The following is a 111765-nucleotide window of genomic DNA, read 5'->3' as shown; positions in this document are numbered from 1 at the left end:
GGCTCTCGAACTGGCGATGGTCGTCGCTCTGGAACCACGCATCATTCTTCTCGACGAACCGACGGCGGGTCTTACCAAGACCGAGCGCATGACCATCGGAGCCATCCTCAAGAAACTGACGGACGAGATGGGTTTCGCCGCCATCCTGGTCGAACACGATCTGGATTTCGTGCGCGACATATCGAGTCGCATCGTGGTTCTCCACCAGGGCAAGCTCGTTCTCGACGGCACGGTGAATGACGTGGTCAATTCCGAAACGGTTCGCACCATCTACGCAGGAGGCGCCCATGGCTGACGCGTTCAAACTCAAACTCAGCGGCGTATCGAGCGGATATGGCGCGGTGGATGTCGTCAATGGCGTGTCGCTTGCCATCCGGCCCGGCGAAATCTTCGCCCTCATGGGCAAGAACGGCATGGGCAAAACGACGCTGCTGAAGACAATCCTTGGCTTCCTGCGCGTCGGCAAGGGCAAGATCGAGGTCGATGGCGCTGCCATCACCGACAGGAAGCCCGCCGAGTTGATCGCTTCCGGCATCGGCTACGCCCCTCAGGAATTGCCGTTGTTTCAGGACCTCTCCATCCGCGACAATCTGCGCCTCGCGCTCAAAGGCGATCGGGATCTGGCATCTGCCCTGGAGCGGGTCTACGCCTATTTCCCGTTCCTGAGGGATCGGCTGGCACAGAAAGCCGGCACGCTGTCGGGCGGGGAGCAGAAAATGCTGATCCTCGCGCGGGCGCTGATGCTGCGTCCGAAACTGCTGCTGATCGACGAAATCTCCGAAGGTCTGCAGCCCTCCGTTGTTCAGAACATCGCCAAGGCATTGAGGGACGACCGCGAAAAGCGCGGCACGACCATCCTGCTGGTCGAACAGAATCTGGATTTTGCCCTTTCGGTGGCGGACCGCTGGGCCATTCTCAAACTCGGGGCGATCGAAGACGAAAGCCTCAATGGTCCGGAGAGCCGCGCCCGTGTCCTGCAACATCTGAAGATCTAGGGGCCGGCGCAAGTGCGAGACCCATGGAGCGCTTTTATACCCTATCCGGATGCAGATGTCGGGCACGCGTCCATCGGCCCGCTTTCCGGCCTTCGACTGGCGGTCAAAGACCTTTTCGACGTTGCCGGCTATCCCACAGCGGCCGGCAACGCCACGGTACTTGCTGCCTCCGGCATCAAGACATCGACGGCGCCTCTGGTCCGGACGCTGCTCGATGCCGGCGCCTGCTTCGTCGGCAAAACCAATACGGATGAGCTCGCCTATTCCCTGATCGGCGGCAACATCCATTTCGGTATGCCGATCAATCCGCGCGATCCCAATCTCATCCCCGGCGGGTCGTCGTCCGGCTCGGCCGTCGCGGTTGCCGCGGGCCTTGCGGATATCGGGCTTGGAACAGACACGTCCGGCTCCATCCGGCTGCCGGCCGCCGTCAACGGCCTCATCGGCTGGCGCCCGACACATGGAAGCCTCGACAACCAGGCACTGCGTCCGCTGGCGCCAAGCTTTGACGTGCCGGGTTTCATGACGAGAAGCCTGGAACCAATGGCTGCGGTGATGAGCGCCGTCGGCATGCCCGCGGCAGATGACCGACCATCATCTATCCTCATTTCCGCGGATATCTTCGCAACCATCGACGACGCGGTTGCCGACGAGATGATCGCCGGCCTTCGATCGGCGGCCATACCTGTCCGCAGGATAGATGCGATCTCCTCGTTCAGCCTCGCCGACCTTGCTTCGGCGTTCATCACCATCCTGCAAAGGGAAGCCTGGGACAGCAACAAAACACTCTTCGAGCGGAGCCCTGAAGCAATTGCTCCCGATATTGCTGCGCGCCTTCTGTCAGGATCTCGTCTGGATGACGAGGAGGTGCGTGAGGCACGTGCGATCGCCAAGCTCTTTTCCGCGGAGATCGACCGATTGCTGTGCGAAAATGTGATTGTCGCTCTTCCGACCTTGGCCATGAGCCCGCCAGCGCGCGATGCCGGCGCAGAAAGCTTCGCTAGATTCCGTTCCGCCTGCATCGAGCTTCTGTGTCTTTCGGGCCTTAGCGGCTGTCCGCAACTGGCTTTTCCAATTGCCGGTTGCCTGGGGAAAGTTTCGCTTTCCTTGTTAGGCGCAAGGAGCGCCGACAGGACGCTTATGAATGTGGCCGGGCGATTAAGGGCTGAGTGAAAGAGCAAATGCGGCCGGGAGGCCTTCCCGCCGTCCATCCGTCCCCGTGACTTGCGACCGGCCGATGAAATTGCCGCAGCAATGGCACCGGAATCGCGGCATGGCGCTTGGCTATTGCGTGCCGCCGCCTTCGCGCCGCCTGACCATCTGGCCACCGATGATTAGCAGAGCCGAATTGACCGCACCTATGCGGGCAATCGCCCAACTGCCCGCCGCCACAAACTGCGGAAACACTGCGTCCCGCAGTTGACGCGAAACGCTTTTTGACGATACGGCAGGGCGAAATCGCAAATGGCGGATGGTCGTCGGTGGGGCGGAAGAGCTGCGGAGCATGGGTTTGAAACGGGCGGTGGATTTTTTCCTGGCTTTGCTTGCATCGGTGGTCCTGCTCGTTCCGATCCTGATCGTCGCTCTTTGTGTTCGCTTAACCTCGCCAGGACCGGTTCTCTACTGGTCAAAACGGATCGGTCGTTTCAACCAGATCTTCCTGATGCCGAAATTCCGGAGCATGCGTGTCGACACGCCGACGGTTGCCACGCATCTGCTCGACAATCCGGATCGGTTTCTGACACCCATCGGCTCGTTTCTGCGCAAATCCAGCCTCGACGAACTGCCGCAGCTTTGGTGCATTCTCGAGGGGAAGATGAGCTTCGTCGGTCCGCGGCCGGCGCTCTACAACCAATATGATCTGATGGAGTTGCGCACGGCGCACGGTGTCGACAAGCTCCTGCCTGGATTGACGGGTTGGGCGCAGATCAACGGGCGCGACGAATTGCCGATCCCGGAGAAGGTGAAATTCGATGTCGAATATCTCGAGCGGCGCTCATTCGGCTTCGATATGCGCATCCTGTTCTTGACCGCCGAGAAGGTCATTCGCCGCAAGGGTATCAGGCATTAAGTTACCTACTTCTGATAGACTAGCGGTGCAGAAGGCCTTGATTTCCGATTATTTCAGTTGCGCTCGTTGGAGAAAGTGACAAGAAGGTGGTTGTCTGATTGATCTGCGAGACGCTGGTAAGCAATGCCTGAAAATACCCCCGCTGGGACGCCGCGCTCAGGATGGTTGTTACTGCCGATGCAAGCGCTCGTCGCTCCTCTCCTGGCGATGCCGCGTGTTGCCAAACGCGCACTGGCTTTGCTGGTGGATTCCTGCTTTTGCATTCTGACGATCTGGCTCGCCTATTGCTTCCGCCTGAACGAATGGACGGTGCTGACCGGCGTGCAGTGGTTGCCGGTCTTTGTTTCGTTGTGCATGGCACTTCCGATCTTCATCGTCATGGGCATGTATCGGGCGATCTTCCGTTATGCCGGCCTGGCGGCTTTCATCGCGGTTCTGAAGGCCATTGCCATCTACGGCGTCGCCTTCATGACGATATTTACGGCGCTCAGCGTCCCGGGCGTTCCGAGAACCGTCGGCATTCTCCAGCCCTTCCTGCTGCTGATCGGGATCGGCCTGTCGAGGTTGGGTATCCGTTACTGGCTCGGGGATGCCTACCAGCGCATCCTTAACAAGAATACGGTCGCCAAGGTGCTGATCTACGGGGCAGGGAGTGCCGGGCGGCAGCTGGCGGGTGCCCTGACGAACAGTGCCGAACTCAATGTTGTCGGCTATCTCGACGATGATCCGCGCCTCAAGGGCGGTATCATGGGCGGCCTGCCGATCTACGATCCCTCGGATCTTCCGGTGATCGCCGAAACGCTTGGCGTGCACAATGTGCTTCTTGCTCTTCCATCGGCATCGCGGCAGCGCCGCAACGAAATCCTGGAGCATATTCGCACAGCCAGGGTGAACGTTCGCACATTGCCGGATCTTACGGCCCTGGCTCAGGGGCGTATCGCCGTCTCCGACATCCGTGAACTGGAGATCGAAGATCTGCTCGGAAGAGAAGCGGTTGCGCCGCGGCAGGCCTTGCTCGACAAGGCGATGCGCAACAAGGTTGTGATGGTCACGGGTGCTGGCGGCTCGATCGGCGGCGAATTATGCCGTCAGATTTTGCGTAATAGCCCTTCCAGCCTGATCCTCGTCGATCAGAATGAGTTTGCGCTTTATAATATCCATGCCGAGCTGCAGAAGCTGGCCGAACTGTACAAGCATGAAAATCTGCAGATTGTCCCGATTCTCTGTTCCGTCCGTGATCAGGATCGCATCGAGCATATCATGCAGAGCTGGCGACCTCAGACGCTTTATCATGCCGCCGCCTACAAGCATGTGCCTCTTGTCGAACATAATGCCGTGGAAGGCATCAAGAACAACGTCATGGGGACGCTGGTCACGGCACGCGCGGCGAACAAGAACGGCGTCTCGAATTTCGTGCTGATCAGCACGGACAAGGCCGTGCGTCCGACAAATGTGATGGGCGCCAGCAAGCGGCTGGCGGAGATGGTTCTGCAGGCGCTCGCAGCAGAGTCGACGACTGACAGACTGCAAACGAATTTCTCCATGGTGCGTTTCGGAAACGTCCTTGGCTCCTCCGGTTCGGTCGTGCCGCTTTTCCGGCAGCAGATCAAGGAAGGTGGTCCCGTGACGCTGACACACCCTGATATAACCCGCTATTTCATGACCATTTCGGAAGCCTCGCAACTCGTTATCCAGGCTGGCGCGATGGCCGAGGGCGGAGATGTTTTCCTGCTCGACATGGGTGAGCCCGTTCGCATCGCAGATCTCGCCCGCAAGATGGTGGAGCTTTCCGGGCTGACGGTTCGCGACGAGGACAATGCCGAAGGGGACATCGAGCTTTCCGTCACCGGCCTCAGGCCCGGCGAGAAACTCTATGAAGAACTGTTGATCGGGGATAATCCAGAAACGACCGAACATCCCCGGATCATGAAGGCGCGCGAGGATTTCCTCTTCTGGCCGGAGCTTTCGAAAAAGCTCACCTCACTCAATGTCGTCTTGGATCGGAACGATATGACCGCAGCGCGGTCGATGTTGGCGGAGCTCGTCTCTGGCTATTCATCAACGGGCGAGGTCTCGGATCTCGCGTTCACCGGTGCCGAAACCACTACCGCCGCCTGAGACATCCGGCAGCTGGTTCCGGCTGACAGACGCTCAGCCGCGAACGCCGGTGTTGTTCCCACGGTCGGAAAGCCGTTGTGGGCAGCCGAGTGGGCTAGCTGAAGAGCCAATTCATGTGCTTCATCGACCTGTCCGTTATTATCGCCAGTATGCGCGAGTCGAACTTTCCGCCGATGATCGACCGAGGAAGTAGCCGAGGCCGAATGCCAGCATGCCGGTGGCGAGCAACAATGCGCTTGCTGCTTGCGGGTGATCCCTCGCGCCGGAGGCGACGGCATAGACCTCGCGCTTCACCTCGTTGGCGGCCGACTTCGCGACCTTGGTCAATCCCTCCGGCTGCTCGGTGGGCGTGCCGGTGAATCCGGCGTTCAAGTTCTGTTTGTCGGCCATGTCGAGGACCTTTCCTGAGAGTGGCGCGAAGCAGAAAGTTCAATCCTGCTCGCGTGTGCCGGGGGAGGCTTCGCGTTGATCCGCGTCTTCGAGATCCGTCTTGACGAGGAATGCATCCGTATGTTCGCGTGAGGCCTCTCGCAATGCTGCAAGGCTTGGAGGATTGTCAGCCTCGCCCTGCTGTGCATCGAGTTCATGTTCAGCCAGGCTCCAGTGATGCTGATGCTTGCCGTCCGGCCTTCCTTCCTTCTCCCACAGAGAATGGGCCCTTTTTCGGATCTCCTCCTCGCGGGTGGCTGCCGGCGACGCGACGCTCTGCTTGTTGATATCGGTTGCGGCTCGCCGAGCCATCTTCCGTCCGCTTGTTTTCGTGGCGGACGGAACTTCCGGCCGGTCACCGTCGGTCGCGCTTTCGCGTATCTTGCGTCGTGCTGGGTTTTTCATGAGCGCCTCCTTGGAGTTCTCAACCAACTCGACCGACCTAAGTTCCAAACAAAGTTTGCTTCTGATTTCGTCAGGTTCATGCCGTCACTCGACCGTAGTGCGTCTTGGCATGGGGACAAAACTAATATACTAGTATGCCAGATAGGTTCAGCGTCCCGGTATCGTTATGCGGCAGGCATCAGAAACCGAAGTTTTGGTCGTCCCGGCCCCGCAAGAGGTTGCCGGCAGGTTGCGCCGTATCACCGCGGCCGGCGCAATCTACGAGCGCCTGCATGCCGACATCGTGTCATTGCGAATGCCGCCCGGCATGCTGCTGCAGGAAAAGCGGATCGCCGATGATTTCGGCGTCAGCCGCACGCCGGTACGTGAGGCGCTGCTCCGGCTTTCCGAAGGCGGACTGGTCGATATCTATCCGCAGTCGAGCACCGTCGTGTCGCGGGTGCCGGTTTCGGCGATCCCCGAGGCGGTCGTCGTGCGCAAGGCGCTCGAAGGCGCGACTGTCGAGACCGCGGCCCTGACCGCCACCGCCGCAGACATTGCCCGTCTCGACGCCATCATCGCGCGGCAGCAGACCCATGCTGCGGCCGGCAATGCCTCGAATTTCCATGAGGACGATGAGGCCTTTCACGAGGCAATCGCACAGATCTCCGGTTATCCCGGTATCTGGGCGACCCTGAAAACGGTCAAGGTGCAGCTCGATCGAGCACGACGGCTGACGCTGCCGGTTCTCGGGCGCATGGACAATGTGGTGCACGAACATATGATCATCCGCGATGCGCTCGCCGCCCATGATGCGGTGGCGGCACGCAGCGCGATGACCCATCACCTGAGCGCGGTCATTCCCGATGTCGACGAACTGCGCGCACGTTACCCCGATTATTTCTGCTGACGGCAGGCGAACATGAAACGAAAAGGCGAGGGAAGGAAGAAGGATGCGACAGGGTTGGAGATGGTTCGGACCGGAAGCGCCGGTGACGCTGGATGACGTCCGCCAGACGGGTGCGACGAATATTGTCTCTTCGCTGCATCAGGTGCCGATCGGCAGGGCCTGGACGGAAACGGAAGTGCGCGAGCGCCAGTCTCTGATCGAGACGACGCCTGGCGACCGTTCGCCGCTCGTCTGGTCTGTCGTCGAAAGCATCCCGATCCCCGACGCCGTCAAACGCAAGGGTGGGGAGGCCAAGGCCGAAATCGAGGCGTGGATCGCCAGCCTCGAAGCGGTTGCCGCCTGCGGCATTCCGATCGTCTGCTATAATTTCATGCCGGTGGTGGACTGGACCCGCACCGAACTCGATTTCGTGACGCCGACGGGCGCCACCGCCATGCGCTTCGACCACGAGCGCTTCGCGGCCTTCGATCTCTTCATTCTGGAACGGCCGGATGCGGCGCAGCACTATTCCGCGGAGGACCGCGAACGGGCGCGTATCGTCTTCGAGGCGATGACGGACGACGAGATCGCCGACATCACCCGTATCATCACCTCGGCTCTGCCTGGCTCGACCACCGAACCTCTGACCATTCCGGCCTTCCGCGAAAAGCTGGTCGCCTATAGCGGTATCGATGCCGCCAGGCTGCGCCGGCACCTGATCGAATTCCTGGAGGCGGTGACGCCGGCTGCCGAAGCGCGCGGTGTCAAGCTGACGCTGCATCCCGATGATCCGCCGCGTTCGCTGTTCGGCCTGCCGCGCATCGCCTCGACGGCCGATGATTATGCCGCTCTTTTCGATGCGGTGCCATCGGCGGCGAACGGCATGTGTTATTGCACCGGCAGTCTCGGCGTGCGCGCCGAAAACGATCTGCCGGCGATCGCCCGGCGTTTTGCTTCGCGCATTCATTTTGCCCATCTGCGCGCCACGACGCGCGAAGGCGACGGCCGGACGTTCCATGAAAGCGCGCATTTGGAAGGCGACGTCGATATGGTCGCGGTCCTCCGGGAACTGGTGGCGGAAGACCGCCGCCGCAGCGCGCAGGACACCATTGTCTTCCGCTCGGACCATGGCCACCGCATGCTCGACGATCTCGACAAGGTCGTCACACCAGGCTACCCCGCCATCGGCCGCATGCGCGGCCTTGCCGAGCTGCGCGGCATCCTGCATGCGCTGGGCGCCCCGCCGAACTGAGGGCGTCCCCTGTTCGCGCAGCGCCCTTCGGCGGAAATTATCGCGCTTTGAATCCTGAAGGACGCTTCAGAGCGCGCAACCCTTCAAGAAAAGATCGGCGCACATCTTTGCCCGCGCCTGGATCGCCTCGATCTTGGGCGGCGGTTCCTGGCGCAGGATCGCCGCACGCTGCGGCTCCATGGCCATCATGCCGCGCAGCATGCCGCAGGCCAAATGCGGATCGTCAAGCGCAATGAGGCCGCGCTCGACCTGGCGGCGCAGCCAGTCCTCCATCAGCTCATTGGTGCGCAGGATCGCCTGTTCGTAGAAGGACGTGGCGATCTCCGGAAAGCGGTCCGATTCGCCGATCACGAGGCGCATGATGGTGACCGTCTCGTCCGAGAGCGACAGCATGCCATAGGCCATCAGCATGCGCTCCAGCCCGTCCCTCAGGTCTGCAGTGGCGAGCGTTGCGGGATCGAGCGCAAGCAGGAAACCGACGATACGCTCGGAGATCATGCTGGCGAAGAGATCGGCCTTGGTCGGAAACAATCGGTAGAGGGTCTTTGTGGAAACACCAGCCTCCTGGGCGATCGTGGCGATGCTTGCCGCCGCGTAGCCATTCTCGTGAAACTGGGTGTTTGCTGCCTTGATGATCAGACCCTTGGTGTCGTCGTCACAGCGTATCTGCGGCCTTCCGCGCGGCCTCTTCTCGATTTGTTGATTTTGGACCATCGCAATTTTCCAAATTCTTGTTGACATCGATTTTATAGAGCATATTTTGGAAAACGTCAAGTTTCCTAAATAGGATTCCACCTGACTTCAGAGGCCGCAGCCCAAGAGACGGCGACCGTCAACCGGAGAAAGACAATGACCATCAAGACGCTGCATGCCCTCAACAACAACGCTGTTCCCGAAACCGTCGCCGAAGCCGCCCCGGCCAGCCTGGACGCGGGCCAGCCGCCGCGCATCGCCGAAGCTGCGGCTCCGATTGCCGAGGAAAAGCCTGCCCGCAAGCGCGGCGGCCGCTCGCTGCTGCTTGGCGCCACCGCGCTCGTGCTGATCGCCGCCGGCGCCTATTACGGCCATGATTACTGGACGGTCGGCCGCTTCCATATCTCGACCGACGATGCCTATGTGAAGGCCGACAACAGCACGATTGCCCCGAAGGTTTCCGGCTATCTCGCCGAGGTCCTCGTCATGGACAACGAGACCGTCAAGGCCGGCCAGCCGCTTGCCCGCATCGACGATCGCGACTTCAAGGCGGCCCTCGATCAGGCCAAGGCCGATGTCGCTGCCGCGGAAGCCACCGTCAGCGCCAAGCAGGCTTCGCTCGAGATTCAGCAGTCGACGATCGCTGCGGCCCGCGCGACCGTTGACGTCGACCGCGCCAACGAGACCTTCGCCGAGCAGAACAACAAGCGTTATTCGAACCTTGCCACCAGCGGTTATGCCCCGGTCCAGACAGCCCAGCAAGCCGCCTCGCAGATCGCCGCCGCTCAGGCCACCATCGTGCGCGACAGCGCCTCGCTCGATGCCGCCGTCAAGCAGGTCGATCTTCTCAATGCCGAGCTTGCCCAGGCGAGGGCCTCTCTTGCGCGCAGCCAGGCCGTCCAGCGCCAGGCCGAGCTCAACCTTTCCTATGCGACGATAACAGCCCCGGTCGACGGAACCGTCGGCAACCGGACGCTGCGCGTCGGACAATATGTCCAGGCCGGCACTCAGCTGATGTCGGTCGTGCCGACGACGGCTGCCTATGTCATCGCCAACTACAAGGAAACGCAGTTGACCGACGTCCGGGCCGGCCAGCCGGTTGAGATCGAGGTCGATATGTTCCCCGGCCGCACCTATCACGGCCATGTCGACAGCCTCGCTCCGGCAAGCGGCCAGGAATTCGCGCTGCTGCCGCCCGATAACGCCACCGGCAACTTCACCAAGGTCGTTCAGCGCATTCCGGTGAAGATCCTGCTCGACGGCGATGCCGCCGCAAACGGCGATCTGCGCCCCGGCATGTCCGTTCAGCCTGATATCGATACCAAGAACGATCGCAGCTAGGCCAGCGGCGAGGAGTTTGTGTCATGTCCACCATCACAGCAACAGCTATCGCTGTTCCGCAACAAAGGACCGGGGCTAGCACCCGGGACTGGATCGCCGTTCTCGCCGGCATGATCGGCGCCTTCATGGCGATCCTCAACATCCAGATCACCAATGCCTCGCTTCTCGACATCGAGGGCGGCATCGGAACAGGCGTCGACAATGGCGCCTGGATTTCCACCTCCTATCTGATCGGCGAGATCGTCGTCATTCCGCTGACGGCCTATTTCAGCAACGTCTTCTCGTTCCGCCGCTATATCCTGGTGAATTCGATCCTCTTCCCGCTGTTCTCGATCGCCTGCGCCTTCGCCCATGATCTCGGCACGATGATCCTGCTGCGCGGTCTGCAGGGTTTTGCCGGCGGCGTGCTGATCCCGATGGCCTTCACCATGGTGCTGACCAAGCTGCCGAAGAACCAGCAGCCGCTCGGCCTGGCGATCTTCGCGCTTTCGGTCACTTTCGCGCCGGCAATCGGCCCGACCATCGGCGGTTATCTCACCGAAAATTACGGCTGGCAGACGATCTTCTTTATCAACGCCATCCCGAGCGCCATCATGGCAGTCGCCCTTGCCCTGACGCTCGACAAGCAGCCGATGCAGCTCGGCCTGCTGAGGGAAGGCGATTGGGCGGGCATCGTCACGATGGCGATCGGTTTGTCGGCATTGCAGACGGTGCTTGAAGAAGGCAACAAGGAGGACTGGTTCTCCTCGCCCTTCATCGTCAAGCTCAGCATCCTCGCTTTCGTCTTTCTCGTCGCCTTCATCTGGATCGAGCTCACCGTGAAGAAGCCGCTGGTCAAGCTCAGCCTGCTGAAGCAGCGCAATTTCGGCATCGGCGTTGCGGTCAACGTGCTGGTCGGCGTCGCCCTTTTCGGCACCGTCTATATCCTGCCGCAATATCTCGGCCAGGTGCAGCGCTACAATGCCGAGCAGATCGGCAACGTGCTGGCCTGGACCGGTCTGCCGCAGCTGCTGTTGATCCCGCTCGTGCCGATGATGATGAAGCGCTTCGATGCCCGTTACATCGGCTTCCTCGGCATTTCGATCTTTGCGATCAGCTGCTTCATGAACATCATGCTTTCGGCCGATACCGCGGGCGATCAGTTCTGGATCCCCAACATTGTCCGCGCCATTGGCCAGGCTCTGGTGCTGACCCCGATCACCGCCATCACCACTGCCGGCATTGCACCTTCAGATGCCGCCGCCGCTTCCGGCCTGACCAACATGCTGCGCAATCTCGGCGGCGCTGTCGGCACGGCGACACTCGGCACGGTGCTGACCAAACGCGAGCAGTTCCATTCCAACATCATCGGCCAGTCGGTGACGCTCGGCCGCGACGAAGTCCGCAATCGCCTCGACCAGATGACCGGCTACTTCCTGTCGCACGGCGTCTCCGACCATGCCGTTGCAGCCCAGAAGGCCGTCGTGGCGCTGGGTCAGGTCGTCAAACGCCAGGCTCTGATCATGGGTTTCAGCGATACCTTCGCCGTTATCGGCGTGGTTCTTGCCATTGCAGCCGTCGCGCTGCTGCTCACCCAAAAACCGCGTGCCGGCGGTGGCGCCGGCGCTCACTGAAACGACAGCGCTCGCCCGACTTCCCGGCGAGCGCTCTTACTATTGCGGAATTTCGACCGTAAAGGCGAAGCGGGCCACAGCGCCCGGCGCCAGTATCGTGGTGGACAACCTCGCCGAAAGCTCGTTCGATGCTCCAGCTTCCGCGGCCGTTCCATGCCAGGGCTCGATGCAGAGGAAAGGCGCACCCGGCTTGGTCCAGAGCGCGAGATTGGGCAGGTTTTCGAAATGGAACTGCATGGCCGGCCCGCCTTCGGCGCCATAACTCAAGCTGTCGCCCGCCCCACTCGGAAAGATCATCGCATCCTGTTCGAACATCGCGTGATCCAGCACCAGCCGGCCGGCATCAAACGGCGAGGGCAGAGGCGCAGGGTTGATCAGGCCACCCGCCAGCCGCACAAGCGCCGGCTCGCCTTCATTGGCGAGCGTCACGATATGGTTGCGCCCGGCAGCACCGGGCAGCGGCCAGGCGAAAGCCGAATGGAACCCGAGGCCGAACGGCATTGGCTTCTGATCGCGATTGGTGACCTCCGCCGTCACCGTCAGCGCACGGCCCTCCACCGCATGCACCACAGCCAGCTGAAAATCGAACGGATAAACCGCCCGCGTCGCCTCCGAGGCGATGAGTTCGTAGCGGCACATCGTTGCGGTGGATGCCGCAAGCGCAAATTCGCTGCGGCGGGCAAAGCCATGCTGGGCCATCGGATAGACCGTGCCGTCGATCGCTATCTTGTCGTCCGGCGCCTTGCCGACGATGGGAAACAGGATCGGCGACCGCCCGGTCCAGAAGGCCGCATCGCCGGTCCATAACCACGAGCGTCCGTCGCTTGTCGTCAGCGCCTGCATCTCGGCGCCGAGCGAGGAGACTTCGACGGCGAGATCCTGATTCCCGATCCGGATTGAGCTTGGCATCGCGGCTCCCTTTCGCATTGGTGCGGCACCAAGCCATACCTTTCCGCACCGGGTATTTCCACCCCATAGAGAGAGGCGGGACGGCAGCCACGATGACAATAGCAGTGCCGTCGCGGTGCTTATTTCCGCACCGCGCCTAATCTCGCGATCACTTCATTCGGAATGCCGTAGCGCTGAATAGCGTCACGGTTGTTCCGCAACCCGCATATCTCACGCTGGATGAAGAATGCCCAGACGGCGTCGGATGCTTCATTGAGAAGCCTCTCGCGTTCCTCAGCGGTCTGGTGATCGGGAGCCCAGGCCTTCAGGGCGGCAAGTGCCGCCTCCACCTTCAGCCCGTGACGTCCGAGCGAATCCGCGCGTTCCGACATCAGCTCGTATTCGAGGACGTTGAAGCCGCTTTTATCCTGCTGGGATTGTCGGAAGGACTGCGGCGGACGAACGCTCATTGGCACAGGTCTCCGTTGGCGTGAGTTCCGATGATATCCAATCCTGTTCCAAATTAAAGAAGGTGAGCAAGATGCCGTCCGAAATCCGCTCTCGCTTTTCGGCGTCGTACTCTTGATCGAGAGGACAGGAAACAGGGCTATCCTGCGGTTTCCTTGCATGGCATAAGCGCGCCAAAATCTCCTTCTCCAGGCGCCGCGCAAATCATGATCCGTATCGAAAATATCAGCAAGCAGCTCAGCCACCGTATCCTCTTCATCGAGGCGTCCGCGGCCCTCAATCGAGGCGAGAAGATCGGCCTGGTTGGTCCGAACGGCGCCGGCAAGACGACCGTCTTCCGGATGATCAACGGCGAGGAGCAGCCCGATGAGGGGCAGGTCTCCGTCGAGAGGGGCGTCACCATCGGCTACTTTAACCAGGATGTCGGCGAGATGGCCGGGCACAGCGCCGTTGCCGAGGTGATGAATGGCGCAGGTCCCGTCAGCATCGTTGCCGGCGAATTGCGCGAGCTCGAAGCGGCCATGGCCGATCCCGAGCAGGCCGACAATATGGAGGAGATCATCGAGCGCTACGGCGAGGTGCAGGCGCGCTATGAGGAATTGGACGGTTATGCGCTGGAGGGACGGGCGCGCGAAGTGCTTGCGGGCCTGAGCTTCAGCCAGGAGATGATGGACGGTGATGTCGGCGCGCTGTCGGGTGGCTGGAAGATGCGCGTGGCGCTCGCCCGCATCCTGCTCATGCGCCCTGACGTCATGCTGCTCGACGAGCCGAGCAACCATCTGGATCTGGAAAGCCTGATCTGGCTGGAGGAGTTCCTGAAAGGTTACGAGGGCGCGCTGCTGATGACCTCGCATGACCGCGAATTCATGAACCGCATCGTCACCAAGATCATCGAGATCGACGGCGGCACGTTGACGGCCTATTCCGGCGACTACGAATTCTATGAGCAGCAGCGGGCGCAGAACGAGAAGCAGCAACAGGCCCAGTTCGAGCGCCAGCAGGCAATGCTCGCCAAGGAAATCAAGTTCATCGAGCGCTTCAAGGCCCGCGCCTCGCATGCCTCGCAGGTGCAGAGCCGCGTCAAGAAGCTGGAGAAGATCGACCGGGTGGAGCCGCCCAAGCGCCGCCAGGCCGTCTCCTTCGAGTTCCAGCCGGCGCCGCGATCCGGCGAGGACGTGGTCAGCCTGAAGAACGTGCATAAGAAATACGGCAGTCGAAGCATCTATGAGGGGCTGGATTTCATGGTGCGGCGGCGGGAACGTTGGTGCATCATGGGCATCAACGGCGCCGGCAAATCGACGCTGCTGAAGCTGGTGACGGGCACCGCCGAGCCTGACCAAGGCAGTGTGGCTCTCGGCGCCAGCGTCAAGATGGGCTATTTCGCCCAGCACGCCATGGATATTCTCGACGGCGAGCATACCGTCTTCCAATCGCTGGAAGACCGCTTTCCCCAGGCAGGGCAGGGGCCTCTGCGGGCGCTGGCCGGATGTTTCGGCTTCTCCGGCGACGATGTCGAGAAGCGGTGCCGCGTACTGTCGGGTGGTGAGAAGGCGCGCCTCGTCATGGCGATGATGCTGTTCGACCCGCCGAACCTGCTCGTGCTCGACGAACCGACGAACCATCTCGACCTCGACACCAAGGAAATGCTGATCAAGGCGCTGTCGCAATATGAAGGCACGATGCTGTTCGTCTCGCACGACCGGCATTTCCTGGCCGCGCTCTCCAACCGGGTGCTGGAGCTGACGCCCGACGGCGTCCACCAATATGGCGGCGGCTATACCGAATATGTGGCGCGCACCGGCCAGGAGGCGCCCGGCCTGCGAAGCTGACGGCATTTTTGCCCCGGCATGTCGAAACCGTCGGCGTCGAAACGACCAGTGAAGAGCCGGCCAGCGATATCGTTGGCCGCTCGGAGCAACGGAGGAGAAATGCCCATGCAGTTGGATCGGATCGAAGTCGTCACGCTGTTCGTCGATGATATCGGCGAGGCCAAAGCATTCTACCAAAAGGTCTTCGCACCTGACGTCGTCTATCAGGACGACGTATCCTCTGTCCTGAAATTCTCGGGAACGATGATCAACCTGCTCGATGCGGCACAGGCGCCTCAGCTGGTCGAGCCATCCGCCGTGTCATCCCCCGGTTCGGGCGCACGCGTCCTGCTGACGATCAAGGTCGACGACGTCGATGCGGTTTGCGCAGAACTGCGCAAACTCGAAGTAGCGTTGCTCAATGGTCCGATCGATCGTCCATGGGGCCGCCGGACGGCAGCCTTTGCGGATCCGTCGGGCCATGTCTGGGAGGTCGCGCAGGAATTGCGCTAAGCTGGTGTCGCCGCGTTCCGAAGTCGCCTTCAGATTTTGCGACTGTGATGCGTCTCTGCAAGTTTCGTTCACGCGAAGAACAGATTCGGCGGCTATCGCCACGATGATGACCAAATTCCGTGGTGTTCGGAGCCCTCTTCATGCAATCGGGGACGGGCGCATCGGCATGGACTGGATCAATCGCTATATCGATCAGCCGCTACTGCACGGCGCGGCGGGCTTGCTGCGGAGTTGGCATCTGCGCACGCGGCAACCGCCGGAGCTGCTGGAACCGACATGGAATCTCGTTGTGCTCTCCTTTCTGCTGATCGCGAGCGGGCAGGTCGTGTCCGGCAAGCCTTTCGCGCTCAGCATTGCCGCGCTGGTCATGCTGGCGCTGCCCTCCGTGCGAAAGCTGCTTTCGGCGGCAAAGGCAGGGGGAGGCGGTTACGGCGCACGGGAATACAAGTCGCTGAGAGCGCGCGCCATCGCCAAACGCGAGGCGGAGTGGTCGGTGCGCATCATCGTGTTGTTCGCATCCGCCTGCCTTCCGTTCATCGCCCGCATCGACGATCCTGTGGGAGCCTATTTCATGCTCGGAGCAAGCATCTGGTTCGTATTGACCGGCCCGCTCAAGGCCTATCTCGATGCGGCCGAACCTCCCGAACCGAATGAAGGCGATCGGACATATAACGGCGTCTTTCATCTCGGCTGAATGGGGTCGGCGCGACGGTGCATCTACCCGCGGCAAGGCCGACGGGAACCAAATGGGGCGGCCTCCGTTATCTCCGCAGCAACGTAAAAGGAGATTGCGATGCTTTATTACGCTCTGGTGTTTCTCGTTGTGGCTTTGATTGCCGGCGTCCTCGGATTTGGCGGCATCGCAGGGGCCTCAGCTTCCATTGCCCAGGTTCTGTTCTTCATTTTCCTGGTGCTGTTCGTCGTATCGATCGTCATGCGCCTGATGCGAAAAGTATAGTGCGGACAGATAAAGTATAAGAACCCGGCGAGACATATCGCCGGGTTTTTATTTTACTGGGCCAGGGCAGTTAAAAATTCTGCGCCTAAGGCAGAATGAAAGATGGCCGTTTTGCGATAAATGGCACCTAATCGAGGATTGGGATATGAGGCGCTGCCGTCCTTGGCAACACACCGGTTAGTCTGGGATCATCTGCCACTTCGACCATGAAAGCATATGGCTTGAAACCGGACCGCTGATAGAACGGCAATGCATTCGGATGATCGAAGTGGCAGGTGTGGACCCAAAGCCGTTCGATGGGATGCGCCCAGGCAATCGATAACGCCTTGTCCATGAGATAGCGCCCCGCACCGGTTCCGATCGAACTTTTGGCAACTCCAAAGAAAACCAGTTCACACCGGCCATGTTGCCGGAAATCAAGCTCAAGCATGCCGGACGGTCGTCCGTCCGCCAGGAGGACGTATATTTCCACCAGCGGGTCGTTGATAATGGCCGTCAGCCTGTCATCGGGCATGACCAAGCGCGAAACCCACATCCAATCCTCTCCGACCAGCCGGAAAAGCTGGCGATATGCCATCAGATCGGGAGCTGTCATCCGCTCCAAAGAGATCCCAGGGATAAGCTTGGCTTCCCTGGAGGCCGGCTTCTCCGTCATCTCCAGACAGGTGACGGCATTTGCCAGTTTACCCTTGGGGACCAGAGAATATCCCTCTGGCAAATGTGGATTGGAATTATTCGATTTTTCAACAGTTTCCATAGCCATCACACCGTTGCGATCCGCTGCCTCTCCCGTCGATTTCTTGCATCGCATGAACCGCTGACTTGCGCGAGGAATTTATCGTTAGGGATGGTGTGACAACTCGCGCGTGAGAAAATCATGCAGGCATTGCGTTGCGACTTGCGTCGGTGCGGGACTGCGCAATACTCCGAGCGATAAGTATTTTGAAAGGCCGATTGATTTTGCCATCCATATTTTCACCTGTTTCACTGTCCGAAGACGCGGACTCACCAAGCGGATGGTGGGTCGTCGGTGGAGCGCATGCGCTGACAGCTGTAACCTTCGGATCAGCCTACGCCTTCTCCGCTGTGTTTCCCGGTCTTTCCGAGGAATTCGCGGCATCGCGTGGCGAGATCGCGCTTGTCTTCTCCATCTCGGCTTTGGTGTTCTATTCGCTGGGCGCAATCGCCGGCCCGCTTGCCGATCGCTGGTCGTCCCGCGCCGTCATAGCGACCGGTTTGGTGGCAATGATCATCGGTTACGTCGGAGCCAGCCAGGCACAGTCGCTGGCCTCGCTCTACATTTGGTACGGTGCCGGGGTGGGGGTTGGGATCGGCCTCTCTTATGTTCCGGCGGTTGGAGTTGTGCAGTCTTGGTTTATCCTCAAGCGGAGCCGCGCGTCAGGCATTGCTACGGCCGGCATCGGCCTCGGCACACTCTTGCTGCCGTTTACGACCGGCCGGCTTGTCTCCGGGCTTGGTTGGCGTGGATGTTTCATCGCTTTGGCGGTTGTCATAGCCGCAATCGGTCTGCCGGCGGCAATGCTCGTGCGTAGACGCCAAGACAACAGCATTCCTTCAGAACTGCGATCCAGCGACCGGCCCAGCCCTTTCACCGTATGGCGCGATGGCCGTTTCAGCCTGTTCTACATCATGCTGCTCTTGGTGTCGTTCTGCACATTCATTCCCTATGTGCATATCGTCCCGGCAGCGCATGACATGGGTCTGTCGCTTGAAAGCGGTACAATCCTTATAGCGCTCATCGGCGTCGGAAACATCTTTGGGCGTTTCGTGCTGGCCGGTTTGGGCGACCGCATCGGTTCCTTGCGCCTTTTGACAATTCTTACCTTTGCTGTTGCCGGCTCATTCGTCCTGTGGTCCGCTGCCAACGGCATGGCCATGATGGTGCTTTTCGCCCTGTTGTTCGGGGCGAGTTATGGTGGCTGTGTCGGCCTTTATCCGGCCGTCGCCGCCAATCTCTTCGGCACCCGTCATATCGGAACGATACTGGGCTATCTCTATACGGCCGTGGGTGTGGCTGCTTTGCTGGGGCCAACAATGGCGGGGCTCGTATTCGATAAAACCGGTAGCTATCTGGGCCCCATACTGTTCAGCGCGGCTGCCGCTGTCGTTGCCGGTTTCCTGACACTCTGGCTTCGGCAGAAATGGTAGCGCCGCAAATGAACAGAGGCGGCCAGACCGAGCCTTGTGGTCACCGGCCGCTCAGCCGGATGTCACCGGTCGAGATCGATGTGCCTTTCTGGCAACCATTCCGGATAAGATCATGAAATAATCGAATGCCGCGAAAAGGTGCCTTCGAAATGTCCCAATGGGGCTGAACCGTAGGCTTGTTTGTCGCTTGCGCCTTCCCATGCGCTTTGACATGCGATGCGTAAATGATGCCGGTTCGGGATCGTTTTGCGGTTCCGTCCGTTATCTGTTGCCGAATCTGGTGGCGAGTAGCCGGGTATGCTCCCGTCACGATTTGAGAAGGAGAGACTTATGAACAAAATTCTTGCGACGGCCTTTGCCGCGGTATCGTTGACCTTTGTCGGAGCGGGGGTGGCCAATGCAGCCGACCTCGTCACAAGGACATATGAAGAGCCGGACCTGCGCAATGGCGTGAAGATCGGTTATCTTACCTGCGATATCGGCGGCGGCACGGGTTATGTGCTCGGTTCATCCAAGGAAGCCGATTGCATTTTCCAGTCGACCGTCGGCAACGAGCTTTCGGATCGTTATACCGGCGAAGTGAGAAAACTTGGCATCGACCTTGGTTTCACCACGCGCAGCCGCCTGATCTGGGCCGTGTTTGCGCCGACCGCCGGCTATCACCGCGGCTCGCTCGCCGGCCTCTATGTCGGCGCTAGCGCCGAAGCCACGCTCGGCGCCGGTGTGGGCGCCAATCTCCTGGTCGGCGGTACCTCCGGCTCGATCCATCTGCAGACGGTCAGCCTGACCGGCCAGCTCGGCCTCAACGTTGCGGCAGGCAGCGCCTCGATGACGCTGACGGCAGCGAATTGATGTTCTCTTTTGGCGCCTCCTGCCCATGGCGGTGGGGAGGCGCCAACTCTTCTGAGGAGCGATTTCGCGCCCTCGCATGCCCAAGCCGGATCACGACATGATGGATATTCGAATGGCAACGCCCGACGAGGACGAGGTCCTGGTGGGGCACTATCTGAAGATCTGGGACAGCTACGGCACACCACCGGAACACTACAGCTCCGATGCGGCGGCGCGGATCTTGTCTTTCATCAGAAGCGGTCGCGAAGAGCGCCGCCTGACCTCGTTCCTTGCGATCGTCGACGGTGAAATCGCCGGTTCTGCATCCTGCCAGCTGCACCAATCGCCGTTTCCGGAGGTCATCCGTCCGGAACAGCGGCTGTTCGGTTATATCTGGTCCGTCTATGTCGCCGACGCCTTCCGTCGGCGCGGCATCGCATTGGCGCTGACCAACAAGGCCGTCGATTATCTGAAATCGATCGGCTGCACGACGGTCGTCATCCATGCCTCGGATGCCGGCGAACCCGTTTATAGGGCTGCCGGTTTCGAACTGGCGAAGGAAATGCGCCTGAAGTTCCCGGAGGAATAACGACCCGGATGCGGCCGGTGCCGCATCTTCCGCTTACGTCTTCGGCCGGCCGGGTGCGATAAAGGCGGCGATCGTCGCCGCGTCATGGCCGGCCTCACGCAGGAAGCGGCTGGCAAATTCGATGGCGGGGCTTCGAAGCGCATCGTCCGGGCGGATCAGGTGAAAGGCCACGTGATAATCGAGCGTCCGTTCCGAGACAGTGACGACGCGCCCGGCCGCCAGCGCCGCATCCGACAGCGGCGGTCGCGCCAGCGCGATGCCGAGCCCCTGCGCACAGGCGTCGATCACCAGATTATAGTCTTCGAAGCGCCGGTCATGGCCGCGCGGCGTATAGTCGACACCCTCGCGGGCGAGCCAGCGGCGCCAGCCTTCGATGTTCGAATCGTGCAGGATCGGCAGTTCGAGCAGCGACAAGGCATCGGAGCGCTGTCCGAGCTGCTCCGCCAGCGCCGGGGCAGCGATCGGACACGATTTCTCCTTCCAGAGCGGCAGGGCGCGCACGCCGGCCCACGGCCCCTTGCCGCAGCGGATGGCAAGATCCGTGCCTTCGCCGAAATCCGCCAGCCGGTGTTCGAGCGTCAACTCGACATGCAACTCGTTTCCCTCAAGCTTCGGCAGGCGCTGAAACAGCCATAGCGAGGCGACGGAGGGCGTTACCGAAAGGCGCACTACCGCCTTGTTGCGGCGGGGCAGCCAGCGCTCGCCACTATTGCCGAGTAGCGCCAGCGCTTCCTCCGCCCGCGCGAAAAACCGCATACCTTCCGGCGTCAGGCGCACACCTCGGGCTTCGCGGGCAAACAGCCGCACGCCCATCCAGCGCTCCAGGCGCGAGACCTGCCGCGACACCGCCCCATGCGTGATGCCGCTTTCCTCGGCCGCGGCCGAAAACGATCCGAGCCGGGCGGCGCGGGCAAAGGTCTCGAGCGTGTCGAGGGGCGGAAGCACGGGCGAGCTGTGAACCATACGCACATTTGATCATCGATTGCGATGCTTTTCAAGCACGGATCGAAGGCCTAATCCATTCTCACGGAAACAGATGGAGGCGAAAATGAGCATGGCGGCAAGCGCACCGGTTACGGCGAAACAGCAAGGCGGGTTCGATTTGGTGGCCTTTGCCGCGATCCTCGTTACCATCCTCTTCTGGGCGTCCTCCTTCGTGGTGATCCGCATCTGTCTCGGACCGCTGACGCCGATCGAACTGGCGACGGCGCGTTATGTGGCAGCCGGCGCCATCGCCCTCGTCTACCTCGCCATCTACCGGCCGATGCCGGAAAGGCGCGATTTCCTCCGCCTCTCCATTGCCGCCGTGCTCTTCATCGCCGCCTATGCGGTTTTGTTGAACACCGGCGAGCAGACGGTTGCGGCAGGGCCGGCGAGCTTCATCATCAACACCATGCCCGTCTTCACTGCCCTGATTGCCACATTCGCGCTCGGCGAGCGCTTTGGCCGCTGGGGCTGGGGGGGGTACCGCGGTTTCCTTCGGCGGCGTAGCGCTGATTGCAGTCGCCTCCGACGACGGTTTCAATCTCGATCCAAATGCGGTCATGATCCTTGGTGCAGCGCTCTGCTCGGCGATCGCCAGCGTGCTGCAGAAGCCGCTGCTTGGACGGCTGCCGGCGCTTGCCGTCACCGCCTGGATCCTGCTCATCGGTTCCGTGCCGCTGTTTCCGGCCGTCCCGGCGACAATCCAGGCGCTCGCGGCCGCACCGGCCGAAGTGAACTGGGGCGTTGCCTATCTCGTCATCTTCCCCACTGTGATCGGCTATCTCACCTGGGCGATCGCGTTGAAGCGGCTGACGGCCGCCCGCGCTTCGAATTTCCTCTACGGCGTTCCGCCGGTCGCCACGCTAATCGGTTTTGTCTGGCTGGGCGAAACGCCAACGGTGCTCGGTGCGGTCGGTGGCGTCATGGCAATCCTCGGTGTGCTCATCGTCAACGTGATGCGGAAGCGATAGCGTGAGATTCGAGCCGCGAGGGCGAACTGGTAACAGATAGGCATTGCGCTGCCCTTCGCTTTCTTTAAAACGAAAGCAGATACGAAAGGTATGCGCCCATGTTCTTGACCGACCGGCAAACCGAAATCGTGGCGATTGCGAAATCGAGCGGCAGGGTTCTGGTCGAGGAGCTTGCCTCTCGCTTTTCCGTGACGCGGCAGACGATCCGCAAGGATCTGAACGATCTCTGCGACGCACAGGTGCTGACACGTATTCATGGCGGTGCCACATTCCCGAGCGGCACCGAGAACGTCAAATACGAGGCGCGCCGACAGATCGCCGCTTCCGAGAAGCAGGCGATCGGCATTGCCGCGGTCGAGCTGATCCCGAGCGGCGCCTCGCTCTTCATCAATATCGGAACGACGACCGAGGCGGTGGGCGAGGCGCTCGCCAATCACCACGAGTTGATGGTGATCACCAATAATATCAACGTTGCCAATAGGTTGCGTTCCTTTCCGGCGATCGAGGTGGTGATCGCCGGCGGGGTCGTGCGTGGTTCGGACGGCGGGATCGTCGGTGAAGCGGCCGTCGATTTCATCCGTCAGTTCAAGGTCGATTACGCCGTGATCGGCGCGTCGGCGATCGACGTGGACGGCGCGCTTCTCGACTACGATTTTCGCGAGGTGAAGGTGGCTCAAGCGATCATCGCCAATGCCAGGCATGTCATCCTGGTTGCCGATTCGACGAAGTTCGAACGCACTGCACCGGTCAGGATCGGCCAGCTTTCGCAGGTCCATACCTTCATCACCGACCACTGTCCGGTAGCGTCGATCCGCAATCTCTGCCTCGAAAACAATGTGAAGCTGATCGAAACGAACGGCAGATCGCGCTAGCGGATAGGGCTGAAAAGCGTCAGCGCCTTTCGAAAGCGCACGATGCTCTATGCCTTTGATTCAGATGACAATTCTCATTTTATCCTGATCCGGCCTAAAAATCGTCCAGATCAAGGTGGTGATCTGCGAAACATTCGTTTGACATTCGTATTTCTTTCGTTTTAACTGATGTCACTTTCGCAATTGCGCAAGTTTTGTGCGATGCGAAATCTGCAGCGGGGCTCGGAGGGGATATTGGGCCGGGAGATTCACGACATATTCGTCATCGGTGGCGGCATCAACGGCTGCGGCATTGCGCGCGATGCTGTTGGGCGCGGCTATTCGGTGGCGCTGGCGGAGATGAACGATTTCGCCTCGGGCACCTCGTCGGGCGCCACCAAGCTGATCCATGGCGGCCTGCGTTATCTCGAGCATTACGAATTCCGCCTGGTGCGCGAATCGCTGATGGAGCGCGAAATCCTCTGGGCGATGGCGCCGCACATCATCTGGCCGCTGCGCTTCGTGCTGCCCTATCACAAGGGCGGCATCCGTCCGGCCTGGCTGATCCGGCTCGGCCTCTTCCTCTACGACCACCTTGGCGGCCGCAAGCTGCTGCCGCCGACCTCGGTGCTCGACATGCGCCGCGATCCGGCCGGCAAGCCGCTGAAGGCGCTGTTTGCCAAGGCCTTCGAATATTCCGACGGCTGGGTCGACGATGCCCGGATGGTGGTGCTGAACGCCCGCGACGCCGCCGACAAGGGGGCGACCATCATGCCGCGCACCAAAGTCGTGTCGGCAAGGCGCGAGAAGGGCCTGTGGCATATCGAGACCACCGATACGGTCACCGGCCGCAATGACAGCCATCAGGCCCGCATGCTGGTCAATGCCGCCGGTCCCTGGGTCGACCATGTCATTCGTTCCGCCTTCGGCCAGAACGAAGCCCATCATGTCCGCCTCGTCCAGGGCAGCCATATCGTCGTGAAAAAGAAGTTCGACGATGTGAGAGCCTATTTCTTTCAGAACCCCGACAACCGCATCATCTTCGCCATCCCCTACGAGTGCGACTTCACACTGATCGGCACCACCGACCGCGACTATACCGCCGATCCCAAGGATGTCAGGATCTCCGAAGAGGAGACCGTCTATCTCTGCAATGCGGCGTCGGAATATTTCAAAGAGCCGGTCAAGCCGGAAGATATCGTCTGGACCTATTCGGCGGTCAGGCCGCTTTATGACGACGGTGCCTCGAAGGCACAGGAGGCGACGCGCGACTATGTGCTGAAGCTGGAAGGCGAAGGTGCCGCACCGTTGCTCAACGTCTTCGGCGGCAAGCTCACCACCTATCGCCGGCTTTCCGAACATGCGCTGGAGAAGATCGGTGCTGCCATCGGCGTCAAGGGCGCCCCGTGGACGGCCAAAAGCCATCTGCCGGGCGGCGACTTCCCGGTCCGCGGCTATGAGGCACAAGTTGACAAGCTGAAGCGGCGTTATCAGTTCCTCGCCGATCAGCATGCCCGCCGCCTGGTGCGCCGCTATGGCACCAGGGCCGAGGCGCTGCTCGGCGATGCCCGCGGCATCGACGATCTCGGACGGCTGTTCGGCGGCGATCTCTACGAGGCCGAGGTCACCTATCTCGTTAAACAGGAATGGGCCCGGCACGCCGAAGACGTGCTGTGGAGGAGAACAAAAGATGGCCTGCGCCTTTCGAAGGAGCAGGCTCAGTCACTGGAGGAGTACATGGCTGCCATGCCGGCGATGGCCGGATAGGAGCCCTGTGGTCCCCGCTGCGTGGAGGCACGGGAATCGGAATGCTGGAACTGCGGAACGCCGCCAAGATGGTGGGCGCGGACTATCACATTTATCCGACCGATCTGGTCCTCGAGCGAGGCACGCTGAACGTCCTGCTCGGGCCGACGCTGTCGGGCAAGACGTCGCTGATGCGGCTGATGGCCGGCCTCGACCGGCCGACGGGCGGCTCCGTCCATTTCGACGGCGTCGATGTCACCGGCATGCCGGTGCAGAAACGCAACGTTGCCATGGTCTACCAGCAATTCATCAACTATCCGGCGCTGACCGTCTACGAGAACATCGCCTCGCCGATGCGCATATCGGGCAAGGATGCCGCCACGATCGACCGCGACGTGCGCAAGGCGGCCGAGCTTCTGAAGCTCACGCCCTATCTCGACCGCACGCCGCTCAATCTGTCCGGCGGCCAGCAGCAGCGCACGGCACTGGCCCGCGCCCTGGTCAAGAATGCCAGCCTGGTGCTGATGGACGAGCCGCTCGCCAATCTCGATTACAAGCTGCGTGAAGAGTTGAGGCAGGAATTGCCGCGCATCTTCGCCCAGTCCGGCGCGATCTTCGTTTATGCCACGACGGAACCCTCCGAAGCCTTGTTGCTGGGTGGCAATACGGCAGCGCTCAACGAGGGCCGGATCACGCAGTTCGGCCCGACGATCGAGGTCTATCGCAATCCGCTCGATCTGACGACGGCGAAAACCTTTGCCGACCCGCCGCTGAATTTTATTGATCTGGTCAAATCGGAAGGCAATTTCCTGCGCGATGGCGCCGTGATTTTTGCCGTGCCGCCGCATCTTCAGAACGTGCCGGACGGGCCGGCAACGATCGCGTTTCACCCGCATCATCTTGCACCAACCGCCCAGACGGCTGATTCGGCGCAGCTGATAGCACGGACACAGATTTCGGAGATCACGGGATCGGAAAGTTTCGTGCATCTACAATTTGCCGGCACCCGCTGGGTGATGCTTGCGCACGGCATCCACAATATCGATCCGGACACGGACCTTTCCGTTTTCATCGATACGCGCCACCTGATGGCGTTCGGCGCGGACGGCCGGGCGATCACCATCGCCGGGCAGAGGGGCTAGGAGAAGATCATGGCACGTATCACCCTCGATCATATTCGACATGCCTATGGGCCGAACCCGAAGAGCGAGAAGGACTACGCTCTCAAGGAAGTGCACCACGAGTGGAACGACGGCGGTGCCTATGCGCTGCTCGGACCTTCAGGCTGCGGAAAGACCTCGCTGCTCAATATCATTTCCGGCCTCATTCAACCGTCCGAAGGGCGAATTCTCTTCGACGGACAGGATGTTACGAACCTGCCGACGCAGCAGCGAAATATTGCGCAGGTATTCCAGTTTCCGGTGATCTACGACACGATGACCGTCTATGACAATCTGGCTTTCCCCTTGCGCAACCGCGGAGTCGCGGAGCCTGATGTTGATCGTCGTGTCCGCGAAATACTGGAGATGATTGATCTTTCAGACTGGGCCAAGCGGCGCGCGCGCGGTTTGACGGCGGACCAAAAGCAGAAGATTTCGCTCGGCCGCGGCCTTGTGCGCTCGGATGTGAACGCGATTCTCTTCGATGAGCCGCTCACCGTTATCGATCCGCATATGAAATGGGTGCTGCGGTCGCAGCTGAAGCGGCTGCATAAGCAGTTCGGCTTTACGATGGTCTATGTCACGCATGACCAGACGGAGGCGCTGACCTTCGCTGACAAAGTCGTGGTGATGTACGATGGCGAGATCGTGCAGATCGGCACGCCGGCCGAGCTCTTCGAGCGTCCGAGCCATACCTTCGTCGGCTACTTCATCGGTTCTCCAGGCATGAACTTCATGCCAGCCAAGGTGGAAGGCCGCACGGTTCGGGTCGGCGAGCACGCGCTGACACTCGACTATGCGCCAAAGACTGCGGCAGCGGCCAAGGTAGAGCTTGGAATCCGGCCCGAGTTTATCAGGGTCGGCCGCGAGGGCATGCCTGTAACCGTCAGCAAGGTGGAAGATATCGGCCGGCAGAAGATCGTCCGCGCGCAGTTTGCCGGCCAGCCGATCGCGATCGTCGTCCCTGAAGACGGGGAAATTCCGGCTGATCCCCGGGTGACCTTCGAACCGTCGGGTATCAGTATCTATGCCGACTCTTGGCGCGCCGGACCGGAGGCTTGATCATGGAAAAAACCTGGAACAACAAAGCGTGGTTTCTGGTCCTGCCGGTCCTCGTGCTGGTGGCATTCTCGGCCGTCATTCCCTTGATGACGGTTGTGAACTATTCCGTTCAGGACACTTTCGGAAACAACCAGTTCTTCTGGAACGGAACGGACTGGTTTACCCAAATCCTGCATTCCGACCGTTTCTGGGCCGCCCTGCAGCGAAATCTAGTTTTTTCGTTGATCATTCTCGCTCTTGAGATCCCGCTCGGTATCTTCATTGCGCTCAACATGCCGAAATCCGGCATCGGCGTGCCGGTGTGCCTGGTTCTGATGGCGCTGCCACTACTGATCCCGTGGAACGTTGTCGGCACGATCTGGCAGGTGTTCGGCCGCAACGACATTGGTTTGTTCGGCTATTCCCTCAATGCCATCGGCATCGATTACAACTATGTGCAGGATCCGCTCGACGCCTGGGTGACGATCATCATCATGGACGTCTGGCACTGGACGAGCCTGGTCGTCTTGCTCTGCTATGCCGGCCTCGTTTCCATTCCGGATGCTTTCTATCAGGCAGCGAAGATCGACGGTGCGTCTCGTTGGGCCGTATTCCGCTATATCCAGCTGCCAAAGATGAAACGCGTTCTTCTGATCGCCGTGCTGCTGCGTTTCATGGATAGTTTCATGATCTACACCGAGCCTTTTGTCGTCACGGGCGGCGGTCCCGGCAACGCGACCACTTTCCTGTCGATCGATCTGGTCAAGACCGCCCTCGGACAGTTTGACCTCGGTCCGGCCGCTGCTATGTCGCTGATCTATTTCCTGATCATCCTGCTGCTTTCGTGGGTGTTCTACACCGTCATGACAAGCCACGACGCGGAGAATTGAAATGAGCGCCTCCAACGAAACGACAGCGAGCCGAAAAATCTCAGGCGTTACCAGTGTCGCAAGCGGTCTCTCCTCCGATGAAGTAAGCCGTCTGATGCGCCGGCGCGGCGAGGAATCGCGCTGGTGGTGGCTGGTTCCGACGATCTATATCATCGTGCTCCTGCTGCCGATCTATTGGCTCGTCAATATGAGCTTCAAGACCAATGCGGAAATCGTCAATTCTCTGACGCTTTATCCTCATAACCCGACGATCGCCAATTACGTGACGATCTTCACGGAGAAGGCGTGGTATTCCGGCTACATCAATTCAATCACCTATGTCGTGATCAACATGGTGATCTCGGTGGCAGCCGCGCTGCCGGCGGCCTATGCCTTTTCCCGTTATCGGTTCCTTGGTGACAAGCATCTTTTCTTCTGGTTGCTGACGAACCGGATGGCGCCGCCGGCGGTTTTTGCCCTGCCGTTCTTCCAGCTCTACTCAGCCTTTGGACTGATCGATACGCACATCGCCGTGGCATTGGCGCATTGCCTCTTCAACGTGCCGCTTGCGGTCTGGATACTTGAAGGCTTCATGTCCGGCGTGCCGAAGGAAATCGACGAAACGGCCTATATTGATGGCTATTCGTTCCCGCGGTTTTTCCTGAAGATCTTCACGCCGCTGATTGCGAGCGGCATAGGTGTCGCCTGCTTCTTCTGCTTCATGTTCTCTTGGGTCGAGTTGCTGATCGCACGAACGTTGACGACTACCGACGCGAAGCCGATCGCTGCCACCATGACCCGTACCGTCTCCGCATCCGGCATGGATTGGGGCTTGCTCGCCGCCGCGGGTGTTCTGACCTTGATCCCAGGGGCGCTGGTGATCTGGTTTGTGCGCAATTACATCGCCAAGGGCTTCGCCCTGGGGAGGGTTTGATGGGCTTTTCGCTTCCCGATTTTTCATGGATGGCATGGACCTGGCCGACGGCCGCGTTCTTCATCGTTATCGCATTGCTGCTGATCGGCATGGGGGTCTGGGAGTATGCCGTGCCGGGCGGCAACCCGCGGATCGGAATCCTGCGCTTCGAGACGACGCGCGGTGACCGGCTTTTCCTTTCGCTGCTCGGCAGCGCCTTTATCCATCTTGCCTGGCTTGGTCTCGCGGGATCAAGCCTCTGGTGGGCTCTCGCTCTCTCCGTTGTCTACGCCGTCGGCGTATTCCGTTACGTGTGAGGCAAACTGATGCAGATGGCCGGGGTTTTTCTGGCCGCCTGAGACGTGAAGACTGCAATCGCAAAACCCTGGGAGGATATCATGCGAAGGCATTTATTGACGACGACAGCAGCGGTACTGCTGGCCATGACCGGGTCGGCCTATGCCGGCATGGACGAGGCAAAGACTTTCCTGGACAAAGAGATCGGCGACGTGTCGACGCTCTCTCGTGCCGACCAGGAAAAGGAAATGCAATGGTTCGTCGATGCGGCGAAGCCTTTCCAGGGTATGGACATCAAGGTTGTTTCGGAAACCTTGACCACTCACAAGTATGAGTCCGAGGTTCTGGCTCCGGCCTTCACTGCGATCACCGGCATCAAGGTCACGCACGACGTCATTCAAGAGGGTGACGTTGTCGAGAAGATCCAGACGCAGATGCAGACCGGGCAGAACCTGTATGATGGCTGGGTCAACGACTCCGACTTGATCGGTACGCACTGGCGTTATCAGCAGGTCCGCAATCTGACCGACTGGATGGCCGGCGAAGGCAAGGACGTTACCAACCCCGGCCTCGATATCGACGACTTCATCGGCACCAAGTTCACGACCGCGCCGGACAAGAAGCTCTACCAGCTTCCCGACCAGCAGTTCGCCAACCTCTATTGGTTCCGCTACGACTGGTTCAACGACGAGAAGAACAAGGCCGATTTCAAGGCGAAATACGGCTACGATCTCGGCGTTCCGGTCAACTGGTCGGCCTATGAAGACATTGCCGAATTCTTTACCGGCCGTGACGTCAACGGCAAGAAGGTCTTCGGCCATATGGACTACGGCAAGAAGGACCCGTCGCTCGGCTGGCGCTTCACCGACGCCTGGCTGTCGATGGCCGGCAACGGCGACAAGGGCCTGCCGAACGGTCTTCCGGTCGACGAATGGGGCATCAAGGTCGACGAGAATTCGCGTCCGGTCGGTTCGTGCGTCGCGCGTGGCGGCGATACCAACGGCCCGGCATCGGTCTATTCGATCCAGAAGTATCTCGATTGGTTGAAGGCGTACGCACCGCCGGAAGCTCAGGGCATGACCTTCTCGGAATCCGGTCCGGTGCCGGCACAGGGTAACGTCGCGCAGCAGATCTTCTGGTACACGGCGTTTACCGCAGACATGGTCAAGCCTGGCCTGCCTGTTATGAATGAGGACGGAACGCCGAAATGGCGCATGGCACCGAGCCCGCATGGCGTTTACTGGAAAGACGGCATGAAGCTTGGTTATCAGGACGTCGGCTCGTGGACGTTGATGAAGTCGACCCCGACGGACCGCGCGAAAGCTGCCTGGCTCTATGCACAGTTCGTGACCTCCAAGACTGTTGACGTGAAGAAGAGCCAGCTCGGTCTCACCTTCATCCGCGAATCGACCATTCGCGACAAGAGCTTTACGGAGCGCGCTCCGAAGCTCGGCGGTCTGATTGAGTTCTATCGTTCGCCGGCCCGTGTTCAATGGTCGCCAACCGGCACCAACGTTCCCGACTATCCGAAGCTGGCTCAGCTTTGGTGGCAGGCCATCGGTGACGCCGCTGCCGGCGCCAAGACACCGCAGGAAGCCATGGACTCTCTTTGCGGCGAGCAGGAGAAGGTCATGGGCCGTATCGAGAAATCGGGTGTCCAGGGCGATATCGGCCCGAAACTCGCCGAAGAGCATGACCTCGCTTACTGGAACGCGGATGCGGTGAAGAAGGGCAACCTTGCACCGCAGCTGAAGATCGAGAATGAGAAGGAAAAGCCGGTCACTGTCAACTACGACGAACTCGTCAAGAGCTGGCAGTCGAAGTAAGGCGGACCTCGGCCGGAGGCGACAAAGCTTCCGGCCATCACTTCCTGCCACCGGCTACGGCCGGTGGCACCCACAATCTTTCTCTCATGAAACCTCCGCGTCTGCCCTCCTTGCCGGGCGGAGCGGTTTCGTGCGAGCCGGAGACGGATATGAGCGGCTATATTCTTTCAATCGACCAGGGCACGACGTCCTCACGCGCGATCATCTTCGACGGCGACATGAAAATGGCCGGCTCCGCGCAGGCGGAGATCACCCAATACTATCCGCAGCCCGGATGGGTGGAACATGACGCCACGGAGATCTGGCTGTCCGTGATCGACACGGTGCGCAAGGCGATTGCAGATGCCGGCATACAGGCCGGCGACATTGCCGCGATCGGCATCACCAACCAACGCGAGACGGCGGTCGTTTGGGATCGCAAGTCCGGAACACCGCTTCATCGCGCGATCGTCTGGCAGGACAGGCGCACGGCTGAAATGTGCGAGAGCCTGAAGGCCGACGGGTACGAGAAGCTGTTCAGCGCCAAGACCGGGCTGTTGCTCGACCCCTATTTCTCCGGAACGAAGCTGCGCTGGCTGCTCGACAATGTCGACGGTCTGCGTGAGAAGGCGGAGGCAGGCGATGTCTGCTTCGGCACGATCGACAGCTGGTTGATCTACAATCTGACGGGCGGCCGTGTGCATACCACCGATGCGACCAATGCATCGAGAACGCTGCTCTACAATATCGATGACGGTGCCTGGGACGAGGAGCTTCTCGGCATTCTCGGTATTCCCCCTGCGGTGCTTCCCGAGGTCAGGGAATGCGCCGATGATTTCGGCCGCGTCGACAAGGCGCTGCTCGGTGCGGAGCTTCCGATCCTCGGCGTTGCCGGCGACCAGCAGGCGGCGGCGATGGGCAATGCCTGCTTCGAGCCCGGCATGATGAAATCCACCTATGGCACCGGCTGCTTTGCCCTGCTGAACACCGGCCGGGATCGTGTTTCCTCCTCCAACCGGATGCTGACGACGATCGCCTACCGGCTCGACGGCGAGACGACCTATGCGCTCGAAGGCTCGATCTTCATCGCCGGCGCCGCCGTGCAATGGCTGCGCGATGGTCTCGGCATCATCGGTCAGGCGTCGGAGGCGGGGGTGCTTGCGGCCAAGGCCGATCCCGGACAGCAGGTCTATATCGTTCCGGCCTTCACCGGCCTCGGCGCCCCCTATTGGGATCCGGCCGCGCGCGGCGCGATCTTCGGCCTGACCCGAAACAGCGGGCCGGCGGAATTTGCCCGCGCCGTGCTCGAATCCGTCGCCTACCAGACACTCGATCTGCTGGTGGCGATGAAGAAGGACTGGGGGGTCAACCAGCTGGAAACGGTGCTGCGTGTCGATGGCGGTATGGCGGCTTCGGATTGGACCATGCAGTGCCTCGCCGACATGACGGGGAACCCCGTCGACCGCTCGGCGATCCGCGAGACGACGGCGCTGGGTGCTGCCTGGCTTGCCGGCTCGAAAGCCGGCATCTGGCCCGGCAGGCGGGAGTTTGCGCAGGCCTGGGCCTGCGACCGCCGCTTCAGCCCTTCGATGGAGGAGACCGAGCGGCAGACCAAGATCATCGGCTGGAAGAATGCCGTCTCCAGAATGATTTCGGACGCCTCGGCGGGATAGAACCGCTTCCGGCTCTTACGCACCGCCGGCAGCCTTTCTGTTGATGAAGCTCAGGGCCAGCACGGCAAAGATCAGCGTTCCCGTGCCGACCTGCTGCCAATAGAAGTTCAGGTCTGTCAGCAGCAGCCCGTTGGCGACGACGCTGAGCAGCAGCGCGCCGAGGACGGTCCCGCCGACATTCGGCCGCCCGAGCGGGCTGAGCGTCGTGCCGATGAAGGTGGCGCCGATGGCATTGAGCAGGAAGGCATTGCCGGAGGATGGAATGTAGGTGGTGACGGTTGCCGTCAGGATCAGGCCGGCGATGGCCGCGATCAACCCGACCAGGATGAAGGTCACCGTTACATGGGCCGGCGCTGCGATGCCGGAATAGCGCACGACGCCCGGCTGGATGCCGATCGACAGAATGACACGGCCGAAACGCGTGCGGGCAAAAACCACCGCTGCGGCTGCGATGACGATGATGGCCGCGGCCAGCGGCACCGGAAAGCCGGCGACCGTGCCGTGGCCGAGGAAGCGGAAGGCCTCCGGCACGCCGTTCGGCGGCAGATAGACCGGATTGCCGCCATTGGTCAGCAGTTGTTGAACGCTGCGGCCGATGAACAGCGTGCCGAGCGTGGCGAGGAACGGCGACACCCCGATCCCGGAGATCAAGAGCGCGTTGAAGACGCCGACGACCGCTCCGGCTGCCAGTCCCGCCAGCGCGGCGAGTGCCACCGGCTGCCCGGCGAGAACCAGCGAAACGAAAGCGAAGCTGGCGAAATCCATTGCCGTTCCCACGGAAAGATCGATGCCGCCCGAGGCGACGGCGAAGGTCATGGCGATGGAGACGATGGCAAGCAGCGTGAAATTGTTGACCAGTATGCTCTGCAGGTTCGCCAGCGTTGTGAATGTCGGCGTTGTCAGGGAAAAGGCGGCGAATACCGCAACCAGGGCGAGGATCAGCCCATAACGCACCAGGCCGCCGGCGATCAGACGCGGCAAGCCTGTCGTGGCGGGGGTAGGGATATGGAGCGACATGGTCAGGCCTCCTGCCGGCGCAGCAGTGTCGTCGCGGAAACGACGATGAGAATGAGCACGCCCTGGACGCCGCTGACCAGGGTGCTCGAAATATTCAGCAACTGGAAACCGTTGACCAGGAAGCCGACCAAAAGGGCCGAAAGCAGCGTCCCGGTGACTGTCGGAACCAGCCGGCGCGAAAAGACCGAGCCGAGCAGGGCGGTGACGACGACGGGCAGCAGCATCTCGCCGGCGCCGGTCGTGCTGCCGCTCAGATAGGAAACGGACAGGATGCCGGCGATGCCGCCGGAAACGCCGCTGGCGACGAAGGCACCTGATAGTAGCCGGCGAAGCGGCAGACCGGCGGCACGCGCCGCATCCGGAAACTCACCGACAGCGTAGAGACGCAGGCCGAGCGGGGTATATTGCACGACCGCCGTCGCGATCGCCGTAAAGCCGAGGAGCACATAGGCGAGAACCGGTATGCCGAAAGGATCCGAGGCCGAAAGCGCCGAGAGGAAAGGTGTCGAGGCCGGCAGGACGGTATTGCCGGTCAGCACCAATTCCAGGCCGGCGACGACGTTCATGACGGCAAGCGTGGCGAGCAGCGGCACGATGCCGGCATAAACGACGGCAATGGCATTCACCGTGCCGATCAGCGCCCCGGTCAAGATCGCCGCGGCAATCGCCGTCGCATCGCCGTAGCCGAGCTGCGTCAGGCTCGCATAGACGGCGGCGCTGAGACCCATATTGGCAGCGAGCGACAGGTCGATGCCGCCGGTGACGACATTGGAGCCGCCGGCGATCAGCACGATCGTCAGACCGATGGCAAGCACGCCTGAGATGGCCGATTGGCCAAGCACATTACCGATATTGCCGATGCTGAGGAAATAGGGTGCAGTCAGCGAGAAGACGATCAGGATGGCGGCGAAGGCGATCAACGATCCGAAGCGTAGCGCGGCCGCTGCAATATTGCCGGCCGGCCGGGGAGGCGGTTCCGCAGCAGAAAAACCGGAAGGCGCGAATTCCACTTCAGCCGACATGACGATGTCCCTCGGATGATCCCGTCGATTGAGCCAGCACGGCATCCGCCGTGGCCTCCGACGATATGAATTCCCGCACCACGCGGCCGCGGAAAAGCACAAGGATGCGATCGGTGATGCCAACGAGTTCGGGCAGATCCGAAGACAGCACGATCACACCGGCGCCGCGCGCCGCGAGTTCGCCGATCAGCGTATAGATCTCGACCTTGGAGCCGATATCGACGCCGACCGTCGGCTCGTCGAGGAGATAGACCTCGGAGCGGCGGCTCAGCCATTTGGCGATGGCGATCTTCTGCTGGTTGCCGCCTGAAAGCGTGCGCAGCAGGGCATCGCGCCCATTGGCTTTCACCTGCAGCCGACTAATCAGGGCATCGGCTTCGTCCCGTTCGCGTTTGCGATCGAGAAAGCCGAAACGGGTGAAACGGCCAAGGCTGGAAAGGCTGATATTTTCCGCGACGCTGAGGTCGAGCGCGATGCCGTGGCGTCGCCGGTCTTCCGGCACCAGCGCGATCTCGCGCCCTGTCGCCTGCGTTGGATTGGTGAAACGGGCAGCCTTGCCGCTGACCTCGATACGGCCGGACGCCGCTGTCTCCAGACCGAAGAGGGTGCGGACCAGCTCCTTGGCGCCGGAGCCGAGCAGGCCGGTGAGGCCGAGCACCTCGCCGCGGCGAAGCGTGAAACTGACGTCGCTATATTTCCCCGGCGCCGACAGTTGCTCGACCTTGAGGATTTCTTCACCCGGCGTCACCTGTGGCTTCGGGAACATCTCCTTGATGTCGCGCTCGACCATCAGCCGCGCAATCGCACCGGCCGAGGTGTCCCCGATCGGCAGGGAGGCGACATCAAGTCCATTGCGCAGCACGGTGACGTGGTCGCAGAGCTCTTCGATTTCGTTCAGGTAATGCGAGATATAGATGATGGTGACGCCCTCGTCGCGCAGACGACGGATCAGCCGGAAGAGGATATCGGCCTCGCGGCGCACCAAGGCGGCGGTCGGCTCATCGAAGACGAGCACTTTCGGCTGATTGAGGAGGGCGCGGGTGATCTGTACGATCTGCTTTTCGGCGGTCGACAATTCGCCGATCAGCGCGCTGTTCGACAAGCGGATACCGAAATAGTCGTTGAGAATGTCGGATGCGCGCCGCTGCATCAGTCGCCGGTCGAGGAACGGCGTGCCAGATATGCGCGGTTCCCGGCCGAGGAACAGGGCTTCGCCGACGGTGAAGGTCGGCACCAGCAGCCGATCCTGGTGAATGAAGTGGATGCCGAGCTCTTCGGCAAGATGCGGCGTCAGCCTGTCGAATGTACGCCCTTCGATCTCGATCCGGCCGCCATCCGGCTGGTGAAGACCGGCCAGCAGCTTGATCAGCGTCGACTTGCCGGCGCCGTTCTGGCCGACGAGACCGTGGATGGTGCCGCGCCTGACGATCAGCGACGCGCCGGCAAGCGCCTGCGCCCCGCCGAAATGCTTGACGATGCCTTCGAAGCGGATGATGTCGTTGCGTGCCGTGACCGGCTGCTTCAACGAAATGGCCGTCATGTCGATCTCTCCGGGCGGGCAGATTCCGAGTGATCCGGCAGGGCCGGATCGCTCGTGTTCAGTGTCAGCCGATGCCGAGTTTCTTGGTGACTTCGCCGACATTGGTCTTGTTGGCGAGCAGCGCCGGAACATAGGTTTCGCGCGGCAGGGTCTGGCCGGCGAGCAGCTTGGCGACGTTGCGGATGGCGGTGCGGCCGATTTCCGCCGGCTGCTGGGCGACATCGGCGCCGGCCGGCGAATTCGGATCGGCGATGAGCTGCAGCACTTCCGGGCTGCCGTCGACGCCGTAGGTGCGGATCTCGGTCCGCCCGGCGGCCGTCAGAGCCTGAGTCGCGCCCAGCTGCGGAATGTCCCAGGCCGACCAGATCGCCTTGATCGAACCCTTTTCCGGATATTTGTTGAGGATGGCCGTGATCTGCGTGAAGGCGTCCTGCACGGTGTTCGGGATGACGTCGCGCAGTTCCGGCTGGAGGATTTTCACCTTCGGGAAATATTTGACGACATTGACCAGCTGGTCGTAGCGGATCGCGCAGGGGGTGACGCCGTAGAAGCCGTTGAAGACGACGATATTGCCTTCGCCGCCGATATCGGAGACGAGCTGTAGCGCCAGGTCCTTGCCGATGCCCCAATTGTCGGAAGTCGTGTTGTTGATCGAATTGGTCGAGCCGACGTCGACGGTCAAAACCGGGATCCCGGCATCGCGCGCCTTCTTCAGCCAGGGATCGATGACGCTGAGCGTACCGAGGATCTGGACGATCGCATCCGGCTTCTGGGCGATCAGCGTCTGCAATTGCGAAACCAGCTTGCCGTCATTGCGCCCGGCATCGACGGCGATGGGCTCGCCGCCGAGGCGCTTTACCTCTTCGATCTGGGCATTATAGGCCTGCAGGTCGAAGAAGTGATCGGTGCCGGTGGCGCTGATGGCTATGCGCTTGCCTTTCAGCGACAGCTCTTCGGCTGCAAAAACCGGCTTCTGCCCGATGAGGGAGGCACCGGCGACGGCAACCCCGGCCGCGGCGGACAGTTTCAACAGGTCTCGTCTTCCGAGACCGCTTCCGGATTTTTCGATGCTCATTGCCATTCTCTCCAATTAATTATGTCTATAGATTAAATGGATTAATGCGGATGAGGAGGAACGAATTTCCAAAAGAACGATCTCCGGGGAAAAGAGTGGAGGGAACGAAAGCTGATCCCTGGCTGCGGTTTCCCATGACCGGGAATGATTTCGGATGTCTCGGCGGTTTTGAGAGCGATCAGATGAGTCGACAGTCCACAGCCACCGATCAGGAAGAAACACGCACTGCATAATTCTTGCGCATGCGACCAGATTTGCCGAGGGTGAACGCCTGCCAGGCCGTGGTGCCGTGTGGCGCGACAGCAGTCATGAAATCACGATTTACATGGGCGCGGTCGGGTTTTATCCCACGACGTTGATATCCAGCGCGAAGCTTGGCTTCCATTTGGCGCGCAACTTGCCTCTCTCCCTGTCAGGGAGAATGAAACAATGCCCGATATCGATCCGCAGATTTTCTCAATAAGCCGGCCATCCCTCGGAGGCTACAAGGCCTTCGTTCAACGCGACATGATCGTCGAGACCTATCGCAGTGCCGCGGGGCAAATGGTTTCAAGGGGCTCGCTTCATAGAATTTCGATCAACCGTACGGCGCACGGCAAATATGCCTATCGGTTTGGAAGCGGGGCATTCTGCAAAGTTGAGAGGCCGCCCTTCACTCTGGGATTTCAACCGGCTGCCACGGTCCTTGAGGTCGAGGGCGATGCGGCGGATTATATCTCGATCTTCCAGTCACCGGCGCTCTACAGCGGCATCGGGGGTTCTCGCTTCGATCCCGAGCATTGGGATAGTGATGCGCTGAGCGCGACGACGGATCCGACAACGCTGCAGGTTGCGCTTTCTCTTGCATTTGCCGCCGAGAAGACTGGGCGCGACGACCCGCTTTTGATGCAGCATCTGGGAATGGCGCTCGCCTGTTGTGTTGTAAAACTGCTGGGCGCCAAACCTGAAGCCGGCGATCGTCCGCTGACATCGGAGAATCTCCGGCGCGTGATCGATTACATCGAGGACCTGCTTGGCAAATCCGATTTGAGTGTTGAGGAGCTGGCCGGTGTGGCCCATATGAGCCCCTTTCACTTCAGTCGGGAATTCAAACGGGCGGCGGGCATGGCGCCGCATCGCTTCGTCCTCGAACGCAGGATCGAGCGGGCGCGACTTTACCTTGCCGATGGCAAGGAGACGCTTGCAAACATCGCTTATACCACAGGCTTTTCCAGCCAGGCGCATTTCTCCAGCGTCTTTCGGCGTCTGATGGGGGCGACACCGAAGGAATACCAGCGTTCGGTCCGTCTTTGAGCCGGCGCCCGCCGATGGCAAATCAGCAATTTTGCGAAAGATAATCGCACGAATTTGAAATCTCTTGAGGCTGCGGTCTGCGAGGCTCTTCCCATCAGGAGGCCTGCATGACCGCTTTTGCCCAAACCAATCCGATTACCGATATCTGTTTTTTGGTCGAGGATATCGAAAGAGCGTCGGCCTTCTATGTCGAGCGGCTTGGCTTCAAGCCGCGGCGCCGCGCTCCGGGCTTTGCCGATTTCAAAGGGGCTGGCGTGACGCTGGCGCTCTGGGAGATCGCGCATATCGCCGAGAATACCGGTGTCTCAAACCGCCGGGCTCCTCCGGGCGTGCACAAGGCCTGCGCGGCCATCGAGCTTGCCTCGCCAGAGCAGGTCGATGCTGCCTATGTGGAGCTGAAGGCTGCGGGCGTGCTCTTCCACGCGCCGCCGCAGAATTACGTCTGGAATGCGCGATGCTGCTATTTCGCTGATCCCGACGACAATCTCTGGGAGATCTATGCGTGGTCTGAAGGCGGCCCGATCGGCGACATCGACCCGCGGCAACGAGCATAAGCGGCCCAGCCAGCCGTCCGACAAACCAACAAGGGGAAGGCAAGCAAATGAACGGGGATGACAAACAAATCGTGGTCGGCAGGCGTACCGTCCTGAAGGGCGGAGCCTTTGCTCTCGCCGCGGCGACGGCGGGGATCAGCGTATTCGTACCGCGTCATTCGAACGCCGCCGCATCCAAAGTCGTCATCAAATATGATTGGCTGATGAGCAACGGACAGATCGGCGATATCGTTGCCGTCAAGCAAGGCCTGTTTGAGGCCGAGGGTCTCGACGTCGAGTTTTCCCCCGGCGGTCCCAATTCGGCAACGGTGCCGCCTGTGATCACGGGTGATGCGCAGCTCGGCCAATTCTCGGATTCGGCACAGCTCCTTCTTGCCCGGTCATCCGGCGTGCCGATCAAGATCTTCGCCTGCGGTTTCCGCATGGCGCCTTTCGCCTTCTATTCGCTGCCCAAGGCGCCGATCCGCACCGTCAAGGATATGGTTGGCAAGCGCATCGGCATCCAGCCGACCGCCCGTTATGTGCTCGATGCCATCCTGCTGAAGAACAATATCGACCCCTCGAGCCTGACCATCACCAATATCGGCTTCGACATGACGCCGCTGATGACCGGCCAGGTGGATGCGGTCACCGGATGGATCACCAACACGCAGGCCCTTTCCGTCATCGGCCCCGACCGCATCGATCTGATGATGAAGGACACAGGCTTGCCATCCTATGCCAATGTCTATTTCGCCACCGACGATGCCGTGAGCGGCAACGCCGAGACGCTGGCAAAGGTGCTGCGTGCGGTCGCCAAGGGCTGGGCCTGGACGCATGAACATCCCGAAGAGGCGGTGAAGTTGACAGTCGAGGCCTATCCGCAGCTCGATCTTGCCGTAGAGCTGCAGACCGTGCCGCGCATATTGTCGCTGAGCTTCGACGCTGCGACCGGCAAGGATGGCTGGGGCAGCTTCGATCCGGCCGCGCTTGCCGAGCAGATTTCCGTCTATGACAAGATCGGTCAGTTCAAGAGCGGCGCTCCGAAGCTGGAGGATTGCTATACGACTGAGATACTGGACATGACGGCGGGCGACCGCCCGAAGATTGCGTGAGAGCGGATTTGCCTGAAGCAGCGGCCATCGAAACCAAGGATCTGGCTGTCGGCTATGCCGGCGCTGTCGAGACGACCCGCATTCTGTCCGGCGTCGACCTCAGCGTCGGCAGGGGTGAGTTTCTGACCATTCTCGGCCCTTCCGGTTGCGGCAAGTCGACCTTCCTGCGTGCGGTGGCGGATCTTCTTCCGCCGCTTGACGGGCGGCTGTCGGTGCTCGGCAGGACAGCTTCGGAGGCGCGCCGGCGGCGCGAGGTCGCCTTCGTCTTTCAGGACGCAACGCTGTTACCCTGGCGGACCGTGAGGGAGAATGTCGCGCTGCCGCTCCAGGTGGGGAAGAAGAGCGTCTCGCGCTTGGTCGATCCGCGGCCCGACCATTGGATCGAGCTGGTCGGCCTGTCGCATCTGGCCGACCGCTATCCGCATCAATTGTCCGGCGGACAGCGCCAGCGCGTCGCCATAGCGCGTGCGCTTCAATGCGAGCCGGATATCCTGCTCATGGACGAGCCCTTCGGTGCGCTCGACGAGATCACCCGCGAACGACTGAATGACGAGCTTCTGGACGTCTGGCGCCGGACCGGCACGACCATCCTGTTCGTCACTCACAGCGTCATCGAGGCGATCTATCTCGGCGGACGCGTGCTGGTCCTGGCCGCCAATCCGGGCCGCGTCCAGGCGCTGATCGACCTTGCGCCGATGAAAGACGAGCGCGGCCTCTGTCGGCGTGAGAGCCTCGATGTTCAGGAGACCGCCGCCCGTCTGCGCCAATTGCTGCAGGAGGGGAGTTCGGCTGCATGACGCACCGTCCGTTATCCATCATCGAGGCGATCGGCCTTCCTGTTATCGGTGCCCTCTCATTGCTTCTCGCCTGGCAATGGCTGGTGCCGGCTCTCGGTATTCCCAGTTATATCGTTCCCACGCCGCTGGCGATCCTGCGCACGCTTGGCATCGAATGGCGCTTCCTGCTGTCGAATGCCGTTCCGACATGGGGGGAGGCGGGTCTCGGCTTCCTCCTGGGCAACGGTCTCGCCGTGATCATGGCGATTGCCTTTGTCTATAATCCGTGGTTCCAGGCCGCCTATTTTCCCGTCGTCCTGCTCTTCAACACCATCCCGGTGCTGGCGCTCGCGCCGATCATCATCCTCATCTTCGGCCTCGGCATGCTTCCGAAGATCATCATCGCCGCTCTCATCTGCTTCTTCCCAACCCTGGTGAATACCGCCCGGGGCTTCAATCTGGCGACTGCGAGCGAGCTTGACCTGATGCATGTGCTTTCGGCGAGCGGATGGGAAACGTTCTGGCGCCTGCGCGCACCACGGTCCGCCCCCTTGCTCTTTGCATCATTGCGCATTTCGGCAACCACCTGTGTGATCGGCGCGATCGTCGGGGAGTGGATCGGCTCGAACCAGGGGCTGGGTGCTGTCATCATCCAGTCGACATTCAACTATCAGGCGGAAAGGCTCTTTGCCGCCGTCGTGCTCGCTTCTCTCTCCGGCATCGTCTTTTTCGCCGTCGTTGCCCAGATCGAGCGGATTTTCCGTCGGCTGCATCAGGGGCAAAGCTGAAGCCCCGGTACGAACGAACCACCAGTCCGAACTCATGCCCAGATGCCGATCACGCAGACGCAGATATTTGGCAGCTATCGAAGATAAGCCGGATCGGCGCTATTGAACATTGTATCACTTGAGACTAAATATAACCTCAAGTGAAAAGGATCCATGATCATGATGGGATTTGCGCTCATCGCCGATGTTCTCGGATTGCCTGCCAGGGAACCGGCATCGCGTTCGGCCTTCGGCCTGCTCTCCAGCATCGAAGAAGGCTTGCCGGTCAAGGCGCTCGATCGCATGGCGCTGCTTCTGGCGCCCGATGATGTCCAGTTCAAATACCGCCTCGTTCCGAAGGCCACCTATGAGCGGCGCAAGTCCAAGCATCGGCTCTCTTCCGACGAGGGCATAAAGCTCGCCCGTCTTGCCCGTGTCTGGGGCCTGGCACTCGATGTCTGGCAGAGCGAGGCTGAGGCGCGCGACTTCCTGTTTCGCCCGCATGCAATGTTGGAGGACAGGCGGCCGATCGACGTGGTCATCCAGAGCGAGATCGGCGGCGAGCTGGTACTCGATATCCTCGGAAGCCTGAAATACGGCAGCGCTGCGTGAGCGCACAGCATCTCGACCGGACGTTGACATCCGTCCGCATCGGCGATCCCGCCGGAACCTATCCGATCTTCGACGCCACCGGCTCGACCGTCGCGCCGGGACGGTGGAACACATCGGGCAGCCCGATCATCTACACCAGCGAGCATTATTCGACGGCGCTGCTCGAAAAGCTCGTCCACGGCAGCGGGCGGCTGCCGCCCAACCAGCACTATGTGACGATCACAATACCGCGTGGGTTAAGCTACGAGGTCTTCTCCGAGCCCGCGCTGCCCGGCTGGGACAGCATGCCGGCTGTTGTCAGCAAGGCTTTCGGCGAAAAATGGTGCCAGGAAAAACGCAGCGCCATCCTGCTGGTGCCAAGTGTCGTCGCCCGCGTCGACCGCAACATATTGATCAACCCGGCCCACCCGGAATTCCCCTCGATCACCGCGAGCCTCCACCAGCCCGTCTTCTGGGATCGCCGTCTGTTCGGCATGTGATGGGTTGGGGGCGCAATCAACGTTTCGGTGACGACCGGCGCCGCATTTCTCCCGGATTGCCGCAATCACGCCTCCCGCCGCGGCGAGCGGGCCATCAGTCTGGCATAGGCGATGGCCGACAGCATGTTGACGTGGTTGGCCTTGCCGGTGCCGGCAATGTCGAAGGCGGTGCCGTGGTCGACGGAGACGCGGTCGATCGGCAGGCCGAGGGAGACGTTGACCGCAGTCTCGAAGGCGACGAGCTTGATCGGGATATGGCCCTGGTCGTGATACTGGGCGATGACCAGATCGAAAGCCCCGTTATAGGCGCGGGCAAACACCGTATCGGCCGAGATCGGCCCGACGACGTCGATGCCTTTTGCCTGCGCCTGCTCGACGGCGGGTGCCAGGAATTCCATGTCCTCGGTGCCGAACAGACCATTTTCGCCGCAATGCGGGTTGAGGCCGGCAACGGCGATCCGCGCCTTGCGGCCGAGCCGCAGGAAGTGCCTGTGTCCGGCTTCGATGGTGGCGAGCACCCGATCGGTCTTGGCGCGCTCGATCGCCCCCTTCAGCGAGATATGGGTGGAGACGTGGATGGTGTTCAGCCGTTCGGAGGCAAGCAGCATGAAGGAACTTTTCGAGCCGGTGAGATGCGCGAGAAGCCCGGTGTGGCCGTCATGGTGATGGCCGGCAAGGTTCATCGCTTCCTTGTTGATCGGCGCGGTGACGATGACATCGGCTTGGCCCGACATGGCGAGCTCGACGGCGCGGGTGATATAACGCACCGAGGCATCGCCGGCGACGGGGCTGACCTTGCCGATTTCGGGTAGATCAGCGCCGAGCGGGACTTCGTCGACAGCGATCCTGTCGTCACCGGCGGCATCGGCAGGGCCGAATTTCAGCCCGGCGCCGGTGACGCGGTCGGCGCGTTCCAGTGCTTCGACATTGCCGACAATGACGAAATCGCGGCGCTCTTCCCTCGGAAGAGCTGCCAAGGCTTTGACGATCACTTCGGGGCCGACGCCTGCCGGATCGCCCAGCGTCACGGCGACTTTCGCATTCCTGTCCATCGAGCGAGTCCCTTCTGAAAACTTTGCCGCCTAAAAAGCGGCGGCGTAAATCGAGCGAATGTCGGCGCGCGAGAGGTCGCGCGGATTGTTATCGAGCAGACGGCGAATGGCAAAGGCGTCGTCGGCCATGGCATCGAGATCGCTCTCCGGCACGCCAAGGCCGGAGAGCTTCATTTCGATGCCGAGCTCGGCGCAGAAAGCGTAAGCCGCATCGAAGACGGATGCGGTGTTCTCCGAGGTCTCATAACCGAGCGCTTCCATCACCGCCTTCGTCTTTTCCGGGGCAGCCGGCGTGTTGAAGGCGAGCACATGCGGGAAGATCAGCGCATTGGCCGCGCCATGGGCCACATGCCAGCGGGTGCCGAGGGGATAGGCGAGCGCATGGCCGCCGGCGGTGTTGACCGGGCCCAGGCAAAGGCCGCCGTAAAGCGAGGCGAGTGACAGGCCGGCGCGCGCCTCGGCGTCGTTGCCGTCCTTGACGGCGCGGGCGAGATATTTGCCGACGAGGCGCGTTCCCTCGATCGCATAGATATCGACCATCGGATGGGCTTTGCGGTTGGTGAAGGCCTCGACGCAATGGGCCATCGCGTCGACGCCGGTGGCGGCCGTCGTACGGGCGGGTACGCTGAACGTCAAAGCCGGATCTATGACGGCGATATCGGCCAGCATGTGCAGGCTTTCCACCGCAAGCTTTGCCTTCGTGGCGGGATCGGTGACCAGCGCGCGGATGCCGGCCTCGCTGCCGGTGCCCGATGTCGTCGGCACCTGGGCGAGAGCGACCTTGCGCGGCCCATGCACCCTGTTCGGGCCGACGACCTCATGCAGCGTCTGCGTGGAGCCGGCAAGCACGGCCGCCAGTTTTGCCAGATCCATGGCGCTGCCGCCGCCGAAGCCGACGACCAGCTCGGCATTGGCGGCGTTTGCCGCCGCCAGGACCTTTTCGAGATTGGCCGTATCCGGTTCAGGCATCACATCGGAGAAGACTGCCACCTCACCCTTCAACTCCAGCACGTCGATGCGCGAGGCGTTGAAGGCATCGGAGATGACAAGTGTGCGCCGATAGCCCTTATCGGCGGCCCATTTGCCGAGCTTTCCCGCCGTGCCGACGCCGAATTCGATCAGATGCGGCCGAACGATCGTGATTGGCGAACCCAAGCTGGCCATGAACCAGTCCTCCCTGCAATATCGTCGCTCTCTTTAATGTAAAGTTGTAAGATCAATGTCAAGCCGGCATTCCAAAGGGTGGAGATTTTTATCGGCAGATATGGGCTTGCTCCGCCTTGAGACGGGGGGCTCCGTGTCAGTATCAATAAATATATCAGTGGTTTATGGAGTCTATATCGATGGCGACTGCAGTTCAGCGCAAAGGGCCGGCCGCCACGCCGACGGCGGTGAATAATCCGATCCTGTTGTCAACTACCATCCCGCTGCCGGTCGACGGCCGTTGTATCCTGCATTTTTCGCGTGCGATTGGATGCAGGTTTACAATTTTCCGGCTGCCGCTTTGCTCACGGCAGGGATTGCGGGGCGAGGCTGACATATTTGATGGCGCGCCGGTAGTAGGTGTAGGCGATATGGAGCGTGCCGTTGTGACCCTGGAGGACCGAGGGATAGGAGAATTCGCGGTTCAGCGAATCCTTCGAATTGTTGCTGAGGCAGAAGCCGTCGCCGGTATCGAGATCGATGTGACGTGGAAAGCTCTTGCCGCCATCCCGCGATATCGCCAGGCTCAGCGGCGCCCGCGGAACACCCCAAATGGCTTTGGGGCCGCCATCGGCTGCAACGACGGTCTCGCCGGCAGCGCCACCCTCGATTTCATCATAGAGCGACTGGCGCCGCGCATCCGACATGCCGGCATTCGAATGGTTGTAAACCATTGCGATTGCTCCATCATTCAGGATCGTGGCCTGGATCGAGGAATTGTTGTTCGGCAGGTCGGTGGGTTCGGGCGCACTCCAGTTCTCGCCACCATCGGAAGATCGGCTCGACAGGATGTTTACGGCGAAACGGTTGCGATAGAAGGCGATCATCTCGTCGCCGCCGAGCGGCAGGATGTTCATATGTACTGCGCCGAGACTGTCCGGAATATCCCGCATCTGCCAACTCGCGCCGCCATCGCGCGACATCAGCACGGCAGCCGTGTCGGCATCGCCGCTCCAGCGCTGGCCGTTCAGGCCGACGCAGCGGAAGACCGGAAGCAGCCAGTCGCCCCTGCCGTTGACGACGATCTGCTGGCGAACGAAGGTGCCGGGGCTGTCGCAGAGGATTCGGACAGCGCCGAAGCTCCGGCCGCCATCACTTGAAATCCGGCATTTGACAATCGAACCGTCCTGATTGCCCGAGGTCTGCGAGGTATAGAGCAGCCAGATCTTTCCGTCGGGAGCATTGAAAATCAACGGATTTTGCTCGGATTTCTGCGGATCGTCGCTCATTTTTTCCGGTTCGGACCAGCGCTCGGAGCCGGGCGCCAGCCGCGACATGTAAATCGAGATGTCACCCATGCCCTCCATGGTGCCGCCGAACCAGACGCAGGTCAGCGTGCCGTCGGGCAGAAAGGCAAGATTGGCCGCATGGTTCTGGATGCAAGGGGAGGGCAGGTAGGCCTCGGCGCGGCCCTCGATCGTGGGATGAGGGGCGATGGTCCCGGTCATCAGGGCCGGAACGGCTTCCGGGGGCAGGCCGGTAAAACGCATGACGGATCTCCTCAAGGCAGTTTGGCGTAGCTATCGGCGAGTGCGGCATAGTCGGCATCGCCGAGTGGCATCAGCGGCGCGCGCGTGCGCCTCCAGGCGGGATTGCCGGTTTTCAGCCCCACCATCGCCTTGATGGTGGGGATCTGGACGTAGGAATTGGACAGCGTGCGATAGGCGTTGATGCGGGCCTGCGCCGCCGCGACATCGCCAGCACGCGTCTCGTCATGGACATGGTCGTAGACGGTGCGCAGCGAATTCGCCACAAGATTGGAGGTGGCGGTGATGCAGCCGGCCCCGCCCGCCTTCAAGAGCGGCAGCAGCAGCGGATCGGCGCCCGCCAACACCGAAAAACTGGGATGGGCGGCGATGATTGCCTGCATGTTATTGAAATCACCGGCAGATTCTTTGATGCCGACGACCGTTTCCGGGAAGGCGGCAATCAGCCGGCCGATCAGCGGAAGGGAGAGCGGCACGCCGGAGACCTGCGGGATATGATAGAGGATGACCTGCAGGCGGGTATCGGCGACCTTTTCCAGCACCTGCGAATAGGCGGCGAAGAGCCCATCGTCGGTGACGCCCTTGTAGTAGAAGGGCGGCAGCATCACCACCTTGGTCACGCCAAGCGACAGCGCGTGCCGGGTCAGCTCCACGGTCTCGGGGATGGCGACGACACCGGTGCCCGGCAAAAGCCTGTCGGCCGGAATGCCGGCCTTCAATGCCGCTTCCAGAATCGTGCGGCGCTCGGCTGCGGAGAAGGAATTGGCCTCGCCCGTCGTGCCGAGCAGCGCCACGCCATGACATCCCTCGGCCAGCAACTGCCGGCAATGATCGGTGAAAAGGGCGAGATCAGGTGTATTGTCTGCCGTCAGCGGCGTAGCCGATGCGCTGAAAACGCCTGTAATCCTGTGATGGCTCATTCCGCCCTCCTCGGCGTGTCCTGTCTGGGGGCGATGAACCGCCCGATGGCGCATGGAAATGTCATTCATCTGTCGTGATGGAGTGCAAAGAACTTTTCCATTGCGGCTCTTTTGTCAAGAAGACAAAGTGCTGCGGTGCAGATTAGAAAACCTATCTATCTGTTATTATTTATATATTTTTACAACGAAATTTTGTTCGGATCAAAATAACGATTTTTTGTTGACATATTTACAATAACGAGAGAACGATACGGGACGGATTGTGCTGCGCCTGGCAGGTGCAGGGAGAGCGCTGCCGAATTCACCGTGGGAGGGAATGCCATGTCTTTTGACCAAACCGATAAAACCAATCTATCGCGTCGCAACGCGCTGAAGCTCGGCCTTGCGGCCGGCGTCGGCCTGACCGTGTTCGGGATGAATGCCCGCATCGTGATGGCCGATGAAGGCCAGGTGTTGAAGGTCGCGCATCCGGCCTTCGACCAGGACTGGTCGCCGCTGCGCGGCGGCGGCAGGACATTCCGCTGGAATTCGATCTGGTGGGCCTCGCCGATGTATTTCGACAGCCAAGGCAATATCAAGCCTTACGTCTTCACCAGCTGGGAATCGGCCGACAACACCGTCTGGACCTTCAAGATCGACCCCAAGGCCGTCTTCTCCGACGGCAGCAAGATCACCGCGGCCGACGTCAAGGGATCGTGGGAAGTCGCCTCGATGCCGAACACCAAGAACCAGCGCGCCGACCAGGTGCTGAGCAAGGTCAAGGGTTATGCCGAAATCGCCGCCGGTTCCGGCAACGAGCTGACGGGTGTCGCAACGCCCGACGAGGGAACGGTCGTCGTGACGCTGGCGGCCGCCGATCCGATCTTCTTCATGCGCCTCGCAAACCACATCGCGCCGATCACCAAGGCATCGCAGTCGCGCGGCAGCGACGGCGAGGAGATCATCGACTGGTACAAGCCGGATAGTAAGCCGGTCTTCTCCGGCCCCTTCAAGCTCACGAGCCTCGATATCGACGCCGGCAAGCTTTCTTTCGAGCCGAACGAGAATTTCTTCGGGCCGAAGCCGAAGCTTGCACGCATCGACATCACCTCGATCGAAGACAATGTCAGCGCGACGTCGCTGATCAAGTCGGGAGAGTTCAACGCCCATACCGAACTCATCACCTCGACCATCATCCAGGATCTCGGCCCGGAATTCTCGGCAGGACCACTGATTCCGACGAGCCAGCACTTCTGGTTCAACATCTCCCGTGCGCCGATGGACGATCCGAAGGTCCGCCAGGCGCTGATCATGGCGGTTGATCGCGACGGGCTGTTCAAGGCGTCCTATCCCGATGGGCCGCACAAGAAGGCCGACCAGATCCTCAATTCGGTTCCGGGCGCTGACAATTCCGGCTTCGAGCCCTATCCCTATGATCCGGAAGGCGCAAAAAAGCTGCTTGCGGAATCGACCTATGGCGGGCCGGAGCGCCTGCCGAAGATCCTGTTCGTCGGCATCTCGGGGCCGGCCATTCAAGCGGCCGCCCAGTTCATTGCCGAGCAGTGGCGCCAGAATCTCGGCATCACGGCCGTCGACATGAAGCCGCAACAGGACTCCTATGCCGGTCCGGACCAGAACTCGGTCCAGATCTTCCGCGACGACGTCGGCACCCGCGTGCCTGATGCGGTCTCTTATCTCGCGGGCTCCATCGCCTCGACCTCATCGAACGCACAGAACAAGCTCGGCGGGTACAAGAACGACAAGGTCGACAGCGCCCTTGCCGAAGCGACAACCAAGGCTGCGGATGATCCGCAGCGCATCGCTCTTGCCCAGCAAGCCCAGAAGGCGTTCCGCGACGATTGGGCCTTCATCCCGTGGTATTCTCAGGCGATGTCGCGCTGGGCCACCAAGGACGTCAAGGGCCTGGAAAAGAACCTCGACTGGCAGGTGGTCGAACCCTGGAACATTTCCATCGGTTGATCGGCGGAAACCGTCCCTGTCGGCACTAACCCGCGCGAAGGCTGCAAGGCCTTCGCGCAAGTTTCAAGAAGAAGAGATGCGATCGCAGCCAAAAGCGGGAACGCATCGAACAACAGGTGGGAGGTGGCCTTGCTGCGCTACGTGCTAACCCGGTTTGCCATCTGGATTCCGTCGGTTCTGGTGGTAATGCTGGCCGTCTATGCGCTGGCCTTCTATGGCGCCGGCGATCCGATCAAGCTGATCTTCCTGCGCGCGCCCGGTGATGTCGCCTATAATCCGCAGCGCATCGAAGCCATTCGCGAAAGTGCCGGCCTCAACAAGCCCTTCATCGAACAGTTCGGCCTTTACATCTGGAACCTGCTGCACGGCCAGTTCGGCAATTCGCTGACCTCGGGCCGCTCCGTCTGGGCAATGGTTTCGGCGGCTGCACCCGTCTCCTTCCAGCTGGCCCTCTGTTCGATCATCCTGACGGCCGTCGTTGCGATTCCGCTCGGCATGATCGCGGCGCTGAACCAGAATTCGCGCATCGACTATGCCATTCTGGGCTCGGCGCTCTTCCTCTGGGCGATCCCGGCCTATGTCGCCGGCCCGCTGCTGATGGTCGGCCTCATCGTGTTGCTGCCGGGTGCGAGCGTGCCCTATGGCTGGGGCGGCATATTCGATGTCCGCATCCTGCTGCCGCTGCTCGTCCTGTCCTTCCAGCCGATCGCGCTGATCGTGCGCCAGACGCGTGCTGCCGTCATCGAGGTGCTGTCGGAGGATTTCGTCCGGACCGCCCGCGCCAAGGGCGTGCCCGAGATCGTCGTGGCGCTGCGCCACATCCTGCGGCCGGTGCTCACACCCGTCGTCACCCAGCTCGGCCTGATCATGATCACCATCGTCAACGGCGCGATCTTCGTCGAACTCGTCTTCGGCCTGCCGGGCCTCGGCCGCTTGACCGTACAGGCGCTGATCAATTCCGATTATCCGGTCATTCTGGCGATCACGCTGATCGGATCGTTCCTGGTGATGGTGTCGAACCTGCTGGTGGATGTGCTCTACCCGCTGCTCGATCCACGTGCCAATGATTCAAGAAGGAGCCGCTGACCATGTCCGCCGTCCCTCTTTCCACCGCTGAAACCATCGAGGAGCCGCCGGTCAGCCTCTGGCGCGACGCTTGGTACCGGCTGAAGCGCAACAAGCTTGCCATCTTCGGCCTCGTCGTCGTCCTGATCCTCGCCTTCACGGCGATCTTTGGGCCCTATCTCACGCCCTACGACTATCTGAGCCAGGACCTCAACGCCCGCAACGCACTGCCGTCGATGAGTCATCTCTTCGGCACCGACGATCTCGGCCGCGACGTCTTCAGCCGTGTGGTCTTCGGCACGCGCACCGCTTTCCTCGTCGCCGTCATCGTCACCTTTTTCGCGGTGGTGATCGGCCTCACGCTCGGCGCGGTGGCCGGTTTCTTCGGCAATCCCTTCGATCGCGCCATCATGTGGCTGACCGATGTGACGATGTCGGTTCCCAACCTGCTGCTCGTCGTCGTCATCAACGCCTCGCTGAAATCGCCGATCAGCAAATGGATGGAGGCGCGCTACCTCGAGACCCTCAATCCCTTCTACCGCCAGACGATATGGGTGGATTTCATCCTCGTCTTCGGGTCGATGGCGTTGATCTCCTGGCCGCCCTATGCCCGTCTCGTCCGCGCCCAGGTGCTGTCGATCCGCAGCCGGCCCTATATCACCGCGGCCCAGGCGCTCGGCCTGTCGAACTGGATCATCATCAAGCGTTATGTCATTCCGAATGCGCTGGGGCCGTTGATCGTCTCGGTCAGCGCCGGTCTCGGCACGGCGATGGTGCTGGAAAGCGCCTTCAGCTTCCTCGGCGTGGGTGTCAATCCGCCGACGCCCAGCTGGGGCAACATGATCTCGGACGGGCTTCGCGTCTGGCAGCATTATCCGCATCTTCTCGCCGCTCCGGCGGCCGTGCTTGGCCTTGCCTCGGTTGCCTTCAGCTTCCTCGGCGACGGCCTCAACGACGCGCTCAATCCGCGGGGCAGCAAATGATGGACACCAAAAGCACCGACCGCCTGCTCGATGTCAGAGGCCTTACCGTCGAAATCGACGGCCGCAACGGCCCGGCCGTCGTCGTCGACGGCATCGATCTCCATGTCGACAAGGGCGAGACCCTCGGCGTCGTCGGCGAATCCGGCTGCGGCAAGAGCCTGACCATGTTGAGCCTGATGCGGCTGCTGCCGAACAAGATCAAGGTCACCAGGGGATCGGCGACGTTCGACGGGCGCGACCTGCAGACGATGTCCAATCGAGAGCTGCGCAAGGTGCGCGGCGGCGATATCGGCTTCGTTTTTCAGGATCCGATGACCTCGCTCAATCCCGTCATGCGCGTCGGCGACCAGATCTGCGAGCCGCTGATCTACCACCGCGGCATGAAAAAGGCCGAAGCCCGCACGCGCGCTGTCGAGCTTCTGCGCCTGGTCGGCATTCCCGGCCCGGAGGAGCGCCTGCAGGCCTATCCGCACGAACTTTCCGGCGGCATGCGCCAGCGGGTGATGATCGCGATCGGCCTTGCCTGCAACCCGAAACTTCTGATCGCCGATGAGCCGACGACGGCGCTTGACGTCACCATCCAGGCCCAGATCGTTGATCTGGTGAAGGATCTGCGCGCCAAGCTCGGCATGTCGGTGGTCTGGATCACCCATGACCTGGCGCTGATCGCCGGCCTCGTCGATCGCGTCGCCGTGCTCTATGCCGGCACCGTGGTCGAGGACGCGCCGGTCGACGAACTCTATGCCCGCCCGAGCCATCCCTATACGCGCGGTCTGCTGTCCTCGATCCCGAAACTGTCAGACCCGCCGGCAAGCCGGTTGAGCTCGATCGGCGGCACGCCGCCGGAGCCTGGCCGCCGGCCGAAGGGCTGCCCGTTTGCGCCGCGTTGTCCGCTTGTGGAAAACATCTGTCACGAGAAGGTGCCGCAACTCGAACCGCTGAGCGGCAGCAGCAATCATCGCGCCGCCTGTTTCGTCGTCCAGAGAATGCAGGAGGCCGCATGATGGGTGCCGAACCGCTGCTCAAGGTCGAAAACCTGGTCAAGCATTTCCACGTCAAGCTCGGCGCCTTCGGGGAGCGTTCGGCGACCGTTTATGCGCTCGACAATGTCAACCTCGACATCATGGAAGGCGAGACGCTGAGCCTTGTCGGTGAATCCGGCTGCGGTAAGTCCACGACCGGTTTCACCATCCTCAACCTCTACAAGGCGACCAGCGGCAAGGTCGTCTACAAGGGTCAGGATCTCGCGACGCTCGACGAAAAGCAGATGCGGCCCTTCCGCCGCGACCTGCAGATCGTCTTCCAGGATCCGTATTCGACGCTCAATCCGCGCATGACGGTGGGCGAAGCGATCGGCGAGCCGATCCTCTTCCACAAGCTCTGCACCAAGGCGGAGCTGAAGGAGAGGGTGGCGACGCTGCTCACCGATGTCGGCCTGCCCAAGCGATTTGCCCAACGTTACCCGCACGAGCTTTCCGGCGGCCAGCGCCAGCGCGTCGTCATCGCCCGCGCGCTCGCCTGCCAGCCGAAATTCATCGTCTGCGACGAGGCGATCTCGGCGCTCGACGTGTCGATCCAGGCACAGATCATCAATCTGCTGCTGGATCTGCAGGAGAAATATGGGCTGACCTATCTCTTCATCGCCCATGACCTCGCCGTGGTGCGCCACATCAGCACCCGCGTCGGCGTCATGTATCTTGGGCGGCTGGCCGAACTTGCCACCCGCGAGGAACTCTTCGACAATCCGCTGCACCCCTATACCAAAGCGCTGCTGTCGGCCGTTCCGGATACCGATCCGGAGCATGAGCGCACGCGTCAGCGCCAGATCCTGCAGGGCGACGTGCCGAGCCCGCTGAACCCGCCGTCGGGCTGCCGTTTCCACACGCGCTGCCCGATCGCCATGGATGTCTGCAGCAAAATCATTCCCGCGTGGAAGGAGGCGAAACCCGGCCATCTCGTCGCCTGCCACGCCGTCAACACCGGACAGACCGCATGACGCTGAAGGCCGTTATCATCGCCGATGATCTGACGGGTGCGCTCGATACCGGCACGCCCTTCGTCGAAGCCGGCCTCTCGGTTTCGGTCGCCGTCGATGTCGAGGCTGCTCAGGATGCGGTCGCCACCGGTTGTGATGTCGTCGTCGTCAATACCGCATCGCGCGCCATTGGCGAGCGCGAAGCTGCCGAGAGGGTGCGCCACGCGACTGGGGCGCTTCGCGGCGCAAAGCCTGATATCGTCATGAAGAAGATCGACTCCCGGTTGAAGGGTAATGTCGCGGCGGAAAGCCTGGCGCTGGCGGAGGTGCTCGGCCTGGAGACCATTCTCGTGGCGCCCGCCATTCCCGATCAGGAGCGCGTGACCTACCGGGGCTGCGTCGTCGGCCGCGGCGTCGACGGGCCGCTGCCGATCGCCGATCTGTTCAAGGGCCGCGCGGGCAATGTTGCCGTTGCCGATGCGGAGGACGATATGGATCTCGACCAGATCGTTGCCGATCATGACTGGCGGCTGACACTTGCGGTGGGCGCCCGGGGTCTCGGCGCCGCACTTGCCCGCCGGCTTGGCGAAGAGGAGCGACAGCCAATGCCGGAATTTGCAGCGACCCCACGTACGCTATTTGCCTTCGGCTCGCGCGACCCGATTACCATAGCCCAGATGGACCGGCTCGAAGCTTCGGGCGTTCTGCGCATGGTGGTGGACGCGCCGATGGGGGAGATCGAAGGCGGGGAGGGCATGGCGCTGCCGGCGCTGCTGCGCTGCTCCGGCGATATGGCAGCCGATACAACACTGGTCGCCCACCGTTTTGCGGCAGGCGTCAAAACGGTTATCGACGATACTGGGCCTGACATGCTGATGCTCGGGGGTGGCGACACGGCGCTTGCTGTTTTCCATGCGCTCGGGGTCAGGGTGCTCGCCCCGAAGGGCGAGATCGAAGCCGGCGTGCCATGGTTCGATGTCACGGCCACCGATGGTCGGCATTTTCGGTGCGCCGTGAAGTCCGGGGGCTTCGGCAAGCCCGATAGTTTGCTAAGACTGGTTCGTTGGAATCGGGCGGCATAGAACAGGATGAGAGCATGATGTCGTCCGAAAACGGCTCACGCTTTTCGGCATCATGCTCTAGTAAGATACCGCCGGGGAGAATGACGTGGCTGAAGTGAATGGCGAATCTTTGAACGCGGAAGCCGGCCCGCCGGGCAAGCCGGAACGCGGCAAGGCCGTCAAGTTGGTCGATCGCGTCTTCGACCAGTTGCTCGAGCGTATCCGCGGCGGAAACTATCCGCCGGATTCACGCCTTCCCGGCGAGCATGAGCTTGCCTCGATGCTGGGTGTGTCGCGGCCGATCGTCCGCGATGCGCTGGCGCGCCTGCGTGATCAGGGCATGGTCTATGCCCGGCAGGGCGCCGGCACTTTCGTCAGCGCGCATGGATCGCCGACGACGCAGCTTGCCTATTCGCCAGTCAAGACGATCGCCGATATTCAGCGCTGTTACGAATTCCGCCTGACGATCGAGCCGGCGGCCGCCTATTTCGCTGCCAAGCGCCGCAATGAGCAGGCGATCCAGAAGATCGCCAGCGCGCTTGCGGATCTGCGTGAAGCGACCAGCCATCAGCTTCACCGCACCGACGCCGATTTCATGTTCCATCGTGCCGTCACCGAAGCCGCCAACAATCACTATTACACGGCCTCGATCGATGCGCTGAAGGCCCATATCGCCGTCGGCATGCATCTCCACGGCCTCTCCCTGCTCGGCCCGCGCCAGGGGCTGGAACAGGTCTATGAAGAGCACAACGCCATCTACAAGGCGATCGCCGATGGCCGGCCTGACGATGCGCAGAGGCTGATGAAGGCGCATCTCGAAGGCTCCCGGGACCGCCTGTTCGAAGGCAGGGTGCTCGACCTGTCCTTCTGAAGCGCATTCCCAGGCGGCTAACCGCTCGAAATGAGTCAGCCGGATTTCTGCTTCTTGATGATGCTGATGTTGCCGCTCACTTCGAGGATGGCAAATTTTATCTCCGTCACGCTCTCGATACCTTCCTGGCTTCGCGCTGCCTGCATGACATCTTCCTTCTGCAGCCGGGCTCCTTTGAGCGCGCGTTCGTCGTAGACGCCATCCGTCACCAGAACGGTCGGAACGCCATCGATGATATGAGCTGCGCGAGGCCACCACCTCTTGACGTAGGACAGGCCGATGTCGGTCGTAAAGAGTGTCAGCGCGGACGCAAAAGTTCCCGGTGATGACGGGGCCGTTGCCGTGTACATCGGATGCGTAGCAGTCCAGGCGCCTTCGCCGATCAAGGGAACGAAGCGCACCCCGCCGAGATCCTCTTTCTCGAAGGCGCTGGCCCCGGTACGGGTGAGGCGTTTCAGGCGCTGCGCTTCACTACGTCCGACCGGAATGATCAGCCGCCCTCCGAGGGTCAGCTGTTCTTTCAAGGCGGTTGGCACCTCGGGTGCACTCGCAGAAACGATAATGGCATCGAACGGAGCGGCTTCCGCCCACCCTTTGCTGCCGTCGCCGACGCGAACGTCAATGTTGTCGTATCCCAGCTTCTCGAAGCGTTCCTTGGCCTGAAGCGCCAGTCTTTCATGGCGCTCGATGGAATAGACGTGGCCTGCTATCCGGCTCATCAGGGCTGAAGCATAGCCGGAGCCCGTTCCGACCTCGAGCACTTTGTCGCCGGCATCCAGATCGGCCTTTTCGAGCATGAGAGCCACGATGAACGGCTGCGAAATTGTCTGGCCCTCGCCAATCGACAGCGGCGCATCCTCATAGGCGAATTCCTCGAAGCCTGGAGCGACGAATTTTTCGCGCGGCACCAGGCGCATTGCCCTGGTGACGTTTTGATCGCGAATACCACGACCTGACACCTGGTGCTCCACCATGCGTTCTCGGATGCGCGTCATGTCCACGGATCAGCTCCACTGTCGCCGATTGCACCTTGGGCAAACGTCCGGGTGGTGCAGACTGTAAAACAAATGGGCGACGAGGGAGTTCCTGCGCGGAGCAGATTTTGGCAAGCGGCGAGGGCGCGGGTGAAGCGACACCCGATGGGTCGCACTTCATCCTTGAATCCACCCCGCTACATGCAAAAGTTGCATAATGCATGTTATGGAACTAAAATATATTTTAAATTACAATAGCTTGTATTAAATCGCGCGCGTCCGCCCCGCGTTCCAAGACGCTCCCCGTCACAACATATCGCAACAATAAAGCGCAAACCGCAACACCGAACCGCAGCATAATGCATCGCTCCCAGCCGACTTGCCGGTTTGCTGACGCCCTTTCCAATCATCGAAATGACGAGGCACTTTAATGTACACAAAGATAATCACGCTGGCCGCCGTGGCTTTCTCGGCCGTGCCGGCTTTTGCCGCCGATGCCGTGGTTCAAGATCCCGCTTACATCCAGCAGGCACAGACCCAGTCGGCCTTCGACTGGTCGGGATTTTATCTCGGGCTTCAAGGCGGATACACCTCGACACATGCGAGCTATCTCAACGGTTCCGAGCAGGATCTGGATGGAGGTTCGACGGGTATCTATGGTGGATATAATTTCCAGCACGGTCCCTTCGTCTTCGGTATCGAGAATGACTTCAACTACAACTGGAAGGACGGGAGCGACGTTTCCCTCAAATGGGACGGCTCGGCGCGCGGGCGCGTGGGATATGCCTTGGACCGTACGCTGATCTACGGAACCGGAGGTTTGGCCGCGGCCGGTGGAGAAGTCGACGTGCCCGGCGTTGGCAAGAAGGACGACATTCTGATCGGCTGGACAGCCGGCGGCGGCGTGGAACATGCCCTGACCGACAATATAGTGATGCGCGCCGAATATCGTTATGACGACTTCGGACGCAAGGATTTCGGCTCGGCGCTTGGCGATTTCGAGGTCAATCAGCAAAAGGTCACGGTCGGCACCAGCTTCAAATTCTGAACGTCGATCCGATTACGCCTCGACATCGGTTGAGGCGTGATCATCTCCTGGTGTGCGAATATTGGCATTGCAGGCAATCTCTGATCTAGTCTCGAACTCTCTCCGCCGGGCAGTCCAGCCGCAGGCTCCTGATATTCGAAACGAGCGAGAGCTGTATTCTCATGACCACGCACCGCTTCATTCCGACAAGCTTTCACAATGTCATCGGCTCTCTTCAGCCGGCCCTGCATATCGCCGACGGCGATACCGTCATTACCGAGACGCTTGATGCCGCCGGGCATGACAAGGCTGGCATCAAGCAGGCATCTGGCGGCAATCCGATGAACGGCCCGATCTTCGTCGAAGGGGCTGAGCCCGGAGATGCCCTGAAGGTCGAGATCATCAGCATGACCCCGACCAGGGATACGGGTTTTACCGGCAGCGTCGTCGCGGCCAATGTCGTCGATCCCGAGGCGGTTCGCGACCTGCCGCCGCGCGATGTCGCCATCTGGGCCATCGACCGCGAGGCCTTGACCGTCCGGCTTTCCGAGCCCGTCTCCGGCCTCGAAAATTTCGTTCTGCCTCTCGCCCCGATGATCGGCTGTTTCGGCGTGGCGCCCAGCCTCGGCCAGGCGATATCGACTGCGACCAGCGGCGAATATGGCGGCAACATGGATTATCGGCTGTTCGGCCCGGGCACCACGGTCCGCTTCCCGGTAGCGGCGCCCGGCGCCTTGTTCTTTTTGGGCGACTGCCATGCCGTACAGGGGGATGGCGAGATCGTCGGAACCGGCGTCGAGACGACGTTCGAAGTCACGGTGCGGCTGACGGTGGAGAAGAAAGCCGGCCTGGTCTGGCCGCGCGGGGAAACCGCCGACGACATCTTCACCATCGGCAACGCCCGGCCCCTCGATCAGGCGCTCCAGCATGCGACCAGCGAAATGCTGGCCTGGCTGGCATCGGACTATGGCCTGGACAGGACGGCGGCCAGCCATCTGCTCGGCCAGGTGGTGCGTTACGATGTCGGCAATGTCTTCGATCCGGCCTATACGATGGCCTGCCGTGTCGCCAAGAAATGGCTGGTCGGCTGATAGAGATCATCGGAACCTACCATCCCTGGTTGGACTCCTCTCCACGCCTGACATGATCGACTACCTCAGCCCGCGGAGCATTGGGAAGAAACAGTTCAAAAGCAGCGGAAAGGTCCGTGCGGCCGCGGCGGATTTCGCCGACGCCGGCTTCCACTCCGATCAGGCCTCTATTGTGCACATCGGCGAGCCTGACGATCAGATCGGCGTAATTGTGCGAAAGTCCTGCGCGCGTCAGCGTTGCCGGCCAATCGGCACGCGGCAGTTCGCGTGCGACGACGCTCCGGGTCATTAACCGCCCCAAGGCCGCAGCGATCTCGAGCGCCGTGTATTCGCGCGGCCCCTCGCCATGGACGATACGCGGCGAATGTCCATGTTCCTCGCCGGCCAGCAGAAGGTCGGCTGCCATACCGCCAATATCGGCGGCGGAGACTGTCGGGAAAGGCCGCGATAGCGGCTGGTGCATGCTCGGCATTATGCCGGTCTCGCCAGCGATCTTCAGGTAGCGTGCCCAGTTTTCCATATGTTCGGCCGAGCGCAGAAAGACCATCTCGGTAGCGCATTGCCGGAACCGTTCCTCCATCGCACGGAACAGGCTGGTAATGCCGGTATCGATCGTCAGATGTGCGCCGTAATCCGAGATCGCCAGGACGCGCGGCGGCCTGGCGGCGTCGATCGCGTCCGCCATCCGCTCGATTGATCGCAGCATCTGGCGTCTGGCATCGGCAGCATGCGGATTGATTGGGCAGATGAGCTGGACGGCCGTCGCATTCCTCATCGCGCCGGCCATGGCATCGGCATCGCCAATCTCGGCAATGGCGATCTCGCATCCGAGTGCTGCAAATGGTGCAGCCTTGCCGGGATCACGGAGCACCGCCCTGACGGGTGCGCCCTCGGCCGAAAGCTTTGTTATCGTTGCCTTGCCGACCTTGCCGGTGGCGCCGAAGATGACAAACATGGTTCTCTCCTTCGCTTGTTCGCTATCGAAAGAGGATGCCTTGATGTCGTGGATCTGGCCTGCGCATTCGGCCGATCCGTTGCAGGATCGGCCATTTTTCGTCAATTGACCAAGCGGGCGATAGTGCCTGGGCTGATGCCGAGCAGCCGCTTCATGCTGTTTGCCATATGGCTTTGATGCGCAAAGCCTGCCGCCAGCGCGATCTGGCTCAGCGGCAGGCCGGAGGTCCGAATCAATGCCTCGGCGCGCGAGACCCGGCGTTGCATCACATATTGATGCGGCGGTATGCCGAAACTATTTCGAAATTGCGTCTTCAGGTGCGAGAGGCTGAGTCCGGCAAGACCGGCAAGTTCGGCAAGCGAAAGCAGCGCGTCGAGATTGTCCTCGATGTAGTCGGTAAGTATCCGCTTCTGCCGGGGCGAGAGCGCTCTACCGGCATCCGCCGGGCGAGAACTGCCGCTGCCGGCCTCGACCAGACGGAGCGCCAAGGCTGTTGCCAGCGTATCGGCATAGAGATGGTCGGACGGCTCGTCCGCTTCGAGCTCCGCTTTCAAGGCCCAGGCGATTGCCTCGAGTCGCTGATCGCGGAGCTGAAATTTCGGCGCCATCGCTTCCGCGGGATCGCGTCCGAGGTCGATGGCAGCCTGATTGAAGAGATCCTTGTTGATCTTCAGCCGCAGGATCATGCATTCGCCGTCGTCCTCCCAGAAGCCATCCAGGCCGGCTGGCACCACATCGATATCGCCATGCTTCTGCAGCCGGCGATGCTCCCGCCCGTCACAGCGGCATTGCGCTCGCACAGGTCGGCCGACGTGGATTCCGAGGCGATGATAGGGTGTCCCTGCAATATGGGTGCGGCCGGGCGGAATGCGCAGCAGCTCGGCCTCCAAGCCGCGCCAGCCACGCCCCCTGCTCGTTGCAAGGATGGTCGCGCTTCCTGCTTGCGGATGATCGTTCATTGGTCCGTCCCATTCGCTTTCGAATGGGACGGAGACTATCCCAAGCGTCATTTCCGCGGCAAGAAGCGGATTGGGTGAGTTCTCAATCGTGCCGTGACAGGAAAGTGGAAACGGTCGTCAGGCAAAGCTGCTTTTCCTCGACATGCGGCATATGGCTGGAATTTTCGAAGAGCACCCATTCGCAGCCGGGAACGTGTTCGAGATAGGGCCTTACCACCAGGGGTGTCGCCTCGTCGTATTTTCCCGAGATCAGCAGCGTCGGGGCCTCGATGCGGTCGAGCCTGGTTTCGATCGTCCAGTCCTTCATCGTGCCGATGACGTGAAACTCGGTCGGGCCGTTCATGTTGCGGTAGACGGTATTGTCCTCGTCCATGATCGCGAAGGTGCGCGCCACTTCAGGCGGCCACGGCACCACGCGGCAGACATGGCGGTCATAGAAGACGCGCGAGGCGGCGATATAGTCCGGATCGGCGAGGCTTCCCGCCAGCTCATGCTTCAGCAGCGTGTCCTGCACCTCCTGTGGCAGTTCCTGCCTTAGCCGGTTCGCCTCCGAAACCCAGGTGTGCATGTTGGCCGGCGAATTGGCGATAACAAGCGCCTTCAGGCCTTCAGGCCGGCGCACCGCATGTTCGGCGCCGAGCATGCCGCCCCAGGACTGGCCGAGAAAGGCATAACGATCCTGAATGCCGAGATGGGAAAGCAGCGCATCCAGTTCTTCGAGGAACAGGCCGACCGTCCAGAAATCCGGACCCTTTTCCGGAAGGCGGGTGGAATTGCCATTGCCGAGCTGGTCGTAATGGATGACCGGGCGGCCGTCGAGAGCGGCGATATCCTTGAAGGAATCGACATAATCATGGGTGCAGCCGGGTCCGCCATGGGCGACGACGAGCGGCAGCTTGCCACTGACAAGCGAACCGGTGACGCGATACCAGGTGCGATAGTCGCGAAAGGGCAAATAGGCTTCTTTGGTCGTGACTTCGCCCACGGGCGTCTCCATCTCTTGGCCGTATGAAAAAAGCATAACGCGGCGGCAACGGTGAAGGCAGCTATCACAAGTTATAGGGTGGCCAATGATGAGTCGGCCGGTCTTCGAGCAGGCGGTAATGGGTGGCGCGCACCACGGCCTGGGTGCGGTTGCGGGCGCCGAGTTTCTTGGCCGCGGCGTTCAGATGCATGACGACGGTCGGCACGGAACGATCGATGATGCGGGAAATTTCCTTGGCGGAATAACCTTCCGCCGAATGGCGCAGGCATTCGCGTTCCCGCTCGGTCAGCCGGATCGTGCCGACGCTTTTCGCCCGCGTGTCGAAAAGCGTATAGGCGCTCTCATGGAAGACGTGGGCCAGCAGGTTGAAGTCGGCGATATAACGCAGGGCGTGCCGTTCGAACTCGTCGTTACCGCCGAAGCGGATGCCGGTGACCGTCGCATAGTCGCCGCGTGGCATATGGACCGGGACGGTGACGCCGGTCGACATGTCGCGTTCGCTCAAATAGCGCGTCACCGGCGCCGTGTCCTCGTTGATGAAACCCCTGATCAGCGTGTCGGCGTCCGGGTCGTAGTTCCAGAAGAAGGGTGCGGAGGTGCGCAGCGCCACCTGTTGCACCGGATCGATACGGAAATAGCCCTGATTGAACCAGTAGTCGTGCATGTCGTCGGAAATGTTCCTGAGCTTCAGCAGCGACGGTATCATGATCGCGCCGTCGAGATCGTAGGGCACCGGCGTGTAGTCGTAGATCAGCGCCTCGAAGCCGATCTGCTTCATCGCCTCGAAGGCCTGATCGATCCGGCCGTCCAGCGTTTCATGCGCTGTGAACTGCGCTCTGATCGTTCCGATATCGTCAAGCACGGGCTGCTCCAGTTTCGACGTGGCGCCCTACCCTATCACTTCTTATAGCTGGCACGGAACGCGATTTACGATAAAAAAATAACCACGCCCAAATATTGAGCAAGTGAAACCTTCTGCCGGAGCGATCAATGTGGCGTGAAATACAGCCGGACGAGCGATTCGAGATCGATGTCGATGGTTATCGCATCGTTGCTTACAGTTTCGGAGCCGGCAGTGAGACGGTTTTCTGCCTGAACGGCGGGCCGGGTCTGCCCTGCGATTACCTGCGCGAGGCGCATTCCTGTCTCGTCGACAAGGGCTATCGTGTCGTCGCTTTCGATCAGCTCGGCACCGGCGCTTCCGACCGGCCGGACGATCTCTCGCTCTGGACAATCGGCCGTTATGTCGAGGAGACGGAAACGGTGCGCAAGGCGCTGGGGCTCGGTAAGGTCCACATGCTCGGCCATTCCTGGGGCGGGTGGCTGGCGATCGAATATGCGCTGACTTACGCTCAGAACCTGAAGACGCTGATTCTCGAGGATACCGTCGCCGACATGCCGCATCTGATCTCGGAGCTGGAACGGCTGCGTGCAGCACTCGGTCCCGAAACCGTATCGATGATGCAGAAACACGAGGCGCAGGGCACCTACAATCATCCGGAATATCTCGCCGCCGTCACCATCCTCAACTACCGCCACGTCTGCCGTCTGCCGGAATGGCCAGCGCCGGTGCGCCGCTCGCTCGACGATTGGAACATGGCGCCCTACGAGACGATGCAGGGACCGAACGAGTTTCTCTATATCGGCAACCTCAAGGACTGGAACCGCATCCCCGATCTGCCGCGGCTGACGCTGCCGGTGCTCATCACGACGGGAGAGCATGACGAGTTGACGCCGGCCTGTGCGCTCAGGATGAAGCTTGCGCTGCCGAATGCCGAGCTGAAGGTATTTGCCAATGCCAGCCATATGCCGTTCTATGAGAACCCGCAGGATTATTATCCGGCGCTTCTCGATTTTCTCGCCCGGCACGAGGCACACTGATGCAGCACAAAGCGGAGCGAAGCCGACGAAAACAGAGAGGCGATCGCCGTCATGCATCGCTATAAATTCGTTCTGACGCGACCGCTGCAGTTCCTGCCCGTCATTTTCGGCATCAGCATCATCACTTTCATTCTGGTCCGGCTGATCCCCGGAGACCCGGCGCGCAACATCCTCGGCACGCGCGCCACGCCGGCGGCCCTTGCCAGCATCCGCGCCCAATACGGCCTCGATCAGCCGATGTGGCTGCAATATGTCTATTTCCTCAAGAACCTCGCCAATGGCGAGATGGGCAAGTCGATCCTCTACAAGATCGACGTGCTGAAGCTGATCGTTACCCGCATCGAGCCGACGCTTGCGCTCGTCGCCGCGAGCGTCGTGCTGTCGGTGCTGATCGCGGTGCCGATGGCGGCGATCGCTGCGCGCAATGCCGGCCGGGCGCCGGACCATGCGGTGCGCATCGTCTCGACCTTCGGCATCGGCTTTCCGCCCTTCTGGCTGGGACTGATGCTGATCATCCTCTTCAGCGTCGAACTCGGCGTGCTGCCGGTTTCGGGCTACGGCGCGACGATTGGCGAAAAGCTGTCGCATCTCGTGCTGCCGAGCCTGACGGTGGCGCTGTCGCTTTCGACCGTGCTGACGCGCAGCCTGCGGGCGGCGATGATCGAGCAGCTGAAATCGGATGTCGCGACGGCGGCGCGCGCCCGTGGCATGCCCGAAGGCATCGTCTTCTGGCGACATGTGCTGCCGAATTCGTTGGTACCGACGATCAACCTGCTTGCCGTCAACATCGGCTGGCTGATCGGCGGCACGGTGGTGGTCGAGAGCGTCTTTGCGCTGCCCGGCATGGGACAGCTGCTCGTCAGGGCGATCTTCTCGCGCGACTATATGGTGGTCCAGGGTGTCGCCATGGTCTTTGCCTGCGCCACCGTGCTCATCAACTTCATCGCCGACATCGTCACCGTCGCCGTCGATCCGAGGGTGAAGCTATGAGCATCGAGGCGATTGCTCCCGCATCTCTCGGCTGGCGCCGGTTCTTCGGCCGGCGGCTGATGCTTGCCGTCGGTGCCGGCCTGCTGTTGTTCTTCGTCCTGCTGGCGATCGGCGCGCCCATTGTCGCACCCTACGATCCGATCATGCAGAATGCCGATGTGCGGCTGCAGGCGCCCTCGCTGTTGCATCCCTTCGGCACCGACAATTTCGGCCGCGATATCCTCTCTCGCGTTATCTGGGGCGCGCGCCTCGACCTGCAGATGGCGCTGATCGGCGTCATTTTTCCCTTCCTGATCGGCACGACGGTCGGCACGATTGCCGGCTTCTTCGGTGGGATCGTCGATGCGCTGTTCATGCGTCTTGTCGATATCATTCTTGCCTTCCCCTTCCTGGTGCTGATGCTGTCGATCATCGCAATTCTCGGCCCTGGCCTCGGCAGCTTCTATATCGCCATGGCGCTGGTCGGCTGGGTCTCCTATGCGCGGCTGATCCGGGCGCAGATGCTGGTGCTGAAAAGCAGCGACTATGCCGTCGCCGCCGTCAGCCTCGGCTTCAGCCGCACGCGCATCATGTTTCGCCATCTGCTGCCGAACGCGATCGCCGGCTCGATCGTCTTTTCGATGTCGGATGCGACGCTGGTGCTGCTTAGCGGCGCCGCCGTCAGCTATCTCGGCCTCGGCGTCCAGCCGCCGATCGCCGAATGGGGCGTCATGGTCGCGGAAGGACAGAGTTTCATCACCACGGCCTGGTGGATCACGCTGTTTCCCGGCCTTTCCATCGTCTGTCTCGCCTTCGGCTTCAGCATGCTGGGCGATGCGCTCGGCGAGCTGTTGGGGGTGCACGAATGAGCGGCTCCGTACTCTCCGTCCGTGATCTTACCGTCAGGGCGCATGTCGATTCCGGCCCGCGCACGCTGCTCGATGCCGTCTCGCTCGATCTCGGCAAAGGCGAGATCCTCGGTCTCGTCGGCGAAAGCGGCTCGGGCAAGAGCCTGTTCTGCCGCTCCCTGGTGCGCCTGCTGCCCTCTTCGCTGCTGAAGATCGAGAGCGGGAGCGTGCTGCTCGAAGGGCGCGACCTCATGCGGGTCGATGATGGCGAGATGTTGAAAGTGCGCGGCGGCGAGATTGGCATGATCTTCCAGAACCCGACCAGCCATCTCGACCCGGTGATGCGGATCGGCGATCAGATCGCCGAAGGCATCCGCTATCATCAGGGCCTCGGCGCCCGCGAGGCCCGCGCCGCAGCGACGGACATCCTGGCGCAGGTCGGCTTCCCCGATCCCGCGCGCCAGTACGACAGCTATCCGCATGAATTTTCCGGCGGCATGCGGCAGCGGGCGATGATCGGCGTGGCGCTGTCCTGCAATCCGAAGATACTGATCGCCGACGAGCCGACGACGGCGCTCGACGTGACCATCCAGGCGCAGATCCTGCGGTTGTTGATCGACATTCGCGACCGGCGCGGCCTGTCGATTATTCTGATCACCCACGATCTCGGCATCGTCGCCCAGACCTGCGACCGCATCGCCGTGCTGCGCGGCGGCAAACTGCTCGAAGAGGGGCCGAAGCGGACGATCCTGGCGCGGCCGCAGCATCCCTATACGATCAACCTGATCAACAGCCACCCTTCCCTGCCGGGCGAGACAGCGGCGCCGCTGCCCGAAATTGCCGAGGCCGGCCAGCCGGCGAGGCCCTTGCTCGAAATCGATGATCTCCACGTACGTTTCAGAGCCGGTGGCGCCCTGCTTAAGGGCGGCGCCAAGACGGTGAGCGCCGTTGCCGGCGTCAGCCTGCAGATCATGCCGGGCGAGACGGTCGGCATCGTCGGCGAATCCGGCAGCGGCAAGAGCACGCTTGCCCGCGCCGTGCTCGGCCTCACACCGCTTTCCTCAGGCCACGTCACTTTCGACGGCGTCGATCTGGCGCTGCAGAAGAGCGCGGGCCTCGCAAAGCTGAGACGCGAGACGGCGATGGTCTTCCAGGACCCCTATAACGCGCTCAATCCGCGCCTGACCATCGGGCAGATGCTGGCCGAGGTCCTGAAGGTGCAGGGCAAGGTCGCCAAAGCCGATATCCCGGCGCGGATCAATGCTCTGCTCGACCTCGTCGGCCTCGAACGCGAATTTGCCGGCCGCAAGCCGCGCAGCATGAGCGGTGGCCAGTGCCAACGCGCCGGCATCGCCCGCGCGCTGGCCGTCGACCCGAAACTGATCATCGCCGACGAGTGCGTCGCCGCCCTCGACGTTACCATCCAGGCGCAGATCATCGAGCTCTTTCGCGAGCTCACGGCGAAGATGAACCTCACGCTGATGTTTATCGCCCACGATCTCGCGATCGTCCGCAATCTCTGCGAACGCGTGGTTGTGATGTATCGCGGCGAGATCGTTGAGGAAGGCCGTTCCGAAGAGGTGTTCGCGCGGCCGAAGCATCCTTATACGGCGGCGCTGATCGCCGCCATTCCCGACATCGATCCTGACAAACCGCTGCTGCAAGGCGCCGGTGGCAAGGACGATCCGCAATCGATACCGATCCAGCCCATCAAACGCATGCCATAACAACGAAGGGAACGAATTCATGACAAACAGGTGGAAATCAATCGGGCTTGCAGCCTTGCTCGCCGGCCTGACGCTCAGTGCAAGTTATGCCGAAGCCGCCGGTGTGCTGACCATCGGCCGCCGCGAGGATTCGACGACATTCGATCCGATCAAAACCGCGCAGAACATCGACAACTGGGTATTCTCCAACGTCTACGACGTGCTGATCCGCGTCGACAAGACAGGCACGAAACTGGAGCCGGGCCTTGCCGAAAGCTGGACCGCTTCGGATGACGGGTTGACCTACACGTTCAAGATCCGCGACGCGAAATTCTCCGACGGTTCGCCGCTGACCGCGGAAGATGCCGCCTACAGCCTGCTGCGCATCCGCGACGACCCCGCCTCGCTCTGGAGCGATTCCTACAAGGTGATCGATACGGCGGTCGCGACCGACGCGCACACGCTGACGATCAAGCTCAAGAACCCGTCTGCGCCGTTCCTTTCGACGCTGGCGCTGCCGAATGCCTCCGTCATCTCCAAGAAGGGCATGGAAACGCTGGGTGCCGATGCCTACGGCGAGAAGCCGATCGCATCCGGCGCCTTCGTGGTCGAGGAATGGCGGCGCGGCGACCGCGTCATTCTGAAGAAGAACCCGAACTTCTGGCAGGCCGACCGCGTCAAGCTCGACGGCGTCGAGTGGATCTCGGTGCCCGACGACAACACCCGCATGCTGAACGTTCAGGCCGGCGAGCTGGACACGGCGATCTTCGTTCCCTTCTCCCGCGTCGAGGAGCTGAAGAAGGACCCGAACCTCAACGTCGATATCGATGCCTCGACCCGCGAGGATCATCTTCTGATCAACCATGCGCATGGCGCGCTCGGCAAGAAGGAAGTCCGCCAGGCGCTGGATCTTGCGATCGACAAGAAGGCGATCGTCGATACCGTCACCTTCGGCCAGGGCACGGTCGCCAATTCCTACGTTCCGAAGGGCGCGCTCTATTACTATGCCGACAATCTGCAGCGGCCTTATGATCCCGAAAAGGCAAAGGAGATGCTGGCTGCTGCCGGCGCCTCCGACCTGACGCTGAACTATCTGGTGCGCGCCGGCGACGAAGTCGACGAACAGACGGCCGTGCTCGTCCAGCAGCAGCTGCAGAAGGCCGGCATCACCGCCAATCTGCAGAAGGTCGACCCGAGCCAGGAATGGGACATGATCGTTGCCGGCGACTACGACGTCTCTGTCAACTACTGGACCAACGACATTCTCGATCCGGACCAGAAGACCACCTTCGTCCTCGGCCACGATTCCAACAACAACTACTCGACCAATTACAAGAACGAGGCGGTGAAAGAACTGGTGGCCAAGGCTCGTCTCGAGCTCGACCCGAAGAAGCGCGAACAGATGTATGTCGAATTGCAGAAGATGGCGAAGGACGACGTCAACTGGATCGACCTCTATTACAGCCCCTATATCAACGTCTCGCGCAAGAATATCGAGAACTTCTACCAGAACCCGCTCGGCCGTTTTTTCCTGGAAGATACGGTCAAGAACTGAGTTCGGGCAGCATGCAAATGCTCCGCCGCCGTAAAGGCGGCGGAGCCTCATTTATTGCTGCGACACGTGGATGAGGCCGCTTGCTACTCGGCGGCCGCGAGCTTGTCCTGCGTCCTGGTGTCGAAGTCGCTGGCGTCGTGGCGCTCGTGCAACTGGCTTGCGGGCTCGCCGGAGAGGCGGTTGACCATCCGGCCGCGTTGCACGGCCGGCCTGCTATGAATGGCGTCGGCCCAGCGCAGCACGTTCTTATAGTCCTCGACCTGCAGAAACTCGGCCGCGCCGTAGGTCCAGCCCTTCACCAAGCCGCCATACCAGGGCCAGACGGCAATATCGGCGATCGTATATTGGCTGCCCGCCAGATACTCGCTTTCGGCAAGGCGACGATCGAGCACGTCGAGCTGCCGCTTCACCTCCATGGCGAAGCGGTCGATCGCATATTCGATCTTGACAGGCGCATAGGCGTAGAAATGGCCGAAGCCGCCGCCGAGATAGGGGGCGCTTCCCATCTGCCAGAACAGCCAGGACAGGCATTCGGCGCGGTCGGCTGGCTCGGTCGGCAGGAAGGCGCCGAACTTCTCGGCGAGATAGGTCAGGATGGCGCCGGATTCGAAGACACGGATCGGCTTCGGACCACTGCGGTCCATCAGCGCCGGGATCTTGGAATTGGGGTTGACCGCGACGAAGCCGCTGCCGAACTGGTCGCCATCGCCGATCTTGATCAGCCAGGCGTCATATTCGGCGCCGCTGTGGCCGAGCGCCAGCAGTTCCTCGAGCATGATGGTGACCTTCTGGCCGTTCGGGGTGCCGAGCGAATAGAGCTGCAGCGGATGACGGCCGATCGGCAGTTCCTTGTCATGCGTCGCTCCCGCGATCGGGCGGTTGATGCTGGCGAACTGGCCGCCATTCGCCTTGTTCCAGGTCCAGACCTTCGGGGGTGTATAATCGGAAGAACCGCTCATCTTTCAAACTCCTGGGATTGGTCAGACAGAGTGCGGCGCAGGTTGGGTTGCCGCATTTTTCCTGACATAGCAGAGGCGATGAGGTTTTGTCACAGGTGTCGGCGCGGTTTCACGCAATCGTCAGAGTCTTGGCAAAGCTGAAGAAAACCGCTGCTTCAGGCATCCGCGTCGGGAAGACGCCTGCCTGTTGCCGCTGAAAACAGATGTTCGCTGGCAGACCGCAAGGCGAAGCGGATCGCGTCGCCCGGCCTTACGGCGATGCGCTCGCGAAACAACATATTGACGTTTTCTTCCCCGATCCGGGCCCCCTCGATCCGGGCAACGACCTGCGTTTCCGCGCCTGTGGGCTCGACGACCACGACCTTCGCCGGTGTTCCATCATCGGCGATGACGAACTGTTCCGGCCTGATGCCATAGATGAGTTCTTCGCCGGGATCGGCCGTCCCGGGACGCAGCGACAGCGGCATGGCGACGCCGCTTTCGGTGCGAAAGATCGAAGGCGCGTCGGCCTGGATGCGGCCCTTGAGCAGGTTCATCGCCGGCATGCCGATGAAGCCGGCGACGAAGGTGGTTGCGGGGCGATCATAGATTTCCAGCGGGGTTCCGATCTGTTCGACAATGCCGTCGCGCATCACGACGATGCGGTCGGCCATGGTCATCGCCTCGGTCTGGTCATGGGTGACATAGACGGTGGTGATCTTCAGCCGCTGGTGAAGCTCCTTGATCTCGGCGCGCATCGCCACGCGCAGCTTGGCGTCGAGATTGGAAAGCGGTTCGTCGAAGAGGAACACTTTCGGATCGCGCACGATCGCGCGGCCCATGGCGACGCGCTGGCGCTGGCCGCCCGAGAGATGACGCGGAAGGCGGTCGAGATAGGGTTCCAGCGCCAGGATCTTTGCGGCGGACTGCACTCGGTGGCCGATCTCGTCCTTGGCCGTGCCGCGCAGCTTCAGGGAAAAGCCCATATTCTCGGCCACCGTCAGATGCGGATAGAGCGCATAGCTTTGGAACACCATGGCAATGTCGCGCTCCTTCGACGGCAGGTCGTTGACCATGCGGTTGCCGATTGAAAGCCGGCCGCCCGAGATCGTTTCCAGGCCGGCGATCATGCGCAGCAGCGTGGACTTGCCGCAGCCGGACGGTCCGACGAGCACGATGAATTCACCATCCTCGATATCGACGTCGACGCCGTGAATGACCGGCAGGTTGCCGTAGGACTTGCGGATGTTGTGAAGCGCAATCGACGCCATGATATTCCCTCCCCCACGAGAACAGGATGATTTCAGGCCGCGCCCTCGCCCTCATGATTGACCGCCGTGCGAGTGCCGGAGGAGAACATGATCAAGGCGAAGAGCGGTTCGGTACCGAGCGCGCGCGCCCAGTGCCTGATATTGCGGGGAATCCGGATGGCGTCGCCGGCTTCGAGCCGGTAGAGCGCATCGCCGAGCTTGTGCTCGCAATGGCCGGAAACGACGTAGAGGATTTCCTCGCAATCGGGATGCGAGTGCAGCTGGTTGCGCTCGCCGGGATTGATCCGGCAGGTGCCGAAGGTCATCTCGGCGCCGGGCGTGCCGTCACCAGTGATCTTCCAGTTGAGTTCGCCCCAGCTGGTCGGCATGAATTCGCCGCCGGCTTTCCTGAATATGACATCGGTATCGGTCAAGGCTGTCGCTCCCCTGTCAGAGATTGGTGGTGACGCCGGCATCCGCGCATCTGTAGAATTCGAAGAGCCTCATGATCTCGCGGGCGATTTCGAGCGTGCCCCTTGTTATCGGCGTGCCGGAGAGGATCGCATCCGTCAGATGCAGGATTTCGGGCACATAACCGAGATAAAACAGGTTGTTGTTGTAGAGCTGGCCGAGCGAATGCTCCGGCTCGTAGAACAGCGCCGCATTCTCGTCCGGCTGGATGAAGCTCGCGGCACGGCCATAGGACGGCAAGTCGGCCTTGCGGAAGTAGGTCAGCCGGCTGCCGTTTTCGACGATGGCGTTGGCGCCTTCGCCGATGATTTCGACCCGCTCGAAGATGCTGCCGCCCGACTGGCCGGCGGCAAGATGCAACGTGCCGATTGCCCCGGAGCGGAAGCGCAGGCTGGTGACGGTCGCGCCCGTCGACGCTTCCCATTCATAACCAGCCCGTTCGATCTCGCCGCCGAGGAAGTTGAGGATCGCGCCCGGATGGTAGATATGGTCGAGAAAGCTCTGCATCTTGACGAGATCGGCGCGGTCTTCCTGGCTCGGCAGGCTCTGGGGATAGCGGACATTGATCGAGGTCAGCCGGCCGAAACCCGGCGAGCCGATCAGATCCTTGAGCTTTTCGATTGTGGGGAAAAAGGTCTTCTTCAGGCCGGTCATCACCATGCGGCCGGCCGCGCTACTTGCCGCCTGCAGCCTTTCGATGTCCGCAAGGCTTGCCGCCGTCGGCTTTTCCATCCAGACGTGAGCGCCTGATGCAAGCCCGTCGAACGCCAGGTCGGTCGCCTGCACCCGGCCGTCGGGATGATAGGCGGTGACGAGAAAGACCAGCTCCGGGTTTTCCCGTTCGAGCATCTCGCGATGGTCGGTATAGGCTTTTCCGGCGCCGAAGAGTTTTGCGAATTTCTCGGCGCGGCCGAGATCGAGATCGCAGATGCCGGCAAGCTCGACCGGCGCGTAACGCAGCGCCGGATAGACATTGCGATAGGCATGACCGCCGGCGCCGATGAAGCAAGCCTTGATGCGGTGATCGAATTCGAAATTGTAGCGGATTTCCCGCTGGACATGATGCGACATGGTCAGCCCTTGATTGCCCCCTGCGTTAGCCCCTCGGTGAAGCGGCGCTGCATCAGGATGTAGAGAAGAATGATCGGCAGGAATGAAATGACGGTCCCGGAAAAAACCAGGCGGTAATCGGAAGCATAGGTGCTGGCGAAGCGGACGAGCCCGAGCGGCAGCGTCTGCACCTCGGGACTGATCAGCACGATCAGCGGCAGGAAGAAATCGTTCCAGGTGGAGAGCGCGCTGATGATGACGAGCGCCTGCACCGCCGGCGTCGAGATCGGCAGAAAGACCTTGGTGAGGATCTGCAGATGCGAGGCGCCGTCGATCTTGGCGGCCTCGATCAGATCATCAGGCACGCCGATGAAGAAGCTCCGCATCAGGAATATGCCGAAGGGAATGCCGTTGCTGACCTGCACCAGCACGATACCAGCAAGCGTGTTGACGAGGTTCAGCCCGAAAAGCACCTGATAGAGCGGGATGACGATCGCCTGGACGGGCACGGTCAAGCCGAGGATGAAGGCGTAGAACAGCCATTCCCGGCCGGGAAAACGGATCTTGGCAAGCGCATAGCCGGCCGGCGCACAGGTGATCAGCGACAGGGCGACGACGCCGATGAGATTGATGAGGCTGTTGCCGACGAGTTCGCCGAACCCGCCGATCTGCCATGCATCCAGATAGTTCCGCCACATCAGGTCGGCGGGCCAGGTGAAGGGGTCGGCCTGGCCGATCTCGGCCTCGGTCTTGAAACTCGAGACCACCAGCCAGACGAAGGGGGCTAGGATCAGGATCAGTGCCGGGGTCAGGGCCAGCGCCACCGGCCATTCGCGATGACGGACGCTCATTGCGAAAGCCTCGCACGCCAGCGGTTGAAGACGATGGTGATGGTGATCGCAAGCAGGCTGAGCAGGATGCAGAGTACCGCCGCAAGCCCGTGATCCTGGGACTGGAAGGCAAGCCGGTAGATATAGGTGGTGATCAGCTCGCTCTGGTAGAACGGCCCGCCATTGGTCATGACGAAGACCGTGGCGAAGCCCTTCAGCCCGTTGATCATTGCCAGCGAGACGACGAAGGTCGTCACCTCACGAAGCCCCGGCAGCGTCACGTAGATCAGTTTCTGGAAGGCGTTGGCGCCGTCCACTTCGGCCGCGTCGTAGAGCGAGCGGTCGATGTTCTGCAGGCCGGCGATGAAGAGCAGCATGTAGAGGCCGAAGCCCTGCCACGAGCTTGCGATATTGACGGAAAAGAGCACCAAAGCGGGATCGGACAGCCAGCCTTGGGTGAAGGCGCCGAGCCCGATCCGCGTCAGCGCGGTATTCAGCAGGCCGAAGAACGGATCGTAGATATTGGCCCAGATGACGCCGACCACCGCCAGCGACACCAGATGCGGCAGGAAGAAGGCGGTGCGGAAGAAGACCTGGGTGATCCGCAGCCTGCTGACGGCAAGCGCCAGCAGAAGACCGAGCCCGCCTGCCATCACCACATGATAGGCCAGCCAGAGGAAGGTATGGACGAGGCTCTTCCAGACGATCGGATCGTGTGCGGCCTTGGCGTAATTGTCGAAGCCGACGAAACTGGCGGAGGTATTGAAGCCGGCTGAACTGTTGAAGCTCAGCCAGAAGGTGGCGGCGATCGGCAGCAGGGTGAAGACGGCATAAAGGCCGAGCGCCGGCGCCATCAGCCACAATGCGGTGCGGGCATCGCCAGCGGATGAGTCAGATGTGGCAGCCCCCGTCGTCCGGCGTTTGGACATACGGACGGACAGGCCGCCCGTATGTCCCGCCACGGCAGGCGCATCCCTGAGAGGAGCCACGACCTTGCTTCCGGGCGTTTCTGGAATGACCACTATTTCGCCTCTGCCATCTTTGCCTGGATCTGCTTCATGCCGTCCTCGCCGCCGATCTGGCCGGAGATCAGGCCCTGGATGACCTGGAAGTAGGTGTCGAGTACCGGGCCGGGCAGATAGACGCTCGGATTGTAGCCGACGCCGCCGGCGGCAGCCGCGAAGATGTCCTTCAGCACGGGCGTCGGCGGCTCGACGCCCGGGATTTCGCGCGGATAGATCATCGTGCTTGCCGGATCCTGCGCGCGCTTCTTCATCACCGCATCGGACAGCATGAAGTCGATCCATTTCATCGCGAGTTCCGGCTGTCTGGAGTTGACCGGCACCAGCCAGCTCCAGCCGACGCCGCCGGTCGGTATCGCCGCACCCTTGATGTCGGAAGGCATGGGCGCGTAACCGGCATTGGCGAGGTCATAGCCGGCCTTGCGGGCATTGGCGGTGAACCACGGGCCGGCAACGAACATCGCCGCGCGCTTGTTGAACCAGAGGCGGGAGGCGCCATCGAGATCGAGGCCGGCCATTTCCTTCCTGATGTCGCCCGCCTCGACCAGCTTCTGTAGCCGGACGGCGCCGGCGGCGACCGAAGGATCGTCCCAGGCGATTTCGCGGCGTAGCGCCTTGCCGATCACCTCTTTACCGCTCGCCGATTGTAGCAGATTGCCGAAGAGGTGGCCGGCACTGCCGGTGGTGCGCGGGCCGATGGCGATCGGCTGCAGACCGGTCTCACCGATCGATTTCAACAGTGCTTCGAACTCGGTCCAGGTCGCCGGAATCTTCCAGCCGGCCTGCTCAAAAATATCCTTGTGATACCAGATGCCAAGCGCATCGAGGCCATCGGGAACCTCATAGATTTCGCCGCCGAACTGGCCCTTCAGCTCGGTGTAGAGCCAGGGATAGATCTGGTCCTTCCAGCCGCGTTTTTCATATTGCTCGGTGAGCGGCATGACCTGCTTGGCGTTCTTGACGACGCTGATGCGGCCGATGCCGGAGTTGGTGAGGATCACGTCGGGGCCGGCGTCCGACTGGATGGCCGCCTGCACCGCGCCGTTGCTGATCGTCCCGGTCGGCGGCATGAATTCGACGGTCACGCCGAGATTGGCCTTTTCGAAATCGGCCTTGATGCCGTTCCATAGCTGGGCCACCAGCGGTTCGGTGATCTGTTCCGGACCCCACATTTTCAGGGTTTCGGCATGCGCCAGCGAACTTGCGGCGATCATCGCCGCCAGTGCCGTGCTGCGGGCAAGAAATTTCAGCATTGCTCCCTCCTCCGGCCGCTCCACGGCCACGTTTTTCACTTGTCGAAAAGGAGACCTCCCTCTCCTTCGCTCCACTGGCATTTCATCCGGCTAACGCGCTGGATTTTCCCTCTGAAACCGAGCCATGACGGCCTGCTGGACGTCGCTGATATGAGCGTGCATCAGGGTCTTTGCGCGGGTAATGTCGCGTGCCCGGAACGCCTGCAGGATCTGATCGCGCTCCTCGGCCGCCCTCTCGGCCAGATCGCGGCTCTCGTTGGCGATCGAGCGGCAAATCTGGATCTGCAGCGCGAGCCGCGCCAGCGTTTCGATCAACGGCGCGCTTCCCGAAAGCTCGGCGATGGTCTCGTGAAACTCCTTGTCGCGAATGCCGTAGGTCTCCATGTCGCCGCGGCGAAGTGCCGCCACCGCCTCATCGAGGATGCGCTCGAAACCGGCGATGTGCCGGTCGCTCATCTGTGGAACGGCGAGCTCGACGGCGAAGCATTCAAGCGTCTTGCGTAGATCGTAGAGATCGTCGATCTCCTTCGGCGTGAAGCTGCGCACGAAGAAGCCGCGATACGGCTTGATCTCGATCAGCCCTTCCTTGGCGAGCGTGCCGATCGCTTCGCGAAACGGTGTGCGGCTGACCTGCAGGCGCTCCGTCAGTTCCTTTTCATCGATCGAGACGCCGCTCGGCAGCTCGCCGGAGACGATCAGGCGAACGATTTCCTCGTAAATCCGCTCGCGAAGGGTGAGGTGGCGCGGTGCGTTCATGGTCTCCATTTCCGTCTGGCATTCGTGATTTGAGTATGCAATATACGAAAGAATATACAATATGGAAAATACAAAATCGGGAATTTTATCTAGAGAATGTCGGAGATCGATCAAAAAGGGAGGAAAACCAATGGGAAAGGTCTATATCGTCGGCACTTGCGACACCAAGGGTGCTGAACTGAGCTACGCCAGGGAGGTGGTTCTTTCGGCCGGAACCGAGGCTGTTCTGGTCGATGTCGGCACGCTTAGGGAAGGCACCGGCGCCGATGTCCAGGCGCGTGACGTCGCCGCATTTCATCCTGAGGGCGCTGCGGCCGTGCTCGGGCAGACCGATCGGGGAGCGGCGGTTTCGGCCATGGCCAAAGCGCTGACGGCATTCCTGAAATCGCGCAACGACATCGGCGCCGTGCTCGGCCTTGGCGGCACCGGCAATACCGCGCTGGTGACGGAGGCGATGCGAACGCTTCCGATCGGCCTGCCGAAACTGATGGTCTCGACGGTCGCCTCGGGCAATGTGGCGCCCTATGTCGGCCCGAATGATCTCACCATGATGTATTCGGTCGTCGACATCGCCGGCTTGAACGCCATCTCGCGCAAGGTAATCGGCAATGCGGCAAATGCGGCGGCCGGCATGGCCCGCAACCCCATCCCCGTCTCCAGCGATGATCGGCCGGGCATCGGCATGACCATGTTCGGCGTCACCACCTCCTGCGTCACCCAGCTCCGCGAAATGCTCGGCAAGACGCATGAAATCTACGTCTTCCATGCGACCGGCGTCGGTGGCCAGTCGATGGAGAAGCTTGCCGATTCCGGTCTGTTGCAGGGCGTAATCGATGTGACGACGACGGAGGTGCCCGACCTTCTCATCGGTGGCGTCTTTCCGGCGACCGAGGATCGCTTCGGCGCCATTATCCGCACCGGCCTGCCCTATATCGGCTCGGTCGGCGCCGTCGATATGGTGAATTTCGGCGCGCGGGACACCGTGCCGGCGCCCTTCCGCGACCGCAGGCTGCACGTCCACAATGCACAGGTGACCCTGATGCGCACCACCCCGGAGGAAAACCGCAGGATCGGCGCTTTCATCGTCGAGCGGCTCAACCAGATGCAGGGTCCGGTCCGCTTCCTGCTGCCGCTTCAGGGCGTTTCAGCGATCGACGCCGCCGGTCAGCCATTCCATGATCCCGAAGCCGACGAGGCGCTGTTTTCTGCCATTCGTGGCGGCTGGCGCGAGGCGCCGAACAGGCGCCTCGTCGAGATAGACGCCCATGTCAACAGTCCGGAATTCGCCACGGCACTCGTTGCCGGCTTCCATGAGATCCATGCCTGAGGAGAGAGTTTTGACCCGCATCGACAGAAACGACATTCTGAGCGAGCTTCGCCGCAAGATCGCCGAAGGCCTGCCGATCATCGGCGGTGGCGCCGGCACCGGCCTTTCCGCCAAGAGCGAAGAGGCCGGCGGCATCGATCTGATCGTGATCTATAATTCCGGCCGCTACCGCATGGCCGGCCGCGGCTCGCTTGCCGGCCTGCTCGCCTATGGCAATGCCAACGAGATCGTCAAGGAGATGGGCCGCGAGGTCCTGCCGGTCGTGCGCCACACGCCGGTGCTTGCCGGCGTCAACGGCACCGATCCTTTCATGCTGCCCGATCACTTCCTCGACGAGCTGAAGGCAATGGGTTTTGCCGGCATCCAGAACTTCCCGACCGTCGGGCTGATCGACGGCACGTTTCGCGCCAATCTCGAAGAGACCGGCATGGGCTTCGATCTGGAAATCGATATTATCGCCCGCGCCAACGCCAAGGACATGCTGACGACACCCTATGTCTTCAGCAGCGAGGACGCGATCGCGATGACCAAAGCCGGCGCCGACATCGTCGTCTGCCATCTCGGCCTGACCACAGGCGGCGCGATCGGCGCTGAAACGGCGCTGACCCTCGATGGATGCGTGGAGAAGATCAACGAATGGTCGGATGCCGCAAGGTCGATCCGCGACGACGTCATCGTGCTCTGCCATGGCGGGCCGATCGCCATGCCCGCGGACGCGGCCTATGTGCTTGCACGCTGCAAGGGTTGCAACGGCTTTTACGGCGCGAGTTCGATGGAGCGTTTGCCGACCGAGGTCGCGATCAGGGCGCAGGTCGAGGACTTCGTGAAGATATAGGCGCGGCTTGGACCGGCCGTACACCAGCTGCCGGTGCCTCCATTGCCAGCGCCGGCAGCGACATTATGGCATGACCATCGCGTCGCGGGTTTCCCTGGAGCCAAGGATCTCGTCCAGCTGACCGACAAGAACACGGCTGCCCTCCACGTCGGAAGCCATCCTGGAGAAGAGGTCCGCCATGCCGCGGAAGATGGTCGCCGCCGGATCATCTTCTCCCAGGAAATCGGCAATCTCCTGCATTTCGGCGACCCATCGATAGGCTTTCGGGTACATGTCGGGAATGGATTTCGACAGCTTGCGGTCGACGTCGGGAAGGCTTTCGGAGAGTTCGGCTTTCAGGCTTTCGGCAGCACCCGAACGCGATGCGGCAAGCAGCATGGCAGTGCCGAGGCCGATAAATCCCTTGTTGATGCCGGCATAACACATCTTCAGTGCCGAGGCGGCGCCGAGCGGTCCGTCGAGCCTGCGGATCCTGAGGCCGCAATCCTCAAGCAGCCGGCTCCGCTCGGCACGATCGCCGCTGATATAGATGGTCGGACCTGATTTGCCGGGAACCGGCGGCCCGCCGATGATCGCGCCATCGAGCACCTCCACGCCGCTGCCGTCGAACCGTGCCGCCAAAGCCTGCATGGTTTTTGGCGCAATCGCGTTGAGGTCGATGAAGGGCGGCGGCGCCGGCATCCTCGACGATATGTCCGCGACGAATTCGGCGACCTTGATCGCCTGCGCCGGCGGAACGATCGACAGGATCAGCTCGGCCTTTGTCAGCTCCTGGCGTCCGACCGGCACCATGCCGGCTGCCATTGCCCGCGCAATCGTCTGCTCGCTTCTGCCCTCGAGATGGGTCAGCACCGTGGCGCCGCGGTCGATCAGCCGTTTGGCGACAGCGCTTCCCATCGCACCCGATCCGATAATCGCAAAATGCGGCATGTGAACCTCAATAAGTGACGACATCGGGTTAGAACTGTTGCTGATGGCCATATCGTCAACTGCGACGATTCAGCCGGAGGTCCCGTTCTAAGCAAATGGCGGTTTTGTGAGGGCTACCGTTGCGAGGCCTTTCCTTGACATTCGTCAATGCCGCGAAGGTTGAGACCGGTATGATCGGCGCTATCATTCGCATTCGAGGATATGGATTTCAATGTATCGAACAATCATCTGCGGCATCGGCACGGGTTCGAGGCAAACGGCAATCCGGCTTTTGCGCCGGGCTGCGGCATTGGCGGATGAAGGCGGAAGCATCGTCGTCATGCATGTCATCGAGAATATCCCGCGCCGTCACCTGACGGAGCTTCCCGAGGCATTCGAAACGACCGCCATCGTCGACGCCGAAAAGAAACTTGCATCGCTCTGCAAGGAAATGGGGATTTTGGCGACGATCGAGGTTCGCATCGGCATTGCCGCTTCCCAGCTCGTTTCCGTCGCAAGGGAGAAGTCGGCCGATCTCATCCTGCTGTCGTCGCATGTGACCGATATCACCGACTACGTCTTCTCCTCGATTGTCGACAAAGTCGTGCGCCACGCCGGGTGCTCGGTTCTCATCGATCGGCGTTTAGATCACGCATATGAGGGCGCGGCGTCTCAAGCCGAAGACGTGGCATTGTTCTAATCTCCACTGCGCTGGCGTGACCGCAGTGGCTTTGTCGCGCTGATATCGTCCGGCGACCAATTTACCCTCCCCGGCGGCGGCCCGGCAACCTATATCATCCCCAAGCCAACCAGCAGTATACGCTGCCCTCAGGAGATATGTATGAGCCAGGATCCCTATGAGCTTCTGGGCGTGAAACGGGATGCGACGCAAAAGGATATTCAAAGCGCGTTCCGCAAGCTCGCCAAGAAACTTCACCCCGACCTCAACCCCGGCGACAAAAAGGCAGAGGAGCGGTTCAAGGAAATTTCAACCGCTTATGAGATCTTGAGCGACGAGGAAAAACGCGGGCGTTTCGACCGCGGCGAGATCGATATTTCAGGCGCCGAGCGGGCGCAGCGCAATTATTACCGCGACTATGCCTCGAAGAGCGGCCCTGGCGATCCCTACCACAACAGTGCCGGATTTGCCGATTTCGGCGATGCCGACGATGTCTTTGCCAACTTCTTTTCACGCCGGGCCGGAGGCGGCCAGAGCCGTGGTCGTGGCCGGGACCGCCAGTTCTCGATGGAGGTCGATTTTCTCGAGGCCGTCAACGGCACCAGGACCGAGGTCAAGCTTCCTGGCGGCCCAGCGCTTGACGTGCAGATCCCGCCGGGAACGCGCGATGGCCAGACCTTGCGGCTGCGCGGCAAGGGCGAGCCGGGCATCGGAGGCGGTCCGGCGGGTGATGCCCTGATCGAAATCCGTGTAGGCCCGCACCGCTTCTTCACGCGAGACGGCGACGATATCCGCCTGGAACTGCCGATCTCGCTCAATGAGGCCGTGCTCGGCGGCAAGGTTCGTGTGCCGACGCCGTCTGGGCCGGTCAATCTGACGCTGCCGCCGCATTCGAACACCGGCAAGGTCCTGCGCCTCAAGGGCAAGGGTGTTGCAAAACGCAGCGGCGGACATGGCGACGTTTATGTCTCCCTGAAGATCGTGCTGCCTGACAATCCCAACGAGCGGCTGACGGATCTGGTGAAGGAATGGGCGACGGCAAACTCGTATGATCCGAGAAAGAACATGGAGGCTTGATCATGGATGATCTCGAATTCCGTCTTTACTTGAAAATCGACATCGACCAGCTCGACCTCTGGATCGAACAGGGTTGGTTGATCCCCGAGACCTCAGGCGGCCAACGGCAATTTCGCGACGCCGACGTCGCGCGAGCGCGGCTGATCCTGGACCTCATGGGAAACATGGGCGTCAACGAAGCCGGCGTCGATATCGTCATGGAGCTGGTCGACGAGTTGCACGGCCTGCGGGGAACGATGGGCAAGTTGATGACCGCCATCGGCAGGCAGGAGCGGGATGTTCAGCGCCGGCTGTTCGACAGCCTCGAGGAGGTCGACCGGGTCTAGAGTTACTTGCGTGCAGGCGTTTTCTTACGACGCTCCATGACGGCGACAATGCGAGCCTGCTGCCTGCGAGAGGAGGCAGCAGGCTAGTGGAATGCAAGTCATCTGGTCATGGATGACTGGGCATGGTATCGTCCGCGCCTGGGGGCCTGTCATGTCTGAATTGCTTCAAAAAGCATCGGGGCAGAGCGATCCGCGCGCGAAGCGCCGGGCGGAAGTGCTGGCTTTCCTTATCCTTGCATTCGGAATATGGCCTCTGGTCGCCGTGGGTGTCGTCGGCGGCTACGGTTTCCTCGTATGGATGTTTCAAATCGTGTTCGGCCCTCCGGGGCCGCCGGCGGGGCATTGAGCCATGTCCCAAGTGCCGATGTCTCGACGTCAATTCCTCTCAGTCCGGCCGGCAACGACCGATCACAGGATTTGTCCGCCAGGAGCATCGATGCAAAGCCTTGCCGCGGCATGCACGGGGTGCGGACGATGCGAGGAGCGATGTCCCACCAAGATAATCCGTCTGGTGGACGGACTGCCGTTGCTCGACTTTATGCGAGGCGAATGCACGTTTTGCGGTGAATGCGCGGCATTGTGCCCGCAACCCGTTTTCACCACAGAGCGGATCGATCGTTTTGCCCATGTCGCCGCGGTTGGTGATACCTGCCTGGCGAAGCGCGGCATCACCTGTCAGTCCTGCGGAGAAGCTTGCCCTCAGCAGGCGATCCGTTTCCGGCCCCGCGTCGGCGGCCCGTTTCTTCCGGAACTTCGCACCGACATTTGCAATGGATGCGGAGGGTGCATCGCCGGATGTCCCGTCAACGCCATCGTGTTGCAGCCGAGCGGGATGGAGGCGGCCGATGCCTGAGCGGGGTCTGCGCTATCACATATCGAGTGCCGTGATCGCGACCATGCCGGCCCGCACCGGGGCTGTGCTGGCGGCCATCGCCGAGATGCGGAATGTGGAAGTCCACGCTCACGCCAACGGAAAGATCGTCGTCACTATCGAGGGAACGAGCACGGGCATGCTCGGCGATCGTCTATCGCAAATCTCGCTCCTGGACGGCGTGATTGCGGCAAACATGGTGTTCGAGCATGTCGAGGAGGAGATGCAAGGCCATGACGGGAGAATTGAACAGGCGTGAGCTTCTGAAGGCCCAGGCCGCCGCCATCGCCGCGGCCGCTGCCGGAATAGCGATGCCGGCTGTCGCGCAGCCGGTGCCCGGCGGCGTCGGTGCATTGGAAATCAAATGGTCGAAGGCCCCCTGCCGCTTCTGCGGCACCGGTTGCGGCGTCATGGTGGGCGTCAAGCAAGGTCAGGTCGTTGCAACGCATGGAGACATGCAGGCGGAGGTCAATCGCGGCCTTAACTGCATCAAGGGCTATTTTCTCTCCAAGATCATGTATGGCGAGGACAGGCTTCAGACCCCTCTGCTGCGAAAGCGGGACGGCCGCTACGCCAAGGACGGCGAGTTCGAACCGGTGAGCTGGGACGAGGCCTTCGACGTGATGGCCGAGCAGTGCAAGAAAGTGCTCGAGGACAAAGGCCCGACGGCTGTCGGCATGTTCGGCTCCGGCCAGTGGACGATCTTTGAAGGATATGCCGCGACAAAGCTGATGCGGGCCGGCTTTCGTTCCAACAATCTGGACCCCAATGCCAGACACTGCATGGCCTCGGCCGCTTACGGGTTCATGCGGACCTTCGGCATGGACGAGCCGATGGGCTGTTACGACGATTTCGAAAACGCGGACGCCTTCGTGCTCTGGGGCTCGAACATGGCGGAGATGCATCCGATCCTCTGGACACGCCTCGCCGACCGCCGGCTTGGGCAACCGCATGTGCGCGTCGCGGTGCTTTCGACCTTTACGCACAGGAGCATGGATCTCGCCGATATTCCCATCGTTTTCAAACCGGGAACAGATCTGGCGATTCTGAATTTCATTGCCAACCACATCATTCAAACAGGACGTGTGAACGAGGACTTCGTCCGCGACCACACGAAGTTTGCAAAAGGCGTCACCGATATCGGCTACGGCCTGCGCCCGGACAATCCGGTTGAAATCGCAGCGGCCAACGCCAGCGATCCCGGCAAGACCGAACCGATGGATTTCGACGCCTTCAAGGCGTTCGTTAGCGAGTACACGCTGAAGAAGACGTCCGAACTCACCGGGGTCGATCCCGAATTCCTGGAGCAGCTTGCGGAACTCTATGCCGATCCTGACCGCAAGGTGATGTCGCTTTGGACGATGGGATTCAATCAGCATGTCCGCGGCGTTTGGGCGAACCAGATGGTCTACAACCTGCATTTGCTCACCGGGAAGATCTCCGAACCGGGCAACAGCCCGTTCTCCCTCACCGGTCAGCCCTCGGCCTGCGGGACGGCCCGTGAAGTGGGAACCTTCGCGCATCGCCTTCCCGCCGACATGACGGTGACGAACCCCGAGCACCGCAAACATGCCGAAGAAATCTGGCGTGTCCCGCAGGGGATCATTCCGGAGAAGCCAGGATATCATGCAGTCCAGCAGGACCGCATGCTGAAGGACGGCAAGCTGAATTTCTATTGGGTGCAGGTCAACAACAACGTCCAGGCCGGACCGAATACGAGCAACGAAACCTGGCAGGGTTATCGCAACCCCGAGAATTTCGTCGTGGTTTCGGATGCCTATCCGACCATAACGGCGATGAGCGCAGACCTGATCCTTCCTGCGGCGATGTGGGTCGAGAAGGAAGGCGCCTATGGAAACGCCGAACGGCGCACCCATGTCTGGCATCAACTCGTTCAGGCCAAGGGCGAGGCGCGATCCGACCTCTGGCAGATCGTCGAATTCTCGAAGCGATTTACCACCGATGAGGTCTGGTCGAAGGAAATCCTCGATGCCAATCCGGCGTATCGAGGAAAAACGCTTTTCGACGTGCTCTTTCGCAATGGCGAGGTCGACCGGTTTCCGCTTGATGAGATCAGCGCCGAATACGACAATGCCGAGGCCAAGGCGTTCGGATTCTACATCCAGAAAGGCTTGTTCGAGGAGTATGCCTCCTTCGGGCGCGGGCACGGACACGATCTGGCGCCCTATGACCTCTATCATGAGGTCCGTGGACTGCGCTGGCCGGTGGTCAACGGCCAGGAGACGCGCTGGCGATACCGGGAAGGTTACGACCCCTATGTGAAGCCCGGCGAGGGCGTGAAATTTTATGGTCAGAAGGACGGCAGGGCCGTCATTCTGGCCGTGCCCTACGAGCCGCCGGCCGAATCTCCCGACGACGAATTCGATTTTTGGCTGGTTACCGGCCGTGTGCTCGAACACTGGCACTCGGGATCGATGACCATGAGGGTGCCGGAGCTTTACCGGGCATTTCCCGGCGCGCGATGTTTCATGAATGCCGAGGATGCCCGCAAGCGCGGCATCAATCAGGGGGCGGAGGTGCGGATCGTTTCCCGCCGCGGCGAGATCCGCTCGCGCATCGATATCAGGGGCAGGAATCGAATGCCGCCCGGCGTCATCTTCGTCCCCTGGTTCGACGCCAGCCAGTTGATCAACAAGGTCACGCTCGACGCCACCGATCCCATCTCCAAGCAGACGGATTTCAAGAAATGCGCGGTCAAGATTCTCCCCGCCGTTTAAGGCGACCGGAATGGCAGGCAATCGCAGCCGGCGTCGTCGTTTTCCTCGCGACGGCCGCCTTCGGTCAGGTGATGCAGCAAACCGTCCCCCAGCTGGAGGGCCCGACGCCCTCGATGGAAACAGGGGCCGCCAAGCCGCTGCCGAAATGGATCGTCGACGACAAGCGCAGGATGCGCGCCTATCCCGACCAGCCGCCGATCATTCCGCATTCGATCGAAGGTTACGAACTGTCGGTCAACGCCAACCGCTGCCTCTCCTGCCACAAGCGGGAGTTCACGCAGGATAGCGGCGCGCCGATGATCAGCGTCACCCACTATATGACGCGCGACGGCCAGATGCTCGCCGACGTCTCCCCTCGCCGCTACTTCTGTACGGCGTGCCATGTGCCGCAGGCGGACACCCAGCCACTCGTCCCCAATGCGTTCAAGGACATGAGCGAGCTCGGTTTCAAGCCGGCCGGAAGCGAGTGACCGTCATGATCGCATTTATCAGGAAAGCGGTTCTGTGGGCGTGGTCGATCCTGACGACGCCGGCGGCAACGATCGGGCTCGGCGTCCTGACGCTGGGCGGCTTCGTTGGTGGCGTTCTCTTCTGGGGCGCGTTTAATACCGCGCTGGAACTGACCAATACCGAAAACTTCTGCACCTCCTGTCATGAAATGCACGACAACGTCTATCAGGAGCTTTCGCGCACCATCCATTTTTCCAACCGATCGGGGGTGCGGGCGACATGCCCGGACTGCCACGTGCCGCATCAATGGACCGACAAGATCGCCCGCAAGATGCAGGCCTCCAAGGAGGTCTGGGGCAAGATATTCGGCACGATCAACACCCGGCCGAAGTTTCTGGAAAAGCGGCTGGAACTTGCGCAGCATGAATGGGCGCGCATGAAGGCCAATGACAGTCTGGAATGCCGCAACTGCCATTCGTCGGTGGCGATGGATCTGCAGAAGCAGACACAACGCGCCGCCGAGATCCATACCCGATATCTGCTTTCCGGCCAGGCGACCTGCATCGACTGCCACAAGGGTATCGCTCACGAATTGCCGAACATGGAAGGCATCGATCCCGGCTGGAAAATGCCGAAGGAACTCGAGGGCAGGAAGATGGTGAATGCGACGCCTATCGCCGACCTTCAGGAGGCCATGGCGAGGGCTCACGCGTCATCCATGGAGGATGCGAGATAGGCTTTCGCGGATGAATTGTCAGACGGTGTACCAGTAGCGGACGATGTGGAAGAACAGCGGCGCTGCGAAGGTGATGGAATCCAGCCGGTCGAGCACGCCGCCGTGACCCTCGATCACATAGCCCCAGTCCTTGGCGTTCAGATCGCGTTTGATGGCCGAGAGCACGAAGCCGCCGAAGAAGCCCGCGACGACGATGACCGTGCTGATGGCCGCCGCCTGCAGCGGCGAGAACGGCGTCAGGCGATAGAGCAGCGTTCCCACAAGGATGGCCGAGGCGCCGCCACCGAAGAGGCCTTCGAGCGTCTTCGATGGGCTGATGTTCGGCGAGAAGCGATGCTTTCCCAGGAGCTTGCCCCAGACATACTGGAAGACGTCGCTGAGTTGCACCACGATGACGAGATAGACGAGAAGCAGGGCGGATGGCGTACCGGTCTGCAGCATCAGAAGTGCGGGAGCATGGCTGATCGAATAGACCGTCAGCATCAATCCCCATTGCACCCTGGCGGTCCGGGCCAGGAATTCGTTGACGTCGCCCGTCAAGGTCGCCACCGCCGGCAGGATCAGGAAGGCATAGACCGGGATGAAGATCGCAAATAGGCCGTACCACGCCGTTCCGAGCAACAGGTAATGAAGTGGCAGGACGACGAAGAAGGACAGGAACAGCGCCAGGTGATCGCCGCGCCGCGATGGCGTCAGCGTCCAGAATTCGCGAAGCGCCATGAAGGACAGGAATGCGAACAGGACGACCACCGCGGTATCGCCGAGCAGAATCGCGCCGCCGAATATCGCGACCATGATCCACCATGAGCGAATTCGGGCATTGAGATTGTGGACGGTAGCGACGGATCCGGGCTCGGTCGCCCGCCGCTGAAGGGTGAAGCCAATGGCCGAGGCGACGGCCAACAGGCCGAGGATCGCGGCAAGCACGATGGAGAAATGGCTGGTCATGCGATGCGTTCTCCGTCTGCTAGCTCGATGACCGCGGCACGGGCGCGGGCCAGGAACGCGTCTTTTCCTTCGCCCGGTTCGACGCGGAGCGGCTTGCCGAAGCGCGCCGTGCAGGTGATCGGGACGATCAGCCAGCTTCCCTTGGGCAGGATGCGCTGAAGATTGTCGAGATGGATCGGCACGAGATCGACATCGGGGAAACGGCATGCAAGGCGATAGATGCCGCTGCGGAAGGGGGCGATCTCATCGCTGGCGCTTCTCGTGCCTTCCGGGAAGATCAGGACCGAGCGCCCCTCCTCGAGCAGGCGCTCGATCGGCTCCAGCGGGTTGCTGTCGGGCAGAGGCTTGCGGTCAATCAGGACGGCGCGCAGGCCTTTCTCGGCGATGAAACGGCGAAAGGCGGTCGTTCCCCAATAATCGCGCGCCGCAACCGGATGGGTCAGCCGTCGCACCGGCCACGGCAGGGCGGCCATGACGGCGACGGTGTCGACATGGCTGTTGTGATTGGCAAAATAGATGCGGCGGCGGGGGTCGGGCGTGCAGCCCCGCCACTCGCTGCGGGCGCCGACCACGATGCGGACGAAAAGCACGAGAAGGCGACGGATGAGTGCGATCATAATCTCTCCAGCGAGCGGGCAAGTCTTATCGTCCGCGTGGTGCAGGTGACGAGGCTTCCCGCCGCGATGATGACGGAGGCAAGGAGCAGCGACCAATGGCTGGCCGATATCAGCGTCTCCACGCTCTGGGCGACGAGGCCCGCCGTCAGTACCGCCATGCGGCGCTGCTTGGCCATGATGCCGCTGAAGTCCTGGGGAAGACCGACCGCTCCTCCGAAGACCCTGATATAGGCGGTGAGTGCGGCGAGCAGCGCAGCCAGCCAGCCGAGCCAGGCAAAGCCGCAGGCATAACCGGCTGCGACGAGAAGCAGGCTGTCGGCGATCCGGTCGGGGAATTCATTGTAGAGCGGCCCGCTCTTGGTTTTCTTGCCGCCTTCGATCGCGACCATGCCGTCCAGCAGATTGCAGACGAGCCGCATCTGCACCGAGATCGCGGCGCAAACCATGGCGATCGGATGGGCCGTGAAGAGGATGAGCGCCGCGCCGAGGCTGGCAAACAGGATCGAGAAAAGCGAAATGCCGTTTGGCGTGACACCGGTGCGTGCCAGCCACGCACTCAGGCCGATCGCCCAGGACGACGACCGGCTCGCGATCGGCCGCCGCGAGGCGTCTTCTTCATCACCCATTTCAATTTCCCCAACCCGATAGTTCTATGCATATCCTGCCGGAGTCGTCGCGCCAAGCCCCTGTAGATCCTGCCCGGCAAGCACGGTGGCGCCGAGCGTGCAGCCTGCCATGCCTCGTTTTTTCAGTCAGGTCGCGGTGGCCGATCAGCCTGATTTTTAAGCCCATTCGCGGCTTGACACATTTTTAGGCGCTACTATGATTTTTGAACCAAATGGTAAAAAAGGGGAACAATCAATGACCAAAGATATCCTGATTTCACGCCGGGCAGTGATCGCATCCGGCATTGCGCTTGGGGTCAGCGGCTTTGCCCCGCTGGCAAGAGCGGCCGCGCCGCTGAAAGTTGCCGGCATTCATGCCTCGCCGGTTGAAAATGCCTGGAACTCCTGTCTGCACAAGGCCCTGCAGGACGCGGCCAAGGAAGGCGTTATCGAATATGTCTTCTCCGAAGGTGTTTCCGGCACCGATTATCCCCGCGCCATGCGCGAATATGCCGAACAGGGCAACAAGCTGATTATCGGCGAGGCCTATGCGGTGGAGAAAGAGGCCCGGCAGGTCGCGGCCGACTATCCCGATACCGCCTTCGTGCTGGGTTCGAGCGGCGAGCAGGCCGGCGATAATTTCGGTGTCTTCGGCACCTGGAACCATGACGGCGCCTATCTTGCCGGCATGCTGGCGGGCAAGATGACCAAGTCGAATATCGTCGGTTCGGTCGGCGCTATTCCGATCCCCGAGGTCAACATGCTGATCAACGCGTTCGCGGCCGGCGTCAAGGCCGTCAACCCGGAGGCAAAACACCTCGTCTCCTTCATCGGCACCTTCTTCGATCCGCCGAAGGCCCGCGAAGCCGGTCTTGCCCAGATCGACGCCGGCGCCGACATCCTGTTCGGCGAACGTATCGGTACCGCCGATGCCGCCAAGGAACGCGGCATCAAATCGGTCGGCTCGCTGATCGACTATACGCCGCGCTACCCTGACACTGTGTTTGCCAACGCCATGTGGTATTTCCGCCCGATCCTCAACGCTGCGATCGCCGATGTCGCGGCCGGAAAACCGGTCGGTCGGAACTACACCTCCTACGGCCTGATGAAGGAAGGCGGCAGCGATATCGTCTTTGTGAAGGGCGTGGCGCCCGCCGATGCGGAGGCTGCGATGGAAGCCAAGCGGGCGGAGATCAAGGCCGGCACCTTCGAGGTTCCGAAGATGATGGACGAGCCGAAGTAATTCGACTCATGCAAAGCGATGCGACCGACCTGGCGGCAGCGATCCGGCATGGCAAGCTGAGCGCTGCCGAGGCGATGCAGGCTTCTCTTGAGGCCGCTGCGCGGCAGGCGGCGCTCGGCGCGCTCGCCTATCTCGATGCCGCCATGGGCCTTGCCTCGGCGGACGACCGCGACCGGGAGCGGCGGAGCGCGCCGGATCGCTTTTCCATCAGGCCCTTTGCCGGTGTGCCGAGTTTGGCGAAAGATCTTGGCGGCCCCTTCGCCGGGCTGCCGGTCACCGCCGGTTCCCGTCTCTTCGAAAGAAAGGGCGGCGAAGCGGATTCCGATCTGGCTGCTCGTTTCCGCGACGCCGGCTTCTGCCTGTTCGGCCTGACGACGAGCCCGGAATTTGGGCTGTCGCTTGCCAGCGAACCGGCGATCGGGCCTCTCTGCCGCAACCCGCTCGATCCGGCCCGAACCGCGGGCGGCTCCTCCGGCGGTGCGGCGGCTGCGGTTGCCGCCGGGATCGTTGCGATCGCACATGCCACCGACGCGGGCGGCTCGATCCGTGTGCCCGCCGCCTGCTGCGGCCTCGTCGGAATGAAGCCGACGCGCGGCGCCATCCCGGGCGGCCCCTCCTTTGGCAACCACCTCGCCGGTATCGCCAGCGAACTCGCGGTCTGCCGTTCGGTGCGGGATACGGCGCTGATATTCGACGGGTTGGCCGGCGATTCACGAGGACCTTTTCCGGACCCCTCCTCTGTCGACAGCAACGACGGTCGTTTGCGAGCCGGCCTGCTGGTTGATACTGGGCCGGTCTATCCGACGGAGGGTGATCGGCTCGCAGCCGTCGAGGATGCGGCTCGTGCGCTCGAGAATGACGGACACCTGATCGTTCCGTTGAGCTGGGCCGCGTTCGAAGGAAGCGTCACGTCAAGCGGCCGCGCCTTCGCCGATATCGTCTCCGCCAACCTTGCGGCGCTCATCGAGGCGGCGGCTCTGGATGAAAGCAGGGCCGAGCCTCTGACGCAGGCTTTTGCTGCGCGCGGACGAGGGCTTTCGGTCACATCGCTCTGGAACACGCTGAACGAGGCCGTTCTGGTGAGCCATAAGCTCTGGACGCTGTTCGACAAGGTCGATTGCATTCTCACGCCGATGCTTTCGTCTGCGCCTCTTGCGATCGGCTCCTTTCCGTCCGATCATACCGACACGGATCTGCATCTCGAGCGGATGACGGCCTTTGCGCCGCTTGCCTGCCTCGCCAATATTTCGGGTTTTCCTGCTTTGACGCTGCCTTTCGGACAGGATGAGCACGCCCTGCCGCTGCCGGTGCAGATCATGGCGCCGATGGGTCACGAACCGCGCCTCCTGTCGCTTGCCGCACGCTTGGAGTCCGAGGGGCGGTGGCAGCATCGGTTTCCCGTCGCGGGACTGCCGTCATGACCGGGCCGGTGCTGGAGATCACAGGCGTCAGCAAGCGTTTCGGCGCCAATCTCGCCAATGACGATATTTCCATGACTCTTGCCAAGGGTGAGGTCGTGGCGCTGCTTGGCGAGAACGGTGCGGGCAAGACCACGCTGATGAGCATCCTTTTCGGCCATTACATGCCGGATGCCGGCCGAATTCTGATCGAAGGCAGGGAGGTGCCGCAGGGCAAGCCGCGCGCGGCGATCCAGGCCGGCGTCGGCATGGTGCATCAGCATTTCTCGCTCGCGCCCAATCTGACCGTTCTCGAAAATGTCATGACCGGCACGGAAAGACTGTGGTCCTGGCGCTCGGGAACTTCCGCGGCGCGCAAGAAGCTGCTTGATATATCCGAGCGCTTCGGCCTCAAGGTCGATCCGGATGCGCGCCTTGGCGACCTGTCGGTCGGTGAGCAGCAACGCGTCGAGATCCTCAAGGCGCTCTATAACGATGCCCGCATCCTGATCCTCGACGAGCCGACGGCGGTGCTGACCAATATCGAGGCCGAACGACTGTTCACGACGCTGAGGGAAATGGCCCGCCAGGGCCTTTCGTTGATCTTCATCTCGCACAAGCTCGACGAGGTGATGGCAGCGGCCGACCGCATCGTGGTCTTACGCGGCGGCAAGATGGTCGCCGAACGCAAGACGTCGGACACCAGCAAAGAGGAACTCGCCGAACTGATGGTCGGGCACCGTGTGACGCGGCCCGTGCGCGAGCCGTCGACAGCCGGCGCCATTGCCCTCGAAGCGGCCGATGTGACGGTGCGCAGCGGCGGCGTCGATCGGCTGAAGTCGATCAGCTTCCGGCTGCATGCGGGAGAAATCCTCGGCATCATCGGTGTTTCGGGCAATGGTCAGGCGACATTGGCGCATCTTCTCTCCGGCATGCTGGCGCGCAGCGCCGGCGACCTTCTGCTGTTCGGGGAAGCCGTCGGCAATCTCGGTGTCGCCGATGTCGTCGACGCCGGCATCGGCCGCATTCCCGAGGATCGCAACGAGGAAGGCGTGATCGGCGAAATGGCGATCTGGGAAAACGCCGTGCTGGAGCGCATCGCCTCATCGGCCTTTTCGCGCCGTGGTCTCGTCAATCGCAAAGCGGGCATGGCCTTCGCCAGGGAGATCATCGACGGATTCGATGTCCGCGGCGGCGGCCCGGCCATTCGCACCCGGCTGCTCTCCGGCGGCAATATGCAAAAGCTCATTCTCGGCCGCAACCTGCATCGGCGGCCGCGGATCCTGATTGCGGCGCAGCCTGCGCGCGGTCTCGATGAAGGGGCGGTGGCAGCCGTGCACGCCCGCTTGCTCGAAGCCCGCAGGCAAGGGACCGCCGTGCTGCTGATCTCCGAAGACCTCGACGAGGTGATCGCGCTTGCCGATCGCATACAGGCGATCGTCGGCGGCCGGCTGTCGCCGCCCGTCGAGGCTGAAGACGCCGATGCGCGCAGGCTGGGGCTGATGATGGCCGGCGAATGGCAGCAAAACCCAGAGGCCGGCCATGCGATTTGAGCGCCGCGAACACCGTCCGCTTTCCCTGCTGATCGTCACGCCCGTCATCGCGGTGATCGCAGCCCTGGCGCTTTCGGGCATCCTGATATCAATTGCCGGCGCGCCCGTGCTCGATGCCTATTGGCGCATCCTGACCGGTGCTTTCGGCTCGCGGCTGTCGTCAACCGAAACGCTGACGCGGGCAACGCCGCTGATGCTGACCGGGCTTGCCGCGGCCGTCGCCTTCCGGGCACGACTCTGGAATATCGGCGCCGAGGGCCAGTTCTATCTCGGCGCCATCGCCGTTGCGGCGGCAAGCTCGAAACTGCTCGGCAATCTTCCCGCCCCCATTCTCATTCCATTGCTACTGCTGATCGGCGCCATTGCCGGCATGGTGCTGATCCTGATCCCGCTCTGGCTCAGGCTGCGCTTCTCGGTCGATGAAGTCGTCACCAGCCTGCTGTTGAACTTCATCGCCGTGCTCTTCGTCTCGATGCTGATCGATGGCGTTCTCAAGGATCCGCTCGCCTTCGGCTGGCCGCAGTCGCAATCGGTCAGCGATCACGCCATGCTGCCGAAGCTGATCGCCCGTTCGCGCCTGCATATCGGCTTTGCGATCGCAATCGCGCTGGCGATCCTCGTCCATTTCATCCAGTCGCGCACCGTGTTCGGCATGCAGTCGCGCGCGGCCGGCCTCAATCCGGGCGGCGCTGTTTTTGCGGGCGTGCCCCTCGGCAGAACGCTGGTGAAGGTCGCCTGCCTCTCCGGCGGGCTTGCAGGGTTGGCAGGAGCGATCGAGGTGATGGGGGTCAAGGGTTACGTGACGACCGACCTGTCGCCCGGTTTCGGCTATGCCGGTATCGTCGTCGCCATGCTCGCCAACCTCAATCCACTCGGCGTCGTCTTTGCCGCCATTTTCACCGCCACCATGTTCGTGGGCGCCGATGGCATGAGCCGAGGCCTCGGGATCCCGACCTATATCGCCGACGTCACCGTGGCGCTGTCGCTGCTGACGATGCTGATCGCATTGTTCTTCACCCAATACAGGATCCGGCGATGATGCAGCTCTTCGACATCATCGCCTCCGCTGGGCTCTGGGCGGCAATCCTGCGGATCGCCACACCGCTGATTTTCGGCACGATCGGCGCCCTGCTCTGCGAACGGGCCGGCGTACTCAATCTCGGCATCGAGGGCATCATGACCTTCGGCGCGATGATCGGCTGGCTTTCCGTCTATCACGGCGCCGATCTCTGGACGGGCCTGCTGATTGCCGCCATTGCCGGCGGCGTCTTCGGCCTGCTGCATGCGGGCCTGACAGTGACGCTCGGCCTCTCCCAGCATGTCGCTGGTCTCGGCGTCACCCTCTTTGCCTCCAGCTTCAGCTATTATGTCTTCCGGCTGATCGTGCCGCTTGCCAATACGCCGCCCACCATCGTGCCGTTCCAGCCGATCGCCATTCCGGGTCTTTCGACTCTGCCTTTCATCGGGCCAGCCTTCTTCACGCAGACGGCGCCGACCTATCTCGCGATCGCCATCGCCCTACTGATGGCCTACATCATCTTCCGCACGCCCGTTGGGCTTGCGATCCGCATGACCGGCGAAAACCCGCATGCGGCGGAAGCTCAGGGCGTCAATCCGATGAAGGTGCGCTATGGCGCGGTGATTGCCGGAAGCGCACTGATGGGAATGGGCGGCGCCTTCCTGACCCTGTCGGCGTTCAACAGCTTTTTCCCGACCATGGTGCAGGGGCGCGGCTGGATCTGCATCGCGCTCGTCGTCTTCGCTTCCTGGCGGCCCGGTCGCGCGCTGTTCGGCGCCCTGCTCTTCGCTTTCTTCGATGCCTTCCAGCTCCGGCTGCAAACCGCGCTGAGCGGGCTTGTACCCTATCAGCTCTTTTTGATGACGCCCTATATCCTTTCCATTGCCGCCCTTGCCGTCATGGCCCGCCGCGCCCGCGTACCGCAGGCACTGATGCAGCCCTATCGTCGCGGCGAACGCTGAACCACTTCTGTCCAATGAGGCTCCGATGTTCGATCTGATCGTCAGAAATGCAAATCTCCCTGATGGCCGAAAGGGCGTCGATATCGGCATCCAGGGCGGCAAGATCATCGCGGTCGAGCCCAATCTCCAGGCGCAGCCGAGGGAAGAAATCGACGCGTCAGGCCGGCTGGTCAGCCCGCCCTTCGTCGATCCGCATTTCCATATGGACGCGACCCTGTCGCTCGGCCTGCCGCGCATGAACCTATCCGGCACCCTGCTCGAGGGCATCGCGCTCTGGGGAGAGTTGCGCCCGATCGTGACGAAGGAGGAACTGGTCGATCGTGCACTGCGCTATTGCGATCTGGCGGTCACGCAGGGCCTGCTCTTCATCCGCAGCCATGTCGACACCAGTGATCCGAGGCTTGTGACCGTCGAGGCGATGATCGAGGTGCGCGAGAAGGTCGCGCCCTATATCGATCTGCAGCTGGTCGCCTTCCCCCAGGACGGTTATTACCGCTCGCCGGGGGCGATCGACGCGCTCAACCGCGCCCTCGACATGGGCGTTGATATCGTCGGCGGCATTCCGCATTTCGAACGGACGATGGGTGAAGGCACGGCGTCGGTCGAGGCGCTCTGCCGCATCGCCGCCGATCGCGGCCTGCCGGTCGATATGCATTGCGACGAAACCGACGATCCGCTCTCGCGCCATATCGAGACGCTGGCTGCGGAAACCATCCGCTTCGGCTTACAGGGACGCGTCGCCGGCTCGCATCTGACCTCGATGCACTCGATGGACAATTATTATGTCTCCAAGCTCATTCCGCTGATGGCGGAGGCCGAGATCAACGTCATCCCCAATCCGCTGATCAACATCATGCTGCAGGGCCGGCACGACACCTATCCGAAACGCCGCGGCATGACCCGCGTGCGGGAGCTGATGGATGCCGGGCTCAATGTTTCCTTCGGGCACGACTGTGTCATGGACCCCTGGTATTCGATGGGATCGGGCGACATGCTGGAGGTCGGCCATATGGCAATCCATGTCGCACAGATGGCCGGCATCGACGACAAGAAGAGGATCTTCGACGCGCTGACCGTCAATTCGGCGAAGACGATGGGGCTTGAAGGCTACGGCCTGGAAAAGGGATGCAAGGCCGACCTGGTCATCCTTCAGGCGAGCGACACGCTGGAAGCGCTGCGGCTGAAGCCGAACCGGCTGGCGGTGATCCGTCGCGGCAAGGTCATCGCCCGCTCGGCGCCGCGCATCGGCGAGCTTTTCCTGGAAGGGCGCCCAGCCCGGATCGACGGCGGTCTGGATTACGTGCCTCGTTATTGAGGTGTCGTGGAGGTACCGGCTTACCGGAGCAGCTTCCATCTGCGCCAAAACAAAAAGGGCCGCGCGCCTGACCGTCGCATCACATCGGGTTTTGCGACATCGCAAATATCATTCGCAAAACCATCGCTTCAATCGGGATTATCGCAACAGCTTGACGAATCAGCATCTGCTCGACAATTTTATTTCGGCGTGGCCTGCGCCTAACCTCCCAGACCTTCCCCAGCATGGTCTTGAACGGAGGCAAAGGGACTTTCGTCTCAGTCCGTTGTCTTGGTCCGATCGTTTCGGGCGGGTTGCTGGGGAACTGCGTCCGAGGCGTGAAAGGCCTGACAATGACGCAAAACGGAAATCTCAAACGCCTTGTACGTGCTCGCGCAGCCAAAACCGGCGAATCTTACACCGCAGCTCTTCAACATATCCGCCAACGACCGGACGAAGCCGTGATCCGTTCGATACGGATCGCTGTCGCCCAAACATCGCTGTTCAACGATCCTCGTGATATTTCGGCGCTCCGTGCCAGCGGAGTGGAAATGCGCCGCCTTATGGAGGAAGCGCATAAGACAGGCGCTCGCCTCATACACTTCCCCGAGGGAGCGACCTGTTCGCCAAACAAACGCATCATGTCTGAGAATGGGCCTCGGGAAATTGGCCCGTCCAATTGGACGCGCTGCGAATGGAGTATTTTGCGGGAGGAACTGGAGGCAACCAGAAAATTTGCGAGCGAACTTAAGCTATGGACGATATTCGGCTCCGTCCATCAGCTCACTTCGCCACATCGACCGCATAACAGTCTCTACGTGATATCCGATCGTGGAGAACTGGTGACACGCTACGACGAGCGTCTGCTATCGAATACGAAAATCTCTTTTATGTACTCGCCGGGAAAAAATCCGGTGACCTTTGAGGTGGATGGTCTCCGTTTCGGCTGCTCGATGGGCATGGAACTGCATTATCCGGAAATTTTCACAGAATATGAGCGGCATGATGTCGATTGCGTCCTCTTCTCCACCACAGGCGAGGCGCCTTCAGCGCCTTCACTGGCTTTCGCCGCGGAGGCATTGGGACACGCTGCAAGCAATTCCTACTGGATCAGTTTTTCAGCTCATGCGCCGCAGAGCGTCACGGTCCCTTCCGGAATAGCTGCGCCTGATGGGCAATGGGCGGTACAATGCCCCACAAGTGGGGAAGCTGCGATCGCTGTTACGACCATCAGAAATGATCCGGAGTCTCCCGCAAGACCTTGGCGGCGAAACGCCCGTGCCAACCTTTACACGCCACACCAGATAGATGGTGATCCGAGGAGTGACGGTCGCAACCTATTCTGACGAATAGGTATTGGTCAGCGGGGTGGTTTACCCGCTGACCTCCCGGTGCGCGGCAAGGAACTTTTCTGCCTTGTCGCGAAGATCCTGACTTTCGAACGCGGCAAAAGCCGGGACTTTTGCAGCACACGGGTAGCGGCACAGATGGGGGGAAGCGGAAACGGCTTTTGGACGAGCTCGTGACAGAGCTGACGTTGATACGATTGCTGATGTGTGGCCGGCCGTGTCGGCCCGACAGATTCGGTTGCCTAACAGCAAAAAGCGGGTACCGGGGCTTGGCAATAGCGTAAATGCGCCTACTGGCTAGTCCTTGACGTCACGGCCACCCGCAGGATGCGCATGAATAGTTTCGTGTCGTCCGCAAGGCTGGAGCCGTCAACTCGCGCGTGTTTGATCCCATCCATTGCAGCCACAATGATATCGGCCAGTTGCGCGGGCGGGGCCTGCAGCGGTTCAAGTTCGATCTCATCGCTCTCCACGGCGGCTATCAAGGTCTGTGTCAGCATGCTTAATAGCTTAGTCCGCGCCTCGAGCGTGATATCCGCAGCCAAGGCCATATTGGCAGCAAACAGTTCTTCCGGATCGGCACTACCGCCAAAGGGGGCGATCAACTCCCGCTGAAAGACCGATATGGCCATTTCTATTCGATCAATTGCCCTCCCCTTGCCCTCCAGAACTGCTGCCACTTCATTCAGTGTCCGGGTATGCGCTCGCATTGAGCCGGCCCGAAACAACTCTTCTTTGCTGCTGAAGCTCAGGTAGAGCGAGGCGCGCGAGATTCTCGCAGCGCGCGCAATGTCCGCCATCGAGGTTTTTCGAAAGCCAAAGCGCACAAACACCGGCAAGGCGGCGTCCAAAATCTGCGTTATTTTTTGCTCGGCTTGCATCATGTGGGCATATTGACACTTTTGGTCCATGCTGTCAAAAGGACGATTAGACAAATATAGTATATGTGTCTAATTTGGTTGAGCCGCCCAGACGTGGTCACAAGGAGCTTCGATGAACACAGCGACGGACGACCCCACAACTGTAACGGTCTTGGTGACGGGCATTGGAGGGTTCCTCGCCGGGCACATCGGCTTGCAGTTGCTTGATCAAGGATATCGGGTTCGAGGCAGCCTTCGTCGCCTTGACAAGAGCGATGCCGTACAAAGCCAGTTTCGCGCGCAAATTCACAAGGATGCTCTTGAGCGCCTCAGCTTCGTTCAGGCTGATCTTGACAGCGACGATGGCTGGACTGCGGCTGTCGAAGGATGCAGCTATGTCATTCATACGGCGTCACCTTTCCCCCCGGGGTTTCCTGAAAATGAGGATGCGCTTATCCAGACAGCCCGTGACGGTGCGTTGCGGGTACTCCATGCGGCGCACCGCGCGCGCGTTAAGCGTGTGGTACTCACCTCCTCCATAGCCGCCACCAACCATGGCGACGGGAAGGCGCCTTTCACCGAAAAAAACTGGACAGACCCGGAAGGCCAACGGGCGACGCCCTACTACAAGTCGAAGACCCTGACCGAGCGGGCTGCCTGGATTTTTGCGCATGAGGTTGGCCTCGATCTGGCGGTCATCAACCCGAGCATGATTCTTGGGCCGTTACTCAGCGCGAATTTCGGGACGTCCGTGGGCCTGATCCATCATCTGATGACGGGACAATTCGAGGGCATTCCACGCTTCGGCTTCTCTGTAGTGGATGTGCGCGATGTCGCAGACGCTCACATTCGAGCGATGACCCATCCCGTGGCCAAGAGCCAACGTTTCATCGTCGGGGGCCGATTTTTCTGGCTCAGAGATTTGGTGGCCGTTCTTGCGGCTTCTTTCCCTGAGTACGCCGCCCGGCTGCCGTCAGGCGAAGTTCCCGATGAGGTCGTCAAGGCCATGGCGCAGTCGGACCCCAATGCCCGAATTATCGTTCACGAACTCAATCGAGATCTGAGTGTTAGCGCAGAAAAAGCCCAGCGTGTCCTGAACTGGCGCTCGCGCCCGGAGGAGGATGCCATACGCGCCAGCGCCCAAAGCCTCATCGACCTGGGATTGGTCCGCCGTCGGGGGGAACCGGCAATGTGATCACTATGCTCTGAAGCATTTCTACCGCGCATAGCGGTCGCCCGGTGAGGGATCGAGCGATCTCTCGTTTTCAAATGGAGAACACGCATGACAGTCTCGTTCGCCGACGCCCTTTCCACAACCAATGACGCCGACCTTCTCCGCGAAACTGAACGCGCCAGACTGCGCGCACTCGTTAGCGCGGATATTGTTCGGGCAAGACAGCTTCATGCTCCAGACTTTCAATTGATAACGCCGATCGGCGCAGCGCTTTCAAAAGACGAATACCTGGGTGCGATTGCCTCCGGACAAATCAGGTATTTGACGTGGGAGCCCGCCGAGATCGATGTGCGCCTATACGGCAGTGGGGCGGTCATTCGATATCGCGCCCAACTGGAAGTTATCTTCAGCGGCCACAAAGTCCCCCTCCATGATTATTGGCACACCGATGTCTATGAGCGTCGCGACGGGCAATGGATGGTCGTCTGGTCACAGGCGACCACCGTCAGATAGCGGGAAGTCTTGCTGGCTGTGGCGAACGCTTTCCATGGATCGAGGCACAACTGTTCAAAGGACACCAACGGTGCTGGCGGGCCGGCTCTCAATAGAGGATGCCAACCGACGGCGGCCGAGGTGCCGCCATCAGTAAAAGAGGTCCGTCCAGGCACCACCTACAAAGACCGTTGATGTTGGCAGCCGATCGTTGGCAGGGGGCATTGCTGCAACTGTCCCAAGTCTGTGAATGACCGCTTCTGAATGTGGGGCGATCATTCCTGGACGTCTTACTTAGGTAGGAGCCGGCCACTCAAATGTCGCAAAAATCCCAGGCTTCGCGATAAAGTTGCCACCGTCTTGGCCCGGAGCCTATTTCTTCGAGGCCTCGTAGAGCGCCTTGGTTTCGGCGTTCATCGGATAGAGGCCGGGCAGCGGCACGCCTTCATCGATCCTGGTCATGATCCAGGCTTCCATCCGCTCCTGTTCCGGCGCTTCATCAAGCACGGTGTCGAGCATATCGGCCGGGATTAGCACCGCGCCGTCCTGGTCGACGACGATGATGTCGTCGGGAAAGACCGCCACGCCGCCGCAGCCGATCGGCTGCTGCCAGGCGACGAAGGTCAGACCGGCGACCGAAGGGGGGGCTGCGACGCCGCGGCACCAGACCGGCAGGCCGGTGTCGAGCACGCCGGCAAGGTCGCGCACCACGCCGTCGGTGACGAGTGCGGCAACGCCTCTCTTCTGCATGCGGGCGCAGAGGATATCGCCGAAGATGCCGGCCTCGGTGACTCCCATCGCATCGACGATGGCGACGCAGCCTTCCGGCATCGCCTCGATCGCAGCGCGCGTCGAAATCGGCGAGGCCCAGGATGCCGGCGTCGCGAGATCCTCGCGGGCCGGTACGAAGCGTAGCGTGAAGGCCGGACCGACGATGCGCGGCTGGCCGGGCTTCAAGGGAGTGGCGCCGCGGATCCAGACGTTTCGCAGGCCCTTCTTCAGAAGAACGGTCGTCAGTGTCGCGGTCGAAACGGTCTTGAGGGTTGCTATCGCTTCAGCGCTAAGGGCCATCGGTTGTCAGTTCCAATTGGGTTTCTGTCAGACACTCTGGATCATGCCGCCATCGACGCGGATCACCGATCCGGTGAGATAGGAAGCAGGCTCGCTCGCCAGGAAGGTGACGACATTGCCATATTCTTCCGGCCGGCCATAGCGGCCGAGCGGAATGTTGCCGGTGCTCTCAGTGACGATGTCGTCGATGGAACGGTTTTCGCGTTTGGCCTTCTGCTCGTCGAGGAAGGTGATGCGGCCGGTGGCGATCCGGCCCGGCAGGACGATATTGACGGTGATGCCGTCGCGCCCGACCTCGCGCGCCAGTGTTTTCGACCAGCCGACCAAAGACAGGCGCAATGCATTCGAGATGCCGAGATTGGGAATCGGCGCGACCACGCCCGACGAGGTCGAGGTGACGATGCGCCCCCATTTGCGCGCCCGCATCTGCGGCAACACGCGATCGGTAATGGCGATGACGGAGAGCACCATGCTCTGGAAATACTGGTTCCAGAGCATGGGATCCTGGCCGGAGACGGTGGTCGGCGGTGGGCCGCCGGTATTGTTGACGAGGACATCGACCGGTCCGAACTGGCGCTCGATTTCAGCGACATGCGCATCGATCGAACCGAGATCGGAAAGGTTCCATTGCAGCGCCAGCGCCTTGCCACCTTCGGATTCGATCGCAGCCGTGGTCTTCTCAGCGGCGGCGAGATCGATATCCGCCGCGGCAATTCTGGCGCCTTCACGCGCAAGCTTGACGGCAATCGCGCTGCCCAGTCCGCCGCCGGCGCCAAGCACCAGGGCCGTCTTGTCCTTCAGGCCGAAATCCATTTCATCTCCTCATGTGGTCGGGCCATCTTTCGGAGCAATGGATCGTAAATAAAATATGGCTTCTGCTTCGTTCAAGAGATAGAAAAACTATCGATGGACACACGCTTTCTCGAAACCTTCATTATCGTTGCCGAGCGGCACTCGCTGGCGGAGGCGGCGCAGCGGCTGAACCTCACGCCTGCGGCCGTCGCCCAGCGCATCCGCGCATTGGAGGCCGAGCTCGGGGTGCGGCTGCTGGTGCGTTCCGGTCGCGTCATGCGGCCGACGGAGGCGGGTTTTGCCATTCTCGAACGTTGCAGGGAGCTGGTGCGCGATACACGCGATCTGAAGGCGATGGCCGGCACCGCGACGATTTCGGGCGAGATGCGGATCGGGGCGATCAATACGGCGCTGACCGGTCTCGTTCCCGACATTCTCCACCGCCTCGCCCAGGATTACCCGCTGATCGAGATCTTCCTCAAGCCGGGCTCTTCGATGGACCTCTATGCCGAGGTTCTGAACGGCGCGCTGGACGCGGCCTTCATCATCGAACCGCGATTTCCGATGCAGAAGACGCTGACCTTCAACAAGCTGCGCCAGGAACCCCTGGTGCTGATCGCTCCGCCGGACTGTAAGGGGGTGGATCCGCTCGAACTGTTGAAGACCCTGCCCTTCATCCGCTACGACCGCAACCAATGGGGTGGTCACATCGCCGATGAATATCTGCGCGAGATCGGCATCCATCCGGTCGAGCGTTACGAACTCGACGCGCTGGAGGCGATCGCGGTGATGGTAGACCGCGGTCTCGGGATCTCGATCGTGCCGGATTGGGCGCCGCCCTGGCCGGCTGGCCTTGATATCCTCAAGCTGCCCCTGCCCCGCTCGTCCGCTATGCGCACCGTCGGCATCGTGGCGACGCGATCCTCGCCACGGGCAAATCTCGTCGCCGCGCTTCTGGAAACCAGCCGCGCGGCGATGGGAGCCTGATCAATTTCAGGCGATCTTCTGACGAACCGGCAGTTTCCAGCCGGGCCGGACGAAATGGCAGGTATAGCCGTTCGGAATCCGCTCCAGATAATCCTGATGCTCGGGTTCGGCCTCCCAGAAATCGCTGACCGGCACGACTTCGGTGACGACCTTGCCGGGCCACAGGCCTGAGGCGTCGACATCGGCGATCGTATCCTTGGCGACGCGCTCCTGCTCGGGGGTGACGTAGAAGATCGCCGAGCGGTAGCTCAAGCCAACATCGTTGCCCTGGCGGTTGCGCGTGCTCGGGTCGTGGATCTGGAAGAAGAATTCGAGGATTTCCCGATAGCTGATCCTTGAGGGGTCGAAGATGATCTCGATCGCCTCAGCATGGGTTCCGTGGTTGCGGTAGGTGGCATTCGGCACATCGCCGCCGGTATAGCCGACGCGGGTTGAAATCACGCCCTTGTATCGGCGGATCAGGTCCTGCATGCCCCAGAAGCAACCGCCGGCGAGGACTGCACGTTCTTCGGTCATTGGATATCTCCTTGTTTGCCGAGAGATAGTGTTTCCCGCCGAAGATTTCCATACGGCGGAATTCAGCACAGCTGTGCAATTTCCCTCAGATACGCCCGATCTGTCATGTCGATGTTACGCGCCGGCGCTAGCAAGGCCTTGAACATTCCTGCGGAGGCTGAGCCTCGACACCTGATGGAGACGGGTTATGAATAGACGCGAATTTCTGATCACATCATCAGCTGCAGCCGGTCTGCTGGCTCTTCCGCGTTTCGCATCGGCCGCGGCCGGCACGATCGATCTCTACAGCGGTTCGGATGCCAATATCGTCGACCTCTGGAACAACACCATCCGCCCCGCCTTCGAAAAGGCGCATCCAGGCGTTGCCCTGAAGGTGACCGATGCCGGCGACAATAACGGTTTGCGCGCCATCGCCGACCGTGCGCTCGCCGCACTGAAGACGAAGACCGATCCGCAGGCCGACCTGTTCGAGGTGTTCGATCCGCGCCTGCCGTCCGGCGGCATCGATGCCGGCCTCTGGGTCAAGTTCTCCGCCGAGAATATCGAAGCCTACGACCATATCAATCCGCTTGCCTTCGATACCCCTTACTCGCTTCCCTACCGCGGTTCGCAGGTGCTTCTCGCCTACGACACCACCAAGCTCGATCCGAAGGATGCACCGAAGAGCTGGGAGCAGCTCACCGCATGGATCAAGGCCAATCCCGGCCAGTTCATCTACAACCGTCCGGACAAGGGCGGCTCGGGCGGCAACTTCGTCCGCCGGGCGATCCATGAGGCCAATGGCCGCGATCCGAAGAAGTTCAAGATCGACAATTTCACCGCCGACTTCGCCACGGAAGCGCTGACGCCGGCCTGGAAGATCCTCAACGACCTCGAGCCCGCGCTCTACGACAAGGGCGCCTATACCGCCGGCAACACCCAGTCGATCCAGTTGCTCGCCCAGGGCGTCGTCACCATGGTCCCGGTCTGGTCGGACCAGGTGCTGCAGGCGATCTCCCAGGGCGTGCTGCCGGAGACGACCGGCCTCGTGCAGCTTACTGATCTCGCCCTTTGCGGCGGCTTTTCCGGCATCACGGTGTTCTCGAACGGCGCCAACAAGGATGCGGCGCTGAAGCTGGCCGCCTTCATGCTGACGAAGGAAATGCAGGAAGCGATCATCACTCAGATCGGCGGCTTCCCCGGCATCTCCTGGGACCATATCTCCGACGATCTCCGCAAGAAATATGCCGACGTCATTCCATCGACCATCCCGACCTTCCCGGGCGGCGACTGGGAAAAGGCAATCGCCGACGGCTGGTACCGCAACGTCGCTCCGGGCATCAGCCGAACCTGATGTCCACCGAAACTGCGCCGGCGGTTTCCAGCCGTCACCCGTCCATCACCAGGGGGAGCTCCATCGGGCTCCTCCTCGTCGCCCTACCGGTCTTCCTGCTCGCATGGCTGATCATCTTTCCGATCTTTTCGGCGGTCGTCGGCACCATCTTCGTTCGCGGTCCTGACGGAGCGAAAGAAGTCTCGCTTGCCTCCTATCGCTTCTTCTTCACTGACGGCTACAGCCTCGGCAATCTCTGGCTGACGCTTTGGACGACCGCCGTCTGCGGCATCCTGCTTCTGGCGATCGGCCTTCCGATCGCGCTTTACCTTCGCTTCTCGCAGGGGCGTCTTGCCGCCTATGTGCAGGCTCTTGCGATCTTCCCGATGTTCGTGCCGTCGATCATCCTCGCCTATGCGCTGATCCGGACGATCGGGCCGAACGGCACCGTCGACCTGTTGCTGAATTCAGTCGGCCTGCCCAAGCTGCGCACGCCCTATCTGACGCCGTGGGGACCGGTCATCGGCCTCGTCTGGGACAATCTTCCGCTGACGGTGCTGATGCTGACGGCCGGGCTCTCCTCCATCTCGAACAGCGCCGTCGAGGCCGCCCGCGATGTCGGCGCAAGGCCGTTTCGGGTCTTCATCTCGATCATCCTGCCGCGCATGGGCAATTCGCTGCTGGTGACGGCGTCCTTTGCGGTGCTTGGCATCTTTTCCGCCTTCACCCTACCCTATGTGCTCGGCTCGGCATCGCCGGAGATGATGGGGCCGTTCATGCAGCGCACCTTCGCTGATATGAACGACCCGCTTGATGCCATGACCCAGGCCGTCATCACATTCGCCTTCTGCCTGGTTTTCGGCATTTTCTACATCCGGTCGATCGCCCGCAACCGCGAGGCCCAGCTATGACGACCGGCAGATCGAGCATGGATCTTCGCTTCGACTGGATCGGCTTGCTCTTCGCGTGCCTGCTGACACTGTTCATCGCGCTGCCGTTGATCGTGGTCGGCACATGGGCCTTCACCGAAGTCTGGCGTTATCCCTCGGTCATCCCGCAGCAGTTCGGCCTGCGTTTCTGGGGGCAGACGCTGGCGCGGGGGGATGTCTGGGACGCGCTCTTCCTCAGCCTGCGGCTGACGACGACGGTGACCATTCTCTCCGCCGTCATCTGCCTTCCCGCGGCCTACGCCTTCGCGCGCATGCGTTTTCCCGGCAGGAACATTCTGTTTCTGTCGTTCCTCGCATCGCATGCCTTTCCAAAATTCGGCCTGCTCGTCGCTATTGCCGGCATCTTCCTGCAGTTCGGCCTGATCAGCACCTTCTGGGGCGTCGTGCTGATCCAACTCGTCGGCACGCTGATGCTGATGATCTGGATCCCAGTCGCTGCCTTCCAGAATGTCGACCGGCGCATGGAAGAGGCGGCGCGCGATGCCGGCGCCACACCGCTGCGCGTCTTCTGGTCGATCACCCTGCCGCAGGCGGCACCGACGATATCAGCGGCGCTGCTTTTGACCTTCGTCGGCACCTTCTACGAGACCGAAGGCGCCTGGTTGATCGGCGCGCCGGAGATTCGCACCATGCCGGTGCTGATGATCAGCTTCATCAACAACCAGATCGTCGTGCAATACGGCGCCGTGCTCTCGGTCATGCTGTGGGTGCCGTCCTTCATCGCGCTGATGTTTGCACGCCGCGTGATCGGCACCGGCGCCCTTGCGAGAGGTTTCGGCGCATGAAATACCACGCGTCAGTCCAGGGAAGGGTTTGAGAATGGCACATCTGGCGATCGAGGGCGTTTCGAAACTGTTCGGGACCAGTTTTGCCGTTCGCGACTTCTCGCTCGAAGTCGGCGACGGCGAACTCGTCTGCCTGCTCGGCCCATCCGGCTCCGGCAAGTCGACGCTGCTCAGAATGATCGGCGGCTTCGAGCGCCCAAGCGGCGGGACGATCCGCATCGACGCGAAGGATGTGACGACGCTGCCGCCCGAGCGGCGCCCGACCGGCATGGTGTTCCAGAGCCATGCGCTCTGGACGCACATGGATGTCTTCAACAATATCGCCTTCGGCCTGAAGCTGCGCCGGCTGCCGAAGGCGGAAATCCGCGAGCGTGTCGAGAGCGCATTGGCGCTGGTCGGCCTTGCCGATTACAGCAGGCGGATGACGACGCAATTGTCCGGCGGCCAGCAGCAGCGTGTCGCCCTTGCCCGCTCGCTGGTGCTCGAGCCGAAGATCCTGCTGCTCGACGAGCCCTTCGCCAGCCTTGACCAGCACTTACGCGAAAGGCTGCGGGAGGAGGTGCGCGATATCCAGCAGCGCCTCGGCATCACCACGCTCTTCGTCACCCACGGCCAGGATGAAGCCTTGGCGCTCGCCGACCGCATCGTCGTCATGCGCGATGGGCGCACCGAACAGATTGCGCCGCCGAGCACCATCTACCGGCAGCCCCAGACCGCTTTCGTCGCCGGCTTCATCGGCTCGATGAATTTCGTCCAGGGGCGCACCAGAAATGGGGTCTGCGAACATCCGCTCTTCCCGCTTGCAATCCCCATCGAGGATGGGCCGGTGACGCTGGCCGCCCGCCCGGAAGCGCTGACGATCCGTCCCTCGGATCGGGCGGAGGCCGCGACTGTCCATCGCATCGTCGATTTCGGCACCCACAAGATGGTCGATGTCGATCTTGCCGACGGCACCCGCCTGAAGGCGATGGTGGCGCCGGACGATCGGATCCGGGCCGGGATGAGGGTCGAACCGCGCCTCGCCAGCTTTTTTGTCTTCCGCGACAATGAACTTGCCCATCAGTCGATGCCGGCCGCCGCCAAAGCCGAGATCGAGGCGCTCCAGCGGGTTTAAACCGCTGGAATACGCAGGTTCACGCCTTGCTCTGGAAACCTTCCAGTAGCCAGGGGTGCAGCGCCTTGCTGGCAGCCAGTATATCGCCTCGCCCGTCGATTTCGGTCCCGGAAAACCGGGTGACGATGCCGCCCGCCTCTTCGACCAGCAGCGCTGACGCGCCGAAATCATGGATCGCGAGCCCGTCTTCGAAGAACCCGTCCAGACGGCCGCAGGCGACATAGGCGATCGACAGCGCCGCCGAGCCGAGGCGGCGCACGCCTGCCGTGTTGGCCATCAGGCGTTTGATGGCGTCGAAATAGGTGTCTTCGGCAACCGCCTTGACCTGGCCGGGGATCGGCAGGCCGGCGCCGACAAGCACGTTCTCGATGTCGCCGACATTGGCGCAGCGGATGCGTTCGCCGTTGAGATAGGCGCCGCCGCCGATTTCGGCGCTGAAGAGTTCGTCCTGCATGGCGTCATAGACGACGCCGATGACCAGCCTGCCGTTTTCGACGATCGAGATCGTCATGCCGAAATGCGGAATGCCCCAGGCGTAATTGGTGGTGCCGTCGATCGGGTCGATATAGATGATCGGCGTCTCCGGAGCGGCCGTGCGGTTGCCGACGGCTTCCTCGCCCTGGATGGCATAGTCCGGGAAGGCTATCGTCATCTCGTCGACGATGATCCGCTCGACGGCCACATCGATTTCAGTCTGATAGTCGCGCGGCGCCTTGGCGAGCATTTCCTGGGATGTCCGCCGCCGCAACGAGCCGCGGGCGGTTTCGCCCGCCTTCAATGCCGTTTCGGCAAGCACGACGAGGCGGGACGAGGCAGTCGGGGAAAGACGCGCGGAAATTGAGAGTGATGTCATGGGGAATGTCCGGATGTAACGGAGGGAATCGCGAGAAGCCCATCCCTTCGCAGAGGCTGATGATGGTTTTATGAAGCTGCCCGCCATAGCGGGGCGGTTATCTCAGGATCGCTTCAAGCTCGGAAATGGTCGGAAACGCCTTTCTCGTTCCATGCCTTGAGACGGTGATGGCTGCGGCTGCGGCCGCGTGCTCGATGGCCAGCCTGTCCAGCCGCTGATCGCGCAACGCGCAGGATGCCAGGGCTGCGGCCATGAAGGTATCGCCCGCACCCGTCGTATCCACAACATCGCAGGCGCGGGCCGGCACGTCGATGCTGCCGTTCCGGTTCACGAGCGTCGCGCCGTCTCCGCCCAGCGTCAGGACGATTTCACGCAGACCCCGGCCGAGCAGATATTGGGCAGCATCCTCACTTGTCGTTCCCGTCAAAGCCTGTGCCTCACCCTTGTTGAGGAAGGCGATGTCGATGAGGTGCCAGAGATCGGAGAAATAGGAACGCACCGGCGAGGGATTGAAGGCGGTGACCATGCCGATCGCTCTTGCATGTTCGAGGATGTCGCGGGTCGTCTGGTCGGACAGATTGCCCTGCAGCATCATCAGATCGCCGGGACGGGCCGTCGACAGGATCCGCCTGACATGGGAGAGGGACAGGCTCTGCGCCGATTCCGTCGTCGTGACGATGGCATTTTCACCGCCAGGCAGTCGGAAGATGATCGAGACATCACTCGATGCCCCATCCATTTCGATCAGTTCACTCCGAAGCGGCTCGTCGGCGAGGTAACGGCGGATACTATCGGCCCGCCCATCCCTGCCAATAGGCGCCACCAGCGTTGTCGGAACACCGCAGCGGGCCATGACAACAGCCTGGTTCGTGCCCTTGCCGCCAAGATCGCTGCCACCGGCATTGCCAAGGATGGAGGCACCGATGACGGGAAGTTCGGAAACGGCGATGGTTTCGTCGATGGCGACGTTACCGACTATGTAGGCGCGCATGCATCTGCTTTCGCAAGGTGAAGCTAAAGGTAAGGCGCATCGTGAAAATCGATCTCGAGCTGCATCGCCCGGCCGAAGATCGCGCTGAGCCGCGCTTTTTCATCCTCTTCCAGCGTTTCTCCTGCCATGTCGAGTTCATTCTTCAGCCATTGCGCCTGGGCGGCGAAATTCGGATCGACATGCAGGTCGACCCATTCCTTCAGCAGCGGATCGCCGATCGGGCAATTGGCGGCTTCCTTCGACCAGGTCCAGTACATCCACTCGGCTGCAAACATCGCCGCGACGGTGTCGAGGAAGCCGCCTCGGCGGGCGATCTCCAACATGCCGGCGCGAAAGGCCTCGACCTCGGCGATGCCGGTGTCGAAGGACGAGGGATCGATGCCGCGGCTGGCGAAGGTGCGTTCGAAATAGCTGATCTGCTCGTTGGCAAGCGCATCGAGAACCGCGATCAGCCAGCGCTTCTGCGCCATCGTCCTGGCGGTCGCCGCCGCATAGGCAAAGATCGAGATGGCGCTGTCGACAAAAGCGCCTTCATAGACGAGGTACCGTTCGAAAGCCTCCCTGCTCAACGTGCCGCTTTTGACGTCCTCGACGAAGCGGTGGCTCAGCATCGCGCGGAAGACGGCATCGTTCTCGCGCAGGATGCGGGCCGAAAGGCTCTCTGCCGCCATGCTCAGCCCTCCAGTCCCGGCTCGGCTGCTGCCCGGAAGGCCCGCACGCGTTCGATATCGACAGGGTTCCACCAGACGCCGCCGTGCTTCAGCGAGGAGGCGACGATGACGCCATTGGTGCGGCTCAGAATATCGACGATATTGTCCTTGTTGACGCCGGAGCCGACGAGCAGCGGCAGATGCGTGGCGGCGCCGATCTCCTCGATCTCCCCCATCGTCGCCGAATGGCCGGTTCGCTGGCCGGTGGCGATGACGCCATCGGCATCGAAGAAGGCGAGGTCGCGCGTCAGTTCCTGGATCGAGCGGTCGGCGACGATGGCGTGGCTGCCATGCTTGACGTGGCTGTCGGCGAAGACCTTGATATGCTCGGCCCTGAGCAGCGAGCGGTAGCGCATGGCTTCGGCCGCCCTGCCCTCCATGAAACCTTCATTGGCGACATAGGCATTGGCCCATTGATTGACGCGGATGAATTTGGCCCCGCCGGCCATGGCGATGGCGAAAGCCGAGATCGGCGCGTTGGCAAGCACGTTGATACCAAGCGGGATGCCGGCTGCGCGGGCGATCCGGTCGGTGACGACGGACATGAAACCCGTCGTCTCGGGGCCGATATCTTCGGGCTTCGAGAACGGCACGTCGCCATGATTTTCGATGATCAGCCCATGCAGGCCGCCTTCCATGCAGGCTTCGGCGTCGCGCATGCACGCGTCGTAGATCGCGTCCATTGCCGCACCCCTGTAGCGGGGGGCGCCCGGAAAGGCCGGGCAATGGATCATGCCGATCAGAACCTTGTCCCTGCCGAAGATGTCCCGGATGGCGTTGGACGGCCTGTCTGAAATTTCCTGCATGTCATTCCCTTTCCAATTCCCGCCGCGTTGAGACATCACGCCTGCTTTTCGGTGAGCCAGCCGAGGATGTTTTTCCAGAGCCGGCCATAACCTTCCCATTCGCAGAAAGCAGGCGACAGCCAGTGCGGGCCGATATCCGAGGTCCAGGCCGCCGTCCGGCCGGTGCCATGCGTGCCGAGGACGAGCAGCGGATGGCCGCCCTGATCGTCAGGCAGGCGTGCAACGATCTCGACATCGGCCCGGTCGCGCACTTCGACCTCGTTGACGCCGAGAAGCACCGGCCAGGCGCCTTCGAGACCCCGCATCGTCGGATGCTCAGGCTTCACCACTTCGGCGACGGTTCCCTCGGGGATTTCGACGCGGTCGTCGTAAGGCAGGCAAGTGACGGGCAGCGTGTCTTCGACCGGGGTACGCCGCCAGCGTGCCTTGCCGTCGATGCCCTGGAAGGAGAAATAGCCGCCGACCATCAGCAGGCCGCCGCCCTTCTCCACCCAGGCCTTCAGAAGTTTCAGCCGGTTCGGCACGGTGCGTGAGTGCAGCCACACGTCCGGCGGCAGCAGCAGCGAATTGGCGCCGATATCGGAGAGGATGATGGCGTCATAGGCGTCGAGCCCGGTCATCTCGAAAGGGAATTTCTCCACCGCCTCGTGCGCCGGCATATAGGTGAGCTCGAAGGCGCTGCCGGCGAGTGCCTTGACCAGCGGTTCGGCGCCCAGATGGAAGGTGACGCTGCCGAACTGATCGAAGCCTTTGTAGTGCGTGGCGGAGCTGACCCAGCTCTCGCCGACAAGGAGGATTTTTTTTGTCATGGTCTGCCGTACCTGTGATCGATTGAATTGGTGGAGCTAGGCTCCGGCACAAAAGACGCGGCGCGGATTGCTGCGCATCATCTCGTCGAGAACCGTCCTGTCGATGCCGTGGCGCTGAAGACGGGGAAGGAAGTGGCGAAGGATGTAGGCGTAGCCGTTGCCGCCGTAATGCGTCAGCATCATCTTCAGAAAGACGTCGTGCGACAGCAGAATCCGGTCGAGATAACCAGCCTCGATGAGACGCACGATCGCGCGCGCCGCCTGCTCGTCGCTCGGGCATTGCACCTGCTGGTCGGCATAGAAGAAATCCATGCCGATCATGTCGTATTCGATGAAGGCGCCGCGCTCCGCCAGCTCGCTCTGATAGGCAATGTCGTCATGCGACGGGTTCATGTGGCAAAGCACGGTGTGGCGGAGATTTGCCCCTTCTTCGGCGACCACGTCGAGAACGCGATGGCCGAGACGGAACCAGCCCGGCAGATGCACCATCAGGGGAAGTCCGGTCAGCACCTGCGCCCGCGCCGCGCCGCGCAGCGATTTCTCTTCCTCGGCGGTGAAATCCGAGGAGACGCCGATCTCGCCGATCAGGCCGATCCTGACGCCGGTGCCGTCGACGCCCTCCCGTGCCTCGCGGACAATTTCCGATGCGATGTCATCGACGCCCATTGCCGCGACGCCTTCCGGATGCGAGGAACCGAGGTAATAACCCGCCCCCATCACGATGTTCAGACCGGATGCTTTCGAGATGCGCTGCAGCGCCAGCGGATTGCGGCCGATGCCCTTGCAGGTCGGCTCCACCACCGTGCGGCCGCCGGCTGTTGCGAAATCCTGGAGTTCGGAGATCGCCAGATGTTCGTCGTCGAGCGTGATATTGTGCTTGTTGACGAAGGGATCTTGCCGGAGTTCGCCTAGGATCTCCATGCAGACGAAGCTTTCGGCGAGATATTGACGCTCCGGGGTCTTCG

114 protein-coding genes and 3 pseudogenes (2 of these 117 cut by a window edge) are annotated in these 111765 nt (G+C 61.6%); 72 read left to right on the top strand and 45 right to left on the bottom strand.

The window, feature by feature from the left end; all coding sequences use genetic code 11:
- The 3 genes in view from FHX10_RS10060 to FHX10_RS10050 are tightly spaced (at most 12 nt apart) and all read left to right on the top strand, a layout consistent with a single transcriptional unit that may run on beyond the window.
- Positions 1-295: the 3' portion of an ABC transporter permease subunit gene (locus FHX10_RS10060; RefSeq protein WP_245434808.1), read on the top strand. 1463 nt of this gene lie to the left of the window's left edge; the window shows 295 of its 1758 coding nt (coding positions 1464-1758); its start codon lies off the left edge, out of view; its stop codon occupies positions 293-295.
- Positions 288-995, top strand: coding sequence for an ABC transporter ATP-binding protein (locus tag FHX10_RS10055; RefSeq protein WP_097630923.1), 708 nt, complete (start codon positions 288-290; stop codon positions 993-995). Before FHX10_RS10060 ends, FHX10_RS10055 begins: the two co-directional genes overlap by 8 nt.
- 12 nt (positions 996-1007) lie before the next feature.
- Complete coding sequence (locus FHX10_RS10050) at positions 1008-2168, top strand: amidase family protein (protein WP_184389281.1); 1161 nt, start codon at positions 1008-1010, stop codon at positions 2166-2168.
- Between the two features lie 141 nt (positions 2169-2309).
- On the opposite strand, the pseudogene FHX10_RS10045 reads toward FHX10_RS10050, so the two are convergent.
- Positions 2310-2390 (bottom strand): annotated as a pseudogene (locus FHX10_RS10045) (EamA-like transporter family protein); the annotation flags it as partial.
- Between the two features lie 109 nt (positions 2391-2499).
- Here FHX10_RS10045 and FHX10_RS10040 point away from each other — a divergent pair.
- Both FHX10_RS10040 and FHX10_RS10035 read left to right on the top strand, forming a co-directional pair.
- Positions 2500-3066 carry a sugar transferase gene (locus FHX10_RS10040; RefSeq protein ID WP_028756496.1) on the top strand — a complete coding sequence of 189 codons (567 nt, stop codon included), beginning with the start codon at positions 2500-2502 and terminating at the stop codon, positions 3064-3066.
- 123 nt (positions 3067-3189) lie between these two features.
- Positions 3190-5184 carry a polysaccharide biosynthesis protein gene (locus FHX10_RS10035; protein WP_028756497.1) on the top strand — a complete coding sequence of 665 codons (1995 nt, stop codon included), beginning with the start codon at positions 3190-3192 and terminating at the stop codon, positions 5182-5184.
- A gap of 138 nt (positions 5185-5322) precedes the next feature.
- On the opposite strand, the gene FHX10_RS10030 is transcribed toward FHX10_RS10035, so the two are convergent.
- Both FHX10_RS10030 and FHX10_RS10025 read right to left on the bottom strand, forming a co-directional pair.
- Positions 5323-5574 carry a hypothetical protein gene (locus FHX10_RS10030; protein WP_047613262.1) on the bottom strand — a complete coding sequence of 84 codons (252 nt, stop codon included), beginning with the start codon at positions 5572-5574 and terminating at the stop codon, positions 5323-5325.
- A gap of 39 nt (positions 5575-5613) precedes the next feature.
- The gene (locus FHX10_RS10025; protein WP_028756499.1) at positions 5614-6018 is read right to left on the bottom strand and encodes a DUF2934 domain-containing protein; all 405 of its coding nucleotides are present in this window, start codon (positions 6016-6018) and stop codon (positions 5614-5616) included.
- A gap of 166 nt (positions 6019-6184) precedes the next feature.
- Here FHX10_RS10025 and FHX10_RS10020 point away from each other — a divergent pair, with 166 nt between their 5' ends.
- Entirely contained in the window at positions 6185-6907 is a 723-nt protein-coding gene (locus FHX10_RS10020) for a GntR family transcriptional regulator (RefSeq protein WP_028756500.1), read from the top strand.
- Between the two features lie 43 nt (positions 6908-6950).
- Complete coding sequence (gene uxuA, locus FHX10_RS10015) at positions 6951-8138, top strand: mannonate dehydratase (RefSeq protein ID WP_063476192.1); 1188 nt, start codon at positions 6951-6953, stop codon at positions 8136-8138.
- Positions 8139-8204: 66 nt separating this feature from the next.
- Here uxuA and FHX10_RS10010 read toward each other — a convergent pair whose 3' ends face one another.
- Entirely contained in the window at positions 8205-8852 is a 648-nt protein-coding gene (locus FHX10_RS10010; protein WP_047613259.1) for a TetR/AcrR family transcriptional regulator, read from the bottom strand.
- 135 nt (positions 8853-8987) lie between these two features.
- Here FHX10_RS10010 and FHX10_RS10005 point away from each other — a divergent pair, with 135 nt between their 5' ends.
- Both FHX10_RS10005 and FHX10_RS10000 read left to right on the top strand, forming a co-directional pair.
- A complete protein-coding gene (locus FHX10_RS10005; RefSeq protein WP_097622819.1) occupies positions 8988-10172 on the top strand; it encodes an HlyD family secretion protein in 1185 nt (394 codons plus the stop codon).
- Positions 10173-10195: 23 nt separating this feature from the next.
- Complete coding sequence (locus FHX10_RS10000) at positions 10196-11785, top strand: DHA2 family efflux MFS transporter permease subunit (protein WP_097622818.1); 1590 nt, start codon at positions 10196-10198, stop codon at positions 11783-11785.
- Between the two features lie 39 nt (positions 11786-11824).
- Here FHX10_RS10000 and FHX10_RS09995 read toward each other — a convergent pair whose 3' ends face one another.
- Together FHX10_RS09995 and FHX10_RS09990 are read right to left on the bottom strand one after the other, a co-directional pair.
- Positions 11825-12694 (bottom strand): aldose 1-epimerase family protein, encoded by an 870-nt coding sequence (locus FHX10_RS09995; protein ID WP_097622846.1) that lies wholly within the window; start codon positions 12692-12694, stop codon positions 11825-11827.
- Positions 12695-12813: 119 nt separating this feature from the next.
- On the bottom strand, positions 12814-13143 hold the full coding sequence (locus FHX10_RS09990) for a DUF6665 family protein (RefSeq protein WP_047613256.1): 330 nt from the start codon (positions 13141-13143) through the stop codon (positions 12814-12816).
- A gap of 204 nt (positions 13144-13347) precedes the next feature.
- Between FHX10_RS09990 and FHX10_RS09985 the strand changes: the two genes are divergently transcribed.
- The 4 genes from FHX10_RS09985 to FHX10_RS09970 all read left to right on the top strand — a co-directional run bounded on the left by FHX10_RS09985 (position 13348) and on the right by FHX10_RS09970 (position 16420).
- Positions 13348-14970 (top strand): ABC-F family ATP-binding cassette domain-containing protein, encoded by a 1623-nt coding sequence (locus FHX10_RS09985; protein ID WP_097622817.1) that lies wholly within the window; start codon positions 13348-13350, stop codon positions 14968-14970.
- A gap of 99 nt (positions 14971-15069) precedes the next feature.
- Complete coding sequence (locus tag FHX10_RS09980; protein WP_097622816.1) at positions 15070-15462, top strand: VOC family protein; 393 nt, start codon at positions 15070-15072, stop codon at positions 15460-15462.
- A 103-nt stretch (positions 15463-15565) separates the two neighbouring features.
- Complete coding sequence (locus FHX10_RS09975; RefSeq protein WP_097622815.1) at positions 15566-16156, top strand: hypothetical protein; 591 nt, start codon at positions 15566-15568, stop codon at positions 16154-16156.
- 99 nt (positions 16157-16255) lie between these two features.
- The gene (locus FHX10_RS09970; RefSeq protein ID WP_028756510.1) at positions 16256-16420 is read left to right on the top strand and encodes a DUF1328 domain-containing protein; all 165 of its coding nucleotides are present in this window, start codon (positions 16256-16258) and stop codon (positions 16418-16420) included.
- A 127-nt stretch (positions 16421-16547) separates the two neighbouring features.
- Here FHX10_RS09970 and FHX10_RS09965 read toward each other — a convergent pair whose 3' ends face one another.
- Complete coding sequence (locus FHX10_RS09965; protein ID WP_097544705.1) at positions 16548-17177, bottom strand: GNAT family N-acetyltransferase; 630 nt, start codon at positions 17175-17177, stop codon at positions 16548-16550.
- Positions 17178-17374: 197 nt separating this feature from the next.
- Between FHX10_RS09965 and FHX10_RS09960 the strand changes: the two genes are divergently transcribed.
- The 3 genes from FHX10_RS09960 (at position 17375) to FHX10_RS09950 (ending at position 20009) form a co-directional block, all read left to right on the top strand.
- Entirely contained in the window at positions 17375-18589 is a 1215-nt protein-coding gene (locus FHX10_RS09960) for an MFS transporter (protein ID WP_097622814.1), read from the top strand.
- A gap of 330 nt (positions 18590-18919) precedes the next feature.
- Complete coding sequence (locus tag FHX10_RS09955; RefSeq protein ID WP_047613250.1) at positions 18920-19441, top strand: DUF992 domain-containing protein; 522 nt, start codon at positions 18920-18922, stop codon at positions 19439-19441.
- A 100-nt stretch (positions 19442-19541) separates the two neighbouring features.
- On the top strand, positions 19542-20009 hold the full coding sequence (locus FHX10_RS09950; RefSeq protein ID WP_245434846.1) for a GNAT family N-acetyltransferase: 468 nt from the start codon (positions 19542-19544) through the stop codon (positions 20007-20009).
- Positions 20010-20042: 33 nt separating this feature from the next.
- Here the strand turns inward: FHX10_RS09950 and FHX10_RS09945 are convergent, their stop codons facing one another.
- The gene (locus FHX10_RS09945; protein ID WP_047613248.1) at positions 20043-20972 is read right to left on the bottom strand and encodes a LysR family transcriptional regulator; all 930 of its coding nucleotides are present in this window, start codon (positions 20970-20972) and stop codon (positions 20043-20045) included.
- Between the two features lie 73 nt (positions 20973-21045).
- Here FHX10_RS09945 and FHX10_RS09940 point away from each other — a divergent pair.
- From FHX10_RS09940 to glpK, 10 genes and pseudogenes are all read left to right on the top strand, one after another.
- A pseudogene (locus tag FHX10_RS09940) lies at positions 21046-21964 on the top strand (DMT family transporter).
- Positions 21965-22062: 98 nt separating this feature from the next.
- Complete coding sequence (locus FHX10_RS09935) at positions 22063-22836, top strand: DeoR/GlpR family DNA-binding transcription regulator (RefSeq protein WP_063476188.1); 774 nt, start codon at positions 22063-22065, stop codon at positions 22834-22836.
- A 234-nt stretch (positions 22837-23070) separates the two neighbouring features.
- Positions 23071-24582, top strand: coding sequence for a glycerol-3-phosphate dehydrogenase (gene glpD / locus FHX10_RS09930; protein WP_047613502.1), 1512 nt, complete (start codon positions 23071-23073; stop codon positions 24580-24582).
- Positions 24583-24623: 41 nt separating this feature from the next.
- Positions 24624-25703, top strand: coding sequence for an ABC transporter ATP-binding protein (locus tag FHX10_RS09925; protein WP_047613245.1), 1080 nt, complete (start codon positions 24624-24626; stop codon positions 25701-25703).
- Between the two features lie 9 nt (positions 25704-25712).
- Positions 25713-26783: an ABC transporter ATP-binding protein gene (locus FHX10_RS09920; protein ID WP_047613243.1), complete on the top strand. Its 1071-nt coding sequence runs from the start codon at positions 25713-25715 to the stop codon at positions 26781-26783.
- A gap of 2 nt (positions 26784-26785) precedes the next feature.
- On the top strand, positions 26786-27652 hold the full coding sequence (locus FHX10_RS09915; protein ID WP_047613241.1) for a carbohydrate ABC transporter permease: 867 nt from the start codon (positions 26786-26788) through the stop codon (positions 27650-27652).
- Position 27653: 1 nt separating this feature from the next.
- Positions 27654-28565, top strand: coding sequence for a carbohydrate ABC transporter permease (locus tag FHX10_RS09910; protein ID WP_003552208.1), 912 nt, complete (start codon positions 27654-27656; stop codon positions 28563-28565).
- Positions 28565-28861: a DUF2160 domain-containing protein gene (locus tag FHX10_RS09905; RefSeq protein ID WP_018246653.1), complete on the top strand. Its 297-nt coding sequence runs from the start codon at positions 28565-28567 to the stop codon at positions 28859-28861. Before FHX10_RS09910 ends, FHX10_RS09905 begins: the two co-directional genes overlap by 1 nt.
- An 81-nt stretch (positions 28862-28942) precedes the next feature.
- Positions 28943-30667 (top strand): ABC transporter substrate-binding protein, encoded by a 1725-nt coding sequence (locus FHX10_RS09900; RefSeq protein WP_097544686.1) that lies wholly within the window; start codon positions 28943-28945, stop codon positions 30665-30667.
- 149 nt (positions 30668-30816) lie between these two features.
- Entirely contained in the window at positions 30817-32319 is a 1503-nt protein-coding gene (glpK, locus tag FHX10_RS09895; protein WP_097622813.1) for a glycerol kinase GlpK, read from the top strand.
- A 15-nt stretch (positions 32320-32334) separates the two neighbouring features.
- Here glpK and FHX10_RS09890 read toward each other — a convergent pair whose 3' ends face one another.
- The 5 genes from FHX10_RS09890 to FHX10_RS09870 all read right to left on the bottom strand — a co-directional run bounded on the left by FHX10_RS09890 (position 32335) and on the right by FHX10_RS09870 (position 37358).
- Positions 32335-33336: an ABC transporter permease gene (locus FHX10_RS09890; protein WP_097630939.1), complete on the bottom strand. Its 1002-nt coding sequence runs from the start codon at positions 33334-33336 to the stop codon at positions 32335-32337.
- Positions 33337-33338: 2 nt separating this feature from the next.
- Positions 33339-34358 carry an ABC transporter permease gene (locus tag FHX10_RS09885; RefSeq protein ID WP_028757424.1) on the bottom strand — a complete coding sequence of 340 codons (1020 nt, stop codon included), beginning with the start codon at positions 34356-34358 and terminating at the stop codon, positions 33339-33341.
- A complete protein-coding gene (locus FHX10_RS09880; protein WP_184389278.1) occupies positions 34348-35898 on the bottom strand; it encodes a sugar ABC transporter ATP-binding protein in 1551 nt (516 codons plus the stop codon). The genes FHX10_RS09885 and FHX10_RS09880 overlap by 11 nt, the downstream gene beginning before the upstream one ends.
- Before the next feature lie 64 nt (positions 35899-35962).
- Entirely contained in the window at positions 35963-36973 is a 1011-nt protein-coding gene (locus tag FHX10_RS09875) for a sugar ABC transporter substrate-binding protein (protein WP_047615008.1), read from the bottom strand.
- Positions 36974-37181: 208 nt separating this feature from the next.
- Complete coding sequence (locus FHX10_RS09870; protein WP_155295713.1) at positions 37182-37358, bottom strand: hypothetical protein; 177 nt, start codon at positions 37356-37358, stop codon at positions 37182-37184.
- A gap of 44 nt (positions 37359-37402) precedes the next feature.
- Here FHX10_RS09870 and FHX10_RS09865 point away from each other — a divergent pair, with 44 nt between their 5' ends.
- The 7 genes from FHX10_RS09865 to FHX10_RS09835 all read left to right on the top strand — a co-directional run bounded on the left by FHX10_RS09865 (position 37403) and on the right by FHX10_RS09835 (position 42548).
- A complete protein-coding gene (locus FHX10_RS09865) occupies positions 37403-38266 on the top strand; it encodes an AraC family transcriptional regulator (RefSeq protein WP_047613232.1) in 864 nt (287 codons plus the stop codon).
- Between the two features lie 107 nt (positions 38267-38373).
- On the top strand, positions 38374-38820 hold the full coding sequence (locus FHX10_RS09860; protein WP_047613230.1) for a VOC family protein: 447 nt from the start codon (positions 38374-38376) through the stop codon (positions 38818-38820).
- A 47-nt stretch (positions 38821-38867) separates the two neighbouring features.
- Positions 38868-39914: an ABC transporter substrate-binding protein gene (locus FHX10_RS09855; RefSeq protein WP_097594744.1), complete on the top strand. Its 1047-nt coding sequence runs from the start codon at positions 38868-38870 to the stop codon at positions 39912-39914.
- Positions 39915-39922: 8 nt separating this feature from the next.
- Positions 39923-40711, top strand: coding sequence for an ABC transporter ATP-binding protein (locus tag FHX10_RS09850; RefSeq protein WP_028757630.1), 789 nt, complete (start codon positions 39923-39925; stop codon positions 40709-40711).
- Complete coding sequence (locus FHX10_RS09845) at positions 40708-41478, top strand: ABC transporter permease (protein WP_184389275.1); 771 nt, start codon at positions 40708-40710, stop codon at positions 41476-41478. The genes FHX10_RS09850 and FHX10_RS09845 overlap by 4 nt, the downstream gene beginning before the upstream one ends.
- A gap of 159 nt (positions 41479-41637) precedes the next feature.
- The gene (locus FHX10_RS09840) at positions 41638-42069 is read left to right on the top strand and encodes an antitoxin Xre/MbcA/ParS toxin-binding domain-containing protein (protein ID WP_047613499.1); all 432 of its coding nucleotides are present in this window, start codon (positions 41638-41640) and stop codon (positions 42067-42069) included.
- Entirely contained in the window at positions 42066-42548 is a 483-nt protein-coding gene (locus tag FHX10_RS09835; protein ID WP_097622810.1) for an RES family NAD+ phosphorylase, read from the top strand. The genes FHX10_RS09840 and FHX10_RS09835 overlap by 4 nt, the downstream gene beginning before the upstream one ends.
- A gap of 65 nt (positions 42549-42613) precedes the next feature.
- On the opposite strand, the gene pdxA is transcribed toward FHX10_RS09835, so the two are convergent.
- The 4 genes from pdxA to FHX10_RS09815 all read right to left on the bottom strand — a co-directional run bounded on the left by pdxA (position 42614) and on the right by FHX10_RS09815 (position 47210).
- The gene (gene pdxA / locus FHX10_RS09830; RefSeq protein ID WP_047613224.1) at positions 42614-43600 is read right to left on the bottom strand and encodes a 4-hydroxythreonine-4-phosphate dehydrogenase PdxA; all 987 of its coding nucleotides are present in this window, start codon (positions 43598-43600) and stop codon (positions 42614-42616) included.
- A 30-nt stretch (positions 43601-43630) separates the two neighbouring features.
- Positions 43631-44764 carry an iron-containing alcohol dehydrogenase gene (locus tag FHX10_RS09825; protein WP_063476179.1) on the bottom strand — a complete coding sequence of 378 codons (1134 nt, stop codon included), beginning with the start codon at positions 44762-44764 and terminating at the stop codon, positions 43631-43633.
- 344 nt (positions 44765-45108) lie between these two features.
- The gene (locus FHX10_RS09820; protein WP_063476178.1) at positions 45109-46293 is read right to left on the bottom strand and encodes a sialidase family protein; all 1185 of its coding nucleotides are present in this window, start codon (positions 46291-46293) and stop codon (positions 45109-45111) included.
- Positions 46294-46304: 11 nt separating this feature from the next.
- Positions 46305-47210, bottom strand: coding sequence for a dihydrodipicolinate synthase family protein (locus FHX10_RS09815; protein WP_047613498.1), 906 nt, complete (start codon positions 47208-47210; stop codon positions 46305-46307).
- A 321-nt stretch (positions 47211-47531) separates the two neighbouring features.
- Between FHX10_RS09815 and FHX10_RS09810 the strand changes: the two genes are divergently transcribed.
- The 7 genes from FHX10_RS09810 (at position 47532) to FHX10_RS09780 (ending at position 55124) form a co-directional block, all read left to right on the top strand.
- Positions 47532-49169: an ABC transporter substrate-binding protein gene (locus FHX10_RS09810; RefSeq protein ID WP_047613219.1), complete on the top strand. Its 1638-nt coding sequence runs from the start codon at positions 47532-47534 to the stop codon at positions 49167-49169.
- A 129-nt stretch (positions 49170-49298) separates the two neighbouring features.
- The gene (locus FHX10_RS09805; RefSeq protein WP_047613496.1) at positions 49299-50255 is read left to right on the top strand and encodes an ABC transporter permease; all 957 of its coding nucleotides are present in this window, start codon (positions 49299-49301) and stop codon (positions 50253-50255) included.
- Positions 50256-50257: 2 nt separating this feature from the next.
- Positions 50258-51217, top strand: a complete 960-nt coding sequence (locus tag FHX10_RS09800) for an ABC transporter permease (RefSeq protein ID WP_047613218.1) — start codon at positions 50258-50260, stop codon at positions 51215-51217.
- Positions 51214-52221, top strand: coding sequence for an ABC transporter ATP-binding protein (locus FHX10_RS09795; protein WP_047613216.1), 1008 nt, complete (start codon positions 51214-51216; stop codon positions 52219-52221). Before FHX10_RS09800 ends, FHX10_RS09795 begins: the two co-directional genes overlap by 4 nt.
- Complete coding sequence (locus tag FHX10_RS09790) at positions 52221-53213, top strand: ABC transporter ATP-binding protein (RefSeq protein WP_097544702.1); 993 nt, start codon at positions 52221-52223, stop codon at positions 53211-53213. Before FHX10_RS09795 ends, FHX10_RS09790 begins: the two co-directional genes overlap by 1 nt.
- Entirely contained in the window at positions 53210-54274 is a 1065-nt protein-coding gene (locus FHX10_RS09785; protein ID WP_097622809.1) for a four-carbon acid sugar kinase family protein, read from the top strand. Before FHX10_RS09790 ends, FHX10_RS09785 begins: the two co-directional genes overlap by 4 nt.
- Before the next feature lie 85 nt (positions 54275-54359).
- Positions 54360-55124 (top strand): FadR/GntR family transcriptional regulator, encoded by a 765-nt coding sequence (locus tag FHX10_RS09780; protein WP_047613211.1) that lies wholly within the window; start codon positions 54360-54362, stop codon positions 55122-55124.
- 35 nt (positions 55125-55159) lie between these two features.
- Here FHX10_RS09780 and FHX10_RS35560 read toward each other — a convergent pair whose 3' ends face one another.
- Both FHX10_RS35560 and FHX10_RS09775 read right to left on the bottom strand, forming a co-directional pair.
- Entirely contained in the window at positions 55160-55399 is a 240-nt protein-coding gene (locus FHX10_RS35560; RefSeq protein ID WP_409527291.1) for a YetF domain-containing protein, read from the bottom strand.
- A 33-nt stretch (positions 55400-55432) separates the two neighbouring features.
- Positions 55433-56125: pseudogene (locus FHX10_RS09775) on the bottom strand (protein-L-isoaspartate(D-aspartate) O-methyltransferase); the annotation flags it as partial.
- A 403-nt stretch (positions 56126-56528) separates the two neighbouring features.
- Between FHX10_RS09775 and FHX10_RS09770 the strand changes: the two are divergent.
- Positions 56529-57146, top strand: a complete 618-nt coding sequence (locus tag FHX10_RS09770) for an outer membrane protein (RefSeq protein ID WP_047613209.1) — start codon at positions 56529-56531, stop codon at positions 57144-57146.
- A 161-nt stretch (positions 57147-57307) separates the two neighbouring features.
- Entirely contained in the window at positions 57308-58216 is a 909-nt protein-coding gene (locus FHX10_RS09765) for an acetamidase/formamidase family protein (RefSeq protein WP_063476161.1), read from the top strand.
- Between the two features lie 16 nt (positions 58217-58232).
- On the opposite strand, the gene FHX10_RS09760 is transcribed toward FHX10_RS09765, so the two are convergent.
- From FHX10_RS09760 to FHX10_RS09745, 4 genes are all read right to left on the bottom strand, one after another.
- Positions 58233-59171 (bottom strand): NAD(P)H-binding protein, encoded by a 939-nt coding sequence (locus tag FHX10_RS09760; RefSeq protein WP_063476160.1) that lies wholly within the window; start codon positions 59169-59171, stop codon positions 58233-58235.
- Positions 59172-59272: 101 nt separating this feature from the next.
- Positions 59273-60130: a helix-turn-helix transcriptional regulator gene (locus FHX10_RS09755; protein ID WP_097544071.1), complete on the bottom strand. Its 858-nt coding sequence runs from the start codon at positions 60128-60130 to the stop codon at positions 59273-59275.
- Between the two features lie 82 nt (positions 60131-60212).
- The gene (locus tag FHX10_RS09750) at positions 60213-61115 is read right to left on the bottom strand and encodes a proline iminopeptidase-family hydrolase (RefSeq protein WP_097544072.1); all 903 of its coding nucleotides are present in this window, start codon (positions 61113-61115) and stop codon (positions 60213-60215) included.
- A gap of 64 nt (positions 61116-61179) precedes the next feature.
- A complete protein-coding gene (locus FHX10_RS09745) occupies positions 61180-61977 on the bottom strand; it encodes a helix-turn-helix transcriptional regulator (protein WP_047613206.1) in 798 nt (265 codons plus the stop codon).
- Positions 61978-62105: 128 nt separating this feature from the next.
- Between FHX10_RS09745 and FHX10_RS09740 the strand changes: the two genes are divergently transcribed.
- The 5 genes from FHX10_RS09740 to FHX10_RS09720 are packed head-to-tail and all read left to right on the top strand — an operon-like array spanning position 62106 to position 68074.
- Positions 62106-62996, top strand: a complete 891-nt coding sequence (locus FHX10_RS09740) for a proline iminopeptidase-family hydrolase (RefSeq protein ID WP_097543971.1) — start codon at positions 62106-62108, stop codon at positions 62994-62996.
- Positions 62997-63047: 51 nt separating this feature from the next.
- Entirely contained in the window at positions 63048-63986 is a 939-nt protein-coding gene (locus FHX10_RS09735) for an ABC transporter permease (protein WP_047613202.1), read from the top strand.
- A complete protein-coding gene (locus FHX10_RS09730) occupies positions 63983-64834 on the top strand; it encodes an ABC transporter permease (RefSeq protein ID WP_047613200.1) in 852 nt (283 codons plus the stop codon). The genes FHX10_RS09735 and FHX10_RS09730 overlap by 4 nt, the downstream gene beginning before the upstream one ends.
- The gene (locus FHX10_RS09725; protein WP_097543972.1) at positions 64831-66540 is read left to right on the top strand and encodes a dipeptide ABC transporter ATP-binding protein; all 1710 of its coding nucleotides are present in this window, start codon (positions 64831-64833) and stop codon (positions 66538-66540) included. Before FHX10_RS09730 ends, FHX10_RS09725 begins: the two co-directional genes overlap by 4 nt.
- A gap of 19 nt (positions 66541-66559) precedes the next feature.
- Positions 66560-68074: an ABC transporter substrate-binding protein gene (locus tag FHX10_RS09720; protein ID WP_047613196.1), complete on the top strand. Its 1515-nt coding sequence runs from the start codon at positions 66560-66562 to the stop codon at positions 68072-68074.
- Between the two features lie 83 nt (positions 68075-68157).
- Here FHX10_RS09720 and yghU read toward each other — a convergent pair whose 3' ends face one another.
- The 8 genes from yghU to FHX10_RS09680 all read right to left on the bottom strand — a co-directional run bounded on the left by yghU (position 68158) and on the right by FHX10_RS09680 (position 75644).
- Positions 68158-69033, bottom strand: coding sequence for a glutathione-dependent disulfide-bond oxidoreductase (yghU, locus tag FHX10_RS09715; protein ID WP_063476155.1), 876 nt, complete (start codon positions 69031-69033; stop codon positions 68158-68160).
- A 155-nt stretch (positions 69034-69188) separates the two neighbouring features.
- Positions 69189-70283, bottom strand: coding sequence for an ABC transporter ATP-binding protein (locus tag FHX10_RS09710; RefSeq protein ID WP_132573459.1), 1095 nt, complete (start codon positions 70281-70283; stop codon positions 69189-69191).
- Positions 70284-70315: 32 nt separating this feature from the next.
- Positions 70316-70696, bottom strand: coding sequence for a cupin domain-containing protein (locus FHX10_RS09705; protein ID WP_097543975.1), 381 nt, complete (start codon positions 70694-70696; stop codon positions 70316-70318).
- A gap of 16 nt (positions 70697-70712) precedes the next feature.
- On the bottom strand, positions 70713-71804 hold the full coding sequence (locus FHX10_RS09700; RefSeq protein WP_097543976.1) for a Gfo/Idh/MocA family protein: 1092 nt from the start codon (positions 71802-71804) through the stop codon (positions 70713-70715).
- A 2-nt stretch (positions 71805-71806) separates the two neighbouring features.
- A complete protein-coding gene (locus tag FHX10_RS09695) occupies positions 71807-72634 on the bottom strand; it encodes a carbohydrate ABC transporter permease (protein WP_063476153.1) in 828 nt (275 codons plus the stop codon).
- The gene (locus tag FHX10_RS09690; RefSeq protein WP_206114570.1) at positions 72631-73542 is read right to left on the bottom strand and encodes a carbohydrate ABC transporter permease; all 912 of its coding nucleotides are present in this window, start codon (positions 73540-73542) and stop codon (positions 72631-72633) included. Before FHX10_RS09690 ends, FHX10_RS09695 begins: the two co-directional genes overlap by 4 nt.
- A 92-nt stretch (positions 73543-73634) precedes the next feature.
- Positions 73635-74888: an extracellular solute-binding protein gene (locus tag FHX10_RS09685; RefSeq protein WP_097543977.1), complete on the bottom strand. Its 1254-nt coding sequence runs from the start codon at positions 74886-74888 to the stop codon at positions 73635-73637.
- A 90-nt stretch (positions 74889-74978) separates the two neighbouring features.
- Positions 74979-75644, bottom strand: coding sequence for a GntR family transcriptional regulator (locus tag FHX10_RS09680; RefSeq protein WP_063476151.1), 666 nt, complete (start codon positions 75642-75644; stop codon positions 74979-74981).
- 130 nt (positions 75645-75774) lie between these two features.
- Between FHX10_RS09680 and FHX10_RS09675 the strand changes: the two genes are divergently transcribed.
- Both FHX10_RS09675 and FHX10_RS09670 read left to right on the top strand, forming a co-directional pair.
- Positions 75775-76971 (top strand): Tm-1-like ATP-binding domain-containing protein, encoded by a 1197-nt coding sequence (locus tag FHX10_RS09675; protein WP_097543978.1) that lies wholly within the window; start codon positions 75775-75777, stop codon positions 76969-76971.
- Between the two features lie 10 nt (positions 76972-76981).
- Positions 76982-77806, top strand: coding sequence for a phosphoenolpyruvate hydrolase family protein (locus FHX10_RS09670; protein WP_206114557.1), 825 nt, complete (start codon positions 76982-76984; stop codon positions 77804-77806).
- 63 nt (positions 77807-77869) lie between these two features.
- On the opposite strand, the gene FHX10_RS09665 is transcribed toward FHX10_RS09670, so the two are convergent.
- Positions 77870-78787, bottom strand: a complete 918-nt coding sequence (locus FHX10_RS09665) for an NAD(P)-dependent oxidoreductase (protein WP_097543980.1) — start codon at positions 78785-78787, stop codon at positions 77870-77872.
- 160 nt (positions 78788-78947) lie between these two features.
- Between FHX10_RS09665 and FHX10_RS09660 the strand changes: the two genes are divergently transcribed.
- The 9 genes from FHX10_RS09660 (at position 78948) to FHX10_RS09620 (ending at position 85592) form a co-directional block, all read left to right on the top strand.
- Positions 78948-79415, top strand: a complete 468-nt coding sequence (locus FHX10_RS09660; protein ID WP_097543981.1) for a universal stress protein — start codon at positions 78948-78950, stop codon at positions 79413-79415.
- 141 nt (positions 79416-79556) lie between these two features.
- On the top strand, positions 79557-80471 hold the full coding sequence (locus FHX10_RS09655) for a DnaJ C-terminal domain-containing protein (protein ID WP_097543982.1): 915 nt from the start codon (positions 79557-79559) through the stop codon (positions 80469-80471).
- Between the two features lie 2 nt (positions 80472-80473).
- Positions 80474-80797 carry a chaperone modulator CbpM gene (locus FHX10_RS09650; protein WP_097594764.1) on the top strand — a complete coding sequence of 108 codons (324 nt, stop codon included), beginning with the start codon at positions 80474-80476 and terminating at the stop codon, positions 80795-80797.
- A 151-nt stretch (positions 80798-80948) separates the two neighbouring features.
- Positions 80949-81143 carry a periplasmic nitrate reductase, NapE protein gene (napE, locus tag FHX10_RS09645; protein WP_097544073.1) on the top strand — a complete coding sequence of 65 codons (195 nt, stop codon included), beginning with the start codon at positions 80949-80951 and terminating at the stop codon, positions 81141-81143.
- 3 nt (positions 81144-81146) lie between these two features.
- Positions 81147-81650, top strand: coding sequence for a ferredoxin-type protein NapF (locus FHX10_RS09640; protein WP_132573463.1), 504 nt, complete (start codon positions 81147-81149; stop codon positions 81648-81650).
- Entirely contained in the window at positions 81643-81927 is a 285-nt protein-coding gene (locus FHX10_RS09635) for a chaperone NapD (protein WP_097543985.1), read from the top strand. The genes FHX10_RS09640 and FHX10_RS09635 overlap by 8 nt, the downstream gene beginning before the upstream one ends.
- The gene (napA, locus tag FHX10_RS09630) at positions 81902-84406 is read left to right on the top strand and encodes a periplasmic nitrate reductase subunit alpha (protein ID WP_097543986.1); all 2505 of its coding nucleotides are present in this window, start codon (positions 81902-81904) and stop codon (positions 84404-84406) included. Before FHX10_RS09635 ends, napA begins: the two co-directional genes overlap by 26 nt.
- A complete protein-coding gene (locus tag FHX10_RS09625) occupies positions 84376-84876 on the top strand; it encodes a nitrate reductase cytochrome c-type subunit (RefSeq protein ID WP_097622801.1) in 501 nt (166 codons plus the stop codon). Before napA ends, FHX10_RS09625 begins: the two co-directional genes overlap by 31 nt.
- A 5-nt stretch (positions 84877-84881) precedes the next feature.
- A complete protein-coding gene (locus FHX10_RS09620) occupies positions 84882-85592 on the top strand; it encodes a NapC/NirT family cytochrome c (protein ID WP_164735902.1) in 711 nt (236 codons plus the stop codon).
- Positions 85593-85610: 18 nt separating this feature from the next.
- Here FHX10_RS09620 and FHX10_RS09615 read toward each other — a convergent pair whose 3' ends face one another.
- Genes FHX10_RS09615 through FHX10_RS09605 form a run of 3 tightly spaced genes read right to left on the bottom strand, consistent with a single transcriptional unit; the run spans position 85611 to position 87783 of the window.
- Positions 85611-86540, bottom strand: coding sequence for a phosphatidate cytidylyltransferase (locus tag FHX10_RS09615; protein ID WP_097543988.1), 930 nt, complete (start codon positions 86538-86540; stop codon positions 85611-85613).
- On the bottom strand, positions 86537-87157 hold the full coding sequence (locus tag FHX10_RS09610; RefSeq protein WP_097543989.1) for a lysophospholipid acyltransferase family protein: 621 nt from the start codon (positions 87155-87157) through the stop codon (positions 86537-86539). Before FHX10_RS09610 ends, FHX10_RS09615 begins: the two co-directional genes overlap by 4 nt.
- Positions 87154-87783, bottom strand: a complete 630-nt coding sequence (locus tag FHX10_RS09605) for a CDP-alcohol phosphatidyltransferase family protein (RefSeq protein ID WP_132573465.1) — start codon at positions 87781-87783, stop codon at positions 87154-87156. The genes FHX10_RS09610 and FHX10_RS09605 overlap by 4 nt, the downstream gene beginning before the upstream one ends.
- A gap of 235 nt (positions 87784-88018) precedes the next feature.
- Here FHX10_RS09605 and FHX10_RS09600 point away from each other — a divergent pair, with 235 nt between their 5' ends.
- The 7 genes from FHX10_RS09600 (at position 88019) to FHX10_RS09570 (ending at position 96575) form a co-directional block, all read left to right on the top strand.
- Positions 88019-89005: a BMP family protein gene (locus tag FHX10_RS09600; protein WP_047613180.1), complete on the top strand. Its 987-nt coding sequence runs from the start codon at positions 88019-88021 to the stop codon at positions 89003-89005.
- 8 nt (positions 89006-89013) lie between these two features.
- Positions 89014-90426: an amidase gene (locus tag FHX10_RS09595; RefSeq protein WP_097594768.1), complete on the top strand. Its 1413-nt coding sequence runs from the start codon at positions 89014-89016 to the stop codon at positions 90424-90426.
- Positions 90423-91955 (top strand): ABC transporter ATP-binding protein, encoded by a 1533-nt coding sequence (locus tag FHX10_RS09590; RefSeq protein WP_063476140.1) that lies wholly within the window; start codon positions 90423-90425, stop codon positions 91953-91955. The genes FHX10_RS09595 and FHX10_RS09590 overlap by 4 nt, the downstream gene beginning before the upstream one ends.
- A complete protein-coding gene (locus tag FHX10_RS09585) occupies positions 91945-92994 on the top strand; it encodes an ABC transporter permease (protein ID WP_097594769.1) in 1050 nt (349 codons plus the stop codon). Before FHX10_RS09590 ends, FHX10_RS09585 begins: the two co-directional genes overlap by 11 nt.
- Entirely contained in the window at positions 92991-93935 is a 945-nt protein-coding gene (locus tag FHX10_RS09580) for an ABC transporter permease (protein ID WP_063476138.1), read from the top strand. Before FHX10_RS09585 ends, FHX10_RS09580 begins: the two co-directional genes overlap by 4 nt.
- 25 nt (positions 93936-93960) lie before the next feature.
- Positions 93961-95250 (top strand): amidohydrolase family protein, encoded by a 1290-nt coding sequence (locus FHX10_RS09575; protein WP_097594770.1) that lies wholly within the window; start codon positions 93961-93963, stop codon positions 95248-95250.
- 332 nt (positions 95251-95582) lie between these two features.
- A complete protein-coding gene (locus tag FHX10_RS09570; protein ID WP_097594771.1) occupies positions 95583-96575 on the top strand; it encodes a carbon-nitrogen hydrolase family protein in 993 nt (330 codons plus the stop codon).
- A 293-nt stretch (positions 96576-96868) separates the two neighbouring features.
- Here FHX10_RS09570 and FHX10_RS09565 read toward each other — a convergent pair whose 3' ends face one another.
- Entirely contained in the window at positions 96869-97462 is a 594-nt protein-coding gene (locus tag FHX10_RS09565; protein WP_132573469.1) for a TetR/AcrR family transcriptional regulator, read from the bottom strand.
- 109 nt (positions 97463-97571) lie between these two features.
- On the opposite strand from FHX10_RS09565, the gene FHX10_RS09560 reads away from it, so the two are divergent.
- Positions 97572-98633, top strand: coding sequence for an SDR family oxidoreductase (locus FHX10_RS09560; protein ID WP_097543994.1), 1062 nt, complete (start codon positions 97572-97574; stop codon positions 98631-98633).
- Between the two features lie 87 nt (positions 98634-98720).
- Positions 98721-99125: a nuclear transport factor 2 family protein gene (locus tag FHX10_RS09555; protein ID WP_132573471.1), complete on the top strand. Its 405-nt coding sequence runs from the start codon at positions 98721-98723 to the stop codon at positions 99123-99125.
- 351 nt (positions 99126-99476) lie between these two features.
- Here FHX10_RS09555 and FHX10_RS09550 read toward each other — a convergent pair whose 3' ends face one another.
- Both FHX10_RS09550 and FHX10_RS09545 read right to left on the bottom strand, forming a co-directional pair.
- A complete protein-coding gene (locus FHX10_RS09550; RefSeq protein WP_132573473.1) occupies positions 99477-100175 on the bottom strand; it encodes a ribonuclease activity regulator RraA in 699 nt (232 codons plus the stop codon).
- Between the two features lie 27 nt (positions 100176-100202).
- Positions 100203-100988 (bottom strand): SDR family oxidoreductase, encoded by a 786-nt coding sequence (locus tag FHX10_RS09545; RefSeq protein WP_132573475.1) that lies wholly within the window; start codon positions 100986-100988, stop codon positions 100203-100205.
- A gap of 93 nt (positions 100989-101081) precedes the next feature.
- Between FHX10_RS09545 and FHX10_RS09540 the strand changes: the two genes are divergently transcribed.
- Positions 101082-101954 (top strand): LysR family transcriptional regulator, encoded by an 873-nt coding sequence (locus FHX10_RS09540; RefSeq protein ID WP_063476130.1) that lies wholly within the window; start codon positions 101082-101084, stop codon positions 101952-101954.
- Between the two features lie 6 nt (positions 101955-101960).
- Here the strand turns inward: FHX10_RS09540 and msrA are convergent, their stop codons facing one another.
- Entirely contained in the window at positions 101961-102470 is a 510-nt protein-coding gene (gene msrA / locus FHX10_RS09535; RefSeq protein WP_018448987.1) for a peptide-methionine (S)-S-oxide reductase MsrA, read from the bottom strand.
- A gap of 187 nt (positions 102471-102657) precedes the next feature.
- Between msrA and FHX10_RS09530 the strand changes: the two genes are divergently transcribed.
- Genes FHX10_RS09530 through FHX10_RS09515 form a run of 4 tightly spaced genes read left to right on the top strand, consistent with a single transcriptional unit; the run spans position 102658 to position 106631 of the window.
- The gene (locus tag FHX10_RS09530) at positions 102658-103803 is read left to right on the top strand and encodes an extracellular solute-binding protein (RefSeq protein ID WP_183902959.1); all 1146 of its coding nucleotides are present in this window, start codon (positions 102658-102660) and stop codon (positions 103801-103803) included.
- Positions 103803-104693, top strand: a complete 891-nt coding sequence (locus tag FHX10_RS09525; protein ID WP_183902960.1) for an ABC transporter permease — start codon at positions 103803-103805, stop codon at positions 104691-104693. Before FHX10_RS09530 ends, FHX10_RS09525 begins: the two co-directional genes overlap by 1 nt.
- Positions 104690-105517, top strand: a complete 828-nt coding sequence (locus FHX10_RS09520; protein ID WP_132573481.1) for an ABC transporter permease — start codon at positions 104690-104692, stop codon at positions 105515-105517. The genes FHX10_RS09525 and FHX10_RS09520 overlap by 4 nt, the downstream gene beginning before the upstream one ends.
- Positions 105518-105551: 34 nt before the next feature.
- Entirely contained in the window at positions 105552-106631 is a 1080-nt protein-coding gene (locus FHX10_RS09515) for an ABC transporter ATP-binding protein (protein WP_063476125.1), read from the top strand.
- Between the two features lie 19 nt (positions 106632-106650).
- On the opposite strand, the gene FHX10_RS09510 is transcribed toward FHX10_RS09515, so the two are convergent.
- The 6 genes from FHX10_RS09510 to FHX10_RS09485 form a co-directional block, all read right to left on the bottom strand.
- The gene (locus FHX10_RS09510) at positions 106651-107484 is read right to left on the bottom strand and encodes an inositol monophosphatase family protein (RefSeq protein ID WP_132573483.1); all 834 of its coding nucleotides are present in this window, start codon (positions 107482-107484) and stop codon (positions 106651-106653) included.
- 97 nt (positions 107485-107581) lie between these two features.
- Positions 107582-108475 (bottom strand): ribokinase, encoded by an 894-nt coding sequence (locus FHX10_RS09505; RefSeq protein WP_132573484.1) that lies wholly within the window; start codon positions 108473-108475, stop codon positions 107582-107584.
- A gap of 23 nt (positions 108476-108498) precedes the next feature.
- Positions 108499-109146 (bottom strand): TenA family protein, encoded by a 648-nt coding sequence (locus FHX10_RS09500; RefSeq protein ID WP_047613150.1) that lies wholly within the window; start codon positions 109144-109146, stop codon positions 108499-108501.
- Positions 109147-109148: 2 nt separating this feature from the next.
- Entirely contained in the window at positions 109149-109991 is an 843-nt protein-coding gene (locus tag FHX10_RS09495; RefSeq protein WP_132573486.1) for a BtpA/SgcQ family protein, read from the bottom strand.
- 35 nt (positions 109992-110026) lie between these two features.
- Positions 110027-110800 carry a glutamine amidotransferase gene (locus tag FHX10_RS09490; protein WP_127430081.1) on the bottom strand — a complete coding sequence of 258 codons (774 nt, stop codon included), beginning with the start codon at positions 110798-110800 and terminating at the stop codon, positions 110027-110029.
- Positions 110801-110836: 36 nt separating this feature from the next.
- Positions 110837-111765, bottom strand: partial view of a phosphotriesterase gene (locus FHX10_RS09485; protein ID WP_132573488.1) — the 3' portion only. It continues 151 nt past the right edge of the window; 929 of the gene's 1080 nt are visible here — the last part of the coding sequence; its start codon lies off the right edge, out of view; its stop codon occupies positions 110837-110839.

Source organism: Rhizobium sp. BK591 (assembly GCF_014195045.1).
Classification (GTDB): domain Bacteria; phylum Pseudomonadota; class Alphaproteobacteria; order Rhizobiales; family Rhizobiaceae; genus Rhizobium; species Rhizobium anhuiense.
This window is presented reverse-complemented; position numbering and strand designations above follow the sequence as displayed.

Excerpts from the sequence above, each read along its gene's own strand:
- FHX10_RS09860 (WP_047613230.1), top strand. The coding sequence starts at position 38,374 with ATGACCGCTTTTGCCCAAACCAATCCGATTACCGATATCTGTTTTTTG.
- FHX10_RS09595 (WP_097594768.1), top strand. The coding sequence starts at position 89,014 with ATGCAAAGCGATGCGACCGACCTGGCGGCAGCGATCCGGCATGGCAAG.
- FHX10_RS09500 (WP_047613150.1), bottom strand. The coding sequence starts at position 109,146 with ATGGCGGCAGAGAGCCTTTCGGCCCGCATCCTGCGCGAGAACGATGCC.
- yghU (WP_063476155.1), bottom strand. The coding sequence starts at position 69,033 with ATGAGCGGTTCTTCCGATTATACACCCCCGAAGGTCTGGACCTGGAAC.
- FHX10_RS09575 (WP_097594770.1), top strand. The coding sequence starts at position 93,961 with ATGTTCGATCTGATCGTCAGAAATGCAAATCTCCCTGATGGCCGAAAG.
- FHX10_RS09995 (WP_097622846.1), bottom strand. The coding sequence starts at position 12,694 with ATGCCAAGCTCAATCCGGATCGGGAATCAGGATCTCGCCGTCGAAGTC.
- FHX10_RS09970 (WP_028756510.1), top strand. The coding sequence starts at position 16,256 with ATGCTTTATTACGCTCTGGTGTTTCTCGTTGTGGCTTTGATTGCCGGC.
- FHX10_RS09755 (WP_097544071.1), bottom strand. The coding sequence starts at position 60,130 with ATGAACGATCATCCGCAAGCAGGAAGCGCGACCATCCTTGCAACGAGC.
- FHX10_RS09770 (WP_047613209.1), top strand. The coding sequence starts at position 56,529 with ATGTACACAAAGATAATCACGCTGGCCGCCGTGGCTTTCTCGGCCGTG.
- FHX10_RS09710 (WP_132573459.1), bottom strand. The coding sequence starts at position 70,283 with ATGGCGTCGATTGCGCTTCACAACATCCGCAAGTCCTACGGCAACCTG.
- FHX10_RS09495 (WP_132573486.1), bottom strand. The coding sequence starts at position 109,991 with ATGCAGGAAATTTCAGACAGGCCGTCCAACGCCATCCGGGACATCTTC.
- FHX10_RS09490 (WP_127430081.1), bottom strand. The coding sequence starts at position 110,800 with ATGACAAAAAAAATCCTCCTTGTCGGCGAGAGCTGGGTCAGCTCCGCC.
- FHX10_RS09785 (WP_097622809.1), top strand. The coding sequence starts at position 53,210 with ATGACGCTGAAGGCCGTTATCATCGCCGATGATCTGACGGGTGCGCTC.
- FHX10_RS09600 (WP_047613180.1), top strand. The coding sequence starts at position 88,019 with ATGACCAAAGATATCCTGATTTCACGCCGGGCAGTGATCGCATCCGGC.
- FHX10_RS09950 (WP_245434846.1), top strand. The coding sequence starts at position 19,542 with ATGGATATTCGAATGGCAACGCCCGACGAGGACGAGGTCCTGGTGGGG.
- FHX10_RS09650 (WP_097594764.1), top strand. The coding sequence starts at position 80,474 with ATGGATGATCTCGAATTCCGTCTTTACTTGAAAATCGACATCGACCAG.
- napE (WP_097544073.1), top strand. The coding sequence starts at position 80,949 with ATGTCTGAATTGCTTCAAAAAGCATCGGGGCAGAGCGATCCGCGCGCG.
- FHX10_RS09610 (WP_097543989.1), bottom strand. The coding sequence starts at position 87,157 with ATGATCGCACTCATCCGTCGCCTTCTCGTGCTTTTCGTCCGCATCGTG.
- FHX10_RS09555 (WP_132573471.1), top strand. The coding sequence starts at position 98,721 with ATGACAGTCTCGTTCGCCGACGCCCTTTCCACAACCAATGACGCCGAC.
- FHX10_RS09885 (WP_028757424.1), bottom strand. The coding sequence starts at position 34,358 with ATGTCGGCTGAAGTGGAATTCGCGCCTTCCGGTTTTTCTGCTGCGGAA.
- FHX10_RS09690 (WP_206114570.1), bottom strand. The coding sequence starts at position 73,542 with ATGTCCAAACGCCGGACGACGGGGGCTGCCACATCTGACTCATCCGCT.
- FHX10_RS09985 (WP_097622817.1), top strand. The coding sequence starts at position 13,348 with ATGATCCGTATCGAAAATATCAGCAAGCAGCTCAGCCACCGTATCCTC.
- FHX10_RS09730 (WP_047613200.1), top strand. The coding sequence starts at position 63,983 with ATGAGCATCGAGGCGATTGCTCCCGCATCTCTCGGCTGGCGCCGGTTC.
- msrA (WP_018448987.1), bottom strand. The coding sequence starts at position 102,470 with ATGACCGAAGAACGTGCAGTCCTCGCCGGCGGTTGCTTCTGGGGCATG.
- FHX10_RS09840 (WP_047613499.1), top strand. The coding sequence starts at position 41,638 with ATGATGGGATTTGCGCTCATCGCCGATGTTCTCGGATTGCCTGCCAGG.
- FHX10_RS10055 (WP_097630923.1), top strand. The coding sequence starts at position 288 with ATGGCTGACGCGTTCAAACTCAAACTCAGCGGCGTATCGAGCGGATAT.
- FHX10_RS09735 (WP_047613202.1), top strand. The coding sequence starts at position 63,048 with ATGCATCGCTATAAATTCGTTCTGACGCGACCGCTGCAGTTCCTGCCC.
- FHX10_RS09680 (WP_063476151.1), bottom strand. The coding sequence starts at position 75,644 with ATGAACGCACCGCGCCACCTCACCCTTCGCGAGCGGATTTACGAGGAA.
- FHX10_RS09790 (WP_097544702.1), top strand. The coding sequence starts at position 52,221 with ATGGGTGCCGAACCGCTGCTCAAGGTCGAAAACCTGGTCAAGCATTTC.
- FHX10_RS09980 (WP_097622816.1), top strand. The coding sequence starts at position 15,070 with ATGCCCATGCAGTTGGATCGGATCGAAGTCGTCACGCTGTTCGTCGAT.
- FHX10_RS09935 (WP_063476188.1), top strand. The coding sequence starts at position 22,063 with ATGTTCTTGACCGACCGGCAAACCGAAATCGTGGCGATTGCGAAATCG.
- FHX10_RS09920 (WP_047613243.1), top strand. The coding sequence starts at position 25,713 with ATGGCACGTATCACCCTCGATCATATTCGACATGCCTATGGGCCGAAC.
- FHX10_RS10030 (WP_047613262.1), bottom strand. The coding sequence starts at position 5,574 with ATGGCCGACAAACAGAACTTGAACGCCGGATTCACCGGCACGCCCACC.
- FHX10_RS09620 (WP_164735902.1), top strand. The coding sequence starts at position 84,882 with ATGATCGCATTTATCAGGAAAGCGGTTCTGTGGGCGTGGTCGATCCTG.
- FHX10_RS09965 (WP_097544705.1), bottom strand. The coding sequence starts at position 17,177 with ATGGAAACTGTTGAAAAATCGAATAATTCCAATCCACATTTGCCAGAG.
- FHX10_RS09765 (WP_063476161.1), top strand. The coding sequence starts at position 57,308 with ATGACCACGCACCGCTTCATTCCGACAAGCTTTCACAATGTCATCGGC.
- FHX10_RS09515 (WP_063476125.1), top strand. The coding sequence starts at position 105,552 with ATGGCACATCTGGCGATCGAGGGCGTTTCGAAACTGTTCGGGACCAGT.
- FHX10_RS09695 (WP_063476153.1), bottom strand. The coding sequence starts at position 72,634 with ATGAGCGTCCGTCATCGCGAATGGCCGGTGGCGCTGGCCCTGACCCCG.
- FHX10_RS09675 (WP_097543978.1), top strand. The coding sequence starts at position 75,775 with ATGGGAAAGGTCTATATCGTCGGCACTTGCGACACCAAGGGTGCTGAA.
- FHX10_RS09810 (WP_047613219.1), top strand. The coding sequence starts at position 47,532 with ATGTCTTTTGACCAAACCGATAAAACCAATCTATCGCGTCGCAACGCG.
- FHX10_RS09660 (WP_097543981.1), top strand. The coding sequence starts at position 78,948 with ATGTATCGAACAATCATCTGCGGCATCGGCACGGGTTCGAGGCAAACG.
- FHX10_RS09590 (WP_063476140.1), top strand. The coding sequence starts at position 90,423 with ATGACCGGGCCGGTGCTGGAGATCACAGGCGTCAGCAAGCGTTTCGGC.
- FHX10_RS09505 (WP_132573484.1), bottom strand. The coding sequence starts at position 108,475 with ATGCGCGCCTACATAGTCGGTAACGTCGCCATCGACGAAACCATCGCC.
- FHX10_RS09845 (WP_184389275.1), top strand. The coding sequence starts at position 40,708 with ATGACGCACCGTCCGTTATCCATCATCGAGGCGATCGGCCTTCCTGTT.
- FHX10_RS09760 (WP_063476160.1), bottom strand. The coding sequence starts at position 59,171 with ATGTTTGTCATCTTCGGCGCCACCGGCAAGGTCGGCAAGGCAACGATA.
- FHX10_RS09990 (WP_047613256.1), bottom strand. The coding sequence starts at position 13,143 with ATGAGCGTTCGTCCGCCGCAGTCCTTCCGACAATCCCAGCAGGATAAA.
- FHX10_RS09685 (WP_097543977.1), bottom strand. The coding sequence starts at position 74,888 with ATGCTGAAATTTCTTGCCCGCAGCACGGCACTGGCGGCGATGATCGCC.
- FHX10_RS10020 (WP_028756500.1), top strand. The coding sequence starts at position 6,185 with ATGCGGCAGGCATCAGAAACCGAAGTTTTGGTCGTCCCGGCCCCGCAA.
- glpK (WP_097622813.1), top strand. The coding sequence starts at position 30,817 with ATGAGCGGCTATATTCTTTCAATCGACCAGGGCACGACGTCCTCACGC.
- FHX10_RS09530 (WP_183902959.1), top strand. The coding sequence starts at position 102,658 with ATGAATAGACGCGAATTTCTGATCACATCATCAGCTGCAGCCGGTCTG.
- FHX10_RS09975 (WP_097622815.1), top strand. The coding sequence starts at position 15,566 with ATGATGACCAAATTCCGTGGTGTTCGGAGCCCTCTTCATGCAATCGGG.
- FHX10_RS09915 (WP_047613241.1), top strand. The coding sequence starts at position 26,786 with ATGGAAAAAACCTGGAACAACAAAGCGTGGTTTCTGGTCCTGCCGGTC.
- FHX10_RS09700 (WP_097543976.1), bottom strand. The coding sequence starts at position 71,804 with ATGTCGCATCATGTCCAGCGGGAAATCCGCTACAATTTCGAATTCGAT.
- FHX10_RS09910 (WP_003552208.1), top strand. The coding sequence starts at position 27,654 with ATGAGCGCCTCCAACGAAACGACAGCGAGCCGAAAAATCTCAGGCGTT.
- napA (WP_097543986.1), top strand. The coding sequence starts at position 81,902 with ATGACGGGAGAATTGAACAGGCGTGAGCTTCTGAAGGCCCAGGCCGCC.
- FHX10_RS09580 (WP_063476138.1), top strand. The coding sequence starts at position 92,991 with ATGATGCAGCTCTTCGACATCATCGCCTCCGCTGGGCTCTGGGCGGCA.
- FHX10_RS09875 (WP_047615008.1), bottom strand. The coding sequence starts at position 36,973 with ATGAGCATCGAAAAATCCGGAAGCGGTCTCGGAAGACGAGACCTGTTG.
- FHX10_RS09955 (WP_047613250.1), top strand. The coding sequence starts at position 18,920 with ATGAACAAAATTCTTGCGACGGCCTTTGCCGCGGTATCGTTGACCTTT.
- FHX10_RS09825 (WP_063476179.1), bottom strand. The coding sequence starts at position 44,764 with ATGGCCAGCTTGGGTTCGCCAATCACGATCGTTCGGCCGCATCTGATC.
- FHX10_RS09545 (WP_132573475.1), bottom strand. The coding sequence starts at position 100,988 with ATGGATTTCGGCCTGAAGGACAAGACGGCCCTGGTGCTTGGCGCCGGC.
- FHX10_RS10010 (WP_047613259.1), bottom strand. The coding sequence starts at position 8,852 with ATGGTCCAAAATCAACAAATCGAGAAGAGGCCGCGCGGAAGGCCGCAG.
- FHX10_RS09525 (WP_183902960.1), top strand. The coding sequence starts at position 103,803 with ATGTCCACCGAAACTGCGCCGGCGGTTTCCAGCCGTCACCCGTCCATC.
- FHX10_RS09550 (WP_132573473.1), bottom strand. The coding sequence starts at position 100,175 with ATGGCCCTTAGCGCTGAAGCGATAGCAACCCTCAAGACCGTTTCGACC.
- FHX10_RS10005 (WP_097622819.1), top strand. The coding sequence starts at position 8,988 with ATGACCATCAAGACGCTGCATGCCCTCAACAACAACGCTGTTCCCGAA.
- FHX10_RS09640 (WP_132573463.1), top strand. The coding sequence starts at position 81,147 with ATGTCCCAAGTGCCGATGTCTCGACGTCAATTCCTCTCAGTCCGGCCG.
- FHX10_RS09565 (WP_132573469.1), bottom strand. The coding sequence starts at position 97,462 with ATGATGCAAGCCGAGCAAAAAATAACGCAGATTTTGGACGCCGCCTTG.
- FHX10_RS09925 (WP_047613245.1), top strand. The coding sequence starts at position 24,624 with ATGCTGGAACTGCGGAACGCCGCCAAGATGGTGGGCGCGGACTATCAC.
- FHX10_RS09560 (WP_097543994.1), top strand. The coding sequence starts at position 97,572 with ATGAACACAGCGACGGACGACCCCACAACTGTAACGGTCTTGGTGACG.
- FHX10_RS09855 (WP_097594744.1), top strand. The coding sequence starts at position 38,868 with ATGAACGGGGATGACAAACAAATCGTGGTCGGCAGGCGTACCGTCCTG.
- FHX10_RS10025 (WP_028756499.1), bottom strand. The coding sequence starts at position 6,018 with ATGAAAAACCCAGCACGACGCAAGATACGCGAAAGCGCGACCGACGGT.
- FHX10_RS09585 (WP_097594769.1), top strand. The coding sequence starts at position 91,945 with ATGCGATTTGAGCGCCGCGAACACCGTCCGCTTTCCCTGCTGATCGTC.
- pdxA (WP_047613224.1), bottom strand. The coding sequence starts at position 43,600 with ATGGACAGGAATGCGAAAGTCGCCGTGACGCTGGGCGATCCGGCAGGC.
- FHX10_RS09615 (WP_097543988.1), bottom strand. The coding sequence starts at position 86,540 with ATGACCAGCCATTTCTCCATCGTGCTTGCCGCGATCCTCGGCCTGTTG.
- FHX10_RS09665 (WP_097543980.1), bottom strand. The coding sequence starts at position 78,787 with ATGGCCATCAGCAACAGTTCTAACCCGATGTCGTCACTTATTGAGGTT.
- FHX10_RS09625 (WP_097622801.1), top strand. The coding sequence starts at position 84,376 with ATGCGCGGTCAAGATTCTCCCCGCCGTTTAAGGCGACCGGAATGGCAG.
- uxuA (WP_063476192.1), top strand. The coding sequence starts at position 6,951 with ATGCGACAGGGTTGGAGATGGTTCGGACCGGAAGCGCCGGTGACGCTG.
- FHX10_RS09740 (WP_097543971.1), top strand. The coding sequence starts at position 62,106 with ATGTGGCGTGAAATACAGCCGGACGAGCGATTCGAGATCGATGTCGAT.
- FHX10_RS09870 (WP_155295713.1), bottom strand. The coding sequence starts at position 37,358 with ATGGAAGCCAAGCTTCGCGCTGGATATCAACGTCGTGGGATAAAACCC.
- FHX10_RS10000 (WP_097622818.1), top strand. The coding sequence starts at position 10,196 with ATGTCCACCATCACAGCAACAGCTATCGCTGTTCCGCAACAAAGGACC.
- FHX10_RS09605 (WP_132573465.1), bottom strand. The coding sequence starts at position 87,783 with ATGGGTGATGAAGAAGACGCCTCGCGGCGGCCGATCGCGAGCCGGTCG.
- FHX10_RS09635 (WP_097543985.1), top strand. The coding sequence starts at position 81,643 with ATGCCTGAGCGGGGTCTGCGCTATCACATATCGAGTGCCGTGATCGCG.
- FHX10_RS10040 (WP_028756496.1), top strand. The coding sequence starts at position 2,500 with ATGGGTTTGAAACGGGCGGTGGATTTTTTCCTGGCTTTGCTTGCATCG.
- FHX10_RS10035 (WP_028756497.1), top strand. The coding sequence starts at position 3,190 with ATGCCTGAAAATACCCCCGCTGGGACGCCGCGCTCAGGATGGTTGTTA.
- FHX10_RS09800 (WP_047613218.1), top strand. The coding sequence starts at position 50,258 with ATGTCCGCCGTCCCTCTTTCCACCGCTGAAACCATCGAGGAGCCGCCG.
- FHX10_RS09820 (WP_063476178.1), bottom strand. The coding sequence starts at position 46,293 with ATGCGTTTTACCGGCCTGCCCCCGGAAGCCGTTCCGGCCCTGATGACC.
- FHX10_RS09510 (WP_132573483.1), bottom strand. The coding sequence starts at position 107,484 with ATGACATCACTCTCAATTTCCGCGCGTCTTTCCCCGACTGCCTCGTCC.
- FHX10_RS09900 (WP_097544686.1), top strand. The coding sequence starts at position 28,943 with ATGCGAAGGCATTTATTGACGACGACAGCAGCGGTACTGCTGGCCATG.
- FHX10_RS09890 (WP_097630939.1), bottom strand. The coding sequence starts at position 33,336 with ATGTCGCTCCATATCCCTACCCCCGCCACGACAGGCTTGCCGCGTCTG.
- FHX10_RS09865 (WP_047613232.1), top strand. The coding sequence starts at position 37,403 with ATGCCCGATATCGATCCGCAGATTTTCTCAATAAGCCGGCCATCCCTC.
- FHX10_RS09655 (WP_097543982.1), top strand. The coding sequence starts at position 79,557 with ATGAGCCAGGATCCCTATGAGCTTCTGGGCGTGAAACGGGATGCGACG.
- FHX10_RS09570 (WP_097594771.1), top strand. The coding sequence starts at position 95,583 with ATGACGCAAAACGGAAATCTCAAACGCCTTGTACGTGCTCGCGCAGCC.
- FHX10_RS09905 (WP_018246653.1), top strand. The coding sequence starts at position 28,565 with ATGGGCTTTTCGCTTCCCGATTTTTCATGGATGGCATGGACCTGGCCG.
- FHX10_RS09815 (WP_047613498.1), bottom strand. The coding sequence starts at position 47,210 with ATGAGCCATCACAGGATTACAGGCGTTTTCAGCGCATCGGCTACGCCG.
- FHX10_RS09880 (WP_184389278.1), bottom strand. The coding sequence starts at position 35,898 with ATGACGGCCATTTCGTTGAAGCAGCCGGTCACGGCACGCAACGACATC.
- FHX10_RS09540 (WP_063476130.1), top strand. The coding sequence starts at position 101,082 with ATGGACACACGCTTTCTCGAAACCTTCATTATCGTTGCCGAGCGGCAC.
- FHX10_RS09795 (WP_047613216.1), top strand. The coding sequence starts at position 51,214 with ATGATGGACACCAAAAGCACCGACCGCCTGCTCGATGTCAGAGGCCTT.
- FHX10_RS09945 (WP_047613248.1), bottom strand. The coding sequence starts at position 20,972 with ATGGTTCACAGCTCGCCCGTGCTTCCGCCCCTCGACACGCTCGAGACC.
- FHX10_RS09520 (WP_132573481.1), top strand. The coding sequence starts at position 104,690 with ATGACGACCGGCAGATCGAGCATGGATCTTCGCTTCGACTGGATCGGC.
- FHX10_RS09725 (WP_097543972.1), top strand. The coding sequence starts at position 64,831 with ATGAGCGGCTCCGTACTCTCCGTCCGTGATCTTACCGTCAGGGCGCAT.
- FHX10_RS09720 (WP_047613196.1), top strand. The coding sequence starts at position 66,560 with ATGACAAACAGGTGGAAATCAATCGGGCTTGCAGCCTTGCTCGCCGGC.